Origin of the sequence: Citrobacter sp. Cpo015 (assembly GCF_030333035.1) — a bacterium.
GTDB lineage: Bacteria > Pseudomonadota > Gammaproteobacteria > Enterobacterales > Enterobacteriaceae > Citrobacter > Citrobacter portucalensis.
In genome coordinates this window covers 1-92,946 of sequence record NZ_JAOWGS010000037.1, presented here as the reverse complement: position 1 = coordinate 92,946, position 92,946 = coordinate 1, and the positions used below count along the sequence as shown (strand labels likewise).

Genomic DNA, 92,946 nt, shown 5'->3' with positions numbered 1-92,946 from the left:
GTCAGTGGAGGCGCATTATAGGGAGTTATTTCAGGCTGACAAGGGGAAATTTAAAATAATCTTCCGAGTGCGTATTTTTTATTCTTTGCGCTTATTTTAACAACGCTTTGTTGGTTAATTGGGCTATTTCCCGCGCGAATCTCGCAACCTGTTCCCAATCGGTATACACCACTTCTTTATTCGTATCCGTTTCACCACCTGACATCTTCATTATCAGTTGGATCATAACGCGGTCATACCAGCGATAGCGTGGATACAGCAAAGCACCCGCAATAACTGCACTGTGGTCTGGTCGCCACGGCGAACTCATCAGGAACTTACGCGCATAGCTGTTGGTTTGCGGCGTACGTTTCTCCGGCTTACGGGCTACGAGGTTTACGGAGTAGAACGCGCTCGGCATCGAATTCAGCCGTGTGGCATGCTTTTTCACAAACTCCTGAAAAGCAGCATGGTAATGACCGTAGCGAATCGAGGCGCCAATTACCACGCTGTCATAATTTTGCCAGTCCGGCTCCGCGGTACGATGCAAATTAACAACATCTGCCCAAACGCCCAGCTCTTTGAGTTCAGAAGCCAGATATTCAGCGATTTCACGCGTTTGTCCGTCCCGGGAAGAAAAAAGAATCAGTGTTTTCACGTGTTACTCCATTATTCACGCCAGAAGGTAGGGGTAAAGAGCACCAGCAGAGTAAAGACCTCCAGACGACCAAACAGCATATTGGCAATCAGGATCCACTTCGCCACAGGGTTCATACTGGCAAAGTTGTCGGCGACAACCCCCAGTCCAGGCCCCAGGTTATTCAACGTTGCCACTACGGAGGCAAACGCGGAGAAGTCATCAACACCGGTCGCAATAATCGCCAGCATACTGATAATAAAGACCAGCGCATAGGCAGAGAAGAATCCCCATACGGCTTCAAGAATTCGCTCCGGCAACGCACGGTTACCCAGTTTGATACTGTAAACCGCATTCGGATGGACCAGTCGTTTCAATTCGCGGTTACCCTGCTTAAACAGCAGCAGGATACGAATCACCTTCAAGCCACCGCCCGTCGACCCGGCACAGCCGCCGATAAAAGCAGAACACAGCAACAGCACTGGCAGAAACAGCGGCCAGCGGGCAATACTGTCCGTAGTAAACCCGGCGGTCGTCGCCATCGATACCACCTGGAAAAAGGCCTGGTTGATCGTCGTGAGCGCCGAGCCATAGGTATTGTGTATCCATAGCACCAGCGTACAGACTGCCACCAGCGTCAACTGCACGCCGATAAACATGCGGAATTCCGGATCCCGCCAGTAGACCTTCAGACTACGCCCACTTAATAAAGAGAAGTGCAGACCATAGTTACAACCGGAGATCAGCAAGAAGATAGCAATGATGGTGTTAATCGTGGGACTGTCGAAATACCCCACACTGGCATCGTGTGTGGAAAAACCACCGATGGCGATTGTGGCAAAACTGTGCCCAATGGCGTCAAACGCGGGCATCCCGGCAAACCATAGCGCCAGCGCGCACGCCACCGTCAGTAATACATAGATTAGCCATAGCGTTTTCGCCGTTTCGGCAATACGCGGGCGCATTTTATTATCTTTCAGCGGCCCCGGCATTTCTGCACGATAGAGCTGCATCCCACCAACGCCAAGAATAGGCAGGATAGCCACCGCCAGCACGATGATCCCCATCCCGCCGAACCATTGCAGCATCTGGCGATAAAAGAGAATCGCGTGTGGCAATGAATCCAGCCCCACCAGCGTCGTCGCACCTGTAGTGGTTAATCCGGAAAAGGATTCAAAAAAAGCGTCGGTTATCGTTAGGTTAGGGCTTTCCGCAAAGATGAACGGTAGCGCACCCACACTGCCCAGAACGGTCCAGAACAAAACGACAATCAGAAATCCTTCGCGCGATTTCAGTTCACCCTTCTCTTTACGGTTTGGCCACCACAGCATGGAGCCGATCGCCAGAGCAACGAAGAAAGTTTGGGTGAATGCACGCCCTGCCCCATCGCGGTAGATGAGCGCTACCAGTCCGGGGATAATCATTGTCCCCGAGAATAAGATGACCAGTAGTCCAACGATTCGGGTGATGGCGCGAAAATGCATCTCTGCCGCTTCCTTAGTTCTTTAAAATGAGGTGGGGATTATTCTTCAATCGCTAACAATTGCAATGAACCACGACTAAAATCCGCCAGTTTTGCCGAAAACTCATCCACTTTGGCAAAAGGAAGCGCCACCCTGAGCCGAACAAAAGCCTGGTAATCACTGGCAACGACTTTACCGTCAAACTGCCCCAGCAAGGCTTCAATGCCTGCCAGCTGACCGTACTCACACTGCAAAGTATATTCGGTTAATGGCGTCTTGCGCTGTGTCGTTAACTGGCGCAACGCCTGATTCACACCACCACCGTAGGCTTTTACCAACCCTCCAGTACCGAGAAGGATACCGCCGTAGTAGCGCACGACTACAGCGGTAATCTCGCCGACACCGCTCCCCATCAGCTGCGCAAGCATCGGTTTACCTGCCGTACCCGCCGGTTCGCCATCGTCTGAAAACCCTAGCTGCTGCGAGTCATTGGGCGCACCCGCCACCCACGCCACACAATGGTGGCGGGCGTCCGGGTGTTCCGCTTTGACTGACTCAACAAACGCCTTTGCCGCTTCTACGCCGTCCGTATGGGCGAGCAGCGTAATGAAGCGGCTTTTTTTGATCTCTTCGACGACGCTAACCGGCGCCGCAGGGATTAACCAACTGTCCATTACGCCAGTTTCAAATCCCGCGTCATGTTTTCGATATTGTTTTCGTGGACCACCACGTTGTCTTCAATACGAATACCGCCGAACGGTTTCAGTGCTTCAATTTTCTGCCAGTTGAAGTGCTTGCTGAACTGTCCTTCACGCCACGGTGCCAACAGAGATTCAATGAAGTAAATGCCCGGTTCGATGGTCAGAACCATGCCTGGTTGCAGTACGCGGGTGCAACGCAGGTAAGGATACTTCGACGGCGCGGCCAGATGAGTACCGCTGTCATCCTGCATAAAGCCTGCGACATCATGCACCTGCAGACCCAGCGGGTGACCAATACCGTGCGGCATAAACGGCCCGGTAAGATCGTTTTCCACCATCGCTTCTTCACTCATACCGGTGATGATTTGATGCTTACGCAGCAGCTTCGCGATACGCTGATGGAACTGAATGTGATAATCCACGTAGCTGGTGCCTGCTTTCATGGTGGCAATCAGCGCCAGCTCTTCGTCGTTAACGTCTTTCACCAGATGCGCATAGTCGTTGTCGTTTTTCGCCGACCAGGTACGCGTCAGGTCTGCCGCATAGCCGTTGTATTCCGCACCAGCGTCGAGCAGGAAGCTGCGGATTTCAGACGGTGCCTGATGATCCAGCTTGGTATAATGAAGAACCGAAGCATGCTCGTTAAGCGCCACGATGTTGCTGTATGGCACGTCGGTGTCGCGGTGACCGGTGGCAGTCAGGTAAGCGAGGTTGATGTCAAACTCGCTCATTCCGGAACGGAACGCTTCTTCTGCGGCACGGTGTCCATTTACCGCCATTTTCTGCGCTTCGCGCATACAGGCCAGTTCGTATTCCGTTTTATAGGCGCGGTAATAATGCAGGTAGTCGATCACCCCTTTCGGGTTGATGTTGCTGGCCGCGATGTCCAGTTGCAGCGCACGTTCCGGAACCGGGCCGATATAACCAATATTGCCTCGAGCAGCAGGCAGTTGGCTACCGATACCATCCGCTTTCGGCAGCGCGATGATCTCGATTTCTTCCGTCCAGAAAGAGGTTGGTAGCGGCTCAACGTTGTGCCAGTAATCGACCGGCAGGTAGAACCACAGTTTCGGCTTGTTTACGCCATCCACCAGCAACCAGCAGTTAGGAACCTGTGTTACAGGCACCCAGGCTTTAAATTGTGGATTGACCTTAAACGGATATGGATGATCGTCGAGAAAGACGTTAACAAGTTCGCCAGAGTGAATAAGTAACGCATCCAGTTTGAAGCGATCCAGCGCGTCGCGCGTCCGTTCCTGTAAGGTAACGATATGATTTTTATAGAGTGCGGCCAGCGATTCCATTTTCTATCCTTCTGTTTTTTGACCTCAAGTCTCCGCATCTTAGCACATCGCTTTGTGAGTGCGTGATTTCTGCCGAGCGTGATCGAATCGTCATTTCTTTAATCATTCATTTGCATTTTATTAACATAAAACACACACTTCGATTTATCTGGTATGACCAGATCACCTTGCGGATTCAGGAGACTGACATGCTTTACAAAGGCGACACCCTGTACCTCGACTGGCTGGAAGATGGCATCGCCGAACTGGTGTTCGATGCCCCTGGTTCGGTCAATAAACTCGACACGGCCACCGTTGCCAGCCTGGGCCATGCGCTTGATGTGCTGGAAAAACAACCGAATTTAAAAGGGCTGCTGCTGCGTTCTAACAAAGCAGCCTTTATTGTTGGTGCCGATATCACCGAATTCCTTTCACTGTTCCTCGTGCCTGAAGAACAACTGAGCCAGTGGCTGCATTTTGCCAACAGCGTCTTTAATCGCCTCGAAGATCTGCCTGTTCCGACCCTGTCAGCAGTAAACGGCTACGCGCTGGGTGGCGGCTGCGAGTGTGTTCTGGCAACCGATTATCGTCTGGCAACGCCGGACCTGCGCATTGGCCTGCCGGAAACCAAGCTGGGCATTATGCCGGGCTTTGGCGGCTCCGTGCGTATGCCACGTATGCTGGGTGCGGACAGCGCGCTGGAAATTATTGCGGCAGGTAAGGATGTTGGTGCTGAGCAGGCGCTAAAAATCGGCCTGGTCGATGGCGTAGTGAAGCAAGACAAACTGCTTGATGGCGCGATCACAGTATTACGTCAGGCGATTAACGGCGACCTCGACTGGAAGGCCAAACGTCAGCCGAAGCTGGAGCCGTTGAAACTCAGCAAAATTGAAGCGGCTATGAGCTTTACCATCGCTAAAGGCATGGTGGCACAGACGGCAGGGAAGCATTATCCCGCGCCGATTACCGCGGTAAAAACCATTGAAGCAGCGGCCCGTTTTGGCCGCGAAGAAGCGCTGAATCTGGAAAATAAAAGCTTTGTTCCACTGGCGCACACCAGTGAAGCTCGCGCGCTGGTTGGGATCTTCCTTAACGATCAGTTCGTCAAAGCCAAAGCCAAAAAACTCACCAAAAATATTGAAGCACCGAAGCAAGCTGCGGTGCTGGGCGCGGGCATTATGGGCGGCGGCATCGCTTACCAGTCAGCCTGGAAAGGCGTGCCGGTTGTCATGAAAGATATCAACGACAAATCATTAACGCTGGGCATGACCGAAGCGGCCAAGCTGCTGAACAAACAGCTTGAGCGCGGCAAAATTGACGGTCTGAAAATGGCGGGTGTGATTTCCACTATTCATCCAACCCTCGACTATAGCGGTTTTGAGCGTGTGGACGTGGTGGTTGAAGCTGTCGTGGAAAACCCGAAAGTGAAAAAAGCGGTACTGGCAGAAACCGAAGATCAGGTACGCCCGGACACCGTACTGGCTTCAAATACCTCCACCATCCCAATCAACGAGCTGGCCAGCGCGCTCAAGCGCCCGGAAAACTTCTGTGGGATGCACTTCTTTAACCCAGTACACCGCATGCCACTGGTTGAGATTATTCGCGGCGAGAAAAGCTCGGATGAAACCATCGCCAAAGTTGTCGCTTGGGCAAGCCAGATGGGCAAAACCCCAATTGTGGTCAACGACTGCCCCGGTTTCTTCGTGAACCGCGTGCTGTTCCCGTATTTTGCCGGTTTCAGCCAGCTGCTGCGCGATGGGGCGGATTTCCGCAAAGTCGACAAAGTCATGGAAAAACAGTTTGGCTGGCCGATGGGCCCGGCTTATCTGCTGGACGTGGTGGGAATTGATACCGCACATCACGCGCAGGCAGTGATGTCCGCAGGCTTCCCTCAGCGTATGCAGAAAGATTATCGCGACGCGATAGACGCCCTGTTTGATGCGAACCGTTTCGGACAGAAAAACGGTCTTGGATTCTGGCGTTATAAAGAAGACAACAAGGGCAAGCCGAAGAAAGAAGAGGATGCCACCGTTGACGATCTGCTGGCAGAAGTCAGCCAGCCGAAACGCGACTTCAGTGATGAAGAGATTATCGCTCGCATGATGATCCCAATGGTCAACGAAGTGGTGCGTTGTCTGGAAGAAGGCATTATCGCCAGCCCGGCAGAAGCCGACATGGCGCTGGTGTATGGCCTGGGCTTCCCTCCGTTCCACGGCGGCGCGTTCCGCTGGCTGGATACGCTCGGCAGCGCGAAGTATCTCGATATGGCCCAGCAGTATCAGCACCTCGGAGCGCTGTATGAAGTTCCGGCTGGTCTGCGTGATAAGGCGCGCCATAACGAACCGTATTATCCCCAGGTTGAGCCTGCCCGCCCGGTTGGCAGCCTGAAAACGGCTTAAGGAGTCACAATGGAACAGGTTGTAATTGTTGATGCGATCCGTACCCCGATGGGCCGTTCGAAAGGGGGCGCGTTTCGTAACGTGCGGGCAGAAGATCTCTCCGCACACTTAATGCGTAGCCTGCTGGCGCGAAATCCTGCGCTGGAGCCATCCGCGCTTGATGATATTTACTGGGGCTGTGTGCAGCAAACGCTGGAGCAGGGTTTCAACATCGCCCGTAACGCCGCGCTGCTGGCGGAAGTTCCGCACTCCGTTCCAGCCGTCACGGTCAACCGCCTGTGCGGTTCATCAATGCAGGCGCTGCACGACGCGGCACGCATGATCATGACCGGCGATGCTCAGGCGTGCTTGATTGGCGGCGTGGAGCATATGGGCCATGTACCAATGAGCCACGGCGTTGATTTCCATCCTGGCATGAGCCGCAACGTGGCAAAAGCCGCGGGAATGATGGGTCTGACTGCGGAAATGCTCTCTCGCATGCACGGCATCAGCCGTGAAATGCAGGATGCTTTCGCCGCACGTTCACATGCTCGCGCCTGGGCTGCAACACAGTCTGGCGCATTTAAAAACGAAATCATCCCGACCGGCGGCCATGATGCCGACGGCGTACTGAAGCAGTTTAACTACGATGAGGTTATCCGTCCGGAGACAACCGTTGAAGCGCTCTCCACCCTGCGCCCGGCGTTCGATCCGGTTAGCGGAACGGTCACTGCCGGTACCTCCTCCGCGCTCTCCGACGGCGCAGCGGCGATGCTGGTCATGAGCGAAAGCCGCGCCCGTGAGCTGGGTCTGACGCCGCGTGCCCGTATTCGTTCGATGGCTGTTGTTGGTTGCGACCCTTCAATTATGGGTTATGGTCCGGTTCCGGCCTCAAAACTGGCGCTGAAAAAAGCGGGACTCTCCACCAGCGATATCGGTTTGTTTGAGATGAACGAAGCCTTTGCCGCTCAGATCCTGCCGTGCATTAAAGATCTGGGGCTGATGGAGCAGATCGATGAGAAGATCAACCTCAACGGCGGGGCGATCGCTTTGGGCCATCCGTTGGGTTGCTCTGGGGCGCGTATCAGCACCACCCTGCTCAATCTGATGGAACGTAAAGACGTACAGTTTGGCCTGGCGACAATGTGTATCGGGTTAGGCCAGGGCATCGCGACGGTATTTGAGCGAGTTTAATCAAAGCATGTGACTTATTGTAGGCCGGGCAAGCGAAGCGCCCCCGGCGACTATGCCGGATGGCGACGCTGATACGTCTTATCCGGCCTACAACACAAATGCCATTGTATAACAATTTAGTTGCCGTTCTTCCCGCCTGTCAGGGGCGGGTTTTTTATTTCTCTGAACTACCACGTACCACTAACTGCACCGGCAACAGCAGATTCTCTTCCTGATTTTCTTCCAGCAATAAACGCAGCGCTTCACGCCCCAATTGTTGTTTATCAACCGCAATGGTGGTGAGTGGTGGATGTGACCAGGCCGCAGCATCGATATCATCAAACCCAACCAGCGCAAGATCTTCCGGGATACGTATACCCTGCTGCGCACACACCCGTTGAACAACCAGCGCTGCCGCATCGTTATAGGCAAAAATAGCGTCGGGCGGCTCTGGCAGACTGAGCAATTCATTCACCGCCTCCCCCAAAGATTGCTCGGTATCCAGCAGCGGCGGCGCAATGGCTTCATACTCTGGCGGCATCAGCAAACGGGCCTCATACAATGCCTGACGGTAACCCTTCTCGCGCTGACGGATGCTGTAGTGCGCAAGCGTGCTGGCAAGAAAAGCAATACGGCTGCGACCTTGTGCAATCAAATGTTGTGTAGCCAGATAACCGCCCTGGGTGTTGTCCGGATTCACGCAAGGCAGGCCCGGCGCCCAGAGATCCACCAGCACCAACGGCAGCTTCATCTGTTGCAGCAAGCCAAGTAATTCAGGCTCAAAAAATCCGGCACAGATCAGCGCATCAGGCTGGTGCAGCAGCACCTGTTCACTCACTGCATCGCCTGGACCAATGGAGAGAAAGCTCAGCGCAATACCATGGTCACGACAGTTATCTTCTATGCCCAGCAGCAGTTGAGAGTAAAACGGCAATGCCCGGCTGATATTGTGCTGGCGGTGAAGCAAAAACAGGACGCGTTTGATCTTGTCAGTGCGCAGACGGGAAAAATCATAACCCTGCTGCTGCGCCACAGAAATAATGCGCAGCCGGGTGTCTTCACGCAGCCCCGGCTGCCCTTTTAGGGCGCGGGAAACTGCACCAACTGAAACACCACAAGCTTCGGCAATATCTCTGATACGTACAGGTTTCGTCATTTCACTCTCATTGATTCTACTATGGCTTGTTGCGCCCCCAGCCAGGCCGCGCCGCGTACGCCGCTGCTGTCGCCGTGACGGGCCCGAACTATCGGTGTGCGGCACTGCTTACCAAATACGTACTGCGCCACTCGCGCCTGTAAACCCGAATACAGTAAATCGATATTAGATACCCCGCCCCCCAACACAATGACATCGGGATCGAGCGTATTCACCACGCTTGCCAACGCACGCGCCAGTTGATCGCAATAGCGTTCCCATAACAAACAGGCATCTGCATCACCCGATTCTACCTGTCGCATAATTTGTGGCACACCCGCATGTTGCGCGGTGTGATTCAAATACTGGCGTTCCAGGCCGCTGCCAGAAATAAAGCTCTCGATGCAGTTCAACTGCCCACAATAGCATGTCACTGCGGCCCCATCCCGGGATTCATGATAACGCGGCAAGGCATTATGCCCCCACTCTCCTGCGCAGGCGTTAGGTCCAGAGATCAAGCGGTTATCGATGCATAGTCCACCGCCGCAACCGGTACCGAGGATGACGCCAAAAACGACGCTGTGTCCATACCCGCTGCCGTCCATCGCCTCTGACAGCGTAAAGCAGTTAGCATCGTTGGTGACGGGCACAGCCATCCCTAACGCTTGCTCAAGATCTTGCGCAAAGGCCTGCTGATTCAGCACCAGAATGTTGGAGTTTTTGATTAACCTTTCGCTATCCACCGCACCGGGCACCCCAACGCCAACCGATAAAGGCTGATTAACGGCCAGTCTGGCCTTAGCAATCATCTCCGTCACGGCCTGGAAAAAATCACCGTAACTCTGCTTTGGTGTCGCGCATCGCTCGCGGTAAACAATTTCACCCGCGTTATCAATCACCACCGCTTCGATTTTAGTCCCGCCAATATCCAGTCCGAGTCTCATGGTCTTCCTCGTTTGCGCCTTGCAATTTGATTGCGTCTAGTTTGCCAATTTTGTTTACTAAACAAAAAGAGACCTGTCACAAAAGCTAAGTTTTGTGATTAATAGATAGGAAAAACATGTTTACTAAAAAACGTGGTGAAAAAGAGAAACAACGAGACCGGGCTTGCACCCTGTTAGAAGAAGTAAGGTTGGTGAGGAATGCGCCGGAAGGACTCCGGCGCACAGCGCTTAAATGAACGCGAAAGCGTCGCCAAACAGGCGATCTTCACGCGCACTGCGTTCATTACAGAACAGATCGCGCGCGATTTTGGCCATTTCGAAACGACCAGCGATGTAGATATCATGCTCCGCCAGGGTACCGTAATCCTGCAATACTGCCGTTAACACGGTTCCCGTACGACCACGCCAGCCGTCTTCAGGCTGTTCCACCACCGGCTCAACGCGCAGATTCGGGTGGTTCACAGACAGCGCTTCCAGCTCGGAGAGATCGTAGAGATGCTTCTCCTCGCGACCACCCCAGTAAATGGTGATATCGCGATTTGGATTACGCGCCAGCGCGGTAAGCAGAATAGAACGCACGTAAGAGAAACCTGTACCACCGGCAATCAGGATCAGCGGGCGCTCGTCTTCATCTCGCAGCCAGGCTTCGCCATGCGGAATGTCGACCTTGATTTCCCGGTCTTTCAGAATACGGTCCATCACAGCCATGGCGTAAAGATTTAGCTCAGAGGCGCCAACATGCAGCTCAATGAATCCTTGCTCGTCCGGCGTTGATGCCATGGAGAACGGACGCTTATCCCTTTCATCCATCACGACCATTAAATACTGGCCAGCACGAAAGGAAAATGCCGCGTCTGGCACTAAACGAACGCGATATACGGTGTCAGTGATAGCTTCTACCGAGGTCACTTTACAGCTTAAGGTTGTCATGCGCTCTCTCTGTCGGATCAATAGGCAAAACGATCGCGCCTCAGGCGCTTTTGCCGTCATTAAAGATGGCCAGTTCATCCCAAATTGCGTCAATGCGCGCAGTCACTTCAGGATCCTTTTTAATCGGACGTCCCCATTCGCGTTGGGTTTCGCCCGGCCATTTATTTGTGGCATCCAGCCCCATTTTTGAACCAAGGCCGGAAACCGGCGAGGCAAAGTCCAGGTAATCAATTGGCGTATTCTCTACCAGTACCGTATCCCGGGCCGGGTCCATACGGGTAGTAATTGCCCAAATCACATCATTCCAGTCGCGTGCGTTGACGTCATCATCGCAAACAATAACAAATTTGGTGTACATAAACTGACGCAAAAACGACCAAACGCCCATCATGACGCGTTTGGCATGACCAGCGTACTGTTTTTTCATCGTCACGACGGCCAGGCGATAAGAACAGCCTTCCGGAGGTAGATAAAAATCGACGATTTCCGGGAACTGCTTTTGCAGAATAGGCACGAAGACTTCGTTCAGCGCCACGCCGAGCACCGCGGGTTCATCTGGCGGGCGTCCGGTATAGGTAGAGTGATAAATTGCATCTTCACGCTGGGTAATGTGCGTGACGGTAAAGACCGGGAAGCTATCTACTTCGTTGTAGTAGCCGGTATGATCGCCATACGGCCCTTCCGGAGCCAGCTCGCCCGGTTCAATATACCCTTCCAGCACGATTTCAGCGCTGGCAGGCACTTCCAGGTCGTTGGAAATACATTTAACCACTTCGGTCTTGGTTCCGCGCAACAGCCCGGCAAATGCGTACTCGGATAATGTATCAGGGACCGGCGTCACGGCCCCCAGAATGGTCGCAGGATCTGCTCCTAACGCCACAGAAACCGGGAAGCGTTCACCCGGATGCGCTGCGCACCACTCCTGGTAATCAAGCGCGCCGCCGCGATGGGACAGCCAGCGCATAATGAGCTTGTTTTTGCCAATCAGCTGCTGACGATAGATGCCCAGATTCTGCCGCTCTTTATGCGGACCACGCGTTACGGTGAGCCCCCAGGTAATCAGCGGCGCGGCATCTTCCGGCCAGCAGGTCATAATCGGAATGCGGTTTAAATCAACGTCATCGCCCGAGTAGATTTTTTGCTGACAAGGCGCACCGCGCAACCGCTTAGTCGGCATGTTCAACACCTGCTTAAACTGCGGCAGCTTATCAAACAGATCGCGGAATCCTTTCGGTGGCTCTGGCTCTTTCAAAAACGCCAACAGTTTACCGACTTCTCGTAGCGCCGAGACATCTTCTTGTCCCATCCCCATCGCAACACGCTTTGGTGTGCCAAACAGGTTACACAGCACCGGCATTGAATAGCCTTTCGGATTCTCAAACAGTAACGCAGGCCCACCGGCACGCAGAGTGCGATCGGCAATTTCAGTAATTTCCAGATGGGGATCCACCTCAAGCGAAATGCGTTTGAGCTCGCCCTGCTGTTCAAGCAGCGTCAGGAAGTCGCGTAAATCGTGATATTTCATGGCGTCCATTGTGGCCTCTTCGTAAGCGCTTCATTATACGGCGTTCATCATTGTGATGCTGTATTTTTGTTAAATTAGCGTGAACTCTGGCGATACATATAAGCCCCGGGCGTATATACCCATTGGGTTTCAGCCTGCGTTGAGGTGGGTATAATTAACTTAACGCATGGCTTTTGCTATGCTTGCGCTCAGAACAAGCGGATAAGAGTTATTATGCAATCCTGGTATTTACTGTACTGCAAACGTGGGCAACTTCAGAGAGCCCAGGAACACCTGGAAAGACAGGCGGTGAACTGTCTGACGCCTATGATCACCCTGGAAAAAATAGTGCGCGGTAAACGTACCACAGTCAGTGAACCACTATTCCCTAATTACATGTTTGTCGAGTTCGACCCGGAAGTGATCCACACCACCACTATCAATGCCACGCGTGGTGTCAGCCATTTCGTCCGTTTTGGCGCGACGCCTGCGACCGTCCCTTCTCCCGTTATTCACCAGCTTTCTATCTACAAGCCTGAAGGTATTGTGGACCCGCAAACTCCTCAGCCAGGGGACAGCGTGATTATTACTGAAGGGGCATTTGAGGGGCTAAAAGCGATCTTCACCGAACCGGATGGCGAAGCGCGTTCCATGCTACTGCTTAACCTGTTGAATAAAGAAGTTAAGCAGAGCGTGAAAAATACCGGTTTTCGAAAAATTTAAGCCGTTTAGAAGGTCACTTCGAACAACGTTCGGACGTTAGCATCAATGGTTGCTGACAGCCATTGAGGATCTTCTCCGCGCCAGTGGGCAATACGCTCAAGAATATGTGGCAGGTGCGCCGGTTCATTGCGCCGTGACGTCGGTTTAGGCGTTAAGTCGCGAGGAAGTAGGTAAGGCGCATCGGTTTCGATCAGTAGTCTTTCTACCGGAATAAACGGCAGCAGTTCCCGCAGTTCCATCCCACGGCGCTCATCACAGACCCAGCCGGTAATACCAATATAAAGCCCTCGGTCCACACAATCCTGCATCTCCTGCCGCGTTCCGGTAAAACAGTGCAGCACCGCGCCCGGGAGACTATCCAGCCACGGCTCCAGCAACGTCAGAAAACGCTCATGGGCATCCCGACAATGCATGAAAACCGGCATCTGCAGTTCAGCGGCAATGCGCAGTTGTGCCTCAAAAGCACGTTCCTGCTCCTGTGGCGTGGAGAAATTGCGATTGAAATCCAGACCGCACTCGCCAATAGCGACCACCTCAGACTGGTTTGCCAGCGCGATAATCTCGTCTTCCGTTGAGGATTGCCATTGGCTACTGTCATGCGGGTGCACGCCAGCCGTGGACCAGCAATGCGGATAATGTTGCGCCAACTTCAGCGCCTGCTGGCTTTCGTGCAGGTTTGTTCCGGTCAGAAGCATACCGTTTACGCCCGCAGCAAAGGCGCGCGCCACAACATCATCCCTGTCTTTCGCAAATTGTGAACTGGTTAAATTAACGCCAATATCAAACATGCTACCTCCCATATGACAACCGCCCTGACGGGCGGTTGAATTTACTCTTCTGTTTTCTCGGTGGCTTCGGCTTCTTTTGCTTCTTCAGCCTCGTTGTCCTCATCTCGCGTACGTCGCTTACCGACATAGAAACGAGAGAAGAAAACGCCCACTTCAAACAGGCAGTACATCGGTATCGCCAACAACGTTTGCGAGAAGACATCTGGCGGGGTCAGTAACATCCCGACGACGAATGCTCCCACCACAACGTAAGGTCGTTTCTTACGTAAATCTTCAGGTGTCGTAATGCCCATCCAGCATAGCAGCACAATGGCGACAGGGACCTCAAAAGAGACACCGAAAGCCATAAATAGCGCCATTACGAAGCTGAGATAGCTGGCAATGTCCGTCGATACCTGCACGCCTTGCGGAGCCGTGTTAGCCAGAAAACCAAACGCCAACGGGAAGACGACAAAATAGGCGAATGCCATGCCGATGTAGAACAACAACGAGCTGGAGACCAGCAGCGGCACAACCAGGCGACGTTCATGTTTGTACAAAGCAGGCGCAATAAATGCCCATACCTGGTAGAGGATCACTGGCGCTGACAGGATCAGCGACACCATGAAGGTTAACTTTATAGGGGTAAAGAACGGTGAGGCCACATCGGTGGCGATCATCGTTGCACCCTGCGGCATCTGTTTAATCAGCGGTGCCGCAACCATATGGTAAATGTCGTTGGCAAAGTAAACCAACGCCAGAAAGATCACGATAACCGCAATAATGCAGTTCAGGAGTCGCTTACGCAGCTCGATAAGATGCGTAATGAGCGGTTGGGTATCTTCTACAGCCATGTTTACGGTTTATCACTCGACGAGGGGGAGGATTCGACAACAGGTGCGGCAGCTTTCTTTTCTGCATCCATCAACGTGGCGGAAGTGTTTTCCGTCTGCTCTGGCGTTTTAGCACCCGTGGATTCCGGTTTTTGCTCCGGCGAACTGGCCTGGTTTTCAGCGGCGGCAGGGGTTACCCCTTCTCGCTGCGCTTCACCTTCTTTCACCACCGGATTATGGATAGTGTGCGCTTCATCGCTCGCTTTCTCAGGATCGTGCACGCTGTAAGAACGCTTCATCGATTCCGCCGCTTCACGCAGCTCATCCATTGACGCTTTCAGCTCCGGGGTCAGATTTGTCAGGCTTGCTTTCTCTACTTTCTTCAGGCTGTCCTGAAACTCCTGAAGCTTAAGCTCCTGGGTCAGTTCATTCTGAACAGTAGTTGCAAGGGAACGCAAAGCGCGAACCCAGCCAGCAACCGTTTTTACCGCTACAGGTAATCGTTGCGGCCCCAGAACAATGAGGCCGATCACGAACACCAATAACAGTTCGCTAAAACCGATATCAAACACGGATTATACCTGCTCTTTATCTTGGCTTTTGGCGTCTTCCTTTTTCACTTCACCCTGCTTATCGGTGATGGATTTAGCAGTAAAATCAGCGTCCTGGCTGGTTTTATCTTGCTTAGGCTCATCATCACCCATCGCTTTTTTGAAGCCTTTGATCGACGCGCCAAGATCGGAACCGATGGAGCCGAGTTTCTTGGTGCCAAATAGCAGTACAACGATGACGGCAATGATCAACAACTGCCAAATACTGATACCACCCATACATGTTCCTCTGTCATAGATGATGAATTAATAAGGCCGTAGTATACGTTACACGACCTGCCTTGGGCGATGAAAAATTCAGCGCATTTTGCGCCAGCCGATCAACCAGGCTATGACGCCTCCCGCCATTAACCAGCCCGGCATAAGCCCCCACTCAGGGCGGCTTACCAGCAGGAATGTTCCACTTAGCAACAATGTTGCGCCAATGCCCAATAAATAACGGGATTGTCCCTGGCGTACATGATTCGCGTGAAGCTCGCGGGCAATCTTATCAACACTGTGCTGTAAATATTTGCCCTGGCGCAAACTGTCATACACCAGTTCAGGTATTTCTGGCATTTTTTCGACCCAGAACGGTGCTTTTTCTTTAAATGCCCTAACGAGCGCCGGAATACCGACCTGATCTTTAATCCAGGATTCGAGGAATGGCTTAGCCGTTTTCCACAAATCTAACTGAGGGTAGAGTTGTCGTCCGACACCTTCAACGTACAGTAGCGTCTTCTGGAGCAATACCAGTTGAGGCTGAACTTCCATATTGAAGCGGCGCGCAGTGTTGAACAGATTCAACAGCACGTGACCAAAGGAAATCTCCGCCAGCGGCTTTTCAAAAATCGGCTCGCACACGGTACGAATGGCAAATTCAAACTCTTCTACGTTGGTATCCGGCGGAACCCAACCAGAATCCACGTGCAGTTCAGCAACTTTGCGGTAATCGCGGTTAAAGAACGCAATGAAGTTTTCAGCCAGGTAGCGCTTATCTTCTTTGTTTAAAGAGCCCACAATCCCACAATCAATACCAATGTATTTCGGGTTTTCAGGGTGCTCATAACTGACAAAAATGTTCCCGGGGTGCATATCCGCATGGAAAAAGCTGTCGCGGAATACCTGAGTAAAGAAGACCTGAACACCACGCTCGGCCAACAGTTTCATATTGGTGCCGTTCTTCTCAAGCGTGGTGACATCTGAAACCGGGATACCGTAAATGCGCTCCATCACCATCATGTTCTGACTGCAATAGTCGGAATACACTTCCGGGATGTACAGCATCGGACTATCTTCAAAATTACGTCGTAGCTGAATGGCGTTCGCCGATTCGCGCAGCAGATTCAGTTCATCGATCAACGTTTTTTCATATTCACGGACGACTTCTGTTGGTCGCAGGCGACGTCCATCTGGCAGCAGACGAGGAACCCAACGAGCCAGGCGGTAGATCAGTTTTAAATCCGCTTTGATGACCGGGAGTATGTCCGGGCGAATAACTTTGATCACCACCTCTTTGCCATTCGATTTCAATCGCGCAGTGTGGACCTGAGCAACAGACGCAGATGCCAGTGGCGTGATTTCAAAATCATCAAACCATTCCTCAACGGACAGCCCGCCCATGGCCTCTTCGATTTGTTTTTTCGCTCTAAGCCCATCGAACGGGGCAACCCGATCCTGCAATAGCGCAAGCTGATCGGCGATGTGCGGAGGGAAAAGGTCACGACGGGTAGAGAGCATTTGCCCAAACTTGATCCACACCGGGCCGAGTTCCTGTAAAGCCAGTCTCAGCCTTTCTCCCAGCGGTTTGTCTTTATGTCGGTTGGGCATCCAGAACAACGAGTAACGCCACAACCGAAGCGGCAGCGTGATTCGCATTTTGGGGATGAGTTCATCAAGACCGTAGCTTAAAAAAGTGCGAATGATGAAATAAAGGCGCCGTACTTCACCTGGCGTCATTTGGCCTCCAGTTTTTCCAGCCGTTTGGCCAGAGATTCAACCGCGCGCTCAACGGCTGCCGTTTCTTCAGCAAACCATGCAACCTCTAGTGGACCAGGAGCCATGCGCCACTCTTCAGTGATCGCTTCGGCGACATAGCGCTGCTGGCGCTGAAAGTTATGGCACAGGAACTTCGCTCCACCACGCAAGACTTTGCTGACCCCTTCCGCGACGATATCGCCGGTATAGGGTGCTAACAGTTCTGCAGGATCCAACTCCGCCAGATCGGCCAGCGCAACAAAGTTCTGTACTACCTGGATATCGCCCTGGACTTCCAGCTCACCGCTGCGGATAAGCGTGGTGAGTTGCTGTCGGTCACGCAATTTCGGTAACACACTGGCATATGTGATTACGGTGCAATCGGCTTCGCCTTCCCATGCCCCCAGCACATCGACCTGGCGCTCGCTAAATACCAGGACTAACGGTGTTGAAAATCCTTTGAGATCAACACGCAGCACCTTACCCTGTAAACGCGTTCGGGCTGACTTCAGCGCAGGAGAACGGTACAGAAAGGTGTTGAGCAGATTTTCAACGCCTGCGGTTACTAAGGGTTTTAAAGGCATCCCCACTCTCCTGTCAGAACTTGTAACCACGATGCAGCGCAACGACACCTGCTGTCAGGTTGTAGTAATCAACGCTTTCGAACCCGGCATCTTGCATCATTGCTTTTAAGGTGTCCTGATCGGGATGCATACGGATGGACTCCGCCAAATAACGGTAGCTGTCCGCATCGCTTGCTACCATTGAACCTATGCGCGGCAGAACATGGAAAGAGTATGCGTCGTAGGCTTTGCTCAACGGTTCGATGATGGGTTTGGAGAATTCCAGCACCAGTAGACGTCCGCCCGGCTTCAATACGCGGTACATGGAGCGTAATGCCTTGTCTTTATCCGTTACGTTGCGCAGACCGAAAGAGATGGTGATGCAGTCAAACGTGTTGTCAGGGAAAGGTAATGCTTCCGCATTCGCCTGAACGTACTCAACGTTACCTACCACGCCAATATTACGCAGCTTTTCGCGACCCATTTTGAGCATTGAGTCATTGATATCCGCCAGCACAACTTTGCCGGTTTCACCAACCATGCGAGAGAATTTCGCCGTCAGATCGCCGGTACCGCCTGCTAAATCGAGAACGGTTTGCCCGCGACGCACGCCACTGCAATCAATGGTGAAGCGCTTCCACAAACGATGAATGCCAAATGACATTAAGTCATTCATAACGTCATATTTAGACGCCACAGAATGAAAAACGTGGGCCACCATGTCAGCTTTCTGCTCTTTAGCGACGGTCTGAAAGCCAAAGTGCGTCGTTTCTTGTGAATTATCCACCATCTCAGTGCCTGCTCATCCAAAAAATGTTCGAGAAGTGTAACAGATTGGGCCAATTTGCCCTACCCTTCTGCCGGGTTCAACTACCCCAAATGGACTAGTTTGATTGCTGATTTACCGCTTCATCATCGGGGTAAGATGCATCTTGTTGCGTCTCAGGGACCGAGCGCAAGCGGTATTCTTCATCCTGTGTAGTAGCTTGTTCAGCCAGCTCAGGATTAATCTCGCGCTTAATTTCCACGCCTAAACTACGAAACGCTTCTGCCTGCGACAGGACGTTTCCACGACCGGAAGAGAGTTTTTTCATCGCCTGTCGGTAGTTGTCCTGGGCTTTGTCCAGGCTTTGACCTATTGCCGACATATCATCCACAAACAACCGCATCTTGTCATAAAGTTTGCTGGCCCGATCGGCAATTTGTTGCGCATTACGACTCTGATGCTCGTAGCGCCACAGGTTGGCGATCGTGCGCAATGCCACCAACAGCGTGGTAGGGCTCACCAGCATAATGTTATTTCTAAGCGCTTCGGTAATCAGTTCGGGCTGTCTGTCGAGCGCCAGCAAAAAAGCGGGCTCAACGGGGATAAACATCAACACATAGTCAAGCGTACGCAGCCCAGGAAGCTGCTGATAATCTTTGCGCCCCAGTAGTCGAATATGGTTGCGCACCGAGGCGATGTGCTCCTGCAATGCACTTTCGCGGGTGTATTCATCTTCTGCGTTAAAATAGCGCTCATAGGCGACCAGCGTCATTTTCGCATCGATCACCACATCTTTACCCTGCGGTAGCCGAACGATGACATCAGGCTGCATTCGCGAACGGGCGTCGTTTTCGATGCTGACCTGGGTTTCATATTCATAACCCTCACGCAGACCAGAGGCTTCGAGTACCCGCGTAAGTACGACCTCTCCCCAGTTACCCTGCGTTTTGTTATCGCCTTTTAATGCCCGCGTCAGATTTACCGCTTCCTGCGCCATCTGCGCATTCAGTTGTTGGAGATTACGAATTTCGTGTGCCAGGGTATGGCGTTCTTGTGCCTCTTTACCAAAGCTATCCTGAACCTGGCGACGAAAACCGTCCAGTTGTTCACGAAGCGGCGCAAGCAGGCTGTTCAGACTTTGGCGATTTTGCTCATCAACACGGCGGTTGCTGTGCTCAAAAATACGATTCGCCAGATTTTCAAACTGTTCACTCAGACGCTGTTCGCTGTTGATCATCTGGCGGATTTTATCTTCCGCATGCTGTTGCGTTGCTTCCAGCCGGGTAGAGACTTCACGGAGATCGGCTTCCAGAGAGGTGTTGATACTGTGCAGACTGCGTAATTCGTTATTGAGGAGTTCGCACTCATCACGCCAGTGTGCTTCCTGCGAGAGCTGCTGGCGAGCGGCGCTTAGCGCAATATCCAGTTCACGTCGCTCTTCGATGAGGTCGGCGCGGATTTGATCGGCGCGTGCTTTTGTCGCCAGCCACCCTACCAGTAGCCCTGCGGCTAACGCCAACACGGCACTCATCATAATTGAAATATCCACAACGCCCCCTTACAGCAACGACTTACCCGCACAAAATAGAATTGTGCTGTATAAACGTCCAGTTTAAAAGGAATTTCCTGCGAGGCACTACGCAAAATAAAAAGGCCGAACGCGTCGGCCTTTTTGAATAGACGGGAGAATTACAGTAAACGACGCGCGGCTTCCACCACGATTTTCACCGCGTGGCTTTCCGTTTGTTTCATCGTTTCCGCATTAGGGATCTCTTGCTGAGTACGGTTCACGATAACACCCGCGACCATACCGGCACGCAGACCCTGGCTTGCGCACATGGTCAGCAGCGTAGCAGATTCCATTTCGTAGTTCATGACGCCCATAGACTGCCACTCTTCCATTGAGCCTTTGAAACGGCTCACGACGCGACCAGAGAAAGTGTCATAACGCTCCTGGCCCGGGTAGAAGGTGTCAGAAGACGCGGTAACCCCCACGTGAGTGGTGGCGCCGATAGATTTCGCCGCTTCCACCAGCGCGGTGGTGCACTCGAAGTCCGCAACGGCCGGGAATTCCATTGGTGCGAAGTGCAGGCTTGCACCGTCCAGACGAACAGATGCAGTGGTAACCAGTACATCACCCACGTTGATATGCGGCTGGATAGCGCCAGTCGTACCGATACGCAGGAAGGTACGAATGCCCAGCTGAGCCAGTTCTTCTACGGCAATAGAGGTGGACGGGCCGCCGATACCGGTAGAGCAAACGATCACGGCTTTACCATCCAGCTCAGCACGCCAGGTGGTGAACTCGCGATGAGATGCCAGCTTAACCGGCTTATCCATCAGCGCGGCGATCTTTTCCACACGCTCCGGGTCGCCAGGGACGATAGCAAGCGTAGCCCCTTGTAAATCGTTCTTAGTGAGGCCGAGATGAAAAACATCAGACTTAGACATAAAAACTCCTCTGTGAATCGGTTTTGTCAGAAGAAGCAAAAACACACTTTACCGAAGGCATAAACATATTTTCGTGACAGTCATCACTATGATGTAAATCAATTGCATTCAATTACCATTAAATAGTGATCTTTATCACATAAATGATGCGATATAAGGAAGCCCTGCACAAAAGATAGCCCGTTTAAGGCAATGTGGTTCGTTGCATGTGTCTATAGTTAACAATGCGCTTTTTTGCTGAATATTTAAGGGTACGGAGAATACCATGACAACACGACAATCTGGCTTTGCACCTGCTGTATCTCCACCGACGTCTACCACGGTTCACACCCCGGATAATGCAATTATCGCCGGTGTAACGTCCATACCTTCACAAGGCGATGATATGCCAGCGTATCACGCACGACCAAAACAGACTGATGGCCTGCTGCCCGTAGTCATTGTCGTGCAGGAGATTTTTGGTATTCATGAGCACATTCGTGACGTTTGCCGTCGTCTGGCACTGGAAGGGTATTTGGCTATCGCACCAGAACTCTATTTTCGCGAAGGCGATCCCAATGACTTTGCCGATATCCCTACGCTGCTTAGTGGCCTTGTCGCCAAAGTGCCTGACTCTCAGGTACTGGCCGATCTGGACCACGTCGCCAGCTGGGCCTCCCGCAACGGAGGAGATGCGCACCAGTTGATGATCACCGGATTTTGCTGGGGTGGGCGCATCACCTGGCTGTATGCCGCACATAATCCGCAGTTAAAAGCGGCCGTGGCGTGGTATGGCAAACTGGTGGGTGATAAAACCCTCAACTCGCCAAAACATCCCGTTGATATCGCAACCGATCTTAACGCCCCCGTTTTGGGGCTTTATGGCGGCCAGGACACCAGCATTCCGCAAGATACCGTTGAAACAATGCGCCAGGCGCTACGCGCCGCCAATGCTAAAGCGGAAATCGTGGTCTATCCCGATGCCGGACATGCGTTCAACGCCGATTATCGCCCGAGCTATCACGAAGAGTCCGCGAAAGACGGTTGGCAGAGAATGCTGGAGTGGTTCGTGCAATACGGTGGGAAGAAATAAACGTTAATTGCCCGGTGGTGGCGACGCCTTACCGGGCCTACAACTATTGCGATTTCCTGTACCCCGGGTAAGCGCAAGCGTTTCCCGGGCAATGAATTACGCCTGACGCAGATTCTGCGCCGCTTTGACCATGTTCGCCAGCGCGGCACGGGTTTCCGGCCAGCCGCGGGTTTTCAGGCCGCAGTCCGGGTTCACCCACAGACGTTCTGCTGGAATGCGCTGCTCGGCTTTCTTCAACAGGGCTTCAATCCACTCCACGCTCGGAACGTTCGGCGAGTGAATATCGTATACGCCCGGCCCGATTTCGTTCGGATAGTCGAACTCTTCAAACGATTCCAGCAACTCCATATCAGAGCGCGAGGTTTCAATGGTGATCACGTCCGCATCCAGCGCCGCAATGGAGTCCATGATGTCGTTGAACTCGCAATAACACATGTGGGTGTGGATCTGGGTTTCATCCTTCGCTACCGCCGCGTTAATGCGGAAGGCTTCCACGCCCCACTCCAGATACGCCGCCCAGTCGCTGCGACGTAGTGGTAAACCTTCGCGCAGTGCCGGTTCATCAATCTGGATGATGCCGATACCCGCCGCTTCCAGATCCGCCACTTCATCACGCAGCGCCAGCGCGATCTGCTTTGCGATGGTTTCACGCGTCACGTCTTCACGCGGGAATGACCAGCAGAGAATGGTCACCGGACCGGTCAGCATGCCTTTTACCGGTTTGTCGGTCAGCGACTGGGCATATTTCGCCCACTCCACGGTGATCGCTTCCGGGCGGCTGACGTCGCCAATCACCACCGGCGGTTTCACGCAGCGAGAGCCGTAGCTCTGCACCCAACCGTTCTGGGTAAAGACGAAGCCGTCCAGGTGTTCACCAAAGTATTCGACCATGTCATTACGCTCGGCTTCACCGTGTACCAGCACGTCGAGACCCAGACGTTCCTGTTCAACAATCGCCTGTTTAATATGTTCCGCAATTCCGGTGCGATAGTTACCAGCATCCAGGTTGCCCTTTTTGAAATCCAGGCGCAGGCCGCGAATTTCTGTGGTTTGCGGGAATGAACCGATAGTCGTAGTCGGCCATGCCGGCAGATTAAAGCGGGCACGTTGCGCCTCGGCACGAACCGGGTAAGCGTTAGCGCGCTGGCTGTCCTGGGCGGTGATTGCCGCCAGACGTTTTTCCACTGCGGCGTTGTGTACGCGGGTAGAGTGACGACGAGCCTGAATCGGTGCACTCCACTCGACAATTGCCGCCGTATCTCCGCTATTCAATGCATCGCGCAGCAGCGCCAGCTCGCCGCACTTTTGCAGGGCGAAGGCAAACCAGCTCTTCACTTCTGCATCAAGGCGGGTTTCCACACTGAGATCGATTGGGCTATGCAGCAGGGAGCAGGAAGAAGCCACCCACAGGTTACGTTTCCCGACGATATCTTTGATTTGTGCGTATTTTTCGCTGAGATCGGCACGCCAGACGTTGCGGCCGTTCACCAGCCCCGCTGACAGCAGCCAGTCGGCTGGCAGACGCGTGTGCAGCTCGGTTGCATCATCTTTGCCGTGCACGAAGTCAACGTGCAGCCCCTGTACCGGCAGGGCGGTAATGGTATCCAGGTTTGGCGTTACGCCTTCGAAGTAGGTGGTCAGTAGCAACTTCACCTGACCCGTCAGCGCGTCATAAGCAGGTTTGAAGGCGTCCAGCCACACTTGCGGCAGCTCCAGTACCAGCGCGGGTTCGTCAATCTGCACCCACTCAATACCGCGTTTCGCCAGCTCGGCCAGTACCTGCTGGTAAACCGGCAGAATGTCGTTCAACAGGCTCAGGCGGTCAAACTGTTCGCCTTTCACTTTACCCAACCACAGGTAGGTTACCGGCCCCAGCAGCACAGGCTTCACCTTGTGGCCGAGCGCCAGCGCTTCGTCTACCTCATCCAGCAGTTGGGTCCAGGTCAGTTTGAACTGCTGACCTTTAGTGAACTCTGGCACCATGTAGTGATAGTTGGTGTTAAACCATTTGGTCATTTCTGCCGCTGCCGCGGGTTCACCCGTTGGTGCGCGGCCACGGCCAATGCGGAATAAGGTATCGATATCGACCGAGCCGTCTTTATTTTGATGGCGAGCCGGAACGTTGCCGAGCAGCAGGCTGGTGGTCAGCACGTGATCGTACCAGGCAAAATCACCCACCGGCAGCAGGTCAACACCCGCCTGCTTCTGCTGATCCCAGTGGCGGGCACGCAGCTCGCGGCCAACGGTCAGCAAATCTTCACGGGAAGAATTTCCCGCCCAGTAGCTTTCTTGCGCTTTCTTCAACTCGCGACGCAGGCCAACGCGAGGGAAACCGAGGGTGTGATTCAATATTGTCATTTTTCTTCCTCTAATTATATGTAAATCCTATGGATTTTGAATTTAGGGAAGGCGGCAAGTTTACTCATCCCCAGGAGCTTACTGAAGTAAGTGACTGGGGTGGGGAAACGAAGCCAACGCACCATAAATTTAAAAGACGAAGGATTTTAGCCGTCCAGATGTTTACACATCCATAATTGGCGGTTACTGTATATTCCTCAAGCGCAATTTGTTCATGCCGAAGTGAAGGACTTTCATGATCGAGATTAAACACCTGAAAACGCTCCAGGCGTTGCGGAATAGTGGTTCTCTGGCAGCCGCAGCGGCGACGTTGCATCAGACCCAATCCGCCCTTTCTCACCAGTTCAGCGATCTGGAGCAGCGCCTTGGCTTTCGACTTTTTATCCGTAAAAGCCAGCCTCTGCGCTTTACGCCGCAGGGAGAAATCCTGCTGCAGTTAGCCAATCAGGTGTTGCCGCAAATTGGTCGTGCGCTGCAGGCCTGCAACGAACCGCAGCAAACCCGGCTGCGAATCGCGATTGAATGTCACAGTTGTATTCAATGGCTGACGCCCGCGCTGGAGAATTTTCGTGCCAACTGGCCGCAGGTGGAGATGGACTTTAAATCCGGCGTGACGTTCGATCCGCAACCAGCGCTACAGCAGGATGAGCTGGATCTTGTGTTAACCTCCGACATCCTGCCGCGCAGCGGATTGCACTACTCACCGATGTTTGATTTTGAAGTCCGCCTGGTACTGGCGCCTGACCATCCGTTGGCCAGCAAAACACAAATCACACCGGAAGATTTGGCCAGCGAGACGCTGCTGATTTACCCGGTACAGCGGAGTCGACTGGATGTATGGCGGCATTTTCTGCAGCCTGCAGGCGTTAGTCCGTCGCTGAAAAGCGTGGATAACACCTTGCTGCTGATTCAGATGGTTGCAGCCAGAATGGGTATCGCGGCATTACCGCACTGGGTGGTGGAGAGTTTTGAACGCCAGGGCCTGGTTGTGACCAAAACCCTGGGTGATGGATTGTGGAGCCGACTGTACGCCGCCGTGCGTGATGGCGAGCAGCGACAGCCGGTCACAGAAGCGTTTATTCGCTCAGCGCGGAATCACGCCTGCGATCACCTACCGTTTGTACGGAGTGCGGAACGACCCACTTTCGATGTACCCACAATGAAGCCACTATCACAGCCGCACCAATGATGAAGCTTGGCCAGTGAGGTTGTTGATGCCAGATAGCCAGGTTAACCAGCAGTCCGGCAGGGACATGCATATTGTTCATGATGCCCAGCGTGCCCGCATCCACCTGGGTCGCGCCGTAGTTCCACATAAAGTAACCAATGCCGGACGCCGCCACGCCAAGAAAGACCAGAATTCCCCACTGTAGCGTGGTTGCAGGCATTTTCTGCGCATTGCCCAGCATGAACCAGGCCACGACAGCCACCATAAAGGCGCCCATATAAAACCAGGCAAAGGCGTTGTGCTGCGGCATTGGCCGCGTCTCCATCAGACGTTTATAGCCCACCATACCAATGGCAAAGCTGATATTGGACAACTGCACCAGCAGCAGACCGGTCCAGAAGTGGCTGGTCACCTGATCGTAACGAATGATCCCCGCGCCAATCACCGCCAGTAACGCACTAAAGGCGTAACTCCAGCGCAGACGACGTCCGCTCATCAGATCATAAATCAGCGTAATGTAGAGCGGCGTCAGCACGGTAAAGAGCAGCAGTTCTGAAACCGTCAGGTACAGATAGGCGTGAAAACTCAGCATGTACATAATGCCAAGCTGCATGGCACCCACCAGCATATACAGCCCGATCGTTTTTACGCTGTGCCCACGAGTACGTAGAAACGGCAGGAACACCAGCGCCGCCAGCCCAACGCGCACCAGCACCGCAAAATAGCTATCGACATGACCGGCAAGGTACTCGCCAAACAGGCTAAAGGAAAAGGCCCACAGAATTGTGGTAATGATGAGTAACGCCACAATGGATGTCTCTTAACAAAAGGTACCCCCATTGTAGCGAAGTTTTTAGTTGACAACTGGTCAACTAACGAACAGAAGGTTACTGCAAAAACAGTTCACGCAGATAGTGTGGCACGGCATCGTCGGCATTAAGACCAATGACTTCCAGTTCCGGGTGCAGATCCTTCAGGCGCTGGTGGGCGTTGCCCATGATGCAGCCTTTACCTGCCATGGAGAGCATTTCCGCATCGTTCATCCCGTCGCCAAAGGCGATGCAGTCTTTCAGACTGTAGCCCATCGCTTTTGCTACCGCTTCCAGCGCATGACCTTTCGATACGCCGCCAGCCATGACTTCCAGACAGGTAAGCGTAGAGAAGCTGACGTTGACGCGATCGCCCCAGCGGGCGTTAATCGCCTGCTCCAGCGGCAGTAGCCTTTCGTGAGAGTCGGTGGTGAAGAACACTTTGCTGACGCCCTCAGGCTCCAGTAATGCAGGTTCAAACAGTGAATAGTTAAACACCGCTTCTTTGAAGAAACGCATTTCGTCCGGACGATGGCGATTCATAAACCACTCATCATCACGATATACGTTGGTCACGATGTCCGGGTTTGCATTCACTACGCCAAACAGGTCGCTGGCAATATCGCGATCCAGGTTATGGGAAAACACCAGATTCCCGTCAGAATCATGCACGCGCGCGCCGTTGGACGTGATCATGTAGGTTTTAATGCCGAGGTTATCGCGAATTTGCCCCACATCAACATGATGACGGCCAGTCGCAAACACGAAGTTAACGCCGCGAGCGGTCAATAACTTCAGCGTCTCTTTGGCATAAGGGGACAGAGTATGGTCGGGAGAAAGCAGCGTACCGTCTAAATCAGACGCAACAACCTGATACATAAGAAAATTCAACCTCTAGGCAAAGCGGGTTCCGCTGGATGAGTTATGCTTGTCGAAAAATTCGACAATAGCGTTAAGCGCGACTGAGCGCATGGCGTCCTTTTCAAAAAGGATCTCATGGTACGCGCCTTTGATGACAAGCGGCTGCCCCCCTTCTACAGGATGGCCTGCTGCGGCGCGGAGTTCACAAAAACGATCGTGCATGCGGTTATCTACCACACGCTCTTCTTCAGCCTGAATCAGCAGCGTCGGCGTCGCATCATCCCCGGCGCCAGCCAAAACCTGTTCGCCAGCCAGAATCCCTTCACGTACCCAGTGATAGGTGGGACCACCAACGCGCAACCGCGGCTCATCAGCATAAAAGCGCAGATTGCGCCGATAGCGCTGTCGACTATGGGTTAACGCATTCATACCGAACGGCAGCGCCCGCCAGCGCCCGGTTCCCATCGCATAGCCTTCGCGGATCCGCGGATGCCCTTCGGCCCAGTCCAGTATATGGCGCACCATCCAGTCGGGAAAGCGCATCACAATACCAAACATCGGTGCGCAAAGCGCGATGGCATCACACTGATTCGGGTGGCGTTGCAGGAATAACGTGGCAATCGCCCCGCCCATTGAATGCGCCAGGATATAGCGTTTTCTCCACGGGCCGGGTAGCACTTCCTGCTGCCAGAAGGCGGTTAGATCGTCGACATAATCATTAAAGTTATCGACATGACCGCGGTGCGGATCCGAAAGCATACGCCCGGAACGCCCCTGGCCACGGTGATCGATAATGAGAACGTCAAAACCAGAATGAAACAGGTCATACGCCAGTTCAGCGTATTTCACGTAGCTTTCAATGCGTCCAGGACAGACGACGATGACGCGATCGTTTTTTTCTGCATGAAAACGAACAAAATGTACGGGAATATCATCCACGCCCGTAAATTCCGCTTCTTCCCGCTGACGCCAGAAATCTGTCAGTGGCCCCATGGAAAAAGCAGCAAACGCGTTTTCTCTTGTTTCCCAGTCTTTTTGCTGCTGAAACATCGGGTATCCAGCCTCGCTGACCAAGTAAAATCGTTTTTTTCGCCGTCACTGACACAACCTAACGGCAGTAGCGTATTGTGGCATAAAAATAGACAATCCGGGAGTTTCTCATGACCTTTGAATGGTGGTTCGCCTACCTGCTGACCTCTATTATTTTGAGCTTGTCCCCAGGCTCTGGCGCAATCAATACCATGACCACCGCCATCAGCCACGGATATCGCGGTGCCAGCGCGTCGATTGCGGGTTTGCAGACCGGCTTGGGTATTCATATCGTTCTGGTTGGCGTAGGACTGGGAACGCTATTTTCACGTTCGGTGATCGCATTTGAGGTGCTGAAGTGGGCGGGAGCGGCCTATCTGATTTGGCTGGGTATTCAGCAATGGCGCGCGGCGGGTGCTATCGATCTGAATACCATGGCGAATACGCAATCGCGCAGCCGGCTGTTCAAACGCGCGGTCTTTGTTAATCTGACCAATCCCAAGAGCATAGTTTTTCTTGCCGCTCTGTTCCCGCAGTTCATCCTGCCGCAGGAACCGCAGTTGATGCAGTACGTGGTGCTTGGCGTCACGACCATCGTGGTCGATATCATTGTGATGATCGGTTACGCGACGTTGGCCACGCGCATTGCTGGCTGGATTAAAGGGCCAAAGCAAATGAAGGCGCTCAACAAAGTGTTTGGCTCGCTGTTTATGCTGATAGGCGCCCTGCTGGCATCGGCAAGGCATGCTTAGCAAATGGAACGGCACTCGCAAAGAAATGCTAACAGTATGAGCGCCTGAACATGACTTTCCGTACTTTGCCGCAAAGGGATAAAAGCCTTATATTCTGCACTGTTAGACGTTGATTGCTAATGCCAGAATGCTGCCATATTCACCACTCACGGATGATTAACGATGGCGGAAGTAGCAACACCACATGACGCAGTATTTAAAACCTTCCTCTCCCGCGTGGAAACCGCGCGGGACTTTATCGAACTTCATCTTCCTCCCTCGTTAATCAAAATATGCAAACTGGAAACGCTCCGTCTGGAATCAGGCAGTTTTGTGGAGGACGATCTGCGCCCCTATTTCAGCGATATTCTCTACTCACTGGAAACCACCAGCGGACATGGCTATGTACATGTGCTCATTGAGCATCAAAGCTCACCGGATAAGCACATGTCATTTCGCCTGATGCGCTACGCTATCGCAGCGATGCAGCGTCATCTTGAGGCTGGAAACGACACTCTGCCGCTGGTTATTCCAGTGCTCTTTTACCATGGCAAGCAAAGCCCATGGCAAGGCTCAATGAACTGGCTGGATCACTTTGAGGATTCTGGAACCGCCCTTCAACTTTACAGCACACCATTTCCGTTGGTGGATGTGACGGTTATTCCAGATGATGAGATCATGCAGCATCGCAGTATGGCAGCGCTGACATTAGTACAAAAACACATTCGCCAGCGCGACATGGCGCAGTTGCTGGATAAACTTACCCGCCTGTTTATGCTGGAGAAGATGAGCGGACAACAAATAACCGTGCTGGTAAACTACATGGTGCAAGCAGGGAATACACAAGATGTTCAGACATTATTGTATAAGCTGGCACAGCGGGTGCCGCAGCATGGAGAAAAACTGATGACAATGGCGGATCAACTAAAGCAGATAGGCCGTGAAGAAGGGAGGCGCATTGCCCTTACTGATGTAGCAAAAGCGATGCTCAAGCGAGGTCTTGATACCGACGCGATTATGGAAATGACCGGCCTTTCGAAGGACGAATTACAGAAGCTTGCGCAATAAACCGCATACCGCCTGGGACTCCCAGGCGGGCAACAAACTTAGCGCGAAATAATCAGATGGATACCGAAGCCTGCGAACAGCGCGCCGGCAAAACCATCAATCCACTTCGCCAAACGCTGATAGCCACGACGCATTTTCGGGAGCGCAAACAGGCTGGCGACCACGGTAAACCACGCCAGCGTTTCCACGATAATCAGAGCAAAGATCCCCCAGCGCGCGCCCGTTCCCACGTTGTCGCCAACGAACAATGAGAAGACGGAGCCAAAATAGATAATGGCTTTAGGGTTCGCCAGGTTGGTCAGCAGACCTTTCAAAAAGCTGCGTCCGCTCTGCGCCAGCTCCACCTGCGGAGTGGGCGCTGCAACATCCTGTTTTTTAAACGCGCCGCGCAGCATCTGATAACCCATCCAGCACAGATACAGCCCCCCGCCGACCATAATAATGGTATGCAGCCAGGCCATTTTTTCGATAATCAGATGCAGGCCGAGCAGTGCCACGCCAGCCCAGACCATGACGCCGCAGGTAATGCCCAGCACGCCCATCATAGCTTCTTTGCGCGAACGGCTAACCGCAGTTTGAGAAACAAAAAAGAAATCGGGACCGGGGCTCATCAGCGCAACGATATGCACCAACGCAACGGTGAAAAATAGCGTTAACATAAAAATGACTCGCGGGGGAATAGTTCAGTGAGTCACCATCCTGGCACTTTTTTGCCCGGCTGACTACTCTTCGTCGTCACCATCAACGTGTGTGCGAATAAGCGCCATAAACTCTTTACCGAAACGCTCCAGTTTACGCATCCCCACACCGTTGACGCTTAGCATTTCACTCGGTGAAACCGGCATCTGCTCCGCCATTTCAATCAGCGTGGCGTCGTTGAACACCACGTACGGCGGAATGTTCTCTTCGTCGGCAATGGCTTTACGCAGCTTACGCAATTTGGCGAACAGTTTGCGGTCGTAGTTACCACCGAAGGATTTCTGCATCGCACGCGGTTTCAGCGCTACAATACGTGGTACAGCAAGCTGTAACGCAACGTCACCGCGCAACACCGGACGCGCGGCTTCGGTTAGCTGTAACGCGGAGTGATGAGCAATATTCTGCGTCACCAGGCCCAGGTGAATAAGCTGGCGAATAACGCTCACCCAGTGTTCGTGGCTTTGCTCGCGACCAATGCCATAGACCGGCAGTTTGTCATGAGCCAGTTCGCGAATACGCTGGTTATTCGCTCCGCGCAGCACTTCCACGACGTATCCCATGCCGAAGCGTTGGTTAACACGGTAAATCGTCGACAGCGCTTTGCGCGCATCCATAAGTCCGTCGTACTGTTTTGGCGGGTCGAGACAGATATCGCAGTTGCCACACGGCTCCTGGCGCCCTTCGCCAAAATAGTTCAGCAACACCAGACGACGACAGGTCTGCGCCTCGGCAAACGCCCCCATCGCATTGAGCTTATGACGTTCGATATCCAGCAGTTGCCCGGCGGGTTTCTCTTCGAGGCAACGGCGTAGCCATGCCATATCAGCCGGATCGTAAAACAGCATCGCTTCCGCCGGCAGGCCATCACGCCCGGCGCGGCCGGTTTCCTGGTAATAGGATTCGATGTTACGCGGAATATCGAAATGCACCACGAAGCGTACGTTAGGTTTGTTGATCCCCATACCGAACGCCACGGTCGCCACTACGATTTGCAGGTCATCACGCTGGAATTTCTCCTGCACCTCGGCGCGTACGGCATTTTCCAGCCCGGCATGATAAGCCCCGGCGCTGATGCCACGGCTTTGCAGACGCGCGGCGGTGTCTTCGACTTTGGCGCGACTGTTACAATAGATAATGCCAGACTTACCGCGCTGCTCTTGCACGTAGCGCATCAGCTGATCGAGCGGCTTAAACTTCTCCATCAGCATGTAGCGAATGTTCGGGCGGTCAAAGCTGCTGATCTGAATTAACGGATCGTTGAGTCCCAGCAGACGCACAATGTCCAGCCTGGTTGTCTCATCCGCGGTCGCGGTCAGCGCCACAAACGGCAGAGTCGGGAAACGCTGGCGCAGCTGGCCCAGCGCAGCGTACTCGGGGCGGAAATCATGCCCCCACTGCGAAATACAGTGCGCTTCATCAACCGCCAGCAGCACCGGATTCCAGTGCGCCAGATGCTCAAGGAAGTTATCCAGCATCAGGCGTTCGGGCGCAATGTACAGTAAGCGAATCTGCCCGCTGCGACAGCCCGCCATCACCTCAAGCTGCTGTTCACGACTTTGAGTAGAATTCAGGCACGCCGCCGCCACGCCGTTGGCTAGCAGTTGATCGACCTGATCTTTCATCAGGGAAATCAGCGGGGAAACAACAACGGTGAGTCCGTTTAGCAATAATGCGGGAATTTGATAGCACAGGGATTTACCGCCGCCGGTCGGCATAACGACCAGGCAGTCGCGACCAGAGAGCACGGTATCAATGATTTCTTCCTGACCGGGGCGAAACTGTTGGTAGCCAAAGGTTTCCTGCAAAACCTGTTTAGCGCCCATTTCCAGATTCAACACTTCCGCCTGCGCCACATTAACCCCATTAGCCTGAAATAAAAACAGGCGCTATTTTCAGCGCCTGAGAGAGAAACTGCAATGATTAAAATACTCTCAATACTTATCAGAAGATATCGTTGAGCATCACGCCCACACCAACACGCGTCTGATTGAAGTTGTAGTCAATCAGCGATTCGCCGTAACCACTGTAGACCTGAGTGTATAGACGCACATGCTTCGTGATGGGATAGCTGGCCCCCAGCTCTGCGCCGCCGTAGCCGGTATTCCAGTTGTACTGGCCTTTCACGCTGATAACCGCGTCACCCAGGTGATACCCCATTTTCAGCTGATAGTAGCCCATGTATTTAGTGATATCAGGGTTATCGTCGGTGCTACCAATCACGTACCACGGCTTAACTTCCACCAGCCAGTTACCATTTTCAGCCATCAGACGGGTATAAAGACGGTTCCAGCTACGTGACGTGGGATCGGATCGGCCGTTGGAGTCATGGTTATAACCCATTTCGACATCACGAAGCGTCCAACCGGCAAAGCGATAGTCGGTGGCGAAACCGAGGAACAATTGCGGTTCGTAGTTGGTTTCGCGAAACGGTGAAGACTCTTCACTGTTCGAAAGCTGCCACCAGGACTTCTGGGTATAGGAACCGCCAAGTACCGAGTTTGGGCCTAATATCCCGCGCCAGAGCGGAAACGCCAGGCTTAACTGAAACTTAACTTCATCTTTGCGCGCATTTTCGGACCAGCTATAACTGCTGATCGCCTCTTTGTTCATGTCGCTGGTATTGGTGTAAATAAGATAGTTGGTGTCATAAGGATAAAGCGTGAAAGGGTTGTCATGTTCCTGCAGCATATTAGCGATAATACTGCCACGAACCGCCGGTGCATCATGAATCTCTTTCACTGTCGCTTCCTGCGCATACGCGGTCAACGGCAGCATAATTGCTGGTAGTAACCATCCCAGAATCGCCCGCATCGGTAATGTTCTCCTGAACCAAAATATTGATGAATTGTATAATTATCTGGCAAGCATTCTACATACTTAGCTAATTCCTCGTTAGTTATCCCGTCCTAAAGTAGAAAACAACAAATAATAAGCATAATATCAACATTTCATTAACCATAGAGATGTAGGGATCGTATGTCTGCCGTACTTACTGCTGAGGAAGCGCTGAAGTTAGTGGGTGAAATGTTTGTCTATCATATGCCGTTTAACCGGGCGCTGGGACTGGAGCTCGAACGCTATGAGAAAGAATTTGCTCAATTAGCCTTTAATAACCAACCGATGATGGTCGGCAACTGGGCGCAAAGCATTCTGCATGGCGGCGTGATCGCCTCGGCGCTGGACGTCGCCGCCGGGCTGGTATGCGTTGGGAGTACGCTGACCCGCCATGAAACGATCAGCGAGGACGAACTACGTCAGCGGATGTCACGCATGGGTACAATCGATTTGCGTGTTGATTATCTGCGCCCCGGAAGAGGGAATCGCTTTACCGCCACCAGTAGCCTGCTGCGGGCGGGTAATAAAGTCGCTGTTGCGCGCGTGGAATTGCATAACGAAGAACAGCTTTATATTGCCAGCGCAACCGCCACTTATATGGTGGGGTAAGTGCCTAAAAAAAGGTAAACTGCTGTTACATTTCTGCAATGAGTTTTCCCGATGGATGCTAAACAAACGCGGCAGGGCGTGCTACTCGCTCTTGCTGCTTATTTTATTTGGGGTATCGCTCCCGCCTACTTCAAGCTGATTTACTATGTCCCGGCGGATGAGATCCTGACGCACCGCGTCATCTGGTCATTTTTCTTTATGGTGGTACTGATGAGCATCAGCCGCCAGTGGTCAGGCGTTAAAACGCTGCTACAAACGCCAAAGAAGATCTTCCTGCTGGCGCTCTCTGCAGTGCTCATCGGCGGAAACTGGCTGCTGTTCATTTGGGCGGTCAATAATCACCATATGCTGGAAGCCAGCCTCGGCTATTTTATTAACCCACTGGTGAATATTGTGCTGGGAATGCTATTCCTCGGTGAGCGCTTTCGTCGCATGCAGTGGCTGGCGGTACTGTTAGCCGCCTGCGGCGTGCTGGTACAGCTGTGGACCTTCGGATCGCTGCCAATAATCGCGCTGGGACTGGCGTTCAGCTTTGCGTTCTATGGGCTGGTGCGCAAGAAGATTGCCGTCGAAGCACAAACCGGCATGCTGATCGAAACCCTGTGGCTTTTACCTGTCGCCGCCATCTATCTGTTTGGCATTGCGGACAGCTCAACCAGCCATATGGGGCAAAACCCCATGTCGCTCAACCTGCTGCTGATTGCCGCGGGTGTCGTGACCACCATTCCGCTGCTGTGCTTTACCGGCGCGGCAACCCGCCTGCGTCTGTCCACGCTGGGATTCTTCCAGTATATCGGGCCTACGCTGATGTTCCTGCTGGCCGTCACCTTCTATGGTGAAGTTCCGGGAACGGATAAAATGGTCACGTTTGCGTTTATCTGGGTGGCACTGGCGATTTTCGTGATGGATGCGATTTATACGCAACGACGGGTTCGTCGGAGCTAGGGGAGTGCCGGATGGCGCTTCGCTTATCCGGCCTACAAAAGCACATCGCCGTAGGCCGGATAAAGTACAGTGATTACAGCCAGTTCTTGCGCTTAAAGTACAGATACGGCGCCAGTCCCGCGAGCATCATAAAGACAATCGCGCCCGGGTAACCGAAGCTCCAGTGCAATTCCGGCATAAACTCAAAGTTCATCCCGTAGCTGGAAGCCACCAGCGTCGGCGGCAGGAATACCACAGAAACCACCGAGAAGATCTTGATGATGCGGTTCTGCTCGATGTTGATAAAACCCATCGCCGCCTGCATCAGGAAGTTAACCTTCTGGAACAGCGATTCATTATGCGGCAGCAGTGACTCGATATCGCGCAGGATCTCACGCGCCTGCTCCAGCTGACTGCCCGGCAAACGCGCTTTACGTACCAGGAAGTTCAGCGCGCGCTGGGTATCCATCAGACACAGACGTACTTTCCAGCCGATATCTTCCAGTTCCGCCAACGTCGACAGCGCTTCGTCATACTCATCGCCCTGACGCCCTTCCATGATCACACGGCTGAGTTTTTCCAGGTCGCTGTAGATGTTTTCGATCTCATCCGCCAGCTGTTCAATTTTGGTTTCGAACAGGTCGAGCAACAGCTCGTAGGCGTTGCCATCCACCATCGCCTGGTTACGCGCACGCATGCGGTACAGGCGGAAGGCCGGCAGTTCGCGCTCGCGCAGAGTAAACAGGCGGCCTTCGCGAATGGTAAATGCGACGGTTGAGTTACCCGCGTGATCGTCGGCGTCTTCGTAAAAGAAGAAGGAGTGGATGTGCAGACCGTCTTCGTCTTCAAAAAAACGTGCGGATGCTTCGATGTCTTCCAGTTCAGGGCGCGTAGCCAGATTCTGGCCCAAGTCCTTTTGCACACGGTTTCGTTCTTCGTCATCCGGCTCGACTAAATCGACCCAAACCGAACTGGCCAGGTGCTCGATCTCGTCTGCCTCAAGGCGAGTTAAACGATTGTTTTCCAGTTGAAATGCGCTCAGCATGACCGGGACTCCCAATGCAAAAAATTATCGGACAGTTCGGAGGGCACACAGAAACAAATTGGGTTTCAGACCATTAAACAGCCTGACTCAGCGCGACGGGAAAAAACAGAAGGTCGCTGACAACCGCGAAGGCTATCAGCAAAAAGGGATAGCCTTAGGAGTTGATCCTGGATGACAGGATAATGAGCCAGTATCTACTGGGTGTGTCCAAGGCGAATGTCCTCTTAGCGTAATCGTGCGCGCATGTTACGCCAGCAAAATTTTGACGTCAACACGCAACGGATGGCGAAAAAGTAATAATTTCCCCTTATACAGAAAGGTTAGCAGAGGGGAATTATTTATCTATGATTTCAGAATATTAACCGACAGATAGCCGGATGGCGGCTTCGCCTTATCCGGCCTACAAATCAAAATATTACGTTCCGCGTAGGCCTGATAAGCGCAGCGACATCAGGCGATCATACCGTTTCCAGTCTGGCGTAGGCGGCAACCAGCCATTTGATCCCCTGCCCCTGGAACGCGACCTGCAAACGACTGTGTTCGCCGCTTCCTTCCAGGTTGACGATGGTGCCCTCGCCAAATTTAGCGTGGCGCACGCGCTGGCCGAGCTTATAGCCGGTATCATTTTCCGCCATTGGCGTGCCCATCCGCTGATGGCTCACCGGGCGGCTGACAGTGGCGCGCAGGCGAACCTCTTCAACGCACGCTTCCGGCAGTTCGCCGATAAAGCGCGACGGACGATGGTAAACCTCTTTGCCGTACAGACGACGCGTTTCGGCGTAGGTCAGGGTCAGCTTTTGCATTGCGCGGGTCACGCCTACGTAAGCCAGGCGGCGCTCTTCTTCGAGGCGACCGCCTTCGTCCAGCGACATCTGGCTGGGGAACATGCCTTCTTCCATCCCGACGATAAACACCTGCGGGAACTCCAGACCTTTCGCCGAGTGCAGCGTCATCAGTTGTACCGCGTCCTGCCAGGTATCCGCCTGCCCTTCGCCCGCTTCCAGCGCAGCGTGAGACAGGAATGCCTGCAGCGGCATTAAGTCTTCGTCTTCTTCGTTGTAGCTGAACTGGCGCGTTGCCGTCACCAGTTCGTCTAAGTTTTCGATACGCGTCTGGCCTTTCTCGCCTTTTTCCTGCTCGTACATCATGCGCAGGCCGGAGTCTTTAATCACCCGGTCAGTCTGCACGTGCAGCGGCATATCGGCGGTCTCCTGCGCCAGTGCGTCAATCAGCTCCATAAAGCGCTGTAAGGCGCTGGCGGCGCGACCCGCGAGGGCTTTTTCCTGCAACAGCTCACGACAGGCCTGCCACAACGTTAGCTGGCGGTCACGGGAGGTCTGACGCACCACATCCAAAGTACGATCGCCAATCCCGCGGGTGGGCGTATTCACCACGCGCTCAAATGCGGCGTCGTCATTGCGGTTGGCGATCAGACGCAGGTAGGAAAGTGCATCTTTGATTTCCTGGCGTTCGAAGAAGCGCATCCCGCCATAAATCCGATACGGCATGCTGGCCTGTAACAACGCCTCTTCCAGTACGCGCGACTGGGCGTTGCTGCGATAAAGAATAGCGCATTGCTCCAGCGCACCACCGTTGTCCTGCCAGGTCTTGATACGATTGACCACAAAGCGCGCTTCATCGAGTTCGTTGAACGCGCAGTACAGCGAGATCGGTTCGCCGTCGACGCCATCGGTCCACAGCTTTTTACCCAGACGCCCATTATTGTTTTCAATCAGGGCGTTAGCCGCGCTGAGGATATTGTTGGTCGAACGGTAGTTCTGCTCCAGGCGAATAGTTTCTGCGCCGGGGAAATCCGTGAGAAAGCGCTGGATGTTCTCCACCTGCGCTCCGCGCCAGCCGTAGATTGACTGATCGTCATCACCGACGATCATTACCTTGCCGGTATCGCCCGCCAGCAGGCGGATCCACGCGTACTGAATGTTGTTGGTATCCTGAAATTCGTCCACCAGGATATTGGTAAAACGTTCGCGGTAGTGCTGCAGGATATGCGGTTTGTTGAGCCACAGCTCGTGGGCGCGCAGCAGCAGCTCGGCGAAATCCACCAGCCCCGCGCGGTCACACGCTTCCTGGTAAGCCTGATACACTTTCTGCCAGGTTTGCTCAACCGGGTTGCCGTAGCTTTGCAGATGATGCGGACGCAGCCCTTCGTCTTTCTGGCTGTTGATGAACCACATCGCCTGACGCGGCGGCCACTGCTTCTCATCAAGGTTCATCGCCTTGATCAGACGCTTGAGCAAACGCAGTTGGTCTTCGCTGTCGAGGATCTGAAAATCCTGCGGCAGGTTCGCATCCATATGGTGCGCGCGCAGCAGACGGTGGGCCAGACCGTGGAATGTACCTACCCACATACCGCCCTGGCTGGTTCCCATTATCTGGCCGATACGGTGGCGCATTTCCGCCGCCGCTTTGTTGGTAAAGGTCACCGCCATAATGGAGTACGGCGAGTTGTTCTCAACCGTCAGTAACCAGGCGATACGGTGCACCAGCACGCGCGTTTTACCACTCCCCGCGCCTGCCAGAACCAGCATGTTGCTGCGTGGCGCGGCCACCGCTTCACGCTGTTTATCATTAAGGCTGTCGAGCAGGTAAGAAACGTCCATTGGCACCGCCGCGTAAAAGTAGGTAAGGCGGATAAGCGTAGCGCCATCCGCCAAAAAGCTGGGTATATATACAGAGTTCTGCTGGTGATTATATCAGCGAGGTCAGAGATGCCAACTGTGAAATTTCGATATGCGGAAGCAAACGGCTGTCTGCAGTTTGCATCAGGTCGGCATTTTCCGGTTTGATCCAGCAGGCCTGCATACCACAACGGATGGCGCCCGCGACATCCGTCGTCAGGTCATCACCCACGTGCAGAATCTCACCCACAGGCATTTTCAGTTTTTCCGCCGCCAAGGTGTACATGTCGCTAAAGGGTTTTGATCGCCCGTCGGGACCGGCGCGCAGCACAAACTCAAAGTAATCACCCAGGCCAAACAGTTCCGGCTGCGCGTTACCGTTGGTGATCGCCACCAGCGGCCATTTGCGGGCCAGCGCCTTCAGCGTGTCATGCGTCGTCTGCGGGACTTCAATGCGGCTACGCCATTTGGCAAAATTCATCATCGCCGCATTCGCCCCCATTCTGGCTTCTGCCGCTGACAACCCCGCCTCCAGCATAGCGCGCTCTACGGCACGGTGACGCCATTGGGTAACATCGTGGTAGATTTCCGGCTCGGCGTCGCGAACGGCCTGACGTAAGCGCTGTAGGTCGCTATTTTGCAGCGAATTCAACGCCGGATGGTAATTCTGTACAAACGCGAGCGCTTCCTGCTCGGTGCGTGTGATAACGGGACGGTTATCGTAAAGGGTGTCATCAAGGTCAAAGGTGAGCGCAGAAATGCGCCCCAAAGGCCGGTAAAAACGCATTATTTCCCCCGTTTGGCGCGCGGATGCGCCGCATCGTACACTGAAGCCAGGTGTTGAAAATCAAGATGGGTATAGATTTGAGTCGTGGAGAGATTGGCATGACCCAATAACTCCTGCACTCCGCGCAGATCGCCGCTCGACTCCAGCATATGCGTCGCAAAGGAGTGACGCAATTTGTGGGGATGTACGTGGCTGTTCAGCCCCTGCTTGATACCCCATTCAGCAAAGCGTTTCTGCACATTACGCGCCGAGATGCGTTTGCCCAGTTTGGACAGAAATAGCGCATCGTCATCGCTGCCAAATAGCCCGCGTAGATCCAGCCAGTGCTCAATCCACGCCACCGCGTTGCGGCCAATCGGCAGGCGACGCTCTTTACTGCCCTTACCCATCACCCACACTTCGCCGGTGTCGAGGTCGAGATGTTTAATATCCAGCCCAACCAACTCAGATAAACGCAGACCCGCGCCGTACATCACTTCCAGCATTGCTCTATCGCGCACAGCAAGGGGATCGTTGAGATCGATATCCAGCAGACGATTAACATCGTCGACATCGATATTTTTAGGGAGATGACGCGGTGCTTTAGGCGCGGAAACGCTTTTTGCCGGATTGGCTTTCAGCTCGCCCTGATTAACCAGCCAATCGAAGAAACTGCGTAACGCGGAGAGACGCAGTGCCAGACTCGCCGGCCCCAGTCCTTTACGACGGCTGCGAACAGCAAAACTACGTACCATCGCAGCATCACATTGTTGCCAGCTTTGCAGACCGGTCTCTCCGGCTAACGCAATGATGGCATCAAGCTGACGCTGATAATTAAGCAATGTGACCGGGCTAAGCTGACGCTCAACGCCCAGATAGCGCAAAAAGCGCGCCACATCCTGAGAAAGGGGTGAATCGGTCATACGCGTTCAATCCAGCGCTCCAGCAGTTCCGGCAACATCAGCGAGATTTCCTGCAGCAATTGCGTGCCTTGCCCCTGCTGGTAATGATTAACGTCACGGCTGCTGAACAGCATCACGCCCAGAGAGCCATCTTGCCCGAGCATCGACATCGCCACCGAACCTATGGCTTTCGCCTCCGGCATCATGACCAGCAATTCCGGACCATTGAGCGGCCCAAGATAGTGCTGTGACTGACCCAGACGCTGGATACGCAGCGGTTCAAAAGCCTGACGGCTTAATGCCAGATGGGTGAATTTTGATGGCGCGCCAAGTCGCCAGCGATCCGGGAACAGACGAACCGTCGCTCCGGCCAGCCCTAACTCACGCGCCCAGCGATGAAATCGCATCAGCATGTCGTCAAGACTGCTGGCCGACACCAGCCGTCCTTGCAGATTTAACAGACGATAGAACAGGCTTTCATTGGCGTTGGCTTGTTCCATCAACAACGCCATGTTCTCTTCCAGCACGTTAATATGATTACGTGCCCGCGCCATATGCCATTCCACTAAAGAGACCGTGCCCCGCACTGGGTGCGGAACTCGCATCGCTTCAACGGCCTGGGCATTACGGATAAAAAACTCAGGATTACGTTGCAGGTAATCGACGACCGCCCGGTCGTCCAGCTCCATGAGCGTTTCCTGTAGTTCTTCCCCTGGTTGCTTCATAAGTGAATAAATCCGTCGTAGACATGTGCCGCCGGGCCAGTCATATACAGCGGATGACCCGGACCTTTCCAGGCGATATCAAGTCGACCGCCCGGTAATTCCACCCTCACTTCTTCTGCCAGCAGACCCTGCTGGATACCGACCGCAACGGCAGCGCACGCACCGCTGCCGCAGGCCTGCGTTTCACCCGCGCCGCGCTCATAGACGCGCAGTCGGATATGCTCGCGTTTTACCACCTGCATAAATCCGATATTGGCGCGCTCAGGGAAGCGTTCGTGGCTTTCCAGAACCGGTCCCAGTGTTTCTACCGTGGCCGTATCAACATCATCAACCTGAATCACGCAGTGCGGGTTCCCCATTGAAACCACGCCGCACAATACTGTCTGTTCAGCCGCGCGCATAATATAGGTCTTCTCTGCTTTGTTAGCGCGAAAAGGAACCTGCGAGGGTTCAAAATTGGGTTCGCCCATATTCACCCGCACCAGCTCGTCGTCAGTGACGGTTAATACCATACGACCATTCGCGGTACTGACGCGAATATCACGTTTATTGGTCAGCCCTTTCAGGCGAACAAAACGGGCAAAACAACGGGCGCCATTGCCACACTGTGACACTTCACTGCCGTCGGCATTAAAAATACGGTAGTGGAAATCCAGCTCCGGATCATACGGAGGCTCAACCACCAGCAGCTGATCAAATCCAACGCCGAGATGTCTGTCGGCCAGGCGGCGGATCAGCTCTGGTGAGAAAAAGACATTCTGCGTTACCGCGTCGACGACCATAAAATCGTTGCCAAGGCCATGCATTTTAGAGAATTGCATCATTCACTCCGTTCACGCGGGTACAGAAATGTAAAATCTATTCCTGCCGTTAGTAATTCACCTGAGAAGGCCCATCACTAATCCCACGATCGTTTTTCTCAGGCGTGGTGGATTGCGATTGCGGCTGAACGCTCTTGGTCGGAGGCGGCGCGGTTTTATCAGCTGGCGGGAAATAGAGCGGGCCTTTTAGCCCACAGCCCGTAAGGCTGAACAGAGTAAAAATGACAGCGAGTGGCTTTAACACGTTTTTCATTATGGATTGCCTGTAAAGTTCATGCTTTCTGTTTTCTATCATCGCAGGAGAAGGCGTAAAAGCAAGAGTTTGGCTAAAAACTGCATCGCGATTTATTCCACGTTATACTGCGGGCATCACGAAAAATAGGATAAGAAAATGAACGACAGTGAATTTCATCGCCTTGCTGACACCCTGTGGATGACCATTGAAGAACGTCTGGATGACTGGGATGGCGACAGCGATATCGATTGTGAGATCAACGGCGGCGTGCTGACCATCAGCTTCGAAAACGGCAGCAAAATTATTATTAACCGTCAGGAGCCGCTGCACCAGGTGTGGCTGGCGACCAAACAGGGCGGCTACCACTTTGACCTGAAAGGCGACGAATGGATCTGCGACCGAAGCGGCGAAACGTTCTGGGATCTGTTGGAACAAGCGGCAACGCAGCAGGCGGGTGAAGAGGTGAGCTTCCGCTAAGCTTTAGTGCCGGATGCGCTTTGCTTATCCGGCCTACTTTAGCCCGGTAAGCGTCGCGCCACCGGGCAAGTTAACTCACGAGAAATACTGCTGTAACAGCGGCGTGTCGTTGTCCTGACTGGCTGGCGGAACGGCGCTAATCGGCTGGGTGCGGAACGGAATCACCTGCGCGCGCCCGTCGGTTTTCACAATCTGATAGAACTGCGGCAGGTTAAAGTTGATGAAGCTGGAGCCGTAGGTAAAACGATCGTGCGACGATGAATAGAAACGGCTGACGTCGCGTACCAGCTCCTCTTTACTACCTTCGCAGTGGTGATACACCTCAGCCCGATTGCTTTCGTCCAGAATGTAGATATTAAAGCCCTGCTCATCACCCGTTTCTTCGAAAAAGAACTGAATAATCCCTTCGCTGGCAAAACCGTCGACCACCGACGGCAGTTTCACATGGTTGGTCTCAACCTGGACGGAAAGCCCGTGCAGTTTGTTATGTGAAATCGCGCCATAGAATTCAATTGCGTTTTCCAGCTTCTGTACCGAAACGTTCAGGCGCTCGAAGAACAATCCCCACGTCTGGCCGGAAACACGCAGCGCTTTGAAACGTCCGGTTTCCTGACGGGTGCTGGAGAGGCGTAATTCGATGCACTCAGACACCAGTTGCTGGACGCGGGTGCGAATTAAACCGCGCAGATGCTGGCTATAGCAGAAGACCTCGACGCTATCTGGCGGCGCGGCATCCTGGTGCATTTTGCCCAGAATCGTTTTTAACGCTTCAATCATCGCCTGCTCGCCGTTGAAGTGCAGCGTACGCACCTCATTCCACGAGTTGCGGTACAGCAGGTCGACGCTTCCTACCAGGCAATTTTGCTCTTCGCCAAAGCTGAAGACGTCCAGCTTACGGAAATCAAAATGTACCACCTGATTGCGAAACGCTGCCGTTGGGTCATATTCGAGGTTAACGATAATCGCCAGATGGCGAATTTCGCACGGGCTATACAGCGCTTTCGGCGTTGGTGCAGGCAGCCGCAGCGGGAAGTGGTGCGATACGTCGGCGACCATTTCCTGCAGCTTCGGCAAATCAACAATGCCGTTGCCCTTAATAAACAAATGCGTACGCGAGGTCAGCAGGCCGTTGAACCAGGCCCACGCCACCAGCTTGTTTAGATAGCGGTTATATTCCAGCGGCTGATGGCTGATGATCGAGTCCATGTTCGGCGCGCGGTTGTAGAGATACCAACCTGAACGGTTGGCACGACCCGGCGGTACATGGATAAAGGTCAGATTCGGTTCCGAGAGATCCGGAGATATCTGTGGGTTCACCAGCGTGACTTTACCCGGTAACGCTTCAAACGCGGCATACAGCTTACGGGTCAGCACGCCGATATCCTGCGGGCTGGCGCTGACGCTGAGGTTATTGCGCCGCGCAAAGCGGATCAGGTTACGATAGCTCTGCATCATCGCATCGAGCAGTTCGTTATGTGCTTCGCGTACCTGGTCAATCTTCCAGTTAGCACGGTTATCCAGCATGGTCAGACGGGCGTCATCCCAGCCCCACTCTTTCACTAACTGACTTAATACTTCACGACGCCAGCCCACGCAGGCGCGCTCACGGCTCAGTTTCTCACACACTTTTAAGTAGAAACATCGACGCACTAAATCCAGGCGTGTCGGATCTTCGATCGCCGTGAGGTACTCGGTAACGCGCTCCAGCATCATGCAGTAAGGATCGAGACCAAAAGAGACGATCTCGCCGTCATGCAGGCGCTGTTTAATATCTTTCGCCAACAGGCGTGGATTTGGGTATTCCCAGGAATAGGCTTCCAGCAGCAGCGTTTTCAGCACCGCTTTGTACGGGGAGTCGATACTCTTGTACAACTGCCAGAGGCTGGCGCCAAAGTACTCTTCGGCGGAAAGCGAACTGAGCCCGCCGAGATCCAGCCATTCGTTTGGCGTTAACACCCCCTGTGCGTAGAGCGTCATGACGTAATCGTCGTAATGCTCTTCTTCGTCGCCCGGCACCATATTCCACAGAATACGTTTACCCGCGAGGCGCACAGCGGTGCGATAGAATTCATCAAGCAACAGGATATGCTGCGTCGAGCCACAGTCTTCACCACCAAGACTGCCGCTTTCATTGTGACGGAAACGGTTTTCATCAATCAGGAAGAAACTGACTTCTACGCCCAGCGAGGCGGCCCAGCTTTCCAGCAGGCTACATTTTCGCTGCAGCAGCTGGCGCTCTTCGCTATCAAGCCAGGATTGATGGCAGACCCAGATATCAAGGTCAGAGGAACAGCTTTGCCCTACCGAAGAGGTGCTGCCCATTGAGTAAACACCGGTGATCGGCAGTTCGCCCTTGGGAGGATCCTGCGGCGACATACCGCGGTACAGTTCCAGTTCGTTCAGGTAGTGGCGTTGGGTTTCATCAGGCGTGTAAAAGCATATGCCTTTGGGAACGTTACCATCGAGGTAACCCGGCATCAGCGGATGGTGGTAGTGCAATAATGTCGGCAGCAGACTGTATACCTGCTGGAAGGCAGGTCCCATGGCAGCAAGCGCGCGATCCACACGCAGTTGATTTATGGCATCCAGTCTCTGTTTCAGAGTCTCAATATAGAGGTACAAGACGTATCGCCTGATGTTGCTATCCGTCATGTTGTCGATTGCCGCGGCGCAAGCGCTCACAATAATCGCCATCAATTCGGATAAACCGTATGTCAAAAATAACCGTTACCTGTTTTTCGCCCATATTTTTTTATGCTGTTCAGCCGAAAAAATGGTCTAAAACGTGATCAATTTAACACCTTGCTCATTGACCGTAAAGAAAGATGCGCTACATACAAGTGTAGCACCGTTCGTTACGTGTAAATTCCTTCATACGGTCGGGAGGTTTCTCGTCATTATTCACTGCCAGTGATGATGCAGCGCCTTTTCCTCTCACTTACGTTTGAGCGTAACGCTGACATCCCTTTGATAAGGATGTTAGGATGGTCAATGATTGATAATGACGGTAACAAGCATGTTAGACAATGTTTTGAGAATTGCCACACGCCAAAGCCCCCTTGCGCTCTGGCAGGCACATTATGTCAAAGACGCCTTAATGGCAAACCACCCCGGTCTGATCGTGGAACTGGTTCCTATGGTAACCCGTGGCGATGTGATCCTTGATACCCCGCTGGCGAAGGTCGGGGGGAAAGGGTTGTTTGTTAAAGAGCTGGAAGTCGCGCTGCTGGAAAAACGCGCCGATATCGCTGTGCATTCCATGAAGGATGTGCCGGTTGAATTCCCTGACGGTCTTGGGCTGGTCACCATTTGTGAGCGAGAGGATCCGCGTGATGCTTTCGTATCAAATAAGTACAACTCGCTGGATGAACTCCCCGCAGGCAGCATCGTCGGGACATCCAGTTTGCGCCGCCAGTGCCAGTTGGCGAAGCGTCGCCCGGATCTCGTCATCCGTTCGCTGCGCGGCAACGTAGGCACGCGCCTCAGCAAACTGGATAACGGCGATTATGACGCCATTATTCTGGCGGTCGCCGGATTAAAACGTTTAGGTCTTGAGTCGCGAGTCCGCACCGCTCTGCCGCCGGAAGTCTCCCTGCCCGCTGTCGGGCAAGGCGCAGTAGGCATAGAATGTCGACTGGATGATATGCGCACTCAGGCACTGTTAGCGCCGCTCAACCATGAAGAGACCGCGCTACGCGTCAAAGCAGAACGCGCCATGAACACCCGCCTGGAAGGGGGATGTCAGGTACCTATTGGCAGCTATGCCGAAATCATCGACGGTGAGATTTGGCTACGTGCGCTGGTCGGCGCGCCAGACGGTTCACAGATGGTATGCGGAGAACGTCGCGGCGCTACACAAGATGCCGAACAGATGGGCATCTCTCTGGCAGAAGAACTGCTGGAGAACGGTGCGCGCGCCATTCTGGCGGAAGTTTATAACGGAGAAGCCCCCGCATGAGTATTCTGGTCACCCGCCCGTCTCCCGCAGGGGAAGAGTTAGTGAGCCGACTGCGCACACTGGGGCAGGTGGCCTGGAGTTTTCCGCTCATCGAGTTTTCACCTGGTCGGGAGCTGGCAACGGTTGCTTCCCGACTGTCGGCGCTGACGGAGAACGATCTGGTCTTCGCCCTCTCGCAGCACGCCGTTACCTTTGCAGATGCCGAGCTTCAGCAGCAAGAGAAAAGCTGGCCATCTCTTCCACGTTATTTTGCCATTGGCCGTACAACGGCGCTGGCGCTGCATACTGTTAGCGACTTCAATATTCACTACCCTCTGGATCGGGAAATTAGCGAAGTCTTGCTACAATTACCTGAATTACAAAATATTGCGGGAAAACGCGCGCTTATATTACGCGGCAACGGTGGCCGGGAGCTGATAGGTGAAACCCTGACGGCACGCGGAGCCGATGTCGATTTTTGTGAATGTTATCAACGCAGTGCAAAACATTACGATGGTGCGGAAGAAGCGATGCGCTGGCAATCCCGTGGCGTAACCACGGTGGTTGTCACCAGCGGAGAGATGCTACAACAGCTCTGGTCGCTCATTCCGCAGTGGTATCGTGAGCACTGGTTACTACGCTGTCGGCTGTTGGTCGTCAGTGAGCGTCTGGCGCACCTCGCCCGGGAACTGGGCTGGCAAGATATTAAGGTCGCTGATAACGCCGACAACGATGCGCTACTACGCGCATTACAATAACTCTCATAATGGGATGCCATAATGACGGAACAAGAAAAATCCTCCGCCGTGGTTGAAGAGACCAGGGAGGCCGTGGAAACCACGTCACAGCCAGTCAATACTGAAAAAAAGAGTAAGAACAGCACGGCGCTGATTCTGAGCGCTGTGGCGATTGCTATTGCGCTGGCTGCAGGCGTTGGGCTGTACGGCTGGGGGAAACAACAGGCAACAACACAAACGGCAACCAGCGATGCGCTGGCGAACCAGCTGACGGCGCTGCAAAAAGCGCAGGAAAGCCAAAAAGCTGAGCTGGAAGGTATTATTAAACAGCAGGCAACACAGCTGGATGAAGCCACTCGCCAGCAGGCCACGCTGGTCAAACAGCTTGATGAAGTCCAGCAAAAAGTCGCCACCATCTCCGGCAGCGATGCGGGCACATGGCTGCTGGCGCAGGCTGATTTTCTGGTGAAACTGGCCGGTCGTAAATTATGGAGCGATCAGGACGTCACCACCGCCGCTGCGCTGTTGAAAAGCGCCGACGCCAGTCTGGCGGATATGAACGACCCGAGCTTAATTACCGCGCGACGTGCGATTACTGACGACATCGCGAGCCTGTCCGCGGTGACTCAGGTCGACTATGACGGCATTATCCTGAAAGTGAATCAGCTCTCTAATCAGATTGATAACCTGCGTCTGGCCGACAACGACACCGACGATTCTCCAATGGACTCTGACAGCAGCGAGCTTTCCAGTTCGATTAGCGAATGGCGCGTCAATCTGCAAAAAAGCTGGCAGAACTTTATGGACAGCTTTATCACTATTCGCCGTCGTGATGAAACCGCCGTCCCGCTGCTGGCACCGAACCAGGACGTGTACTTACGTGAGAACATCCGTTCTCGTCTGTTAGTAGCCGCCCAGGCCGTGCCGCGTCATCAGGAAGAAACATATCGCCAGGCGCTGGAAAATGTCTCCACATGGGTGCGTGCTTACTACGACACCGACGATGCAGCGACCAAAGCGTTCCTTGAAGAAGTAGACCAGCTGAGCCAGCAAAGCATCAGTATGGATGTTCCGGAAACGCTGCAGAGCCAGGCTATTCTCGACAAGTTAATGCAGACCCGCGTACGTAATTTACTGGCGCAGCCTGCCACAGCACCGGTAGCAGCAGCGCCTGCGCCAGCGCCTTCGACAGACGCTCCGGCAACCGCGCCGCAAGGAGAATAATGATGCTAAAAGTATTGTTGCTCTTTGTGCTGTTGATCGCCGGGATCGTCGTCGGTCCGATGATAGCCGGTCATCAGGGTTACGTGCTGATCCAGACGGATAACTACAATATCGAAACCAGCGTGACGGGCCTGGTGATCATCCTGATCGTCGCCATGGTCGTCCTGTTTGCGATTGAATGGCTGTTGCGCCGAATTTTCCGCACCGGCGCACATACCCGTGGGTGGTTTGTGGGTCGTAAGCGTCGTCGCGCCCGTAAACAGACCGAACAGGCCCTACTCAAACTGGCGGAAGGTGACTATCAGCAGGTTGAGAAGCTGATGTCGAAAAATGCCGATCATGCAGAACAGCCGGTAGTGAATTACCTGCTGGCGGCAGAAGCGGCTCAGCAGCGCGGTGACGAAGCGCGCGCCAACCAACACCTTGAGCGTGCTACCGAACTGGCCGGAAATGATACGATCCCGGTAGAAATCGCTCGCGTTCGCCTGCAACTGGCGCGTAATGAAAATCACGCTGCACGCCACAGCGTAGACAAACTGCTGGAAGTGACGCCACGTCATCCGGAAGTGCTGCGTCTGGCTGAGCAGGCCTACATTCGCACCGGCGCATGGAGTTCCTTGCTGGATATCATCCCATCCATGGCAAAAGCGCATGTGGGTGATGACGAGCACCGCGCCATGCTGGAACAACAGGCATGGGTTGGCTTGATGGATCAAGTCCGCGCCGATCAGGGCAGCGAGGGGCTGCGTGCATGGTGGAAAAACCAGAGCCGTAAAACCCGTCATCAGGTTGCCCTGCAGGTGGCGATGGCTGAACATCTGATTGAGTGTGACGATCACGATACGGCGCAGCAGGTCATCATTGATGGTTTGAAACGTCAGTACGATGACCGCCTGGTGCTGCCGATCCCGCGTCTGAAAACCAATAATCCGGAACAGATAGAAAAAGTGCTGCGCCAGCAGATTAAAGCCGTGGGCGATCGCCCGTTGCTGTGGAGTACGCTGGGTCAGTCGTTAATGAAGCATGGGGAATGGCAGGAAGCTACGCTCGCCTTCCGTGCTGCTCTCAAACAGCGCCCGGATGCCTATGACTACGCCTGGCTTGCTGACGCGCTGGACAGACTGCACCAGCCGGAAGAAGCCGCCACCATGCGCCGTGATGGCCTGATGTTGACGCTGCAGAACAACAATCCCCCGCAGTAATTCCCTCTTGCCCGGTGGCGCCTCGCTTACCGGGCCTACATATTTTTCAATCGCATAAACAAAATCCTTCGAGAAGTCACTTGAAGGATTTTGTTTATGCATAAAAAAACGCCCGCTCGGTAAGGAGCAGGCGTTAAACAGGTCTGTATGACAACATAAATGGGTGCTTCACTCAACGTTATGTCCATGGTGTTTGATGAGGCCTGAGCGACATCTGTCTGTGGACGATAAGCACCGTAAACGGCTCTGCATCATTCCTGAGTTTATGAGGCCAGATGGCGAACATAAGAGATGGAATGAGCATCTACCCGCATATTATTGCACAACGCATGCCACGATTGCACTGCAAAAACCAGGTATTCGGACTTTTTAAGACTTCAGGAAATTCGCAGATGCGCAGGCTAAGAAGGGAAAATCTGAAAACAAAAAACCCCGCCGAAGCGGGGTTCAAAATTGGTCGGCGAGAGAGGATTCGAACCTCCGACCCACTGGTCCCAAACCAGTTGCGCTACCAAGCTGCGCTACTCGCCGTTTTACTGCTTTTTGAATTTTTAGTTCAATTCTTTAAGTCGTGGTGCGAGGGGGGGGACTCGAACCCCCACATCCTAAGGACACTAACACCTGAAGCTAGCGCGTCTACCAATTCCGCCACCTTCGCATTTCACAACTTTAAATTAATGGGGTGGCTAATGGGATTCGAACCCACGACAACTGGAATCACAATCCAGGGCTCTACCAACTGAGCTATAGCCACCACTGCAAATCTTTTACGCGGTATTAAAACCACCGCAGCTCTGGCACCCTACTAAATGGTGCGCCCGACAGGATTCGAACCTGAGACCTCTGCCTCCGGAGGGCAGCGCTCTATCCAGCTGAGCTACGGGCGCTTAGCGCCGTTGCGGGGCTGGATATTACGGAGGTCTCGGTCTTCTGTCTAGTGCTTTTTTAAAATAAATTATCGTTTGGTCATGGTTTGTGCGTTTTGTCGCTTATTCCCGCAATTTATGGGCTGTGCCATGACGATTCAGACCAAAAACCTTATAAATGAGCGTCACGGCCAGTAAGAAACCCATGCCAACAAAAAGCGACATTCGGGTATCTTCATTAAAGTACATGCCAATTAATACGCAAATCAGGAACGCCATCGTCAAATAATTCGCCCACGGGAACAGAATGGAGCGGAATGGATGACTGGCAATCGCCGCTTTATGCGCCTGACGGAAACGCAACTGGCTTATCAGGATCACAAACCACGGCACCATCCCCGGCAACACGCTGGCACTATAGACATAAACAAACACGCGCTGCGGGTTAGGAATGATGTAGTTCAGGCATGAGCCAATCAGCAGGATCGCGATAGAAATAGCCACTCCGGCAACCGGCACGCCATGGCGTGATACTTTTCCAACAACGGCAGGAAGCTGGCGATTCTTTGCCAGCGCGTAGAGCATACGCCCACAGCTGTACATGCCGCTGTTACAGCCAGACAGCGCCGCCGTCAGCACCACAAAGTTAATAATCCCTGCCGCAGCAGTAATACCAATCTTGGCAAAGGTGAGAACAAACGGGCTGCCGTTGCTGCCAATCTCATTCCACGGGAAAATAGTGACGATGACAAAAATCGCACCAACGTAGAAAATCAGAATGCGCCACAGCACTTTACCCACCGCGCTACGCAGCGTGACCTGTGGATTCTTCGCTTCCCCTGCAGTGATACCGATCAACTCCACGCCCTGGTAAGACGCCACAACAATACACAATGCCGTCAGGAAGCCCTTCCAGCCCCCAGCAAAGAAGCCGCCGTGCTCGGTCAGGTTGCCAAAACCAATCGCCTGGCCGCCATTGCCAAAGCCGAAGAAAATCACCCCAACCCCAATGACGATCATCACAATGATGGTGGTCACTTTGATCATGGCAAACCAGAACTCAATTTCACCATACAGGCGAACCGCAGCGAGGTTTGCCAACGCAACCAGTCCTACCGCGATCAGTGCGGGTATCCATTGCGCCATTTCCGGGAACCAGAACTGCACATACACCCCGATGGCGGTAATCTCTGAGATCCCCACCGCCATCCACATAAACCAGTATGACCAGGCGGTGAGATAGCCAAAGAAGGGGCTCATATAACGGTGAGCGTAAACAGCGAATGAACCTGCAACCGGCTCGAGGAATAACATCTCCCCCATAGAACGCATAATGAAAAACACGAACAGCCCGGCGACGATATACGCCAGCAGAACCGAAGGTCCCGCCCATTTAAGGGTACTGGCGGCCCCCATAAATAGCCCAACGCCAATAGTGCCCCCAAGGGCAATTAATTCGATGTGACGAGCCTCCAGCCCACGCTGTAGCTCAGGTTTGTTCTCAGCCATAAATCCTCTTGATGTGTTTGCATGCTGTCCGGTATTACCGGTTCTCGTTATGGGTACATCTTGTTATGCCATAACAGGCCATGCGGCACCGACCGCTTTACGGTTGGCGCCAAAAACACCACGGCACTGCAATGATTGTTGCGAATGGTTTCCTAAAATCGCTTAAATGGCAATTAAAGCATTCAAAAAATGAATAGATTGTGCGATAAAGCAGCGATTATGTTGTGAATAAGTAGCGTAATTAGCAGATCACGCTACTTATCAGAGGAGAGAGGGCGTCAGAGGTTGCCGGTATAGTGCCAGCGGAGATAGCGTAATAAGCGAAGTTGTCGAGTAATACGGCTCGGCTGCGACAATAAGCGATACAGCCACTCCAGCCCCAGATTTTGCCAGATTTTAGGCGCACGCTTAACGTGACCGGTAAAGACGTCGTAGGTGCCCCCGACGCCCATATACAGCGCGTCGGGGTGAGTCTTGCGGCAATCACGCATAAAGATCTCTTGTTTTGGCGAGCCCATCGCCACCGTCACAATTTGCGCACCGCTGGCGTGAATACGCTCAAACAACGCCTGACGCTGCTCTGGGGTAAAATAACCGTCCTGACTACCCACAATGTTCACGCGCCACTGTGCACGTAGTTTTGCTTCTGTTTGTGCCAGAACTTCAGGCTTGCCGCCAACCAGGAAAACTGGCGTTCCGTTTTGCCCAGCTCGCGCCATCAGCGCTTCCCAAAGGTCAGCTCCGGCCACGCGTGAAACCTGCGCCTGTGGGAATTTTTTGCGCACCGAACGCACCACGCTAATCCCATCCGCATACTTGAACTCCGCGGCGTTGATCAGCTCCCTCACTTCAGGGTTATCTTCTGCTGTCAGCATCTTCTCAGCGTTAATAGCCACCAGCGTTCCTGACCTGAGGTGTCCTTCGGCAAACAGGTAATTCAGCGCATGTTGCATATCGCGCCAGCCAATCAGTTGTAATCCGCGCAGCGAATACAGCGGCGCAGTTGTGTTATCTGTCATTACGATCCTTCAATCTGTGTCCGGGGCAGCGATTTGATTCGTTTATGAATGAGTCCCGCGCTATCAAACAGCCAGAACAGCAGTTTTGCCACCAGTAGGCAAACGCCGAAAATCACGAGGAAAAAGACCACTCGTGAGACAAACGAATCCAGCCCTTCACGTGCCAAAACGATCATATTGAAAATGGCGCCAAAACAGAAACTGTGCAAAATCGCCGCCTTATAGCGATTGGTTTCGCGATTGCCAAGCTCATACAGCCAGTCGAACCACTTGATAATGAGCCCAACAACAATCGCGCCTAATGGTATAAACAGCGCCCCGCCCATCACCACCAGTGAACCAATTAACGTCGGCGAAATCGCCAGTCCTGAGTGGTTGTTCAACACTTCCCAGGTAAAGTAGTTCGCTGAATTGAGTACAATACTCGGCCGCCCAGGCCACAGCCAGGAGGGAATAAAGACGTAGAAGTCACGGACGATCGGCGCCAGCCCCTGGAACTCAATATTGTGGTAATTCTGCAGCAATAGCGCCAGGTTCTCCCACGGTGAGAAGGTGTCGCGCGTAAGGTACAGGAACGTATAGAACGCCTCATCGCCGCTAACGCTCATTCCGTAGCGCTTCAACGCCAGCCAGAACATCCCGACAATGCCCAACACGCCTGCAGCGGCCAACATCCACAGCGAAATCCAGCCGCGAATAATGCCGATAAACAAGAAGATGGCAAACGCGATAATGATATTGGCGCGCGTCCCACCCACAATCATATAGGTCAGCAAACCAAACGCGACGGTACTCACGAGGAAGAACACCCACGCTTTGCTGTCCTGACGCAGGAAATAAACCACCAGCATTGCCGGAATGAAGAAGTAGAAGAAACGCTTCAGAGCGACGCCAGAGACTTCACTGGAAAAAATCTGGCTATAGGATTGCAGTCTGAACAGCAGGAATCCGTTGTGCATAAAGAAGATGCCCACGCTCACCAGCGCAATCGCCATCAGGATAACCCAGGTCAAATGGGCTTCAACGCGATTGATGGTAAACAGCGGCCTGCGCGGCTTATCATCTACTCGTTTGCGCAAGCGCGTTTTATACGTCACGTAGTAGACGGCATAGAAACAGGCGGCTGACAGCAAGGCCTGTAGAAGGATCTCCGGCGGAGCCACTGCCACATCAAAGCGGAACACCAGGATGCTGGTTAACGGGAATCCGAAGAAGAACGTCAGCAAGAACAACAATGAGAAGAAAACATTGAAGTTAAAACGCACGCGGCGGAACTCAAACCAGGTCAGTGTGGCGATAAACAAGGTGGAGAGCAGCCAGACCACCAGAAGACCGCTGAATTGCATCAGGCTCATACGGTTTCTCCTGAAGCAATGCGCAGCGCGTTGTGCCACGGCTGCAGATAATTCGGGCTAAAGAAGGTAATAGTATTTTTATCTACCGATGCCAACTGGCGCTGCGCTTCACGTACGACGCCTTCATTGAGATCATCAGTGGTAAATAACACCGGAAGATTTTGTTCCACCATATCCTGCCAGAAGGGATTTTCACGGTTGAGCACGCATGGGATACCCGCCTGGATCAGTAAACACAGTGTACCGATTCCCTGTTGACGGGCAAAAATAAAGTAACCCAAATCGCATTGACGCAATAACGCGAGATAAGCGTCAAATTCCAGCTTTTCACTCAAAATTTGCAGATTATCAGCGCTAAATAACGCCAGGCCGGCCTGGCGAACCTCGTCGATATAGGCCGCATTATTGGCGGGATAACCCATCGGCACAATCACATTCACCGTGTCGCCAAACTGCTGATGGACGGCGCGAAGCGCGGCAACATGCTCATTGCTGCGATCGCCAGAGTTGCCAACCAGCACCGTCATCTTGCCGCTGCGCTGGCAATCATTGCTCATGTTATTGAGTGAAGGATCCATTCGCGTTGGGAAATAGAGCAACTCACCCCGCACACGGGGATGTTGCTCGGCGAAATAACGTAAATCGCCCCGTGTGGCAAACACGCAGCCCACACGATTCTGCGCCATGCGGCGAATCGGGTAAAACAGGCGGAATTTCAGCCCACTGGAGACTTCGTATAAATCAGCGCCCCAGATATGCCAGTAAAACTGCGCCGGTTTAATCCCGCCACTCAGCAGCGCCAGCCACAGGCTGGTGTTGAACTGGCCGTGGAAGAAGAAACGCTGTTGGCGATCCGCTTTTGCTTTCGCGATCACAGCGTCAGCAAGCGCCTTTTTCCCGCTGTAGAAGCTTAGCGATAACGCCGGGCAGCTCTCACTGAGTCCCGCATCCTGACCGGCAACCATAAACGTGCGCGCATGCTCGCTCGTCGCGGCCAGCGAGTCGTTGAAAAACCGCAGCACGGTTTGGTTATGGTGAGGGATATCCGATCCCAGAACGTGAATCAGTACAGTCATGCCCGCCTACGCCAGAGTAAAAACACGCCACAACAAAGAGAAAAATAGACGATGTACGTTGCCATATAAGCCTGTGCCGCTCCCAGCGCACCGTGTGCAGGGATCAGCCAGTGAGCAAACACCGTCAATAACATGAACTGGCTAATTTCAGCCAAAATATAAAACCGCAGCGATGCTTTCGCGATCACCAGATACCCAAAGACATACGCCCCAACTTTCAGTACATCGCCGACCAGTTGCCAGGCAAACAGATCGCGCATGGCGGTGAATTTTGCGGAGAAAAGCAGCCAGATCGCAAAATCACGCAGCAACCAAACAGTAAAGCTCGCAGCGGCAACCGCCGGTAACACGAACTTCAGCGACTTAACCACCTCGCGCGTAATGTCGCGCTTTTCGGTCAGTCGAGACAACGTCGGAAGCAAGTAAACGCTGAATGAGGCGGTAATGAATTGCAGATAAGCATCAGAGATACTGCTTACTCCCTGCCAAATCCCTACATCATCCCAACTGTACTGCGCCGCCAGCAGGTTTCGCATCATCACGTATGCCACAGGCAGCGTTACGGAGGTAATCAGCGCCATCAGGGTAAACTTGCTTAGCTGTCCAGCCAGACCGTTATCCCACGAGGGTTTCAGGTAATGCAGGGGAATCGCCCCACGCTTAATCAGCATAATAGCGGCGGGGATAACGACCAACGCGGGCACTAGCGCCAGACCCAGCAAAGCGCCTTCATACCCTCCCAGGCGATAACAGCCATAATAAGCCACTACGCCCACCAGGCTACCCACAATCAGCGACAGCGCGTTACCCGCCGCATCGCGAAAGCCCTTCATCAACGCCAGCAGCAGGTTCGCCCAGGCAATACCCATTTGCACCAGCGCAACCAGTCTTACCAGCCCCTGATAATGAGTATGGCCAAACAATCCCTGACTGATTGGCGCGGCCGCCAGCAGAAAAATCACCGCCATCAGCGTAGAGAATCCCAGCACCATCGCGGAAGATGTACCGACTACCTTACGGAGCCGGGTCGGATCGTCATGGTGCTGCGCAACATATTTCGTGACGCCGTTGAAAATGCCGGCCCCCGCCAGAACACCAAGCACGGTGACCATCTGGCGGAAGTTACCCGCCTGCCCCACGCCTGCCGGGCCAAACGACACCGCCAGCAGCTTCACGACCAGCAAACCTGCACCAATTTTTACCAGCGTACTGGCTGCCGTCCATAAGGACGCTTTAGCAAGCGACATATCAGGCGAAGTAGTTGAGTAAGGTCGAAATGACCGTTCGCTGGTTTACTTGCGACAGGTTGTAAAACAGCGGCAAGCGCAGCAGACGCTCGCTCTCTTTAGTGGTGAAACGATCAACACCGGCAAATACGCCGAATTTATCGCCAGCCGGACAATCATGTAGCGGGATATAGTGGAACACCGCCATAATTTCAGCTTCTTTCAAGAAGTTAATCAACGCCGTGCGATCGTCGATATCGCGCAGCTTGATATAAAACATATGGGCATTCTGCACGCAGTTTTCCGGGACAGAAGGCAGATCAATGCGTCCGGCACGCGCCAGCGGTTCGAGAGCATCATAGTAGTTCTGCCACAGCGCCAGACGCTGCTGGTTAATACGGTCAGCCGCTTCCAGTTGTGCCCACAGATAGGCAGCCTGCAGATCGGACATCAGATAGCTGGAGCCAATATCACGCCAGGTATACTTATCCACCTGACCGCGGAAAAACTGGCTGCGGTTAGTTCCTTTTTCACGGATGATCTCTGCACGTTCCACTAATTTTTTATCATTAATCAGCGTCGCACCACCTTCACCGCCTGCGGTATAGTTTTTGGTCTCATGGAAGCTAAAGCAACCGATGTGACCAATCGTCCCCAGCGCCCGACCTTTGTAAGTCGACATGACGCCCTGGGCCGCATCTTCCACGACAAACAGGTTATGTTTGGTCGCCAGCGCCATGATGGTATCCATTTCACAGGCTACGCCCGCGTAATGCACCGGCACGATAGCGCGGGTCTTGTCGGTGATCGCCGCTTCAATCAGCGTTTCGTCAATGTTCATGGTATCCGGGCGGATATCAACAAAGACAATTTTCGCACCGCGCAGCACGAAAGCATTGGCCGTGGAGACAAACGTATAGCTCGGCATAATGACTTCATCGCCAGGCTGGATATCCAGCAGCAATGCCGCCATCTCAAGCGATGCGGTGCAGGAAGGCGTCAGCAATACTTTCTCGCTGCCAAAATGCTGTTCCAGCCACTGTTGGCAGCGACGGGTAAAACCACCGTCGCCACACAGTTTGCCGCTGTTCATCGCAGACTGCATGTAATCGAGTTCAGTGCCCACCACCGGCGGTGCGTTAAATGGAATCATCGTGTCACCTGTATAACCAATACGCGGTGCTTTCCACATTCGCACCACTGTGTATATAACGTTTAAGCGCGGCGGTATTGCCCATTTGGGTCGCCACGCGTAATGTTGTTTTACCGCGAGCCTGCGCCCAGCAAAGGGCAGCCTGCATCAGTTCTGCTCCCGCCCCACGCCCGGCCAGCAGGCCAATTCGCGCATCGGTCGCATTCAGTTCACGCAGCGAGACATAGCCACGAATATCACCTGCCGGTGTACGAAAAACGAGGCATTGATGATCGAACGTCCCCAGCACTGCGTTTTCAATCCACTGCGCATAAAAACGCGTGCTGGCATCTGCTGCATACCATGGGGCGCGAAAACGACTTTGCGCGAACGCCTGTCCTGCCAGTTGGCGTAATGCAGGGATATCCGTAGTTTGTGCGACCTGCGCACCGGGGTCGCCATGCGCACACATCACCGGCAGCACAAAATCCACTTCACCTTCAACCAGTGAGAAGCCCAACTGTTGCAGGGCGTCTAATTCATGGGTATTGGCGGCAGGAATTTTTGCCTGTACCCGCGACCAGGGCTGCAACATATCCGCAGTCAGAACCGGCGCGTGTTGGTCAAAACGCACAATGGCGCTATTCACGCCAAAGAACGTATTTTCCCAGCTAAGCGGCTCAATACTGGCGCGGACGAGCACGGAGCAGCTCCAGCAGGTATTGACCATAACCCGTTTTGGCCAGTGAACTGGCAGCACGCTTCACGCCTTCGTCATCCAGCCAACCGTTACGCCAGGCGATTTCTTCCAGACAGGCTATTTTAAAGCCCTGGCGTTTTTCCACCGTCTGCACAAAAGTACTCGCTTCGATAAGACTGTCGTGCGTACCGGTATCCAGCCAGGCAAAGCCACGCCCGAGCAATTCTACCGTCAGATGTCCGTCATCAAGATACATCTGGTTGATAGACGTAATCTCCAGCTCCCCACGCTCAGAAGGTTTTACGCGTTTTGCATATTCCACCACCTTGCTGTCATAGAAATAGAGACCAGTCACTGCCCAGTTGGATTTTGGTGCTTTCGGCTTCTCTTCCAGCGAAATAGCTCGAAAATTGTCGTCAAACTCCACGACACCAAAACGTTCAGGATCCATCACCTGGTAACCAAACACCGTCGCGCCTTGCGTTCTGGCGGCTACGTGACGCAGTTTTGGACTGAATCCCTGACCAAAGAAGATATTGTCTCCTAACACCAGACATGATGGTTCACCGTTAAGGAACGTTTCACCAATGATAAACGCCTGTGCTAATCCATCCGGACTGGGTTGCTCAGCATAGTGCAATTCAATGCCGAACTCAGATCCATCGCCCAGTAAGCGCTGGAAATAGCCTTTATCTTCCGGTGTAGTGATAATCAGGATTTCGCGAATTCCCGCCAGCATCAATACTGATAACGGGTAGTAAATCATCGGCTTATCGTAAATAGGCAATAGCTGCTTCGATACGCCACGCGTAATGGGATACAGGCGAGTACCTGAGCCACCCGCCAGAATGATACCTTTCATGCGTTGTCTCCTCCGGGAGCCAAAACCAGGCTGTTAGCCCTTCAGACCTAAACGTTCGCCCTGGTAACTGCCGTCCTGCACGGGTTTCCACCATGCCTGATTAGCCAGATACCATTGCACGGTTTTGCGCATTCCGCTTTCAAACGTTTCTTGCGGCATCCAGCCTAGTTCACGCGCAATTTTCGACGCGTCAATGGCATAACGCAAATCATGACCCGGGCGATCGTCCACAAAAGCGATCAAGTCGCGGTACTGCGCGATACCCTGCGGCTTTTGCGGTGCCAGCTCTTCCAACAGGCTGCAAACCGTTTCGACAACTTCCAGGTTTTTACGCTCGTTATGGCCACCGATATTATAGGTTTCTCCCACCGCGCCCGTTGTCGCCACACAATAGAGCGCCCTGGCGTGATCTTCTACATACAACCAATCACGGATCTGTTGCCCATTGCCGTAAACCGGCAACGGCTTCCCCGCCAATGCGTTGAGGATCATCAGCGGAATCAGTTTTTCCGGAAAATGGTACGGACCATAGTTGTTAGAACAGTTGGTTATCAGCGTTGGCAGACCGTAGGTACGCAGCCAGGCGCGAACCAGATGATCGCTGCTGGCTTTCGACGCGGAATAAGGGCTGCTCGGTGCATACGGTGTGGTTTCAGTGAAGAAATCATCCGTAGAATGCAGGTCGCCATACACCTCGTCAGTCGAGATATGGTGGAAACGAAACGCTGATTTTTTCTCGCTGGTTAAATCACCCCAGTAAGCGCGCGCCGCTTCCAACAGCGTGTAGGTTCCCACGATGTTAGTTTCGATGAAGGCGGCCGGACCATCAATTGAGCGATCGACGTGGCTTTCTGCCGCCAGATGCATCACGCAGTCCGGCTGATAGTGTTGAAACACCCTGTCGAGCGAAGCTCGATCGCAGATATCGACTTTCTCAAAGGTAAAACGAGGATTCTGTGCAACCGGCTCCAGCGACATCAGATTTCCGGCATAGGTCAGTTTATCGACCACAACTACCGCATCCTGAGTCTCATGAATGATATGCCGAACAACCGCAGAGCCGATGAATCCCGCTCCACCGGTAACCAGAATTCGTTTCATTAGCGCCAAACCCCTTTGGTATCAACGACATATTGCTGATGAACCGCATCGCCTTTAATGGCTTTAAATTCATTATGGTCGACCAGCAAGACCAGCACATCGGCGCTTGCCAGGGCATCGTCCAGCGTTGCCAGTTGGCACAGACCGTCCAGTTTTTTCGGCAGTTGATGGATGTTCGGTTCCACCACCAATGTTTCGCCTTTGTGCCAATGCGCGATGCTTTGCGCAATCCCCATCGCCGGGCTTTCACGTAAATCATCAATATTCGGTTTAAATGCCAGACCAAAGCAGGCAATTTTCACTTCGCTGGCCCGTTTATTGGTATCCGCCAGACAGTCGGCCACGGCAGCTTTTACCCGCTCGACCACCCAATGAGGCTTACCGTCGTTTACCTCACGCGCGGTGCGAATCAATTTCGCCTGCTGCGGGTTCTGCGCCACGATAAACCACGGATCAACTGCGATACAGTGCCCGCCAACACCCGGACCCGGTTGCAAAATATTCACGCGCGGATGGCGATTTGCCAGGCGAATCAGTTCCCAGACGTTGATCCCCTGATCGGCGCAAATCAGCGACAGCTCATTGGCAAAGGCGATATTGACGTCGCGGAAGCTATTTTCAGTCAGCTTGCACATTTCCGCAGTGCGGGCGTTAGTCACGACACATTCACCCTCAAGGAAGATGTTGTACAGTTCGCTAGCACGCGCGGAACAGACAGAGGTCATTCCCCCAATCACGCGGTCGTTTTTAATCAGTTCAACCATCACCTGGCCCGGCAGCACGCGCTCTGGACAATAAGCAATGTTAACGTCAGCCTGTTCACCGACCTGTTGCGGGAAAGTCAGATCAGGACGCATTTCAGCCAGCCATGTGCCCATCTGTTCGGTAGCCCCGACAGGCGACGTCGATTCAAGGATCACCAACGCGCCTTTTTTCAGCACCGGCGCAAGAGACTTCGCCGCAGCTTCCACATAAACCATATCGGGTTCGTGCTCCCCCTTAAACGGAGTAGGCACAGCAATCAGATAGGCATCCGCATCTACAGGGGTTGTGGTCGCACACAGAAATCCATTTGCGACCGCCGTTTTCACCACGGCGCCCAAATCTGGCTCAACGATATGAATTTCACCGCGATTAATGGTATCCACCGCGTGTTGATTTACATCTACGCCAATCACATGCTTTTGACGGGAAGCAAAGGCAGCCGCCGTCGGCAGTCCGATATAACCCAGCCCAATGACAGAAATGGTCGTAAAACTCATAGCGATATCCGATTATTTTTTAACGCGTGTAAAATGCGGCCACATGCCTGCCCGTCACCATACGGATTATGGGCGCGGCTCATGGTCTGATATTCATTGTCGTCATGCAGCAAACGCGTGACTTCTTCGACAATACGCTGCGGGTCTGTCCCTACCAGACGTACTGTGCCCGCAGTAATCGCTTCCGGACGTTCCGTCGTTTCGCGCATCACCAGTACCGGTTTCCCCAGAGATGGGGCTTCTTCCTGAATCCCACCAGAGTCGGTAAGGATCAGCCAGGCGTGATTCATCAGCCAGACAAACGGCATGTAATCCTGCGGTTCAATCAGGATGACGTTTTCAACGTGACCCAGAATACGATTAACCGGTTCGCTGACGTTAGGATTCAGGTGCACTGGATAGACAATCTGTACGTTCTGATTGGCCGCGGCAATTTCCGCCAGCGCGTGGCAAATGCGTTCAAAACCGCGACCAAAGCTTTCCCGACGATGACCGGTCACCAGAATCATTTTTTTATCAGCGGCCAGGAAAGGATAACGTTCTGCCAGATCGGTACGCAGCACCTCGTTTCCCAGTACACGGTCACGAACCCAGATCAACGCATCAATAACCGTATTACCTGTTACGAAGATACGGCTATCAGAAATGTTTTCCCGTAGCAGGTTTTGGCGCGAGTTTTCTGTTGGCGCAAAATGATACATCGCCAGATGCCCGGTCAGCGTACGGTTCGCCTCTTCCGGCCAGGGAGAGTAGAGATCGCCTGTACGTAAACCCGCCTCCACATGCCCTACCGGAATGCGTTGATAGAACGCGGCCAGGCTAGTGGCAATGGTGGTCGTGGTATCGCCGTGAACCAACACAACGTCGGGTTTAAAATCAGCCAGAATAGGCTTTAATCCTTCAAGGATTCGGCAGGTAATTTCTGTTAGTCCCTGACCTGGCTGCATAATATTGAGATCGTAGTCAGGTACAATGGAAAAAAGGTTCAACACCTGATCGAGCATCTCCCGATGCTGTGCCGTGACGCAAACTTTTGCCTCAAAATCAGGATCTTTTGCCAGCGCATGAACCAGAGGTGCCATTTTTATGGCCTCCGGTCGCGTGCCAAATACAGTCAGTACTTTCACATCGATTCTCTTCGGATTGGCAGTGAGGGCCCAGCCCCTCACTGCAACGATATTGCTAAATCGTGCGGCGACGGGTTAACGCGACACCAGCACCGATCAGAGCCCCAACGATGCCCCACATAATCATCAGGAAGGCACGACGAGGGCTGTCACGTTTTACCGGTTCCTCCGGCGTACGCAAATAACGATAGGTCTGAAAACGCGGATCCAGAGTTGGCCCAACGTTCAGTGTGTTAAGCATGGCTCGGTTTTGGAAGTAGTCCAGATCGAAATCGGGACCAACAGATTGCAGGTTTTCGAGTCGCGCCTGCAGCATAGGACGTCCAAGCAAAAACAGTTCAGAATCGGGTAGCTCTTCAGCCGGAACGTCAGTGGAAGTACGCGAAATATTATGCTGTTCAGCAATTTTGAGAGCCTGCTCAATATTATGAACACGGCGAGAGAAAATCGATTTCGCCACTTCTTCCTGGCGTTTAACCTGTGCTTTCATCTGCACGGTGCGCGCAGCCCAGGCTCCCTTTAACTCGTCGTTCAGATGACGCGCTGCACGCTGACTGGCAAACGCGACGTACTGTCGCAGCAGATTGTTGGCATCAGGTGCCGTCTCGGCAATCAGTTTCACGCTGTCATTGGTATTACGAACCGCATCGCCGGGCATAAACTGAATGTTATTGATCAGTTCATCCAGCATCGCCGCATCGGCTTTACTGTTACCCACCATACGTTGCTTGTAGTAATCAGTCTGCAGCCAGAATTCACGGCGCGTATCCCATGAGGCAAGCTGCATAATAAATTCTTTATAGGCTTCATCCATCACTGACGGTTGATCCGCAGATGCAAGACTGGCCTTGATGTCCAGGTTACGCAAGAACTGCTGCTGAGAATAATAGCCGCCCAACATATTGACCGTTGGCCTGTCTGAAATCGCCGTTGCACTCCACTCCTGACGAGCAAAAAACGTATACGCGAGAGCGACTATCGCGAAGGCGAGAGCCATGCCGACAATCCACACTTTCCCTGCCCATAAGGCACGAAACAACCCACGGATATCCAGTTCATTTTCTGCGCTCACGGCGTGTTCCCCCGGTAATGGTTGTGTCATCGCATCCTCAATTCACTTGGTTAAGTTTGGTTTGCCTTCGCGGTGCCTTCGTAGCCTGCGCTTAACACGCTTAATAAATCTCGCGACCTTCCATGCCCGCTTAATACAGTAACCGTAAAGACCGAATGCCAGTAAAAAGAGCACCAACATGGCCCATTCAGGAACTAAACGAAAATATTCAGCCAGTGCACCGATAGAGGCCAGAATCGCTGCAGCCAACGTGATCAGAACAAATGCCTGTCGGGAAGTAAACCCGGCGCGCATCACTAAATGATGAATATGCTGGCGATCGGCAGAGAAAGGACTCATGCCTTTACGTAAACGACGATACATGATCGCCACCATATCCATTAACGGAATGGCGATAATCCACAGTGCAGTGACCGGGCTAATAGGATGCGTTTTACCTTGAGTGGTCTCCAGCAGGATCCAGATTACCGTAAAGCCAATCAGCGTACTCCCCGCATCGCCCATAAAGACCTTATAGCGGCGTCCAAGAATACCCAGGTTCAGCATGATGTAAGGCAGGATGGCGGCAATCATGGCAAAACACCAGATAGCCAGGCTTGTCTGACCATCGAACCACAGGATAAACCCCATCGCTGCGAATGAGACGCTGGATAGCCCGCCTAACAAGCCATCAATGCCATCAACCATATTAAAGGCGTTAATCGCCGCCCAGACGGCAAAAAGGGTGAGAAAATAACCAAAGGGACCCAACAACAACTCCCACGGGCCAAAAATATATCCTAGGCTACTTAGATAAAGCTCACCTTTTACCATCATCAAAATAGCAATCACCGCCTGAACAACTGCTCGTACTTTTACGCTGATGTCAAAACGATCGTCAAGCGCACCAACAAACACCAGCACACCTGCACAGAAGAGGTATAACGAGGCATGGGGAATGTAATAATCCGAAAGGCCAAACATGAAATTGATTCCTGCAAACACAGAAATCCCGCCCACTAACGGAATAATCCCTTGGTGACGTTTGCGGAAGTTTGGCTTATCCACTAAACCTATTTTTATGGCTACTTTTCGTGCCAAAAAAATAAAAATGGTTGTGAATAAAAAAATACTAACTAGCTCAGAGAAAGCAGCGAGTAGATTCACAGTGTATGTGTTCTCAGCATATATCATTTCCTTAAAGTATAATGCGTTAAGACGCCCCCTTGAAGAGAGCAGCTAAAACATTACACTTCCTACCTCTTGTCGGTCATGCCACTCATTGTGACAATCCATGACGCCGATAATAATGACAATTTTATCTGACCAAACATTAGGATGAATCGTAAAAGCAAAACGCCACGTAAAAACGTGGCGTTTTCAGATGATGCCCGAATCAGGAACGCTTCATCATATCGAAGAAATCGTCGTTGGTCTTGGTCATCGCCAGTTTGTTAATGAGGAATTCCATTGCATCGATTTCACCCATCGGATGGATGATTTTGCGCAGGATCCACATTTTCTGCAGCTCTTCCTGAGTAGTGAGCAGCTCTTCTTTACGGGTACCGGAACGGTTGTAGTCGATAGCCGGGAAGACGCGTTTTTCAGCAATCTTACGAGAGAGATGCAGTTCCATGTTGCCGGTACCTTTAAACTCTTCGTAGATAACTTCATCCATTTTAGAGCCGGTATCAATCAGCGCAGTCGCGATGATGGTCAGGCTACCGCCCTCTTCCACGTTACGTGCAGCACCAAAGAAACGCTTAGGACGATGCAGGGCGTTGGCGTCCACACCACCGGTCAGTACTTTACCGGAAGCCGGAACCACGGTGTTATATGCACGCGCCAGACGGGTGATGGAGTCAAGCAGAATGATAACGTCTTTCTTGTGTTCAACCAGACGTTTCGCCTTCTCGATAACCATTTCCGCAACCTGAACGTGGCGGGAGGCTGGTTCGTCAAAGGTAGAGGCAACCACTTCACCTTTCACCAGACGCTGCATCTCGGTAACTTCTTCCGGACGTTCGTCAATCAGCAGCACCATCAGCACGCAGTCAGGATGATTGTATGCAATGCTCTGCGCGATATTCTGCAGCAGCATGGTTTTACCCGCTTTCGGCGGAGCAACAATCAGACCACGTTGGCCACGACCGATCGGCGATGCCAGATCCAGTACACGCGCCGTTAAGTCTTCAGTAGAACCGTTACCACGTTCCATACGCAGACGAGAGTTTGCGTGCAGCGGCGTTAAGTTCTCAAAGAGGATTTTGTTACGGGCGTTTTCTGGTTTGTCGTAGTTAACTTCGTTAACTTTCAACAGCGCAAAGTAGCGTTCACCTTCTTTCGGCGGGCGAATCTTACCAGAAATGGTATCACCAGTGCGGAGGTTGAAACGGCGGATTTGGCTGGGAGAAACGTAGATGTCATCAGGACCGGCGAGGTAGGAGCTGTCTGCAGAGCGGAGGAAACCAAATCCATCCTGCAATATCTCCAGCACACCGTCACCAAAGATATCTTCGCCACTCTTTGCGTGCTGCTTCAGGATGGCAAAAATAATGTCCTGCTTGCGCATACGAGCCAGGTTTTCAAGGCCCATATTTTCGCCGAGAGTGATCAGCTCAGAAACCGGCGTATTCTTTAATTCGGTAAGATTCATAATGGTGTGAGTTCTTAAACTTGGGGTAAATCTCGAACTTAATGTTGTGAATGGTATGGCAGGGTCATCCATGCCTGTTTACGGCCATCAACTCATGTCTGTTCGCTGTCTGGTCACAGGAAAGTACGCAGAACTGAAACGACAAGACGGATTGAGTGACAAGCCAGGAATCTGTCCACTCCTCGCGCGAGAAACAACGGGAAGTATTGGATATAACTAGATTCAAACTTAATAAGGTATGCTTAATACGAAGTCAACACTAACTTAGCACGACTCAAGTCGGGCGTCCAGTCATCCGAATCATTTCGAAGTAGGGTCGCCCGATCATGAGACTTCCTTACGCTAAATTAGCGTCGAGGAATTCTTTCAACTGACCTTTGGACAGCGCGCCGACTTTCGTCGCCGCAACTTCGCCGTTTTTAAACAGCAGCAGGGTCGGGATGCCACGGATACCATACTTCGGCGCGGTGCCTGGGTTTTGGTCAATGTTCAGTTTAGCAACCGTCAGTTTGCCCTGATATTCGTCAGCGATTTCATCCAGAATCGGAGCGATCATTTTGCACGGACCGCACCACTCTGCCCAGAAATCAACGAGGATTGCTCCGTCCGCTTTGAGTACATCCGTGTCAAAACTGTCGTCAGTCAGGTGAATAATTTTATCGCTCATAATAACTCCACAGGAATAAGCCTGGTGCATTGGTGTAGCATTAATCAACGACGTGTTGATGTAGCATTAACCAACTAAAGGTTGACTTTATTTCACCGGATACGCTTTCGTAAAGCAATAGTAAGCTGATATTCTACCACACTATGAGCAAAACACATTTAACAGAACAGAAGTTTTCCGACTTCGCCCTGCACCCAAAGGTGATAGAAGCCCTTGAAAATAAAGGCTTTCATAACTGTACGCCCATTCAGGCCCTCGCGCTGCCGCTAACGCTGGCTGGTCGTGATGTTGCCGGGCAGGCGCAAACCGGTACCGGAAAAACGATGGCGTTCCTGACGTCAACGTTTCATTATCTTCTCTCTCATCCCGCGATTGCCGATCGCAAGGTGAACCAACCGCGTGCGTTAATTATGGCGCCAACGCGTGAGTTAGCCGTGCAGATCCACGCCGATGCCGAGCCGCTGGCACAGACTACTGGTCTAAAATTAGGCCTGGCGTATGGCGGCGACGGTTACGATAAACAGCTGAAAGTGCTGGAAAGCGGCGTCGATATTCTTATCGGCACGACCGGTCGTCTCATCGACTATGCAAAACAGAACCACATTAATCTGGGCGCGATTCAGGTCGTGGTGCTGGATGAAGCCGATCGTATGTACGATCTGGGCTTTATTAAAGATATCCGTTGGCTGTTCCGTCGTATGCCGCCAACCACCCAACGTTTGAACATGCTGTTTTCTGCAACCCTCTCTTACCGCGTTCGCGAACTGGCGTTCGAACAGATGAATAACGCTGAGTACGTTGAAGTCGAACCGGAACAGAAAACTGGCCACCGCATTAAAGAAGAGCTCTTCTACCCTTCCAACGAAGAGAAAATGCGTTTGCTGCAAACGCTGATTGAAGAAGAGTGGCCAGATCGCGCCATTGTTTTTGCTAACACCAAGCATCGTTGTGAAGATATCTGGGGCAGCCTTGCTGCGGACGGTCATCGCGTCGGTCTGCTGACCGGTGACGTAGCACAGAAAAAACGTCTGCGTATTCTTGATGAGTTCACCCGTGGCGATCTCGACATTCTCGTTGCGACGGATGTCGCTGCGCGTGGCCTGCATATCCCAGCAGTAACGCACGTATTTAACTATGACCTGCCGGATGACTGTGAAGATTACGTTCACCGAATCGGTCGTACCGGACGTGCTGGCGCAAGCGGTCACTCTATCAGCCTGGCCTGTGAAGAGTACGCGCTGAATTTACCCGCAATCGAGACCTATATCGGCCACTCGATTCCGGTCAGCAAATATAACCCGGATGCGCTGATGACCGATCTGCCGAAGCCGTTGCGCTTAACGCGCCCGCGTACAGGCAATGGCCCACGCCGTACCGGTGGTGCTCCGCGTAATCGTCGTCGTTCAGGTTAAGAAAAGTTATGCCATACACAAAATCATTCAGCCTGTATCAAGGCGGCAAGAAAACGAATCCCGATGAGCTTATTTTAGTAAATGATTCGGGTGAGAAAACGCAGCCAACACAGATACAGGTTGAAGGATGAAGTGTATGAATTCTACTTCGCTGTATGCAGCAATCGATCTCGGCTCGAATAGTTTTCATATGCTGGTTGTACGCGAGGTGGCAGGAAGCATCCAGACGCTCACGCGTATCAAACGCAAAGTGCGTCTGGCCGCTGGACTCAACGGTGACAACGAGCTCTCTGTTGAAGCGATGGAGCGCGGTTGGCAATGCTTGCGCTTGTTTGCAGAACGTCTGCAGGATATTCCGCATCCTCAAATCCGCGTGGTCGCCACCGCAACATTACGCATCGCCGTAAATGCCGATGTGTTTATTGCTAAAGCGCAAGAGATCCTTGGCTGCCCTGTCCAGGTAATTAGCGGTGAAGAAGAAGCGCGACTGATTTATCAAGGTGTAGCCCATACAACCGGCGGTGCCGATCAGCGTCTGGTTGTGGATATTGGTGGCGCCAGCACTGAATTAGTCACTGGTTCCGGCGCACAAACCACCTCTCTGTTCAGCCTGTCGATGGGCTGCGTCACCTGGCTCGAACGCTATTTTACCGATCGTAATCTGGCACAGGAAAACTTTGACGAGGCAGAGAAGGCCGCACGTGAAGTTCTGCGCCCGGTCGCCGACAAACTGCGTTTTCATGGCTGGAAAGTTTGCGTTGGTGCCTCTGGTACCGTCCAGGCGTTGCAGGAAATCATGATGGCGCAGGGTATGGATGAGCGTATTACGTTGGCCAAACTGCAGCAGCTTAAGCAGCGCGCCATTCACTGCGGTCGTCTGGAAGAGCTGGAAATCGAAGGGTTAACGCTGGAACGTGCGCTGGTTTTCCCCAGCGGGCTGGCCATTCTGATTGCTATTTTCACCGAACTGAACATTCAATGCATGACCCTGGCCGGCGGCGCATTACGTGAAGGTCTGGTCTACGGTATGCTGCACCTGGCGGTGGATCAGGATATTCGTAGCCGCACATTACGCAATATCCAGCGTCGCTTTATGGTCGATACAGAGCAAGCACATCGCGTTGCCAATTTAGCGACTAAATTTCTCGATCAGGTAGAAAAAAAGTGGCATCTTGAACCGATTAGCCGCGAACTACTGATTAGTGCCTGTCAGCTGCATGAAATTGGCCTGAGCGTTGATTTTAAACAGGCACCACAGCATGCCGCTTATCTGGTGCGCAATCTCGATCTTCCGGGTTTTACCCCTGCGCAAAAGAAACTGCTAGCAACGCTGTTACTCAACCAGACCAATCCCGTCGACCTCTCTTCGCTCCACCAGCAAAACGCAGTGCCACCGCGCATCGCGGAGCATCTTTGCCGTTTGCTACGTTTGGCGATCATCTTCGCCAGCCGCCGCCGTGACGATCTTGTGCCGGAAATTCAAATGGATGCAAGAAACGAGCACCTGACGGTCACGCTACCAGAAGGCTGGCTGGAACATCATCCGCTGGGTAAAGAGTTAATCGATCAGGAAAGTCAGTGGCAAAGCTATGTCCACTGGCCGCTGGACGTTCATTAGATGTTGGTTGCCGGATAGCGCTTACACGTATCCGGCCTACAAAATATCTACTTCGCTTTAGCTTTCGCCATCATCGCCCGAATATTAGCGATGCTGGCCTGCCCTTTTTGCATCCGCTCCTCGGCGCTCACCACTTTTCGCTCTTGCTCCCAGATAACGTCATCCTGTGGCAGTTCCAACAGGAAGCGACTCGGTTCCGGGCGCACCAGTTCACCGTACTGACGACGCTCTTTGCATAGCGTGAAGATGAGCTCTTTTTGTGCACGCGTAATCCCTACGTAAGCCAGACGACGTTCTTCGTCGATATTGTCTTCATCGATGCTGCTCTGGTGCGGCAAAAATCCTTCTTCCATTCCCACCATAAACACGTACGGGAACTCCAGCCCTTTTGAGGCATGCAGCGTCATCAATTGCACCTGATCCAGCTCTTCTTCGCTCTCTCCACGCTCCATCATGTCGCGCAGGGTAAAGCGGGTAACGACCTGGGTCAGGGTCATCGGCTCTTCCAGCTCACTGCCTTCCAGCATCTCCGTCATCCAGCTGAACAGCGTATTGACGTTTTTCATACGCATTTCAGCCGCTTTCGGGCTCGGCGAGGTTTCATACAGCCAGGATTCGTAATCAATACCGTGAATCAGATCGCGTACAGCGGCAACCGGTTCGCGCTCCGCCAGGCGCTGAATTTCACCCAGCCAGTGCGTAAAGCGGGTCAGAGAATCATACCCGCGCCCGGTCAGTGTCTGGCTAAGCCCCATATCAAAGCTGGCGGTAAACAGGCTTTTATTACGCGTCATCGCCCATTCACCCAACTTTTGCAGCGTGGCCGGACCGATTTCACGCTTTGGCGTGTTTACGATGCGCAAAAATGCGCTGTCGTCATCCGGGTTGCTCAGCACACGCAGGTAGGCCAGCAAATCTTTAATCTCCGGACGCGAGAAGAACGATGTTCCGCCGGAAATTTTGTACGGGATACGGTTCTGCATCAGAAACTTTTCGAACACGCGCGACTGATGATTACCGCGATAAAGGATGGCGTAGTCTTTATATTGCGTCTTGTTCACAAAGTGATGGGCAATTAATTCCCCGGTCACACGTTCGGCTTCATGCTCTTCATTATTTGCGCTCAGCACCTTCAGCTCAGCGCCGTAGCCCAGCTCAGAAAAGAGCCGCTTTTCAAAGACGTGTGGATTGTTCGCAATGAGGATGTTCGCCGCTTTCAGGATGCGACCTGATGAACGGTAGTTTTGCTCCAGCTTCACCACCTGCAAAGCCGGAAAATCTTTGCTCAACAGTACCAGGTTCTGCGGACGGGCGCCGCGCCAGGAGTAGATCGACTGATCGTCATCGCCCACGACGGTAAAGCGCGCACGTTTCCCTACCAGCAACTTCACCAGCTCGTACTGGCTGGTGTTGGTATCCTGATATTCATCCACCAGCAGGTAGCGGATTCTGTTTTGCCAGCGCTCACGTACTTCTTCATTGCGCTGTAGCAGCAGCGTGGGAAGCAGGATCAGATCGTCAAAATCGAGGACGTTACACGCCTTCATATGCGCGTCATACAGACCATAGCAGTGGGCAAAAATACGATCGCGCTCGCCCTTTGCGCTGGCTGCCGCCTGCGCCGGAGTCATCAGATCGTTTTTCCAGTTGGAGATCGTCGAGATCAGCTGCTGGAGAATAAGCTTATCGTCTTCGATTAGCCCTTCGGTCAGTTCCTTAAGCAAGGCCACCTGGTCAGTATCGTCAAACAACGAGAAGTTAGATTTCATCCCCAGCGCCACGTATTCACGCTTAATGATATCCAGTCCCAGGGTGTGGAAGGTGGAGATCATCAACCCACGCGCCTCTTTACGACCCAGCGTTTGCGCCACGCGCTCTTTCATCTCGCGCGCAGCCTTATTGGTAAAGGTCACTGCCGCAATATGTCGTGCCTGATAGCCACATTCACGGATCAGATGGGCTATTTTGTTGGTGATAACACGCGTCTTGCCGGAACCCGCTCCCGCCAGCACCAGGCAAGGTCCGGTGACGAATTCGACGGCTTGTTGTTGTCCGGGGTTCAAACGCATAAGGGATTGCTCAATCTGTAAACACGGGGGAGGTGGATTGTAGCAGAAAGAGGGAGAAAAAGAGTATCTGGCTACCCCTGTGAGTAGCCAGAAAATCGGGTCAATCAGGAAACCGTCGCGGCAAGCGGTGTGTAACCGTTGCGCTGTGCGCTCTTGATCCAGCTGTAGGATCCCATCACCGCGATTGCCGTCAGCAGGACATATTCGAGCGACATAGCGTAGACGCCCTGCACCGCGTAAATAACCACACTAATCACGTCGATGAGAACCCAAAGCAGCCAGTTTTCGACATATTTACGCGTCATCAGAATCATGGCCGCAATCGACAACACCAGCATGGTGGAATCCCAGAACGGGAAGGCATCGGGCTGAAGGTCAGGCATCGCGACCGGTATACCTATCATTTGTAGCAGTGCAATCATAATGCGGGTAAGCGCTGCAAACACCGGATCGATAAACAGCGTCATCAAAACTATCGCCACCGCGCAAACGCCGCCCAGTACCAGGGTTTGCTGGCGGGAAAGCCAACGTACCTTGAGCGCAGCTTCCTGCGCCTCGTTTTGTCGGCTCCAAGCATACCAACCGTAAATGTTAGCGGCGAAGAAAAACACCTGTAGCAACAAGCTGGCATAGAGCTGAATCTGGAAAAAGATTGCCGCAAACAGCGTGACGTTAATCAGGCCAAACAGGTAATTGATGATTTTTTCCCGGCTGGCACACCAGATACATAACAGACCAAATACGGTACCAATGGCTTCAATCCAAGATAGTGCATAGCCGCCTTCGCCGAGAGGAATGTTGACCATTACATTGTTAATGCTAAAAAAGTCCATCACTGACCTCCTTGCTGACTATCGGAATGAATGGCGCGTAGCACCAGAGTAATTTGCCGTTCTTCGCCCTGTTGGCACAACGTTTCCTGCTGGACATAATCATTGATACTGCTATCCAGACAACCGTTGTGGGCAACCACCACATTGAGTAATGACGCCGTACGTAACCCGCGCAGCGCACCGATGGTCATCAAAGCGGCACTTTCCATATCCGCACCCAGAACGCCGAGTGCCGACCACTGCGCATCCAGTTCCGCTTCCCGGTCGGTATAAAAACTATCGTGGCTGCGCACCAAGCCACATGTGGCGGGAATATTCATCTGCCGCGCCTGCGCCATCAGTTCCCAGGTTAACTGCGGGTCGGCGCAGGCCGGATAGCCCGCAGGCGCATAGGTACGGCTGGTCCCGTCATCCGTTACCGCGGCATGGGCGATAATCACGTCACCAAGCGCAAGATTATCCTGCAATGCCCCGCAGCTGCCGATACGAATCAGGGTCTTTACACCGATTTGACGCAGTTCTTCAATGGCAATAGCCGTAGACGGTCCACCGATTCCGGTAGAGAGCACTAAAATCTCGATCCCCTGATACCAACCTCGCGCGGCGCGAAACTCACGGTTTTGACCAAGCGATTCTGGGTTATTAAGAAAATTGGCGATGCGATCGACCCGCAGCGGATCACCCGGAAGTAGCGCATAGCGTGCGCCGGTCATCTCCTTGCTTAACTGGATATGGGGTTGCAGCGACATTCTCCCGCCTCCTTCACTCTTACGGTTATCCGATATCAGCCTCCCGCTTTAATTTTTCAGGGGCTGACAACACAATACTTTCACCATCGGTATCAATAATCTGTAGCGCTTTCAGGTCATGTAAAATACGGTTAATACTGCGTGTCGTCGCCGCCAGTTCCTGACTGAGGTTTAGCTTATCCAGCAAAATTTCATTCGTGCCATCTTGTTGATAACGCAGCCATAACGCCTGGCACACTCGCTGATAAAGCGAGTAAAGATTGTCGCTGCTGGCCTTTTTCGACAGCTGGTAATATTGCTGACTAAAGAAGCGCAGCATCCGCTGGTTAAAATGGTTATCTAACGCCAGCCAGCGGCTGAAGTATTCCTGCGATAAGCTCAGAAGCTGCACATGTCCTACCGCCACTACCGAACAGATGTAATGGCGCGACTCAAAAATCTCGAGTTCGCCCAGCATATCGCCTTTCCGGTAGCGGGCTTGACGATAACGACGTCCATCTTCAGCCTCATAGAAAACATCGACTTCACCGGCAATAATCAGCGAAAAACGCTGACATATTTCTCCCTGCCGACAGATAAAGGCACCGCGCTGGATCTCTTCAAAACGCCAGCGCTGCATGATGTCCAGAGGGCAATATTTCAATAATTCATAGAGCTGTGGATCGCGAACAATATCACCCAGCCCGGTAAGCCATCCGACTGAAAATTCAGTTTTTTTCATTGTATCCATGATATCTCGCTCCATGGCTGTAGGGACAGGACGGAGGTCCCCGGCAAAAGGGAATGCGGCAGAGAAAATGTCGCTCATCTCCCGTTTCCATACATCAGGCGAGACATCTGTCCCGCGATGGCGAAGAGTATATGTCCACGACTAAGACGGGTGATAAAGTAATGGGACATCTTTGAGACATGAGAACAAAATAATGGCTAAGAGCGCGGCAGCCCTACATATCCTGGTAAAAGAAGAGAAATTAGCTCTGGAGATCCTGAGCAAGCTGGATCGCGGTATTAGCTTCGATCATTTGGCAAAACGCTATTCTCGCTGCCCCTCTGGGCGCAACGGAGGCGATCTGGGCGAGTTCAAACAGGGGATGATGGTGGGACCATTTGATGCCGCTGTGTTTAGCTGCCCACTGCTTAAACCTTACGGGCCTGTAAAAACCAAATTTGGCTACCACATCATCAAAGTGCTGTATCGACGGTAAGCCATGCTAAAATCGCGAGCCTTACAGACCCCCTTTTGAAGGCACGATCATGGCAAAAACAGCAGCAGCAGTGCATATCCTTGTTAAAGAAGAGAAACTGGCACTGGATCTTCTGGAACAGATTAAAAACGGCGCCGACTTCGGCAAACTGGCGAAGAAACACTCCATCTGCCCATCAGGCAAACGCGGCGGTGATTTAGGCGAATTCCGTCAGGGCCAGATGGTTCCGGCGTTCGATAAAGTGGTCTTTTCCTGCCCTGTGCTGGAGCCAACCGGCCCGCTGCACACTCAGTTCGGTTACCACATCATTAAAGTGCTGTACCGTAACTAATAGAAAGCCCGGTGTTTAAACACCGGGCTTTTTTTGCCGGATAGCGCTTCGCTTATCCGGCCTACGAAGCGCTGTTGATATGCTATTCCTCTATGAGGAATTATCCTGCGACCGCAATGCGCTTCATATCGGTCATGTAGCCACGCAGTTTCTGGCCCACTTTCTCGATAGCATGGCCGCGAATCGCATCGTTCACGTCACGCAGCTGCGCGTTGTCTACCGCGCCTTCAGCAATCGCTTTGCCCAGGTCGCCGGTCTGCAGGGTGGTCATGAACTCTTTCAGCAGCGGTACGCAAGCGTAAGAGAACAGGTAGTTGCCGTATTCTGCGGTATCAGAGATAACCACGTTCATTTCGTACAGACGCTTACGGGCAATAGTGTTGGCGATCAGCGGCAGTTCGTGCAGTGATTCGTAGTAAGCAGATTCTTCGATGATGCCGGAATCCACCATGGTTTCGAACGCCAGCTCAACGCCCGCTTTCACCATCGCAATCATCAGAACGCCTTTATCAAAGTATTCCTGCTCGCCGATTTTACCGTCGAACTGGGCAGCGGTTTCGAACGCGGTTTTGCCGGTCTCTTCACGCCAGGTCAGCAGTTTCTTATCGTCGTTGGCCCAGTCAGCCATCATGCCGGAAGAGAATTCACCGGAGATGATGTCGTCCATGTGTTTCTGGAACAGCGGCGCCATGATCTCTTTCAGCTGTTCGGACAGCGCGTAAGCACGCAGTTTCGCCGGGTTAGACAGACGGTCCATCATCAGAGTGATGCCGCCCTGCTTCAGCGCTTCGGTGATGGTTTCCCAGCCGAACTGAATCAGTTTTTCAGCATATGCCGGGTCAGTACCCTCTTCCACCAGCTTATCGAAGCACAGCAGAGAACCGGCCTGCAGCATACCGCACAGGATAGTCTGCTCACCCATCAGGTCAGATTTCACTTCCGCAACGAAGGAGGACTCCAGCACACCCGCACGGTGACCGCCAGTAGCCGCAGCCCAGGCTTTAGCAATCGCCATACCTTCGCCTTTCGGATCGTTTTCCGGGTGAACGGCGATCAGCGTAGGTACGCCGAAACCACGTTTGTACTCTTCACGAACTTCAGTACCCGGGCACTTCGGTGCCACCATCACAACGGTGATGTCTTTACGGATCTGCTCGCCGACTTCCACGATGTTGAAGCCGTGGGAGTAACCCAGCGCTGCGCCGTCTTTCATCAGCGGCTGTACAGAACGCACAACGTCGGAGTGCTGCTTGTCCGGAGTCAGGTTAACCACCAGATCAGCCTGCGGGATCAGCTCTTCGTAGGTACCCACTTTGAAGCCGTTTTCTGTCGCTTTACGCCAGGAAGCACGCTTCTCAGCAATGGCTTCTTTACGCAGTGCGTAGGAGATATCCAGCCCGGAGTCACGCATGTTCAGGCCCTGGTTCAGACCCTGGGCGCCACAGCCGACGATGACCACTTTTTTACCCTGAAGGTAGCTCGCACCATCGGCGAATTCGTCGCGACCCATAAAGCGACATTTACCCAGCTGTGCCAGCTGCTGGCGCAGGTTCAGTGTATTAAAGTAGTTAGCCATGATGGTGTACTCCGTGATGTTGTGTTGTGGTGCTTATTATTCGGTTCGCAGATTTGTATTTGCGAGATTGAATCCACATTACAACAGGAAATTTATTGCGGAAATTGATATATTCACAACGTCACATTGCAATTTATGCAACGTAGAAAATCGGAGGCTCGTCTGTGGATTTACGCGATCTGAAAATGTTCCTGCATTTGGCTGAAAGTCGTCACTTTGGCCGCAGCGCGCGGGCAATGCACGTCAGCCCATCCACGCTTTCCCGGCAGATTCAGCGCCTCGAAGAAGACCTCGGCCAGCCGCTGTTTATGCGCGATAACCGTACGGTTACGCTGACCGAAGCAGGTGAAGAGCTGCGCGTGTTTGCCCAACAGACGCTGTTGCAGTACCAGCAGTTACGCCACACCCTAGATCAACAAGGGCCGTCGCTATCGGGCGAACTGCATATCTTCTGTTCGGTAACTGCCGCCTACAGCCATCTGCCGCCAATCCTTGACCGTTTCCGCGCCGAGCATCCGTCAGTAGAAATTAAGCTCACCACCGGCGACGCCGCCGATGCGATGGATAAAGTGGTCACTGGTGAAGCCGATCTGGCAATTGCCGGTAAGCCCGAAACGCTGCCTGGCGCGGTGGCGTTCTCGATGCTGGAGAATCTGACGGTTGTGTTGATCGCTCCGGCGCTGCCCTGCCCGGTGCGAAATCAGGTATCGGTCGATAAGCCGGACTGGTCGACGGTGCCGTTTATCATGGCCGATCAGGGTCCGGTACGCCGCCGTATCGAGCTGTGGTTCCGCCGTCACAAAATCAGCAACCCATCAATTTACGCCACGGTGGGTGGCCACGAAGCGATGGTCTCAATGGTGGCGCTGGGCTGCGGCGTAGCTCTGCTGCCGGAAGTGGTGCTAGAAAACAGCCCGGAGCCGGTGCGTAATCGCGTGATGATTTTAGAGCGCAGTGACGAAAAAACACCGTTCGAGCTTGGCGTCTGCGCGCCGAAAAAGCGGCTGCATGAACCGCTGATCGACGCGTTTTGGAAGATTGTTCTGGAACGTAAATCCGCAGAGTAGCGCCAGCGTCAGGTCTAAAATCAGTGGTAGATTCAGTATTGGCGCTCCTTTTCTGTATAATGTCGTGATCCATTGTAGTGGGGGGCTTGTTAACCATCGCGTTAAGCAGGCCAGAACAGACGGTGTCATTGCGCACTTGACAGCGAAAATACAAACTTAATTAGCCATCATTATGATAATCAAACCAAAAATTCGTGGATTCATCTGTACAACGACCCATCCGACTGGCTGCAAAGTCAACGTGGAAAAGCAGATCGAGTATGTTAAGCAGAACGGGAAAATCGAGAACGGCCCGTCTCGCGTGCTGGTGATCGGTGCTTCCACCGGTTACGGTCTGGCTTCCAGAATTTCCGCCGCCTTTGGTAGCGGTGCCGCCACTATCGGCGTATTTTTCGAAAAACCGGGCACGGATACCAAACCAGGTTCCGCAGGCTGGTATAACTCTGCAGCTTTCGACGAAGCGGCCAAGCGTGAAGGTCTGTACTCCAAAAGCATCAACGGCGATGCGTTCTCTGACGAATGCCGTGATGAAGTGATCAAACTGATCAAAGAAGACCTGGGTCAGATTGACCTGGTGGTTTACTCACTGGCTTCCCCAGTGCGTAAAATGCCGAAAACCGGTGAAATCGTCCGTTCAGCGCTGAAGCCAATCGGTGAGGTTTACACCTCTAAAGCGATCGATACCAACAAAGATCAGATCATCACCGCCAGCATTGAGCCGGCAACCGAAGAAGAAGTTCAGAACACCGTCACCGTCATGGGCGGCGAAGACTGGGAACTGTGGATGGGCGCGCTGAGCGAAGCGGGCGTGCTGGCTGATGGCGTGAAAACCGTAGCCTACTCCTACATCGGTACCGACCTGACCTGGCCAATCTACTGGCACGGCGCGCTGGGCAAAGCGAAAGAAGACCTCGATCGCGCGGCGGGAGAACTGCGTAACCAGCTGGCACCGCTGAACGGTTCCGCTAACGTTGCCGTACTGAAGTCCGTCATCACCCAGGCATCTTCTGCGATTCCGGTAATGCCACTGTACATCTCCATGGTCTTCAAGCTGATGAAAGCGCAGGGGATTCACGAAGGTTGTATTGAGCAGATCAACCGTCTGATGACCACCAGCCTGTACGGCGATAAAGTGGCGCTTGATGACAACCAGCGTATCCGTATGGATGACTGGGAACTGCGTGACGACATTCAGCAGGCATGTCGCGATCTGTGGCCGCTGATCACTACCGAAAACCTGGCGCAAGAAACTGACTATGCAGGATACAAGCAGGAATTCCTGAACCTGTTCGGTTTTGCCCTCGACGGTGTGGATTACGATGCTGACGTGAATACCGAAGTCGAATTCGACGTTATCACGCTGTAATCTGCTGATACAGTAGCAAAAAGGGTTCATGTTTTTACATGAACCCTTTTTTAATGGCTGTCGTTAACCCGCCAGGAAGAACCTGAACGCCGGGTTATGTGTTTCATCATGACAGTCATAACCCAGTTCATTCAGCCGCGTTTCGAAATCAGGCTCGTGTTCACCCAACTCAAACGCCGCCAGCACACGACCATAGTCAGTGCCGTGACTGCGATAGTGGAACAATGAAATATTCCAGTGCGTCCCCAGGGTATGCAGGAATTTGAGCAACGCCCCCGGCGACTCCGGAAATTCGAAGCTATAAAGACGTTCCTGTAAGGGTTTCGACGGACGTCCACCGACCATATAGCGCACGTGTAGCTTCGCCATCTCGTCATCAGACAGATCCACCACGCTATAGCCGCCCTCATTGAGCAGTTGCAGGATTTCCTTACGCTCTTCCAGCCCACGGCTCAGACGTACGCCGACAAAAATGCAGGCGTCTTTCGCATCAGCAAAGCGGTAGTTAAACTCGGTCACCGAGCGCCCGCCCAGCAGTTGGCAAAACTTCAGGAAGCTGCCTTTTTCTTCCGGGATGGTCACGGCCAGCAAGGCTTCGCGCTGTTCCCCCAGCTCGCAACGTTCGGAAACGTAGCGCAGGCCGTGGAAGTTAACGTTAGCGCCGGAAAGAACATGCGCCAGACGCTCACCGCGAATATTATGCTGGGCGATGTATTTTTTCATCCCCGCCAGCGCCAGCGCCCCGGAAGGCTCCGCCACCGCGCGTACATCTTCGAACAGGTCTTTCATTGCTGCGCAAATAGCATCGCTATCCACGGTAATAATATCATCGAGGTATTCCTGGCACAGACGGAAGGTTTCATCGCCAATACGTTTCACCGCCACACCTTCGGCAAAGAGACCCACTCGCGGCAGATCCACCGGATGACCGGCATCCAGCGCCGCTTTCAGACAGGCCGAATCTTCCGCTTCCACGGCAATCACTTTGATTTGCGGCATCAGCTGTTTAATTAGCACCGCAACACCTGCCGCCAGACCGCCACCACCAACTGGTACGAATACGCGATCGAGATGCGCGTCCTGCTGGAGCAGCTCCAGCGCCAGCGTGCCCTGCCCGGCAATCACCATCGGATGATCGAACGGCGGCACCCAGGTAAAACCCTGCTGCTGCGACAATTCAATCGCTTTGGCTTTGGCTTCATCAAAGTTCGCGCCGTGCAGCAGCACTTCTCCGCCGAAGCCGCGAACGGCGTCGACTTTGATATCGGCGGTAGCCGTTGGCATGACAATCAGCGCCTTCACGCCTAATCGCGCAGAAGAGAACGCGACGCCCTGAGCATGATTACCAGCCGATGCGGTAATGACGCCATGCGCTTTTTGCTCTTCGGTCAAGCCCGCCATCATGGCATAGGCACCGCGTAACTTGAAGCTGTGAACGGGTTGACGGTCTTCGCGCTTCACCAGAATGACGTTGTCGAGGCGCGAAGAGAGTTTTTCCATTTTCTGTAGCGGCGTTACCTGTGCCGCTTCGTATACCGGCGCACGCAGTACCGCTCTGAGATACTCGGCGCCCTCAGGAGCGCCGGATAGAGGTTGTGAATCCGCCATGGTCATTATCCCCCGAGCTTCGACTTATCGCGCACCGCACCTTTGTCGGCACTGGTTGCCAGGCTGGCGTAGGCGCGCAGTGCAAAGGAGACCTGACGCTGACGATCTTTTGGCGTCCAGGCTTTGTCACCGCGAGCTTCCTGCGCTTCACGGCGCGCAGCGATTTCCGCATCACTCAGTTGAAGTTGAATACCACGATTCGGGATATCGATGGCAATCATGTCACCATCTTCGATAATCGCGATATTACCGCCGCTGGCCGCTTCCGGAGAAACGTGACCAATGGAAAGCCCCGAAGTACCGCCGGAGAAACGACCGTCGGTAATCAGCGCGCAAGCCTTACCGAGGCCCATCGATTTCAGGAAGGTGGTGGGGTAGAGCATTTCCTGCATGCCAGGCCCGCCTTTCGGCCCTTCGTAGCGAATGACAACCACGTCGCCAGCCACCACTTTACCGCCGAGGATGGCTTCAACCGCATCGTCCTGGCTTTCATACACTTTTGCCGGGCCGGTGAATTTCAGGATGCTGTCATCCACGCCTGCGGTTTTTACAATACAGCCGTTTTCTGCGAAGTTACCGTACAGAACTGCTAGACCGCCGTCTTTGCTGTAAGCATGCTCCAGCGAGCGAATGCAGCCTTCAGCGCGATCGTCATCAAGCGTATCCCAACGGCAATCCTGTGAGAACGCCTGGGTAGTACGAATGCCGGCCGGGCCTGCACGGAACATTTTTTTCACCGCGTCGTCTTTGGTCAACATCACGTCATACCGATCGAGCGTTTGCGGCAGAGTCAGCCCCAGCACGTTTTTCACGTCGCGGTTCAGCAGTCCAGCACGATCCAGTTCGCCTAAAATACCCAGTACGCCGCCTGCGCGGTGCACGTCTTCCATATGGTATTTCTGCGTACTCGGCGCCACTTTACACAGCTGCGGGACTTTGCGGGACAGCTTGTCGATATCACTCATGGTGAAGTCGATTTCCGCTTCCTGCGCGGCCGCCAGTAAGTGCAGAACGGTATTGGTGGAGCCGCCCATGGCGATATCCAGCGTCATGGCGTTCTCAAACGCTGCCTTGCTGGCAATGTTGCGCGGCAGGGCGGAGGCATCATCCTGCTCATAATAACGTTTGGTCAGCTCGACGATGCGCTGGCCTGCGGTGAGGAACAGTTCTTTACGGTCGGCGTGAGTCGCCAACAGCGAACCGTTACCTGGCTGCGACAAGCCCAGCGCTTCGGTCAGGCAGTTCATCGAGTTAGCGGTGAACATACCGGAACAGGAGCCGCAGGTTGGGCAAGCGGAACGTTCAACCTGCTCGCTTTGTGAGTCGGAAACTTTCGGGTCAGCGCCCTGAATCATCGCATCAACCAGGTCGAGCTTGATGATTTGGTCAGAGAGCTTGGTTTTCCCGGCTTCCATCGGACCGCCGGAAACAAAGATCACAGGAATATTCAGGCGCAAAGAGGCCATTAACATCCCGGGGGTGATTTTGTCGCAGTTGGAGATACAGACCATCGCATCGGCGCAGTGGGCGTTAACCATGTACTCAACGGAGTCAGCGATCAGCTCACGCGACGGCAGTGAATACAGCATGCCGCCATGACCCATGGCGATACCATCATCCACAGCAATGGTGTTGAACTCTTTCGCCACGCCGCCTGAGGCTTCGATTTGTTCGGCAACCAGCTTACCGAGATCGCGCAGGTGGACGTGACCCGGCACAAACTGGGTAAAGGAGTTCACCACAGCGATAATCGGTTTACCGAAGTCATCATCGGTCATCCCGGTGGCGCGCCACAATGCGCGGGCACCCGCCATATTGCGGCCGTGGGTGGTGGTAGCAGAACGATACTTAGGCATGCTTGATTAACTCCCGTCTGTCTTTCCCCTGCATACTTCACGCCGCAGGTGCGTTGGCCGCCTCGCTCACCCCAGTCACTTACTACAGTAAGTTCCTGGGACTTGCTGCGTTGCCGTCTTCCTGCAACGTGAATTATTTTGGGGAAATATTAATTTTGTTATTGGTTTACTGAATCCAACCAGCCGTATTTATCTTCCGTTTCACCGGTGAAGAGGCCAAAGAAGGCCTGCTGGATGCGTTTGGTGACCGGACCGCAGCGGCCTTCGCCCACCTGGATACCATCGACACTGCGTACTGGGGTGATTTCGGCCGCGGTACCGGACATGAACACTTCGTCGGCCAGGTACAGTGATTCACGAGACAGCACCTGCTCACGCACTTCGATATCGAGATCTTTCGCCAGCTTAATGATCGCGTCACGAGTGATACCCGGCAGCGCGGAAGAGGTAAACGGCGGGGTAAACAGAATGCCGTCTTTTACTTCAAACAGGTTTTCGCCCGCACCTTCGGAGATGTAGCCATTCACGTCCAGCGCAATGCCTTCCTGATAGCCATGACGACGCGCTTCGCTACCCACCAGTAGCGAAGACAGATAGTTACCGCCAGCTTTAGCAGCAGTAGGGATGGTGTTCGGCGCAACGCGGTTCCAGGAAGAAACCATCGCGTCGATCCCCTGCTCCAGCGCTTCTGCACCAAGGTAAGCACCCCACGGGAACGCGGCGATGATCACGTCAGTGGTGTATCCCGCTGGCGGGTTAACGCCCATCCCCACGTCGCCAACAAACACCAGCGGACGAATATAGGCGCTGGTCAGATTGTTTTTACGAATCACCTCGCGGCAAGCTTCCATCAGCTCATCAACGCTCTGAGAAACCGGAAAACGATAGATCTTGGCTGAATCACGCAGACGCTGCATATGTTCGCGATGACGGAACACCACCGGCCCTTTGTGAGAATCGTAGCAACGGATGCCTTCAAATACAGAAGTACCGTAGTGCAGCGCGTGGGACATCACGTGAACCTTCGCGTCTTCCCAACGAATCATCTCGCCATTAGACCAAATGTAATCAGCTTTTTTCGTCGTCATTTTTCTTCCTTTTGCGCTCAGGCGCGGATTTGTTGTGATGTGGTTGTGCTCTGGCAGATAGCAACGTGTGCAACGTCTACCAGTTTACTTAACTGACTAAACAGTAAGTCGACCGACCGGGGGCTGGCAACGGTCAATTCGATATTTATATTTTGCGCATCGCTGGCGGCTTCCATATTCATGGAGCACACCTGAAAACCGCGATGGCGTACCACGCGTAAAACACGTTCTAACGTTTCCGGATTGAAACGAGCCTCAACGGCGACCTGATGTTGCATCATGATAATTTCTCCAGCATTTCTGAGTTACTGGCACCTGGCGGTACCAGAGGCCAGACATTCTCAAGTTCGTCGATTGAGACATGAAGCAGGTATGGCCCCTCGCTGTTCAGCATGGTGTCGAGTGCCGCTTCAACCTGGTCTTTACGGGTGATGTGTTGACCTGGTATGCCGAAGGCGCTGGCCAACATGAGGAAATCGGGGTTATCGGTAAGGGTGGTTTCGCTATAACGTTCCTGGAAAAACAGCTGCTGCCATTGTCGCACCATGCCTAACCGCTGGTTGTCGAGTAAGACTATTTTCAGCGGCAACTGCTTGCGTTTTACGGTGCCCAGTTCCTGTACATTCATCATGAAGGAACCGTCGCCGGAGATACAGATTACCGTATCGTTCGGGCGAGCAACCTGCGCGCCAACCGCTGCTGGCAGGCCAAAGCCCATCGTACCCAGGCCGCTCGAGGTGATGAAATTTTCCGGGCGGGTGTAGGTCATATGCTGCGCCGACCACATCTGATGCTGACCAACATCCGTTGTCACTACGCTGTCCGCAGGCTTGCGATCGGACAACTGCTTCAACAACAGTGGCGCGTAGATAGCCTCACCGGGATGATCATAGCGCCAGGTATGCTCTGTGCGCAGTTCAGCGCTATGCTGACGCCATGCGTCAATCTTCAGAGATTGCTGCAATGCCGGCAGCAGAGAATTTAAATCACCCTGCAGGGCGACGTGCGCCTGGCGCAGCTTGTTCATTTCCGCAGGGTCGATATCCATGTGGATCACGCTGGCGTTCGGTGCGAAGGTATTCAGCTTGCCGGTCACCCGGTCATCAAAACGCGCGCCCACTGCAATCAATAAATCACATTCTTGCACTGCGAAATTTGCCGCTTTAGTGCCGTGCATCCCCAACATGCCCAAATAGTATGGGTAGTCAGCCTCTACTGCACCCAGCCCCTTCAACGTGCAGGCGACCGGCATCTGGGTTACCGCGATAAATTCACGCAGGGCCGGGACCGCCTGCGCCATACCAACGCCGCCACCAACGTACAGGATCGGCTTTTGCGCCTGCGCCAGCATTTTACGCGCCTGCTCAACGTCAGCGTGCGGGAAAACCTCTACGTTTTCGACGGTCGTAAAATACGGCTCCAGCGTACCGCTGGCCAGCTGGATGTCTTTCGGGATATCAACCAGAACCGGACCCGGACGACCGGAGTTCGCCACAGCGAAAGCCTCTGCCATGATGCGCGGCAGCTCTTCCAGTGACTGCACCAGGAAACTGTGTTTGGTGCAGGACAAAGACATACCCAGAACGTCCACTTCCTGGAACGCATCCGTTCCGATGAAAGGTGAGGCCACCTGACCGGTGATCGCCACCACAGGAACAGAATCTAACAGCGCATCGGCAAGTCCGGTGATCAGGTTGGTAGCGCCAGGACCTGAAGTGGCGATACACACGCCGGTTTTACCGGTCGCACGGGCATAGCCAATTGCCGCCATTGCCGCGCCCTGCTCGTGTCGGCACAACAGGTGTTCTACGCCGCCGTCATACAACGCATCGTAAACCGGCATAATTGCGCCACCAGGATAACCAAAGACGGTTTGAACCCCTTGTGCACGCAACGCATGTACCACCCACTGTGCCCCATTCATAGTTACATCCCCGCCGTAAATCTTGAGAAACAGAATTTTATGCTACCGTTCACTTTCTGCTCCTCGTGTATGTTTTTAAGGTCAAAAAAAACCCCCGGACCTTTCGGTGCGGGGGTCTTAGTTCGTTAAGGCTTGTTTTCTAAGCCTTTCCTCGTCCAAGTGCAGCCCCGCACGGTGGGATAATAATCACCACCACGCTAATCACGACCAGGCTAATCACTCGTAGAAGGGCTGTCATTTTTGTATTTTCTTGCATCTTGTTCGAAGGAATACCTAAAGAGTTACCATAGAATTTGCAAATGACACAAGATATTTTTTTATTCGTTTTTCTGACGCCGTTAACGGTTTAGATAAATATCGTTGTTTTTTATACAAAAAATCAAAAGTGAAAATATTTCACGTTTCAGGTGATTCTCGGCAACCCGTTCCCTACTAAAAACGTTATTCAAAAGCGTTTGCGAGCGCTATTCCAGGCTTTATGCAAGCAGTATTGAGCTACATAAAAACACGGGAATAAGCCTCTAAAAACCGTAATTATGTGAAATCTTGCCGCGATGTATTGCGACATAATGCTTTCATCAGGAGGGCTTATGTCACTATCGATTGTTCACACACGCGCTGCGCTGGGCGTGAATGCGCCAGCCATTACCATCGAGGTACATATCAGTAATGGTTTGCCTGGTTTAACCATGGTGGGATTACCCGAAACAACGGTAAAAGAGGCTCGCGATCGAGTTCGCAGTGCGATTATTAATAGCGGTTATGAATTCCCGGCGAAGAAGATAACCATAAACCTCGCTCCGGCCGATCTCCCGAAAGAAGGGGGACGATATGATTTACCTATCGCAGTTGCGCTTCTGGCAGCGTCTGAGCAGCTTACAACCCATAACCTCGATACATATGAGCTGGTAGGCGAATTAGCGCTTACAGGCGCGTTACGCGGCGTTCCCGGTGCGATATCAAGTGCAACTGAAGCTATTCGCGCAGGCAGGAGAATTATTGTCGCAAAAGAGAATGCAGCTGAAGTGGGACTGATACACGGTGAAGGGTGCCTGATAGCCGATCATCTACAGGCCGTATGCGCATTTCTCGAAGGTAAGCATGATTTAGACAGACCATCATCGGCAGATTTTACCCCCTGCGCATTAGCAGATGATCTGAGCGATGTTATCGGCCAGGAACAGGGTAAACGCGGGCTGGAGCTTACCGCAGCTGGCGGTCATAACCTCTTACTCATCGGGCCGCCGGGAACGGGTAAGACCATGCTGGCCAGTCGCCTGAGAGGATTGCTTCCGCCACTGAGCAATGATGAAGCACTGGAAAGCGCCGCGATTCTAAGTCTGGTCAATTCCGACACGCTACAAAAACAGTGGAAACAACGCCCTTTTCGTTCGCCGCATCACAGTGCTTCATTAACCGCCATGGTCGGTGGAGGCTCTATTCCTGCGCCAGGCGAGATATCTCTGGCGCATAACGGCATACTGTTTCTGGATGAACTTCCCGAGTTTGAGCGGCGCACGCTGGATGCACTGCGAGAGCCCATTGAGTCCGGGCAGATTCATTTATCCCGCACTCGGGCAAAAATAACTTACCCCGCGCGTTTTCAGCTTATTGCTGCCATGAATCCCAGCCCAACAGGACATTATCAGGGGAACCATAACCGCTGTACCCCAGAGCAGACGCTACGCTACCTCAATCGATTATCAGGTCCATTTCTTGACCGCTTCGATCTCTCCCTCGAAATCCCCTTACCGCCGCCCGGCATACTCAGCCAGAGCCAGGTAAAAGGGGAAGATAGCGCAACGGTGAAGCAACGCGTTATGGCAGCACGAGAGCGTCAGTATCAGCGGCAGAATAAGTTAAATGCGCACCTGGACAGTCAGGATATCCATAAATACTGTCCACTGCGTAGCGACGATGCGCAGTGGCTTGAAGAAACGCTCGCGCATCTCGGATTATCCATCCGCGCATGGTTACGCCTGATAAAGGTCGCTCGAACGATCGCGGATATAGAACAATCTGACCATATCTCTCGCCAGCACTTACAGGAAGCTGTTGGGTATCGGGCGATAGACAGATTACTCATTCATTTGCAGAAACTACTGGCATAAAAAAAGGGCTTTCGCCCTTTTTTATTAATCATCAGATTCGGTGTAGTCTTCCGCACCTTCCACCTGAGGTTTCCCGCCAGACAGCGTGTGGAAGCGTTTTGGACGCTTAATGCGCGTCATGTATTTGGACCACACACGTTCAGCTTCGGTAACCGGTTCGCGCTCACCACGGCATACCGCAACAAACAGTTTTTCTTCTTCCGTTACCGGCTCACGCTTGCCCAGATCCAGCTCGTTGAAAGCATAACCGTGACGCTCAAGCAGTTGTGCTTCTTTAATGGTGAAATCACCATGACGGGAGAATCCGCGGGGATAATATTTATTATCGAAATATCGATTAGTCGTCGTAAAGCTTTCCGCCATCCTGCACGCTCCTAATTCTTTGGCCGAGCTATTTATGGCGCGGAGTATTAGTTACGCTTGACAGAGCGTCAAACAAAAGATTTAAATCATAACGACAAATAATTTTATGGAGCGAGTTGTGGATACGGAATTGTTAAAAACTTTCCTGGAAGTTAGCCGGACACGCCACTTTGGCAGGGCTGCTGAAGCGCTCTATCTGACCCAATCAGCGGTTAGTTTTCGGATCAGACAACTGGAAAATCAATTGGGTGTAAACCTGTTCACCCGACACAGAAACAATATCCGTTTAACCGCTGCAGGTGAAAAATTATTACCTTACGCTGAAACGCTGATGAATACGTGGCAAGCAGCACGTAAGGAGGTTGCGAATACCTCGCGGCATAACGAGTTTTCTATTGGTGCCAGCGCATCCCTCTGGGAATGCATGCTTAATGGCTGGCTGGGGCGTTTGTACCAATCCCAGGAGCCACAATCCAGCCTGCAATTTGAAGCGAGGATCGCGCAGCGACAGTCGTTAGTAAAACAGCTTCATGAACGACAGCTTGATCTATTGATTACTACCGAAACGCCCAAAATGGACGAATTTAGCAGCCAACTGTTGGGATATTTCACGCTGGCGCTGTATTGCAGCTCTCCTTCACAAACCAAAGATGAACTGAATTATCTGCGTCTGGAATGGGGACCTGACTTTCAGCAACACGAGGCTGGATTGATTGCGGGAGATGAAGTGCCGGTACTTACCACCAGTTCGGCAGAATTAGCCAGGCAGCAACTTTCAGTCCTCAAAGGTTTTAGCTGGCTACCGGTCAGCTGGGCTAAAGGTAAAAGCGATCTCCATACGGTTACCGACAGTACAACGCTTTCACGCCCGTTATATGCAGTTTGGCTGCAAAATAGCGATAAACATGCGCTGATTTGCGATCTGCTGAGAACGAATATTCTGGAAGATTAAGGAAAACGCTGGCAAGGATGCCGGGAGTAAAATAGAAAGAAGGAAAAACTCAAATTACAGGTAAAAAAAAATCCTTAGCAATAATGCTAAGGATTGTTTCTGGCAGGGGCGGAGAGACTCGAACTCGCGACACCCGGTTTTGGAGACCGGTGCTCTACCAACTGAGCTACGCCCCTAAATCTTCTTATCATTAAGCCTGCTTAGTAGCAGGCTTAATTTTCTAATAAGTGGCGGAACGGACGGGACTCGAACCCGCGACCCCCTGCGTGACAGGCAGGTATTCTAACCAACTGAACTACCGCTCCACCGAATTTCTTTGTCACCACCCGGATTTTCATCCCGGTTTACTGCAATTTGATGCCTGGCAGTTCCCTACTCTCGCATGGGGAGACCCCACACTACCATCGGCGCTACGGCGTTTCACTTCTGAGTTCGGCATGGGGTCAGGTGGGACCACCGCGCTACAGCCGCCAGGCAAATTCTGTTTATCAACACACCTCCTGGGCATGTCGATGTCATCTGTAATCAAACTGAATCTTGTGTCTGTCTTTCGCCAAAACATCTTCGGCGTTGTAAGGTTAAGCCTCACGGTTCATTAGTATCGGTTAGCTCAATGTATCGCTACACTTACACACCCGACCTATCAACGTCATCGTCTTTAACGTTCCTTCAGGACCCTTAAAGGGTCAGGGAGAACTCATCTCGGGGCAAGTTTCGTGCTTAGATGCTTTCAGCACTTATCTCTTCCGCATTTAGCTACCGGGCAATGCCATTGGCATGACAACCCGAACACCAGTGATGCGTCCACTCCGGTCCTCTCGTACTAGGAGCAGCCCCCCTCAATTCTCCAGCGCCCACGGCAGATAGGGACCGAACTGTCTCACGACGTTCTAAACCCAGCTCGCGTACCACTTTAAATGGCGAACAGCCATACCCTTGGGACCTACTTCAGCCCCAGGATGTGATGAGCCGACATCGAGGTGCCAAACACCGCCGTCGATATGAACTCTTGGGCGGTATCAGCCTGTTATCCCCGGAGTACCTTTTATCCGTTGAGCGATGGCCCTTCCATTCAGAACCACCGGATCACTAAGACCTGCTTTCGCACCTGCTCGAGCCGTCACTCTCGCAGTCAAGCTAGCTTATGCCTTTGCACTAACCTCCTGATGTCCGACCAGGATTAGCTAACCTTCGTGCTCCTCCGTTACTCTTTAGGAGGAGACCGCCCCAGTCAAACTACCCACCAGACACTGTCCGCAACCCGGATTACGGGTCTACGTTAGAACACCAGCCATTAAAGGGTGGTATTTCAAGGATGGCTCCATGCAGACTGGCGTCCACACTTCAAAGCCTCCCACCTATCCTACACATCAAGGACCAGTGTTCAGTGTCAAGCTATAGTAAAGGTTCACGGGGTCTTTCCGTCTTGCCGCGGGTACACTGCATCTTCACAGCGAGTTCAATTTCACTGAGTCTCGGGTGGAGACAGCCTGGCCATCATTACGCCATTCGTGCAGGTCGGAACTTACCCGACAAGGAATTTCGCTACCTTAGGACCGTTATAGTTACGGCCGCCGTTTACCGGGGCTTCGATCAAGAGCTTCTCCTTACGGATAACCCCATCAATTAACCTTCCGGCACCGGGCAGGCGTCACACCGTATACGTCCACTTTCGTGTTTGCACAGTGCTGTGTTTTTAATAAACAGTTGCAGCCAGCTGGTATCTTCGACTGATTTCAGCTCCATGGGTAAACCACTTCACCTACATATCAGCGTGCCTTCTCCCGAAGTTACGGCACCATTTTGCCTAGTTCCTTCACCCGAGTTCTCTCAAGCGCCTTGGTATTCTCTACCTGACCACCTGTGTCGGTTTGGGGTACGATTTCGTGTTACCTGATGCTTAGAGGCTTTTCCTGGAAGCAGGGCATTTGTTACTTCAGCACCGTAGTGCCTCGTCATCACACCTCAGCGTTAAAAGGTACCGGATTTACCTGGAACCTCCGCCTACATGCTTAAACCGGGACAACCGTCGCCCGGCTAACATAGCCTTCTCCGTCCCCCCTTCGCAGTAACACCAAGTACAGGAATATTAACCTGTTTCCCATCGACTACGCCTTTCGGCCTCGCCTTAGGGGTCGACTCACCCTGCCCCGATTAACGTTGGACAGGAACCCTTGGTCTTCCGGCGTGCGGGTTTTTCACCCGCATTATCGTTACTTATGTCAGCATTCGCACTTCTGATACCTCCAGCATACCTCACAGTACACCTTCAACGGCTTACAGAACGCTCCCCTACCCAACAACACATAGTGTCGCTGCCGCAGCTTCGGTGCATGGTTTAGCCCCGTTACATCTTCCGCGCAGGCCGACTCGACCAGTGAGCTATTACGCTTTCTTTAAATGATGGCTGCTTCTAAGCCAACATCCTGGCTGTCTGTGCCTTCCCACATCGTTTCCCACTTAACCATGACTTTGGGACCTTAGCTGGCGGTCTGGGTTGTTTCCCTCTTCACGACGGACGTTAGCACCCGCCGTGTGTCTCCCGTGATAACATTCTTCGGTATTCGCAGTTTGCATCGGGTTGGTAAGTCGGGATGACCCCCTAGCCGAAACAGTGCTCTACCCCCGAAGATGAATTCACGAGGCGCTACCTAAATAGCTTTCGGGGAGAACCAGCTATCTCCCGGTTTGATTGGCCTTTCACCCCCAGCCACAAGTCATCCGCTAATTTTTCAACATTAGTCGGTTCGGTCCTCCAGTTAGTGTTACCCAACCTTCAACCTGCCCATGGCTAGATCACCGGGTTTCGGGTCTATACCCTGCAACTTAACGCCCAGTTAAGACTCGGTTTCCCTTCGGCTCCCCTATTCGGTTAACCTTGCTACAGAATATAAGTCGCTGACCCATTATACAAAAGGTACGCAGTCACACCCCGAAGGGTGCTCCCACTGCTTGTACGTACACGGTTTCAGGTTCTTTTTCACTCCCCTCGCCGGGGTTCTTTTCGCCTTTCCCTCACGGTACTGGTTCACTATCGGTCAGTCAGGAGTATTTAGCCTTGGAGGATGGTCCCCCCATATTCAGACAGGATACCACGTGTCCCGCCCTACTCTTCGAGTTCACAACACATGCACTTTTGTGTACGGGACTTTCACCCTGTATCGTGCGACTTTCCAGACGCTTCCACTAACACACATGCTGATTCAGACTCTGGGCTGCTCCCCGTTCGCTCGCCGCTACTGGGGGAATCTCGGTTGATTTCTTTTCCTCGGGGTACTTAGATGTTTCAGTTCCCCCGGTTCGCTTCATTACGCTATGTATTCACGTAATGATAGTGTGACGAATCACACTGGGTTTCCCCATTCGGAAATCGCCGGTTATAACGGTTCATATCACCTTACCGACGCTTATCGCAGATTAGCACGTCCTTCATCGCCTCTGACTGCCAGGGCATCCACCGTGTACGCTTAGTCGCTTAACCTCACAACCCGAAGATGTTTCTTTCGATTCATCATCGACTTGCAAAAATTTGAGAGACT

Annotated in this window: 83 protein-coding genes, 6 tRNA genes and 2 rRNA genes; 22 read left to right on the top strand and 69 right to left on the bottom strand. The window is 53.0% G+C overall.

The features are described 5' to 3' along the window. Positions 1 to 91: 91 nt before the first annotated feature. Genes hemG through pepQ form a run of 4 tightly spaced genes read right to left on the bottom strand, consistent with a single transcriptional unit; the run spans position 92 to position 4,084 of the window. Complete coding sequence (gene hemG / locus OGY67_RS16240) at positions 92 to 637, bottom strand: menaquinone-dependent protoporphyrinogen IX dehydrogenase (RefSeq protein ID WP_032945724.1); 546 nt, start codon at positions 635 to 637, stop codon at positions 92 to 94. 11 nt (positions 638 to 648) lie between these two features. Beyond that, entirely contained in the window at positions 649 to 2,100 is a 1,452-nt protein-coding gene (gene trkH / locus OGY67_RS16235) for a Trk system potassium transporter TrkH (RefSeq protein ID WP_003017848.1), read from the bottom strand. Between the two features lie 38 nt (positions 2,101 to 2,138). Continuing rightward, complete coding sequence (locus OGY67_RS16230) at positions 2,139 to 2,753, bottom strand: IMPACT family protein (protein ID WP_003017851.1); 615 nt, start codon at positions 2,751 to 2,753, stop codon at positions 2,139 to 2,141. After that, a complete protein-coding gene (gene pepQ, locus OGY67_RS16225) occupies positions 2,753 to 4,084 on the bottom strand; it encodes a Xaa-Pro dipeptidase (protein WP_008787103.1) in 1,332 nt (443 codons plus the stop codon). The genes OGY67_RS16230 and pepQ overlap by 1 nt, the downstream gene beginning before the upstream one ends. Positions 4,085 to 4,272: 188 nt before the next feature. On the opposite strand from pepQ, the gene fadB reads away from it, so the two are divergent. After that, a complete protein-coding gene (fadB, locus tag OGY67_RS16220; RefSeq protein WP_286574176.1) occupies positions 4,273 to 6,462 on the top strand; it encodes a fatty acid oxidation complex subunit alpha FadB in 2,190 nt (729 codons plus the stop codon). A gap of 9 nt (positions 6,463 to 6,471) precedes the next feature. Then, positions 6,472 to 7,635 (top strand): acetyl-CoA C-acyltransferase FadA, encoded by a 1,164-nt coding sequence (fadA, locus tag OGY67_RS16215; protein ID WP_003828895.1) that lies wholly within the window; start codon positions 6,472 to 6,474, stop codon positions 7,633 to 7,635. Between the two features lie 154 nt (positions 7,636 to 7,789). Here the strand turns inward: fadA and OGY67_RS16210 are convergent, their stop codons facing one another. The 4 genes from OGY67_RS16210 to ubiD all read right to left on the bottom strand — a co-directional run bounded on the left by OGY67_RS16210 (position 7,790) and on the right by ubiD (position 12,157). Then, entirely contained in the window at positions 7,790 to 8,770 is a 981-nt protein-coding gene (locus tag OGY67_RS16210; RefSeq protein WP_267446649.1) for a LacI family DNA-binding transcriptional regulator, read from the bottom strand. Continuing rightward, positions 8,767 to 9,693, bottom strand: a complete 927-nt coding sequence (locus tag OGY67_RS16205) for an ROK family protein (RefSeq protein ID WP_267446650.1) — start codon at positions 9,691 to 9,693, stop codon at positions 8,767 to 8,769. Before OGY67_RS16205 ends, OGY67_RS16210 begins: the two co-directional genes overlap by 4 nt. A gap of 228 nt (positions 9,694 to 9,921) precedes the next feature. After that, on the bottom strand, positions 9,922 to 10,623 hold the full coding sequence (gene fre, locus OGY67_RS16200; RefSeq protein ID WP_003828903.1) for an NAD(P)H-flavin reductase: 702 nt from the start codon (positions 10,621 to 10,623) through the stop codon (positions 9,922 to 9,924). A gap of 40 nt (positions 10,624 to 10,663) precedes the next feature. Further along, positions 10,664 to 12,157, bottom strand: a complete 1,494-nt coding sequence (gene ubiD, locus OGY67_RS16195; RefSeq protein WP_003828905.1) for a 4-hydroxy-3-polyprenylbenzoate decarboxylase — start codon at positions 12,155 to 12,157, stop codon at positions 10,664 to 10,666. A gap of 204 nt (positions 12,158 to 12,361) precedes the next feature. On the opposite strand from ubiD, the gene rfaH reads away from it, so the two are divergent. Further along, positions 12,362 to 12,850 carry a transcription/translation regulatory transformer protein RfaH gene (rfaH, locus tag OGY67_RS16190; protein ID WP_003017881.1) on the top strand — a complete coding sequence of 163 codons (489 nt, stop codon included), beginning with the start codon at positions 12,362 to 12,364 and terminating at the stop codon, positions 12,848 to 12,850. A 5-nt stretch (positions 12,851 to 12,855) separates the two neighbouring features. Here the strand turns inward: rfaH and tatD are convergent, their stop codons facing one another. The 9 genes from tatD to udp form a co-directional block, all read right to left on the bottom strand. Next, positions 12,856 to 13,638 carry a 3'-5' ssDNA/RNA exonuclease TatD gene (gene tatD / locus OGY67_RS16185; protein WP_032945714.1) on the bottom strand — a complete coding sequence of 261 codons (783 nt, stop codon included), beginning with the start codon at positions 13,636 to 13,638 and terminating at the stop codon, positions 12,856 to 12,858. A 41-nt stretch (positions 13,639 to 13,679) separates the two neighbouring features. Beyond that, on the bottom strand, positions 13,680 to 14,471 hold the full coding sequence (tatC, locus tag OGY67_RS16180; protein WP_003828911.1) for a Sec-independent protein translocase subunit TatC: 792 nt from the start codon (positions 14,469 to 14,471) through the stop codon (positions 13,680 to 13,682). Positions 14,472 to 14,473: 2 nt separating this feature from the next. Further along, complete coding sequence (gene tatB / locus OGY67_RS16175) at positions 14,474 to 15,022, bottom strand: Sec-independent protein translocase protein TatB (protein ID WP_048227528.1); 549 nt, start codon at positions 15,020 to 15,022, stop codon at positions 14,474 to 14,476. Positions 15,023 to 15,025: 3 nt separating this feature from the next. Further along, positions 15,026 to 15,280, bottom strand: a complete 255-nt coding sequence (gene tatA / locus OGY67_RS16170) for a Sec-independent protein translocase subunit TatA (protein WP_003017888.1) — start codon at positions 15,278 to 15,280, stop codon at positions 15,026 to 15,028. A 78-nt stretch (positions 15,281 to 15,358) separates the two neighbouring features. Further along, a complete protein-coding gene (ubiB, locus tag OGY67_RS16165; protein ID WP_191215285.1) occupies positions 15,359 to 16,999 on the bottom strand; it encodes a ubiquinone biosynthesis regulatory protein kinase UbiB in 1,641 nt (546 codons plus the stop codon). Then, positions 16,996 to 17,601: a ubiquinone biosynthesis protein UbiJ gene (ubiJ, locus tag OGY67_RS16160; RefSeq protein WP_003828918.1), complete on the bottom strand. Its 606-nt coding sequence runs from the start codon at positions 17,599 to 17,601 to the stop codon at positions 16,996 to 16,998. The genes ubiB and ubiJ overlap by 4 nt, the downstream gene beginning before the upstream one ends. Positions 17,602 to 17,614: 13 nt before the next feature. Next, positions 17,615 to 18,370 carry a bifunctional demethylmenaquinone methyltransferase/2-methoxy-6-polyprenyl-1,4-benzoquinol methylase UbiE gene (ubiE, locus tag OGY67_RS16155; RefSeq protein ID WP_003017897.1) on the bottom strand — a complete coding sequence of 252 codons (756 nt, stop codon included), beginning with the start codon at positions 18,368 to 18,370 and terminating at the stop codon, positions 17,615 to 17,617. A 94-nt stretch (positions 18,371 to 18,464) separates the two neighbouring features. Continuing rightward, on the bottom strand, positions 18,465 to 19,895 hold the full coding sequence (rmuC, locus tag OGY67_RS16150) for a DNA recombination protein RmuC (protein WP_286574171.1): 1,431 nt from the start codon (positions 19,893 to 19,895) through the stop codon (positions 18,465 to 18,467). A 140-nt stretch (positions 19,896 to 20,035) separates the two neighbouring features. Next, positions 20,036 to 20,797, bottom strand: coding sequence for a uridine phosphorylase (udp, locus tag OGY67_RS16145; RefSeq protein WP_003828923.1), 762 nt, complete (start codon positions 20,795 to 20,797; stop codon positions 20,036 to 20,038). 265 nt (positions 20,798 to 21,062) lie between these two features. Between udp and OGY67_RS16140 the strand changes: the two genes are divergently transcribed. Then, complete coding sequence (locus OGY67_RS16140) at positions 21,063 to 21,869, top strand: dienelactone hydrolase family protein (RefSeq protein ID WP_003828924.1); 807 nt, start codon at positions 21,063 to 21,065, stop codon at positions 21,867 to 21,869. 96 nt (positions 21,870 to 21,965) lie between these two features. Here OGY67_RS16140 and metE read toward each other — a convergent pair whose 3' ends face one another. Beyond that, a complete protein-coding gene (gene metE, locus OGY67_RS16135) occupies positions 21,966 to 24,227 on the bottom strand; it encodes a 5-methyltetrahydropteroyltriglutamate--homocysteine S-methyltransferase (protein ID WP_286574168.1) in 2,262 nt (753 codons plus the stop codon). A gap of 235 nt (positions 24,228 to 24,462) precedes the next feature. Here metE and metR point away from each other — a divergent pair, with 235 nt between their 5' ends. Then, positions 24,463 to 25,416, top strand: coding sequence for an HTH-type transcriptional regulator MetR (metR, locus tag OGY67_RS16130; RefSeq protein ID WP_153687868.1), 954 nt, complete (start codon positions 24,463 to 24,465; stop codon positions 25,414 to 25,416). Here metR and OGY67_RS16125 read toward each other — a convergent pair. From OGY67_RS16125 to pldB, 3 genes are all read right to left on the bottom strand, one after another. Further along, the gene (locus OGY67_RS16125) at positions 25,304 to 26,203 is read right to left on the bottom strand and encodes a carboxylate/amino acid/amine transporter (protein ID WP_008787092.1); all 900 of its coding nucleotides are present in this window, start codon (positions 26,201 to 26,203) and stop codon (positions 25,304 to 25,306) included. The two genes, metR and OGY67_RS16125, sit on opposite strands and share 113 nt — an antisense overlap. Before the next feature lie 79 nt (positions 26,204 to 26,282). Beyond that, positions 26,283 to 27,083, bottom strand: a complete 801-nt coding sequence (yigL, locus tag OGY67_RS16120; RefSeq protein ID WP_008787091.1) for a sugar/pyridoxal phosphate phosphatase YigL — start codon at positions 27,081 to 27,083, stop codon at positions 26,283 to 26,285. A gap of 15 nt (positions 27,084 to 27,098) precedes the next feature. After that, positions 27,099 to 28,115: a lysophospholipase L2 gene (gene pldB / locus OGY67_RS16115; protein ID WP_003017911.1), complete on the bottom strand. Its 1,017-nt coding sequence runs from the start codon at positions 28,113 to 28,115 to the stop codon at positions 27,099 to 27,101. A 110-nt stretch (positions 28,116 to 28,225) separates the two neighbouring features. On the opposite strand from pldB, the gene rhtB reads away from it, so the two are divergent. Together rhtB and OGY67_RS16105 are read left to right on the top strand one after the other, a co-directional pair. Then, positions 28,226 to 28,846 (top strand): homoserine/homoserine lactone efflux protein, encoded by a 621-nt coding sequence (gene rhtB / locus OGY67_RS16110; RefSeq protein ID WP_003828938.1) that lies wholly within the window; start codon positions 28,226 to 28,228, stop codon positions 28,844 to 28,846. Positions 28,847 to 29,008: 162 nt separating this feature from the next. Further along, positions 29,009 to 29,893 carry an Rpn family recombination-promoting nuclease/putative transposase gene (locus OGY67_RS16105; RefSeq protein WP_286574165.1) on the top strand — a complete coding sequence of 295 codons (885 nt, stop codon included), beginning with the start codon at positions 29,009 to 29,011 and terminating at the stop codon, positions 29,891 to 29,893. A 38-nt stretch (positions 29,894 to 29,931) separates the two neighbouring features. Here the strand turns inward: OGY67_RS16105 and rhtC are convergent, their stop codons facing one another. The 3 genes from rhtC to pldA form a co-directional block, all read right to left on the bottom strand. Beyond that, a complete protein-coding gene (gene rhtC / locus OGY67_RS16100; protein ID WP_003828942.1) occupies positions 29,932 to 30,552 on the bottom strand; it encodes a threonine export protein RhtC in 621 nt (206 codons plus the stop codon). Between the two features lie 63 nt (positions 30,553 to 30,615). Next, positions 30,616 to 32,445 (bottom strand): ATP-dependent DNA helicase RecQ, encoded by a 1,830-nt coding sequence (gene recQ / locus OGY67_RS16095; RefSeq protein ID WP_111466299.1) that lies wholly within the window; start codon positions 32,443 to 32,445, stop codon positions 30,616 to 30,618. Between the two features lie 88 nt (positions 32,446 to 32,533). Next, entirely contained in the window at positions 32,534 to 33,403 is an 870-nt protein-coding gene (gene pldA, locus OGY67_RS16090; protein ID WP_003828947.1) for a phospholipase A, read from the bottom strand. Positions 33,404 to 33,568: 165 nt separating this feature from the next. Here pldA and yigI point away from each other — a divergent pair, with 165 nt between their 5' ends. Then, a complete protein-coding gene (gene yigI / locus OGY67_RS16085) occupies positions 33,569 to 34,036 on the top strand; it encodes an acyl-CoA thioesterase YigI (protein ID WP_003017917.1) in 468 nt (155 codons plus the stop codon). 51 nt (positions 34,037 to 34,087) lie between these two features. After that, a complete protein-coding gene (gene rarD, locus OGY67_RS16080; RefSeq protein WP_003828953.1) occupies positions 34,088 to 34,981 on the top strand; it encodes an EamA family transporter RarD in 894 nt (297 codons plus the stop codon). Positions 34,982 to 35,054: 73 nt separating this feature from the next. Here rarD and corA read toward each other — a convergent pair whose 3' ends face one another. The 8 genes from corA to lptM all read right to left on the bottom strand — a co-directional run bounded on the left by corA (position 35,055) and on the right by lptM (position 42,111). Beyond that, the gene (corA, locus tag OGY67_RS16075) at positions 35,055 to 36,005 is read right to left on the bottom strand and encodes a magnesium/cobalt transporter CorA (protein ID WP_003017920.1); all 951 of its coding nucleotides are present in this window, start codon (positions 36,003 to 36,005) and stop codon (positions 35,055 to 35,057) included. A 154-nt stretch (positions 36,006 to 36,159) separates the two neighbouring features. Next, positions 36,160 to 36,216 carry a YsgD/CorL family protein gene (gene ysgD / locus OGY67_RS16070; RefSeq protein ID WP_212723238.1) on the bottom strand — a complete coding sequence of 19 codons (57 nt, stop codon included), beginning with the start codon at positions 36,214 to 36,216 and terminating at the stop codon, positions 36,160 to 36,162. Between the two features lie 247 nt (positions 36,217 to 36,463). Further along, entirely contained in the window at positions 36,464 to 38,626 is a 2,163-nt protein-coding gene (gene uvrD, locus OGY67_RS16065; protein WP_003828957.1) for a DNA helicase II, read from the bottom strand. A gap of 88 nt (positions 38,627 to 38,714) precedes the next feature. Further along, entirely contained in the window at positions 38,715 to 39,431 is a 717-nt protein-coding gene (gene yigB / locus OGY67_RS16060; protein ID WP_032945701.1) for a 5-amino-6-(5-phospho-D-ribitylamino)uracil phosphatase YigB, read from the bottom strand. Then, a complete protein-coding gene (xerC, locus tag OGY67_RS16055; protein WP_103015294.1) occupies positions 39,431 to 40,333 on the bottom strand; it encodes a tyrosine recombinase XerC in 903 nt (300 codons plus the stop codon). The genes yigB and xerC overlap by 1 nt, the downstream gene beginning before the upstream one ends. Continuing rightward, the gene (locus OGY67_RS16050) at positions 40,330 to 41,037 is read right to left on the bottom strand and encodes a DUF484 domain-containing protein (RefSeq protein ID WP_008787084.1); all 708 of its coding nucleotides are present in this window, start codon (positions 41,035 to 41,037) and stop codon (positions 40,330 to 40,332) included. The genes xerC and OGY67_RS16050 overlap by 4 nt, the downstream gene beginning before the upstream one ends. Then, on the bottom strand, positions 41,034 to 41,858 hold the full coding sequence (dapF, locus tag OGY67_RS16045) for a diaminopimelate epimerase (RefSeq protein WP_003017933.1): 825 nt from the start codon (positions 41,856 to 41,858) through the stop codon (positions 41,034 to 41,036). The genes OGY67_RS16050 and dapF overlap by 4 nt, the downstream gene beginning before the upstream one ends. A gap of 49 nt (positions 41,859 to 41,907) precedes the next feature. After that, positions 41,908 to 42,111, bottom strand: coding sequence for an LPS translocon maturation chaperone LptM (lptM, locus tag OGY67_RS16040; protein ID WP_003017937.1), 204 nt, complete (start codon positions 42,109 to 42,111; stop codon positions 41,908 to 41,910). Positions 42,112 to 42,249: 138 nt separating this feature from the next. Here lptM and cyaY point away from each other — a divergent pair, with 138 nt between their 5' ends. Beyond that, entirely contained in the window at positions 42,250 to 42,570 is a 321-nt protein-coding gene (gene cyaY / locus OGY67_RS16035) for an iron donor protein CyaY (RefSeq protein WP_003828967.1), read from the top strand. Positions 42,571 to 42,645: 75 nt separating this feature from the next. Here cyaY and cyaA read toward each other — a convergent pair whose 3' ends face one another. Next, positions 42,646 to 45,192, bottom strand: coding sequence for a class I adenylate cyclase (gene cyaA / locus OGY67_RS16030; protein ID WP_032934207.1), 2,547 nt, complete (start codon positions 45,190 to 45,192; stop codon positions 42,646 to 42,648). A 394-nt stretch (positions 45,193 to 45,586) separates the two neighbouring features. On the opposite strand from cyaA, the gene hemC reads away from it, so the two are divergent. Genes hemC through hemY form a run of 4 tightly spaced genes read left to right on the top strand, consistent with a single transcriptional unit; the run spans position 45,587 to position 49,670 of the window. Beyond that, positions 45,587 to 46,528: a hydroxymethylbilane synthase gene (gene hemC / locus OGY67_RS16025; protein ID WP_003828972.1), complete on the top strand. Its 942-nt coding sequence runs from the start codon at positions 45,587 to 45,589 to the stop codon at positions 46,526 to 46,528. Beyond that, positions 46,525 to 47,265: a uroporphyrinogen-III synthase gene (gene hemD, locus OGY67_RS16020; RefSeq protein WP_286574163.1), complete on the top strand. Its 741-nt coding sequence runs from the start codon at positions 46,525 to 46,527 to the stop codon at positions 47,263 to 47,265. The genes hemC and hemD overlap by 4 nt, the downstream gene beginning before the upstream one ends. Before the next feature lie 21 nt (positions 47,266 to 47,286). Continuing rightward, the gene (hemX, locus tag OGY67_RS16015) at positions 47,287 to 48,468 is read left to right on the top strand and encodes a uroporphyrinogen-III C-methyltransferase (RefSeq protein ID WP_118263108.1); all 1,182 of its coding nucleotides are present in this window, start codon (positions 47,287 to 47,289) and stop codon (positions 48,466 to 48,468) included. 2 nt (positions 48,469 to 48,470) lie between these two features. Then, positions 48,471 to 49,670: a protoheme IX biogenesis protein HemY gene (gene hemY, locus OGY67_RS16010; protein ID WP_153754011.1), complete on the top strand. Its 1,200-nt coding sequence runs from the start codon at positions 48,471 to 48,473 to the stop codon at positions 49,668 to 49,670. Positions 49,671 to 50,124: 454 nt separating this feature from the next. On the opposite strand, the gene OGY67_RS16005 is transcribed toward hemY, so the two are convergent. The 20 genes from OGY67_RS16005 to trxA form a co-directional block, all read right to left on the bottom strand. Further along, a tRNA-Pro gene (locus OGY67_RS16005) sits at positions 50,125 to 50,201 on the bottom strand. 41 nt (positions 50,202 to 50,242) lie between these two features. Beyond that, a tRNA-Leu gene (locus OGY67_RS16000) sits at positions 50,243 to 50,328 on the bottom strand. A 20-nt stretch (positions 50,329 to 50,348) separates the two neighbouring features. Continuing rightward, positions 50,349 to 50,424 (bottom strand) — tRNA-His (locus OGY67_RS15995). A 56-nt stretch (positions 50,425 to 50,480) separates the two neighbouring features. Then, positions 50,481 to 50,557, bottom strand: a tRNA-Arg gene (locus tag OGY67_RS15990). A 102-nt stretch (positions 50,558 to 50,659) separates the two neighbouring features. Further along, entirely contained in the window at positions 50,660 to 52,045 is a 1,386-nt protein-coding gene (thrP, locus tag OGY67_RS15985; protein ID WP_003828980.1) for a bifunctional threonine/serine APC transporter ThrP, read from the bottom strand. A 278-nt stretch (positions 52,046 to 52,323) separates the two neighbouring features. Continuing rightward, positions 52,324 to 53,064, bottom strand: coding sequence for a lipopolysaccharide N-acetylmannosaminouronosyltransferase (gene wecG / locus OGY67_RS15980; RefSeq protein ID WP_003017964.1), 741 nt, complete (start codon positions 53,062 to 53,064; stop codon positions 52,324 to 52,326). Beyond that, positions 53,064 to 54,419 carry an ECA oligosaccharide polymerase gene (gene wzyE, locus OGY67_RS15975; RefSeq protein ID WP_020996101.1) on the bottom strand — a complete coding sequence of 452 codons (1,356 nt, stop codon included), beginning with the start codon at positions 54,417 to 54,419 and terminating at the stop codon, positions 53,064 to 53,066. Before wzyE ends, wecG begins: the two co-directional genes overlap by 1 nt. Beyond that, complete coding sequence (locus OGY67_RS15970) at positions 54,416 to 55,495, bottom strand: TDP-N-acetylfucosamine:lipid II N-acetylfucosaminyltransferase (protein ID WP_057067468.1); 1,080 nt, start codon at positions 55,493 to 55,495, stop codon at positions 54,416 to 54,418. Before OGY67_RS15970 ends, wzyE begins: the two co-directional genes overlap by 4 nt. Continuing rightward, on the bottom strand, positions 55,492 to 56,742 hold the full coding sequence (gene wzxE / locus OGY67_RS15965; protein ID WP_003017971.1) for a lipid III flippase WzxE: 1,251 nt from the start codon (positions 56,740 to 56,742) through the stop codon (positions 55,492 to 55,494). Before wzxE ends, OGY67_RS15970 begins: the two co-directional genes overlap by 4 nt. Before the next feature lies 1 nt (position 56,743). Beyond that, positions 56,744 to 57,874, bottom strand: a complete 1,131-nt coding sequence (rffA, locus tag OGY67_RS15960; RefSeq protein WP_111466303.1) for a dTDP-4-amino-4,6-dideoxygalactose transaminase — start codon at positions 57,872 to 57,874, stop codon at positions 56,744 to 56,746. Positions 57,875 to 57,878: 4 nt separating this feature from the next. After that, a complete protein-coding gene (gene rffC / locus OGY67_RS15955; protein WP_234692724.1) occupies positions 57,879 to 58,556 on the bottom strand; it encodes a dTDP-4-amino-4,6-dideoxy-D-galactose acyltransferase in 678 nt (225 codons plus the stop codon). Next, positions 58,534 to 59,415, bottom strand: coding sequence for a glucose-1-phosphate thymidylyltransferase RfbA (gene rfbA / locus OGY67_RS15950; RefSeq protein ID WP_032945685.1), 882 nt, complete (start codon positions 59,413 to 59,415; stop codon positions 58,534 to 58,536). Before rfbA ends, rffC begins: the two co-directional genes overlap by 23 nt. A 33-nt stretch (positions 59,416 to 59,448) precedes the next feature. Next, positions 59,449 to 60,516, bottom strand: coding sequence for a dTDP-glucose 4,6-dehydratase (gene rffG, locus OGY67_RS15945; RefSeq protein ID WP_234692723.1), 1,068 nt, complete (start codon positions 60,514 to 60,516; stop codon positions 59,449 to 59,451). After that, complete coding sequence (wecC, locus tag OGY67_RS15940; protein ID WP_234692722.1) at positions 60,516 to 61,778, bottom strand: UDP-N-acetyl-D-mannosamine dehydrogenase; 1,263 nt, start codon at positions 61,776 to 61,778, stop codon at positions 60,516 to 60,518. Before wecC ends, rffG begins: the two co-directional genes overlap by 1 nt. Then, positions 61,775 to 62,905 (bottom strand): non-hydrolyzing UDP-N-acetylglucosamine 2-epimerase, encoded by a 1,131-nt coding sequence (gene wecB / locus OGY67_RS15935; RefSeq protein ID WP_071446066.1) that lies wholly within the window; start codon positions 62,903 to 62,905, stop codon positions 61,775 to 61,777. The genes wecC and wecB overlap by 4 nt, the downstream gene beginning before the upstream one ends. A 55-nt stretch (positions 62,906 to 62,960) precedes the next feature. After that, positions 62,961 to 64,007, bottom strand: a complete 1,047-nt coding sequence (gene wzzE, locus OGY67_RS15930; protein WP_071446068.1) for an ECA polysaccharide chain length modulation protein — start codon at positions 64,005 to 64,007, stop codon at positions 62,961 to 62,963. Positions 64,008 to 64,019: 12 nt separating this feature from the next. Further along, positions 64,020 to 65,150 carry a UDP-N-acetylglucosamine--undecaprenyl-phosphate N-acetylglucosaminephosphotransferase gene (gene wecA / locus OGY67_RS15925; protein ID WP_267966254.1) on the bottom strand — a complete coding sequence of 377 codons (1,131 nt, stop codon included), beginning with the start codon at positions 65,148 to 65,150 and terminating at the stop codon, positions 64,020 to 64,022. A gap of 202 nt (positions 65,151 to 65,352) precedes the next feature. Then, positions 65,353 to 66,612, bottom strand: coding sequence for a transcription termination factor Rho (rho, locus tag OGY67_RS15920; RefSeq protein ID WP_002437993.1), 1,260 nt, complete (start codon positions 66,610 to 66,612; stop codon positions 65,353 to 65,355). Positions 66,613 to 66,699: 87 nt separating this feature from the next. Continuing rightward, complete coding sequence (locus OGY67_RS15915; protein ID WP_049259789.1) at positions 66,700 to 66,819, bottom strand: rho operon leader peptide; 120 nt, start codon at positions 66,817 to 66,819, stop codon at positions 66,700 to 66,702. Between the two features lie 130 nt (positions 66,820 to 66,949). Next, entirely contained in the window at positions 66,950 to 67,279 is a 330-nt protein-coding gene (gene trxA / locus OGY67_RS15910) for a thioredoxin TrxA (RefSeq protein WP_001280776.1), read from the bottom strand. A gap of 143 nt (positions 67,280 to 67,422) precedes the next feature. On the opposite strand from trxA, the gene rhlB reads away from it, so the two are divergent. Next, positions 67,423 to 68,691 (top strand): ATP-dependent RNA helicase RhlB, encoded by a 1,269-nt coding sequence (gene rhlB / locus OGY67_RS15905; RefSeq protein WP_003829013.1) that lies wholly within the window; start codon positions 67,423 to 67,425, stop codon positions 68,689 to 68,691. Between the two features lie 136 nt (positions 68,692 to 68,827). After that, on the top strand, positions 68,828 to 70,309 hold the full coding sequence (gene gppA / locus OGY67_RS15900) for a guanosine-5'-triphosphate,3'-diphosphate diphosphatase (protein WP_003829016.1): 1,482 nt from the start codon (positions 68,828 to 68,830) through the stop codon (positions 70,307 to 70,309). 47 nt (positions 70,310 to 70,356) lie between these two features. Here the strand turns inward: gppA and rep are convergent, their stop codons facing one another. The 4 genes from rep to OGY67_RS15880 form a co-directional block, all read right to left on the bottom strand. After that, positions 70,357 to 72,378: a DNA helicase Rep gene (gene rep / locus OGY67_RS15895; protein ID WP_286574156.1), complete on the bottom strand. Its 2,022-nt coding sequence runs from the start codon at positions 72,376 to 72,378 to the stop codon at positions 70,357 to 70,359. A 104-nt stretch (positions 72,379 to 72,482) separates the two neighbouring features. Then, complete coding sequence (gene pnuC / locus OGY67_RS15890) at positions 72,483 to 73,211, bottom strand: nicotinamide riboside transporter PnuC (RefSeq protein ID WP_048237106.1); 729 nt, start codon at positions 73,209 to 73,211, stop codon at positions 72,483 to 72,485. Next, positions 73,211 to 73,960, bottom strand: a complete 750-nt coding sequence (locus OGY67_RS15885; protein ID WP_286574154.1) for a nucleoside phosphorylase — start codon at positions 73,958 to 73,960, stop codon at positions 73,211 to 73,213. Before OGY67_RS15885 ends, pnuC begins: the two co-directional genes overlap by 1 nt. 25 nt (positions 73,961 to 73,985) lie before the next feature. Beyond that, entirely contained in the window at positions 73,986 to 74,690 is a 705-nt protein-coding gene (locus tag OGY67_RS15880) for a Crp/Fnr family transcriptional regulator (protein ID WP_191238982.1), read from the bottom strand. A gap of 193 nt (positions 74,691 to 74,883) precedes the next feature. Between OGY67_RS15880 and ppiC (OGY67_RS15875) the strand changes: the two genes are divergently transcribed. Together ppiC (OGY67_RS15875) and ppiC (OGY67_RS15870) are read left to right on the top strand one after the other, a co-directional pair. Next, complete coding sequence (gene ppiC, locus OGY67_RS15875) at positions 74,884 to 75,165, top strand: peptidylprolyl isomerase PpiC (RefSeq protein WP_038634595.1); 282 nt, start codon at positions 74,884 to 74,886, stop codon at positions 75,163 to 75,165. Positions 75,166 to 75,214: 49 nt separating this feature from the next. After that, entirely contained in the window at positions 75,215 to 75,496 is a 282-nt protein-coding gene (gene ppiC / locus OGY67_RS15870) for a peptidylprolyl isomerase PpiC (RefSeq protein WP_003017999.1), read from the top strand. A gap of 100 nt (positions 75,497 to 75,596) precedes the next feature. Here the strand turns inward: ppiC (OGY67_RS15870) and ilvC are convergent, their stop codons facing one another. Next, positions 75,597 to 77,072 (bottom strand): ketol-acid reductoisomerase, encoded by a 1,476-nt coding sequence (ilvC, locus tag OGY67_RS15865; protein WP_003829020.1) that lies wholly within the window; start codon positions 77,070 to 77,072, stop codon positions 75,597 to 75,599. 164 nt (positions 77,073 to 77,236) lie between these two features. Here ilvC and ilvY point away from each other — a divergent pair, with 164 nt between their 5' ends. Further along, positions 77,237 to 78,139 carry an HTH-type transcriptional activator IlvY gene (gene ilvY / locus OGY67_RS15860; protein WP_286574152.1) on the top strand — a complete coding sequence of 301 codons (903 nt, stop codon included), beginning with the start codon at positions 77,237 to 77,239 and terminating at the stop codon, positions 78,137 to 78,139. A 172-nt stretch (positions 78,140 to 78,311) separates the two neighbouring features. Continuing rightward, positions 78,312 to 79,505 carry an enoyl-ACP reductase FabV gene (gene fabV, locus OGY67_RS15855; RefSeq protein WP_008787067.1) on the top strand — a complete coding sequence of 398 codons (1,194 nt, stop codon included), beginning with the start codon at positions 78,312 to 78,314 and terminating at the stop codon, positions 79,503 to 79,505. 63 nt (positions 79,506 to 79,568) lie between these two features. Here the strand turns inward: fabV and ilvA are convergent, their stop codons facing one another. The 6 genes from ilvA to ilvL form a co-directional block, all read right to left on the bottom strand. After that, positions 79,569 to 81,113 (bottom strand): threonine ammonia-lyase, biosynthetic, encoded by a 1,545-nt coding sequence (gene ilvA / locus OGY67_RS15850; protein WP_003018007.1) that lies wholly within the window; start codon positions 81,111 to 81,113, stop codon positions 79,569 to 79,571. Between the two features lie 5 nt (positions 81,114 to 81,118). Beyond that, complete coding sequence (gene ilvD, locus OGY67_RS15845) at positions 81,119 to 82,969, bottom strand: dihydroxy-acid dehydratase (protein ID WP_008787065.1); 1,851 nt, start codon at positions 82,967 to 82,969, stop codon at positions 81,119 to 81,121. A 158-nt stretch (positions 82,970 to 83,127) separates the two neighbouring features. Next, positions 83,128 to 84,057: a branched-chain amino acid transaminase gene (locus OGY67_RS15840; protein ID WP_003829030.1), complete on the bottom strand. Its 930-nt coding sequence runs from the start codon at positions 84,055 to 84,057 to the stop codon at positions 83,128 to 83,130. Positions 84,058 to 84,074: 17 nt separating this feature from the next. Continuing rightward, entirely contained in the window at positions 84,075 to 84,338 is a 264-nt protein-coding gene (ilvM, locus tag OGY67_RS15835; protein WP_003018017.1) for an acetolactate synthase 2 small subunit, read from the bottom strand. Then, positions 84,335 to 85,981, bottom strand: coding sequence for an acetolactate synthase 2 catalytic subunit (gene ilvG, locus OGY67_RS15830; RefSeq protein ID WP_003829032.1), 1,647 nt, complete (start codon positions 85,979 to 85,981; stop codon positions 84,335 to 84,337). The genes ilvM and ilvG overlap by 4 nt, the downstream gene beginning before the upstream one ends. A 139-nt stretch (positions 85,982 to 86,120) precedes the next feature. Continuing rightward, positions 86,121 to 86,219 carry an ilv operon leader peptide gene (ilvL, locus tag OGY67_RS15825; protein WP_001311244.1) on the bottom strand — a complete coding sequence of 33 codons (99 nt, stop codon included), beginning with the start codon at positions 86,217 to 86,219 and terminating at the stop codon, positions 86,121 to 86,123. 352 nt (positions 86,220 to 86,571) lie between these two features. Here ilvL and OGY67_RS15820 point away from each other — a divergent pair, with 352 nt between their 5' ends. Beyond that, entirely contained in the window at positions 86,572 to 88,092 is a 1,521-nt protein-coding gene (locus OGY67_RS15820) for a YifB family Mg chelatase-like AAA ATPase (protein WP_048237104.1), read from the top strand. Positions 88,093 to 88,116: 24 nt separating this feature from the next. On the opposite strand, the gene maoP is transcribed toward OGY67_RS15820, so the two are convergent. Beyond that, positions 88,117 to 88,455 carry a macrodomain Ori organization protein MaoP gene (maoP, locus tag OGY67_RS15815; protein WP_003018025.1) on the bottom strand — a complete coding sequence of 113 codons (339 nt, stop codon included), beginning with the start codon at positions 88,453 to 88,455 and terminating at the stop codon, positions 88,117 to 88,119. A 106-nt stretch (positions 88,456 to 88,561) separates the two neighbouring features. Here maoP and hdfR point away from each other — a divergent pair, with 106 nt between their 5' ends. After that, the gene (gene hdfR / locus OGY67_RS15810) at positions 88,562 to 89,407 is read left to right on the top strand and encodes an HTH-type transcriptional regulator HdfR (RefSeq protein ID WP_008787063.1); all 846 of its coding nucleotides are present in this window, start codon (positions 88,562 to 88,564) and stop codon (positions 89,405 to 89,407) included. Positions 89,408 to 89,507: 100 nt separating this feature from the next. Here the strand turns inward: hdfR and OGY67_RS15805 are convergent. The 4 genes from OGY67_RS15805 to OGY67_RS15790 form a co-directional block, all read right to left on the bottom strand. Next, positions 89,508 to 89,583, bottom strand: a tRNA-Trp gene (locus tag OGY67_RS15805). A 52-nt stretch (positions 89,584 to 89,635) separates the two neighbouring features. Beyond that, positions 89,636 to 89,712, bottom strand: a tRNA-Asp gene (locus tag OGY67_RS15800). A 54-nt stretch (positions 89,713 to 89,766) separates the two neighbouring features. Then, positions 89,767 to 89,882 (bottom strand): 5S ribosomal RNA (gene rrf / locus OGY67_RS15795). A gap of 99 nt (positions 89,883 to 89,981) precedes the next feature. Beyond that, positions 89,982 to 92,888 (bottom strand): 23S ribosomal RNA (locus tag OGY67_RS15790). Between the last annotated feature and the right edge of the window lie 58 nt (positions 92,889 to 92,946).

Coding starts and splice junctions, on each gene's coding strand:
- metE (WP_286574168.1), bottom strand. CDS start 24,227: ATGACAATATTGAATCACACCCTCGGTTTCCCTCGCGTTGGCCTGCGT.
- xerC (WP_103015294.1), bottom strand. CDS start 40,333: ATGACCGATTCACCCCTTTCTCAGGATGTGGCGCGCTTTTTGCGCTAT.
- tatA (WP_003017888.1), bottom strand. CDS start 15,280: ATGGGTGGTATCAGTATTTGGCAGTTGTTGATCATTGCCGTCATCGTT.
- yigI (WP_003017917.1), top strand. CDS start 33,569: ATGTCTGCCGTACTTACTGCTGAGGAAGCGCTGAAGTTAGTGGGTGAA.
- rfaH (WP_003017881.1), top strand. CDS start 12,362: ATGCAATCCTGGTATTTACTGTACTGCAAACGTGGGCAACTTCAGAGA.
- yigB (WP_032945701.1), bottom strand. CDS start 39,431: ATGCGTTTTTACCGGCCTTTGGGGCGCATTTCTGCGCTCACCTTTGAC.
- dapF (WP_003017933.1), bottom strand. CDS start 41,858: ATGCAATTCTCTAAAATGCATGGCCTTGGCAACGATTTTATGGTCGTC.
- wecG (WP_003017964.1), bottom strand. CDS start 53,064: ATGACAGATAACACAACTGCGCCGCTGTATTCGCTGCGCGGATTACAA.
- ilvD (WP_008787065.1), bottom strand. CDS start 82,969: ATGCCTAAGTATCGTTCTGCTACCACCACCCACGGCCGCAATATGGCG.
- rffA (WP_111466303.1), bottom strand. CDS start 57,874: ATGATTCCATTTAACGCACCGCCGGTGGTGGGCACTGAACTCGATTAC.
- maoP (WP_003018025.1), bottom strand. CDS start 88,455: ATGGCGGAAAGCTTTACGACGACTAATCGATATTTCGATAATAAATAT.
- wecA (WP_267966254.1), bottom strand. CDS start 65,150: ATGATATATGCTGAGAACACATACACTGTGAATCTACTCGCTGCTTTC.
- hemC (WP_003828972.1), top strand. CDS start 45,587: ATGTTAGACAATGTTTTGAGAATTGCCACACGCCAAAGCCCCCTTGCG.
- uvrD (WP_003828957.1), bottom strand. CDS start 38,626: ATGGACGTTTCTTACCTGCTCGACAGCCTTAATGATAAACAGCGTGAA.
- ilvG (WP_003829032.1), bottom strand. CDS start 85,981: ATGAATGGGGCACAGTGGGTGGTACATGCGTTGCGTGCACAAGGGGTT.
- ilvC (WP_003829020.1), bottom strand. CDS start 77,072: ATGGCTAACTACTTTAATACACTGAACCTGCGCCAGCAGCTGGCACAG.
- wecC (WP_234692722.1), bottom strand. CDS start 61,778: ATGAGTTTTACGACCATTTCTGTCATTGGGCTGGGTTATATCGGACTG.
- ubiB (WP_191215285.1), bottom strand. CDS start 16,999: ATGACGCCAGGTGAAGTACGGCGCCTTTATTTCATCATTCGCACTTTT.
- lptM (WP_003017937.1), bottom strand. CDS start 42,111: ATGAAAAACGTGTTAAAGCCACTCGCTGTCATTTTTACTCTGTTCAGC.
- OGY67_RS15885 (WP_286574154.1), bottom strand. CDS start 73,960: ATGTCGCTGCAACCCCATATCCAGTTAAGCAAGGAGATGACCGGCGCA.
- hemX (WP_118263108.1), top strand. CDS start 47,287: ATGACGGAACAAGAAAAATCCTCCGCCGTGGTTGAAGAGACCAGGGAG.
- OGY67_RS16230 (WP_003017851.1), bottom strand. CDS start 2,753: ATGGACAGTTGGTTAATCCCTGCGGCGCCGGTTAGCGTCGTCGAAGAG.
- OGY67_RS16140 (WP_003828924.1), top strand. CDS start 21,063: ATGACAACACGACAATCTGGCTTTGCACCTGCTGTATCTCCACCGACG.
- rhlB (WP_003829013.1), top strand. CDS start 67,423: ATGAGCAAAACACATTTAACAGAACAGAAGTTTTCCGACTTCGCCCTG.
- ubiD (WP_003828905.1), bottom strand. CDS start 12,157: ATGGACGCCATGAAATATCACGATTTACGCGACTTCCTGACGCTGCTT.
- metR (WP_153687868.1), top strand. CDS start 24,463: ATGATCGAGATTAAACACCTGAAAACGCTCCAGGCGTTGCGGAATAGT.
- fadB (WP_286574176.1), top strand. CDS start 4,273: ATGCTTTACAAAGGCGACACCCTGTACCTCGACTGGCTGGAAGATGGC.
- ppiC (WP_003017999.1), top strand. CDS start 75,215: ATGGCAAAAACAGCAGCAGCAGTGCATATCCTTGTTAAAGAAGAGAAA.
- rarD (WP_003828953.1), top strand. CDS start 34,088: ATGGATGCTAAACAAACGCGGCAGGGCGTGCTACTCGCTCTTGCTGCT.
- OGY67_RS15820 (WP_048237104.1), top strand. CDS start 86,572: ATGTCACTATCGATTGTTCACACACGCGCTGCGCTGGGCGTGAATGCG.
- tatC (WP_003828911.1), bottom strand. CDS start 14,471: ATGGCTGTAGAAGATACCCAACCGCTCATTACGCATCTTATCGAGCTG.
- ubiJ (WP_003828918.1), bottom strand. CDS start 17,601: ATGCCTTTAAAACCCTTAGTAACCGCAGGCGTTGAAAATCTGCTCAAC.
- OGY67_RS16205 (WP_267446650.1), bottom strand. CDS start 9,693: ATGAGACTCGGACTGGATATTGGCGGGACTAAAATCGAAGCGGTGGTG.
- OGY67_RS15840 (WP_003829030.1), bottom strand. CDS start 84,057: ATGACGACGAAAAAAGCTGATTACATTTGGTCTAATGGCGAGATGATT.
- wzxE (WP_003017971.1), bottom strand. CDS start 56,742: ATGTCGCTTGCTAAAGCGTCCTTATGGACGGCAGCCAGTACGCTGGTA.
- rhtB (WP_003828938.1), top strand. CDS start 28,226: ATGACCTTTGAATGGTGGTTCGCCTACCTGCTGACCTCTATTATTTTG.
- ppiC (WP_038634595.1), top strand. CDS start 74,884: ATGGCTAAGAGCGCGGCAGCCCTACATATCCTGGTAAAAGAAGAGAAA.
- pldB (WP_003017911.1), bottom strand. CDS start 28,115: ATGTTTCAGCAGCAAAAAGACTGGGAAACAAGAGAAAACGCGTTTGCT.
- pnuC (WP_048237106.1), bottom strand. CDS start 73,211: ATGGACTTTTTTAGCATTAACAATGTAATGGTCAACATTCCTCTCGGC.
- rhtC (WP_003828942.1), bottom strand. CDS start 30,552: ATGTTAACGCTATTTTTCACCGTTGCGTTGGTGCATATCGTTGCGCTG.
- gppA (WP_003829016.1), top strand. CDS start 68,828: ATGAATTCTACTTCGCTGTATGCAGCAATCGATCTCGGCTCGAATAGT.
- rep (WP_286574156.1), bottom strand. CDS start 72,378: ATGCGTTTGAACCCCGGACAACAACAAGCCGTCGAATTCGTCACCGGA.
- wzyE (WP_020996101.1), bottom strand. CDS start 54,419: ATGAGCCTGATGCAATTCAGCGGTCTTCTGGTGGTCTGGCTGCTCTCC.
- ilvA (WP_003018007.1), bottom strand. CDS start 81,113: ATGGCGGATTCACAACCTCTATCCGGCGCTCCTGAGGGCGCCGAGTAT.
- rho (WP_002437993.1), bottom strand. CDS start 66,612: ATGAATCTTACCGAATTAAAGAATACGCCGGTTTCTGAGCTGATCACT.
- hemD (WP_286574163.1), top strand. CDS start 46,525: ATGAGTATTCTGGTCACCCGCCCGTCTCCCGCAGGGGAAGAGTTAGTG.
- cyaY (WP_003828967.1), top strand. CDS start 42,250: ATGAACGACAGTGAATTTCATCGCCTTGCTGACACCCTGTGGATGACC.
- trkH (WP_003017848.1), bottom strand. CDS start 2,100: ATGCATTTTCGCGCCATCACCCGAATCGTTGGACTACTGGTCATCTTA.
- ubiE (WP_003017897.1), bottom strand. CDS start 18,370: ATGGTGGATAATTCACAAGAAACGACGCACTTTGGCTTTCAGACCGTC.
- fadA (WP_003828895.1), top strand. CDS start 6,472: ATGGAACAGGTTGTAATTGTTGATGCGATCCGTACCCCGATGGGCCGT.
- udp (WP_003828923.1), bottom strand. CDS start 20,797: ATGTCTAAGTCTGATGTTTTTCATCTCGGCCTCACTAAGAACGATTTA.
- fre (WP_003828903.1), bottom strand. CDS start 10,623: ATGACAACCTTAAGCTGTAAAGTGACCTCGGTAGAAGCTATCACTGAC.
- OGY67_RS16210 (WP_267446649.1), bottom strand. CDS start 8,770: ATGACGAAACCTGTACGTATCAGAGATATTGCCGAAGCTTGTGGTGTT.
- ilvM (WP_003018017.1), bottom strand. CDS start 84,338: ATGATGCAACATCAGGTCGCCGTTGAGGCTCGTTTCAATCCGGAAACG.
- rfbA (WP_032945685.1), bottom strand. CDS start 59,415: ATGAAAGGTATCATTCTGGCGGGTGGCTCAGGTACTCGCCTGTATCCC.
- trxA (WP_001280776.1), bottom strand. CDS start 67,279: ATGAGCGATAAAATTATTCACCTGACTGACGACAGTTTTGACACGGAT.
- yigL (WP_008787091.1), bottom strand. CDS start 27,083: ATGTATCAGGTTGTTGCGTCTGATTTAGACGGTACGCTGCTTTCTCCC.
- OGY67_RS16105 (WP_286574165.1), top strand. CDS start 29,009: ATGGCGGAAGTAGCAACACCACATGACGCAGTATTTAAAACCTTCCTC.
- corA (WP_003017920.1), bottom strand. CDS start 36,005: ATGCTGAGCGCATTTCAACTGGAAAACAATCGTTTAACTCGCCTTGAG.
- fabV (WP_008787067.1), top strand. CDS start 78,312: ATGATAATCAAACCAAAAATTCGTGGATTCATCTGTACAACGACCCAT.
- pepQ (WP_008787103.1), bottom strand. CDS start 4,084: ATGGAATCGCTGGCCGCACTCTATAAAAATCATATCGTTACCTTACAG.
- OGY67_RS16050 (WP_008787084.1), bottom strand. CDS start 41,037: ATGAAGCAACCAGGGGAAGAACTACAGGAAACGCTCATGGAGCTGGAC.
- hdfR (WP_008787063.1), top strand. CDS start 88,562: ATGGAGCGAGTTGTGGATACGGAATTGTTAAAAACTTTCCTGGAAGTT.
- pldA (WP_003828947.1), bottom strand. CDS start 33,403: ATGCGGGCGATTCTGGGATGGTTACTACCAGCAATTATGCTGCCGTTG.
- tatD (WP_032945714.1), bottom strand. CDS start 13,638: ATGTTTGATATTGGCGTTAATTTAACCAGTTCACAATTTGCGAAAGAC.
- OGY67_RS15880 (WP_191238982.1), bottom strand. CDS start 74,690: ATGGATACAATGAAAAAAACTGAATTTTCAGTCGGATGGCTTACCGGG.
- ilvL (WP_001311244.1), bottom strand. CDS start 86,219: ATGACAGCCCTTCTACGAGTGATTAGCCTGGTCGTGATTAGCGTGGTG.
- thrP (WP_003828980.1), bottom strand. CDS start 52,045: ATGGCTGAGAACAAACCTGAGCTACAGCGTGGGCTGGAGGCTCGTCAC.
- rffG (WP_234692723.1), bottom strand. CDS start 60,516: ATGAAACGAATTCTGGTTACCGGTGGAGCGGGATTCATCGGCTCTGCG.
- wzzE (WP_071446068.1), bottom strand. CDS start 64,007: ATGACACAACCATTACCGGGGGAACACGCCGTGAGCGCAGAAAATGAA.
- hemY (WP_153754011.1), top strand. CDS start 48,471: ATGCTAAAAGTATTGTTGCTCTTTGTGCTGTTGATCGCCGGGATCGTC.
- OGY67_RS15970 (WP_057067468.1), bottom strand. CDS start 55,495: ATGACTGTACTGATTCACGTTCTGGGATCGGATATCCCTCACCATAAC.